General features: G+C 56.0%; 94 protein-coding genes and 1 pseudogene (2 of these 95 only partly in view). 44 read left to right on the top strand and 51 right to left on the bottom strand.

Annotation, left to right across the window (positions count from 1 at the left end; genetic code table 11):
• Nucleotides 1-1,329, bottom strand: the 5' portion of a protein-coding gene (locus ACR3EH_RS19275; protein ID WP_171187210.1) for a tetratricopeptide repeat-containing sulfotransferase family protein. It extends 777 nt beyond the left edge of the window; only the first 1,329 of its 2,106 coding nucleotides appear in the window; the start codon lies at nt 1,327-1,329; its stop codon lies off the left edge, out of view.
• A gap of 341 nt (nt 1,330-1,670) precedes the next feature.
• On the opposite strand from ACR3EH_RS19275, the gene ACR3EH_RS19280 reads away from it, so the two are divergent.
• Nucleotides 1,671-5,693 (top strand): beta strand repeat-containing protein, encoded by a 4,023-nt coding sequence (locus ACR3EH_RS19280; RefSeq protein ID WP_253762124.1) that lies wholly within the window; start codon nt 1,671-1,673, stop codon nt 5,691-5,693.
• Between the two features lie 686 nt (nt 5,694-6,379).
• On the opposite strand, the gene ACR3EH_RS19285 is transcribed toward ACR3EH_RS19280, so the two are convergent.
• The 4 genes from ACR3EH_RS19285 to ACR3EH_RS19300 all read right to left on the bottom strand — a co-directional run bounded on the left by ACR3EH_RS19285 (nt 6,380) and on the right by ACR3EH_RS19300 (nt 13,537).
• A complete protein-coding gene (locus tag ACR3EH_RS19285) occupies nt 6,380-9,151 on the bottom strand; it encodes a calcium-binding protein (RefSeq protein ID WP_305848857.1) in 2,772 nt (923 codons plus the stop codon).
• A gap of 311 nt (nt 9,152-9,462) precedes the next feature.
• The gene (locus ACR3EH_RS19290) at nt 9,463-10,017 is read right to left on the bottom strand and encodes a hypothetical protein (RefSeq protein WP_171187216.1); all 555 of its coding nucleotides are present in this window, start codon (nt 10,015-10,017) and stop codon (nt 9,463-9,465) included.
• 347 nt (nt 10,018-10,364) lie between these two features.
• Complete coding sequence (locus ACR3EH_RS19295) at nt 10,365-11,696, bottom strand: HlyD family type I secretion periplasmic adaptor subunit (RefSeq protein WP_171676175.1); 1,332 nt, start codon at nt 11,694-11,696, stop codon at nt 10,365-10,367.
• Nucleotides 11,697-11,734: 38 nt separating this feature from the next.
• Nucleotides 11,735-13,537, bottom strand: a complete 1,803-nt coding sequence (locus tag ACR3EH_RS19300) for a type I secretion system permease/ATPase (protein WP_171187220.1) — start codon at nt 13,535-13,537, stop codon at nt 11,735-11,737.
• Nucleotides 13,538-13,800: 263 nt separating this feature from the next.
• Here ACR3EH_RS19300 and ACR3EH_RS19305 point away from each other — a divergent pair, with 263 nt between their 5' ends.
• On the top strand, nt 13,801-15,195 hold the full coding sequence (locus tag ACR3EH_RS19305) for a sensor histidine kinase (protein WP_171187221.1): 1,395 nt from the start codon (nt 13,801-13,803) through the stop codon (nt 15,193-15,195).
• On the opposite strand, the gene ACR3EH_RS19310 is transcribed toward ACR3EH_RS19305, so the two are convergent.
• Nucleotides 15,192-15,914, bottom strand: coding sequence for a response regulator (locus ACR3EH_RS19310; protein ID WP_171187223.1), 723 nt, complete (start codon nt 15,912-15,914; stop codon nt 15,192-15,194). The two genes, ACR3EH_RS19305 and ACR3EH_RS19310, sit on opposite strands and share 4 nt — an antisense overlap.
• 186 nt (nt 15,915-16,100) lie before the next feature.
• Here ACR3EH_RS19310 and ACR3EH_RS19315 point away from each other — a divergent pair, with 186 nt between their 5' ends.
• Nucleotides 16,101-17,201, top strand: a complete 1,101-nt coding sequence (locus ACR3EH_RS19315; RefSeq protein ID WP_171187224.1) for a class I SAM-dependent methyltransferase — start codon at nt 16,101-16,103, stop codon at nt 17,199-17,201.
• A gap of 289 nt (nt 17,202-17,490) precedes the next feature.
• Here the strand turns inward: ACR3EH_RS19315 and ACR3EH_RS19320 are convergent, their stop codons facing one another.
• A complete protein-coding gene (locus ACR3EH_RS19320) occupies nt 17,491-18,108 on the bottom strand; it encodes a hypothetical protein (protein WP_171187226.1) in 618 nt (205 codons plus the stop codon).
• Between the two features lie 252 nt (nt 18,109-18,360).
• Here ACR3EH_RS19320 and ACR3EH_RS19325 point away from each other — a divergent pair, with 252 nt between their 5' ends.
• The 4 genes from ACR3EH_RS19325 to ACR3EH_RS19340 all read left to right on the top strand — a co-directional run bounded on the left by ACR3EH_RS19325 (nt 18,361) and on the right by ACR3EH_RS19340 (nt 22,118).
• On the top strand, nt 18,361-19,380 hold the full coding sequence (locus ACR3EH_RS19325; RefSeq protein ID WP_371732111.1) for a helix-turn-helix domain-containing protein: 1,020 nt from the start codon (nt 18,361-18,363) through the stop codon (nt 19,378-19,380).
• A 444-nt stretch (nt 19,381-19,824) separates the two neighbouring features.
• Nucleotides 19,825-20,649 carry a class I SAM-dependent methyltransferase gene (locus tag ACR3EH_RS19330; RefSeq protein WP_171187230.1) on the top strand — a complete coding sequence of 275 codons (825 nt, stop codon included), beginning with the start codon at nt 19,825-19,827 and terminating at the stop codon, nt 20,647-20,649.
• A 55-nt stretch (nt 20,650-20,704) separates the two neighbouring features.
• Nucleotides 20,705-21,085, top strand: a complete 381-nt coding sequence (locus tag ACR3EH_RS19335; RefSeq protein ID WP_171187232.1) for a group I truncated hemoglobin — start codon at nt 20,705-20,707, stop codon at nt 21,083-21,085.
• 196 nt (nt 21,086-21,281) lie between these two features.
• A complete protein-coding gene (locus tag ACR3EH_RS19340; RefSeq protein ID WP_216600470.1) occupies nt 21,282-22,118 on the top strand; it encodes an adenylate/guanylate cyclase domain-containing protein in 837 nt (278 codons plus the stop codon).
• 23 nt (nt 22,119-22,141) lie between these two features.
• On the opposite strand, the gene ACR3EH_RS19345 is transcribed toward ACR3EH_RS19340, so the two are convergent.
• Nucleotides 22,142-23,641 (bottom strand): winged helix-turn-helix domain-containing tetratricopeptide repeat protein, encoded by a 1,500-nt coding sequence (locus tag ACR3EH_RS19345; RefSeq protein WP_171676177.1) that lies wholly within the window; start codon nt 23,639-23,641, stop codon nt 22,142-22,144.
• Between the two features lie 230 nt (nt 23,642-23,871).
• On the opposite strand from ACR3EH_RS19345, the gene mddA reads away from it, so the two are divergent.
• From mddA to ACR3EH_RS19360, 3 genes are all read left to right on the top strand, one after another.
• Nucleotides 23,872-24,630, top strand: a complete 759-nt coding sequence (mddA, locus tag ACR3EH_RS19350; RefSeq protein ID WP_171187239.1) for a methanethiol S-methyltransferase — start codon at nt 23,872-23,874, stop codon at nt 24,628-24,630.
• A gap of 532 nt (nt 24,631-25,162) precedes the next feature.
• On the top strand, nt 25,163-25,837 hold the full coding sequence (locus ACR3EH_RS19355) for an SDR family NAD(P)-dependent oxidoreductase (RefSeq protein ID WP_171676250.1): 675 nt from the start codon (nt 25,163-25,165) through the stop codon (nt 25,835-25,837).
• Nucleotides 25,838-26,181: 344 nt separating this feature from the next.
• Nucleotides 26,182-26,637: a GNAT family N-acetyltransferase gene (locus tag ACR3EH_RS19360; RefSeq protein ID WP_480634853.1), complete on the top strand. Its 456-nt coding sequence runs from the start codon at nt 26,182-26,184 to the stop codon at nt 26,635-26,637.
• 26 nt (nt 26,638-26,663) lie between these two features.
• Here the strand turns inward: ACR3EH_RS19360 and ACR3EH_RS19365 are convergent, their stop codons facing one another.
• Both ACR3EH_RS19365 and ACR3EH_RS19370 read right to left on the bottom strand, forming a co-directional pair.
• A complete protein-coding gene (locus tag ACR3EH_RS19365; protein ID WP_171187241.1) occupies nt 26,664-28,205 on the bottom strand; it encodes an ankyrin repeat domain-containing protein in 1,542 nt (513 codons plus the stop codon).
• 277 nt (nt 28,206-28,482) lie between these two features.
• On the bottom strand, nt 28,483-29,493 hold the full coding sequence (locus ACR3EH_RS19370; RefSeq protein WP_171187511.1) for a LacI family DNA-binding transcriptional regulator: 1,011 nt from the start codon (nt 29,491-29,493) through the stop codon (nt 28,483-28,485).
• Nucleotides 29,494-29,600: 107 nt separating this feature from the next.
• Between ACR3EH_RS19370 and ACR3EH_RS19375 the strand changes: the two genes are divergently transcribed.
• The 9 genes from ACR3EH_RS19375 (at nt 29,601) to ACR3EH_RS19415 (ending at nt 42,295) form a co-directional block, all read left to right on the top strand.
• Nucleotides 29,601-31,922 (top strand): DUF1989 domain-containing protein, encoded by a 2,322-nt coding sequence (locus tag ACR3EH_RS19375; RefSeq protein WP_171676179.1) that lies wholly within the window; start codon nt 29,601-29,603, stop codon nt 31,920-31,922.
• A 35-nt stretch (nt 31,923-31,957) separates the two neighbouring features.
• Nucleotides 31,958-32,926: an ABC transporter substrate-binding protein gene (locus ACR3EH_RS19380; protein WP_171676181.1), complete on the top strand. Its 969-nt coding sequence runs from the start codon at nt 31,958-31,960 to the stop codon at nt 32,924-32,926.
• A gap of 59 nt (nt 32,927-32,985) precedes the next feature.
• The gene (locus ACR3EH_RS19385) at nt 32,986-34,035 is read left to right on the top strand and encodes a quaternary amine ABC transporter ATP-binding protein (RefSeq protein ID WP_171676183.1); all 1,050 of its coding nucleotides are present in this window, start codon (nt 32,986-32,988) and stop codon (nt 34,033-34,035) included.
• A gap of 10 nt (nt 34,036-34,045) precedes the next feature.
• The gene (locus tag ACR3EH_RS19390; protein WP_171676185.1) at nt 34,046-35,563 is read left to right on the top strand and encodes an ABC transporter permease; all 1,518 of its coding nucleotides are present in this window, start codon (nt 34,046-34,048) and stop codon (nt 35,561-35,563) included.
• A gap of 415 nt (nt 35,564-35,978) precedes the next feature.
• Nucleotides 35,979-37,709, top strand: coding sequence for a sensor histidine kinase (locus ACR3EH_RS19395; protein WP_171676187.1), 1,731 nt, complete (start codon nt 35,979-35,981; stop codon nt 37,707-37,709).
• The gene (locus tag ACR3EH_RS19400; RefSeq protein WP_171647961.1) at nt 37,706-39,046 is read left to right on the top strand and encodes a sigma-54-dependent transcriptional regulator; all 1,341 of its coding nucleotides are present in this window, start codon (nt 37,706-37,708) and stop codon (nt 39,044-39,046) included. The genes ACR3EH_RS19395 and ACR3EH_RS19400 overlap by 4 nt, the downstream gene beginning before the upstream one ends.
• A gap of 125 nt (nt 39,047-39,171) precedes the next feature.
• The gene (gene dctP, locus ACR3EH_RS19405; RefSeq protein WP_171187253.1) at nt 39,172-40,182 is read left to right on the top strand and encodes a TRAP transporter substrate-binding protein DctP; all 1,011 of its coding nucleotides are present in this window, start codon (nt 39,172-39,174) and stop codon (nt 40,180-40,182) included.
• 68 nt (nt 40,183-40,250) lie between these two features.
• Nucleotides 40,251-40,883, top strand: a complete 633-nt coding sequence (locus ACR3EH_RS19410) for a TRAP transporter small permease subunit (protein WP_171187255.1) — start codon at nt 40,251-40,253, stop codon at nt 40,881-40,883.
• Between the two features lie 11 nt (nt 40,884-40,894).
• Nucleotides 40,895-42,295 (top strand): TRAP transporter large permease, encoded by a 1,401-nt coding sequence (locus tag ACR3EH_RS19415; RefSeq protein ID WP_171187257.1) that lies wholly within the window; start codon nt 40,895-40,897, stop codon nt 42,293-42,295.
• A gap of 321 nt (nt 42,296-42,616) precedes the next feature.
• Here the strand turns inward: ACR3EH_RS19415 and ACR3EH_RS19420 are convergent, their stop codons facing one another.
• Both ACR3EH_RS19420 and ACR3EH_RS19425 read right to left on the bottom strand, forming a co-directional pair.
• A complete protein-coding gene (locus ACR3EH_RS19420) occupies nt 42,617-44,041 on the bottom strand; it encodes an adenylate/guanylate cyclase domain-containing protein (RefSeq protein WP_171187259.1) in 1,425 nt (474 codons plus the stop codon).
• Nucleotides 43,998-44,843, bottom strand: coding sequence for a DUF4437 domain-containing protein (locus ACR3EH_RS19425; RefSeq protein WP_253746640.1), 846 nt, complete (start codon nt 44,841-44,843; stop codon nt 43,998-44,000). The genes ACR3EH_RS19420 and ACR3EH_RS19425 overlap by 44 nt, the downstream gene beginning before the upstream one ends.
• 120 nt (nt 44,844-44,963) lie before the next feature.
• On the opposite strand from ACR3EH_RS19425, the gene ACR3EH_RS19430 reads away from it, so the two are divergent.
• Nucleotides 44,964-45,863, top strand: coding sequence for a LysR family transcriptional regulator (locus tag ACR3EH_RS19430; protein ID WP_171187261.1), 900 nt, complete (start codon nt 44,964-44,966; stop codon nt 45,861-45,863).
• A 254-nt stretch (nt 45,864-46,117) separates the two neighbouring features.
• Here the strand turns inward: ACR3EH_RS19430 and ACR3EH_RS19435 are convergent, their stop codons facing one another.
• From ACR3EH_RS19435 to ACR3EH_RS19455, 5 genes are all read right to left on the bottom strand, one after another.
• On the bottom strand, nt 46,118-47,104 hold the full coding sequence (locus ACR3EH_RS19435; RefSeq protein WP_171187263.1) for a zinc-dependent alcohol dehydrogenase family protein: 987 nt from the start codon (nt 47,102-47,104) through the stop codon (nt 46,118-46,120).
• A gap of 83 nt (nt 47,105-47,187) precedes the next feature.
• Nucleotides 47,188-48,033: an enoyl-CoA hydratase/isomerase family protein gene (locus ACR3EH_RS19440; protein ID WP_171187265.1), complete on the bottom strand. Its 846-nt coding sequence runs from the start codon at nt 48,031-48,033 to the stop codon at nt 47,188-47,190.
• Between the two features lie 92 nt (nt 48,034-48,125).
• Nucleotides 48,126-48,914, bottom strand: a complete 789-nt coding sequence (locus ACR3EH_RS19445) for an SDR family NAD(P)-dependent oxidoreductase (RefSeq protein ID WP_171187267.1) — start codon at nt 48,912-48,914, stop codon at nt 48,126-48,128.
• A 12-nt stretch (nt 48,915-48,926) separates the two neighbouring features.
• Nucleotides 48,927-49,892, bottom strand: a complete 966-nt coding sequence (locus ACR3EH_RS19450) for an LLM class oxidoreductase (RefSeq protein WP_171187269.1) — start codon at nt 49,890-49,892, stop codon at nt 48,927-48,929.
• Nucleotides 49,893-49,904: 12 nt separating this feature from the next.
• Nucleotides 49,905-50,681, bottom strand: a complete 777-nt coding sequence (locus ACR3EH_RS19455; RefSeq protein WP_171676189.1) for a CmcJ/NvfI family oxidoreductase — start codon at nt 50,679-50,681, stop codon at nt 49,905-49,907.
• Nucleotides 50,682-50,788: 107 nt separating this feature from the next.
• Here ACR3EH_RS19455 and ACR3EH_RS19460 point away from each other — a divergent pair, with 107 nt between their 5' ends.
• Entirely contained in the window at nt 50,789-51,700 is a 912-nt protein-coding gene (locus ACR3EH_RS19460; protein WP_171676191.1) for a LysR family transcriptional regulator, read from the top strand.
• Nucleotides 51,701-52,033: 333 nt separating this feature from the next.
• Here the strand turns inward: ACR3EH_RS19460 and ACR3EH_RS19465 are convergent, their stop codons facing one another.
• The 3 genes and pseudogenes from ACR3EH_RS19465 to ACR3EH_RS19475 all read right to left on the bottom strand — a co-directional run.
• Nucleotides 52,034-53,050, bottom strand: a complete 1,017-nt coding sequence (locus ACR3EH_RS19465; RefSeq protein WP_171187276.1) for a GlxA family transcriptional regulator — start codon at nt 53,048-53,050, stop codon at nt 52,034-52,036.
• A gap of 206 nt (nt 53,051-53,256) precedes the next feature.
• On the bottom strand, nt 53,257-55,509 hold the full coding sequence (locus ACR3EH_RS19470; protein WP_216601662.1) for an OmpA family protein: 2,253 nt from the start codon (nt 55,507-55,509) through the stop codon (nt 53,257-53,259).
• 46 nt (nt 55,510-55,555) lie between these two features.
• Nucleotides 55,556-56,809 (bottom strand): annotated as a pseudogene (locus tag ACR3EH_RS19475) (sulfatase-like hydrolase/transferase); the annotation flags it as partial.
• Between the two features lie 252 nt (nt 56,810-57,061).
• On the opposite strand from ACR3EH_RS19475, the gene ACR3EH_RS19480 reads away from it, so the two are divergent.
• Nucleotides 57,062-59,008: a DUF3604 domain-containing protein gene (locus ACR3EH_RS19480; protein ID WP_171187279.1), complete on the top strand. Its 1,947-nt coding sequence runs from the start codon at nt 57,062-57,064 to the stop codon at nt 59,006-59,008.
• A gap of 435 nt (nt 59,009-59,443) precedes the next feature.
• Here ACR3EH_RS19480 and ACR3EH_RS19485 read toward each other — a convergent pair whose 3' ends face one another.
• From ACR3EH_RS19485 to ACR3EH_RS19570, 18 genes are all read right to left on the bottom strand, one after another.
• A complete protein-coding gene (locus tag ACR3EH_RS19485; protein ID WP_171676193.1) occupies nt 59,444-60,451 on the bottom strand; it encodes an alpha/beta hydrolase in 1,008 nt (335 codons plus the stop codon).
• 903 nt (nt 60,452-61,354) lie between these two features.
• Nucleotides 61,355-61,984 (bottom strand): urease accessory protein UreG, encoded by a 630-nt coding sequence (gene ureG / locus ACR3EH_RS19490; protein ID WP_171676195.1) that lies wholly within the window; start codon nt 61,982-61,984, stop codon nt 61,355-61,357.
• Nucleotides 61,981-62,652: an urease accessory protein UreF gene (locus ACR3EH_RS19495; RefSeq protein ID WP_480634854.1), complete on the bottom strand. Its 672-nt coding sequence runs from the start codon at nt 62,650-62,652 to the stop codon at nt 61,981-61,983. Before ACR3EH_RS19495 ends, ureG begins: the two co-directional genes overlap by 4 nt.
• Nucleotides 62,618-63,070: an urease accessory protein UreE gene (ureE, locus tag ACR3EH_RS19500; RefSeq protein ID WP_171095435.1), complete on the bottom strand. Its 453-nt coding sequence runs from the start codon at nt 63,068-63,070 to the stop codon at nt 62,618-62,620. Before ureE ends, ACR3EH_RS19495 begins: the two co-directional genes overlap by 35 nt.
• Nucleotides 63,071-63,098: 28 nt before the next feature.
• The gene (locus tag ACR3EH_RS19505; RefSeq protein ID WP_171647951.1) at nt 63,099-63,323 is read right to left on the bottom strand and encodes a hypothetical protein; all 225 of its coding nucleotides are present in this window, start codon (nt 63,321-63,323) and stop codon (nt 63,099-63,101) included.
• Between the two features lie 121 nt (nt 63,324-63,444).
• Entirely contained in the window at nt 63,445-65,205 is a 1,761-nt protein-coding gene (gene ureC, locus ACR3EH_RS19510) for an urease subunit alpha (protein WP_171676199.1), read from the bottom strand.
• Nucleotides 65,180-65,512: an urease subunit beta gene (locus tag ACR3EH_RS19515; RefSeq protein WP_171676201.1), complete on the bottom strand. Its 333-nt coding sequence runs from the start codon at nt 65,510-65,512 to the stop codon at nt 65,180-65,182. Before ACR3EH_RS19515 ends, ureC begins: the two co-directional genes overlap by 26 nt.
• Nucleotides 65,509-65,670, bottom strand: coding sequence for a hypothetical protein (locus ACR3EH_RS19520; protein WP_171676203.1), 162 nt, complete (start codon nt 65,668-65,670; stop codon nt 65,509-65,511). The genes ACR3EH_RS19515 and ACR3EH_RS19520 overlap by 4 nt, the downstream gene beginning before the upstream one ends.
• A 15-nt stretch (nt 65,671-65,685) precedes the next feature.
• Nucleotides 65,686-65,988, bottom strand: a complete 303-nt coding sequence (locus ACR3EH_RS19525) for an urease subunit gamma (protein WP_171676205.1) — start codon at nt 65,986-65,988, stop codon at nt 65,686-65,688.
• 1 nt (nt 65,989) lies between these two features.
• Complete coding sequence (locus ACR3EH_RS19530; protein WP_371810735.1) at nt 65,990-66,841, bottom strand: urease accessory protein UreD; 852 nt, start codon at nt 66,839-66,841, stop codon at nt 65,990-65,992.
• A 284-nt stretch (nt 66,842-67,125) separates the two neighbouring features.
• A complete protein-coding gene (locus tag ACR3EH_RS19535; RefSeq protein ID WP_171670967.1) occupies nt 67,126-67,968 on the bottom strand; it encodes a fumarylacetoacetate hydrolase family protein in 843 nt (280 codons plus the stop codon).
• A gap of 16 nt (nt 67,969-67,984) precedes the next feature.
• Entirely contained in the window at nt 67,985-68,740 is a 756-nt protein-coding gene (locus ACR3EH_RS19540; RefSeq protein ID WP_171676207.1) for an SDR family oxidoreductase, read from the bottom strand.
• A gap of 7 nt (nt 68,741-68,747) precedes the next feature.
• Nucleotides 68,748-70,250, bottom strand: coding sequence for an aldehyde dehydrogenase (NADP(+)) (locus ACR3EH_RS19545; protein WP_171676209.1), 1,503 nt, complete (start codon nt 70,248-70,250; stop codon nt 68,748-68,750).
• Between the two features lie 12 nt (nt 70,251-70,262).
• Nucleotides 70,263-71,375 (bottom strand): fumarylacetoacetate hydrolase family protein, encoded by a 1,113-nt coding sequence (locus ACR3EH_RS19550; protein WP_171187300.1) that lies wholly within the window; start codon nt 71,373-71,375, stop codon nt 70,263-70,265.
• Nucleotide 71,376: 1 nt separating this feature from the next.
• A complete protein-coding gene (locus ACR3EH_RS19555; protein ID WP_171187302.1) occupies nt 71,377-72,207 on the bottom strand; it encodes an amidohydrolase family protein in 831 nt (276 codons plus the stop codon).
• The gene (locus ACR3EH_RS19560; protein ID WP_171095457.1) at nt 72,204-72,632 is read right to left on the bottom strand and encodes an RbsD/FucU family protein; all 429 of its coding nucleotides are present in this window, start codon (nt 72,630-72,632) and stop codon (nt 72,204-72,206) included. Before ACR3EH_RS19560 ends, ACR3EH_RS19555 begins: the two co-directional genes overlap by 4 nt.
• Nucleotides 72,622-73,674: an aldo/keto reductase gene (locus tag ACR3EH_RS19565; protein WP_171095459.1), complete on the bottom strand. Its 1,053-nt coding sequence runs from the start codon at nt 73,672-73,674 to the stop codon at nt 72,622-72,624. The genes ACR3EH_RS19560 and ACR3EH_RS19565 overlap by 11 nt, the downstream gene beginning before the upstream one ends.
• A complete protein-coding gene (locus tag ACR3EH_RS19570) occupies nt 73,671-74,408 on the bottom strand; it encodes a GntR family transcriptional regulator (protein WP_171095461.1) in 738 nt (245 codons plus the stop codon). Before ACR3EH_RS19570 ends, ACR3EH_RS19565 begins: the two co-directional genes overlap by 4 nt.
• Nucleotides 74,409-74,492: 84 nt before the next feature.
• Here ACR3EH_RS19570 and ACR3EH_RS19575 point away from each other — a divergent pair, with 84 nt between their 5' ends.
• Genes ACR3EH_RS19575 through ACR3EH_RS19590 form a run of 4 tightly spaced genes read left to right on the top strand, consistent with a single transcriptional unit; the run spans nt 74,493 to nt 79,610 of the window.
• Nucleotides 74,493-76,046 (top strand): UxaA family hydrolase, encoded by a 1,554-nt coding sequence (locus ACR3EH_RS19575; protein ID WP_171187304.1) that lies wholly within the window; start codon nt 74,493-74,495, stop codon nt 76,044-76,046.
• Nucleotides 76,047-76,087: 41 nt separating this feature from the next.
• Entirely contained in the window at nt 76,088-77,614 is a 1,527-nt protein-coding gene (locus ACR3EH_RS19580; RefSeq protein WP_171187306.1) for a sugar ABC transporter ATP-binding protein, read from the top strand.
• Entirely contained in the window at nt 77,611-78,618 is a 1,008-nt protein-coding gene (locus tag ACR3EH_RS19585) for an ABC transporter permease (protein ID WP_171676211.1), read from the top strand. The genes ACR3EH_RS19580 and ACR3EH_RS19585 overlap by 4 nt, the downstream gene beginning before the upstream one ends.
• Nucleotides 78,619-78,665: 47 nt before the next feature.
• Entirely contained in the window at nt 78,666-79,610 is a 945-nt protein-coding gene (locus tag ACR3EH_RS19590) for an ABC transporter substrate-binding protein (RefSeq protein WP_171187307.1), read from the top strand.
• Nucleotides 79,611-79,763: 153 nt separating this feature from the next.
• Here ACR3EH_RS19590 and ACR3EH_RS19595 read toward each other — a convergent pair whose 3' ends face one another.
• Nucleotides 79,764-80,468, bottom strand: coding sequence for an SDR family NAD(P)-dependent oxidoreductase (locus tag ACR3EH_RS19595; RefSeq protein WP_171095469.1), 705 nt, complete (start codon nt 80,466-80,468; stop codon nt 79,764-79,766).
• A 102-nt stretch (nt 80,469-80,570) separates the two neighbouring features.
• Nucleotides 80,571-81,389 (bottom strand): sugar kinase, encoded by an 819-nt coding sequence (locus ACR3EH_RS19600; RefSeq protein WP_253762119.1) that lies wholly within the window; start codon nt 81,387-81,389, stop codon nt 80,571-80,573.
• Nucleotides 81,390-81,755: 366 nt separating this feature from the next.
• Here ACR3EH_RS19600 and ACR3EH_RS19605 point away from each other — a divergent pair, with 366 nt between their 5' ends.
• The 3 genes from ACR3EH_RS19605 to ACR3EH_RS19615 all read left to right on the top strand — a co-directional run bounded on the left by ACR3EH_RS19605 (nt 81,756) and on the right by ACR3EH_RS19615 (nt 84,084).
• A complete protein-coding gene (locus tag ACR3EH_RS19605; RefSeq protein WP_171647945.1) occupies nt 81,756-82,709 on the top strand; it encodes an alpha/beta hydrolase in 954 nt (317 codons plus the stop codon).
• A 59-nt stretch (nt 82,710-82,768) separates the two neighbouring features.
• Nucleotides 82,769-83,278, top strand: a complete 510-nt coding sequence (locus ACR3EH_RS19610) for a nuclear transport factor 2 family protein (RefSeq protein ID WP_171647943.1) — start codon at nt 82,769-82,771, stop codon at nt 83,276-83,278.
• 110 nt (nt 83,279-83,388) lie between these two features.
• A complete protein-coding gene (locus tag ACR3EH_RS19615) occupies nt 83,389-84,084 on the top strand; it encodes an SDR family oxidoreductase (RefSeq protein WP_171187318.1) in 696 nt (231 codons plus the stop codon).
• 3 nt (nt 84,085-84,087) lie between these two features.
• Here the strand turns inward: ACR3EH_RS19615 and ACR3EH_RS19620 are convergent, their stop codons facing one another.
• Nucleotides 84,088-84,924 carry a LysR family transcriptional regulator gene (locus ACR3EH_RS19620; RefSeq protein WP_171187320.1) on the bottom strand — a complete coding sequence of 279 codons (837 nt, stop codon included), beginning with the start codon at nt 84,922-84,924 and terminating at the stop codon, nt 84,088-84,090.
• A gap of 91 nt (nt 84,925-85,015) precedes the next feature.
• On the opposite strand from ACR3EH_RS19620, the gene ACR3EH_RS19625 reads away from it, so the two are divergent.
• Complete coding sequence (locus tag ACR3EH_RS19625) at nt 85,016-86,011, top strand: quinone oxidoreductase family protein (RefSeq protein WP_171676213.1); 996 nt, start codon at nt 85,016-85,018, stop codon at nt 86,009-86,011.
• 37 nt (nt 86,012-86,048) lie between these two features.
• On the top strand, nt 86,049-86,789 hold the full coding sequence (locus tag ACR3EH_RS19630) for an SDR family oxidoreductase (RefSeq protein WP_171187324.1): 741 nt from the start codon (nt 86,049-86,051) through the stop codon (nt 86,787-86,789).
• Between the two features lie 265 nt (nt 86,790-87,054).
• Here ACR3EH_RS19630 and ACR3EH_RS19635 read toward each other — a convergent pair whose 3' ends face one another.
• Both ACR3EH_RS19635 and ACR3EH_RS19640 read right to left on the bottom strand, forming a co-directional pair.
• Entirely contained in the window at nt 87,055-87,789 is a 735-nt protein-coding gene (locus ACR3EH_RS19635; protein WP_171187326.1) for an SDR family NAD(P)-dependent oxidoreductase, read from the bottom strand.
• Between the two features lie 5 nt (nt 87,790-87,794).
• Nucleotides 87,795-88,325 carry a 2,4'-dihydroxyacetophenone dioxygenase family protein gene (locus ACR3EH_RS19640; RefSeq protein WP_171187328.1) on the bottom strand — a complete coding sequence of 177 codons (531 nt, stop codon included), beginning with the start codon at nt 88,323-88,325 and terminating at the stop codon, nt 87,795-87,797.
• Between the two features lie 106 nt (nt 88,326-88,431).
• On the opposite strand from ACR3EH_RS19640, the gene ACR3EH_RS19645 reads away from it, so the two are divergent.
• The 3 genes from ACR3EH_RS19645 (at nt 88,432) to ACR3EH_RS19655 (ending at nt 91,055) form a co-directional block, all read left to right on the top strand.
• Nucleotides 88,432-89,193, top strand: a complete 762-nt coding sequence (locus ACR3EH_RS19645; protein ID WP_171187330.1) for an IclR family transcriptional regulator — start codon at nt 88,432-88,434, stop codon at nt 89,191-89,193.
• A gap of 359 nt (nt 89,194-89,552) precedes the next feature.
• Nucleotides 89,553-90,200: a glycine-rich domain-containing protein gene (locus tag ACR3EH_RS19650; RefSeq protein ID WP_171676215.1), complete on the top strand. Its 648-nt coding sequence runs from the start codon at nt 89,553-89,555 to the stop codon at nt 90,198-90,200.
• 216 nt (nt 90,201-90,416) lie between these two features.
• Nucleotides 90,417-91,055, top strand: a complete 639-nt coding sequence (locus ACR3EH_RS19655) for a cupin domain-containing protein (RefSeq protein ID WP_171095493.1) — start codon at nt 90,417-90,419, stop codon at nt 91,053-91,055.
• On the opposite strand, the gene ACR3EH_RS19660 is transcribed toward ACR3EH_RS19655, so the two are convergent.
• Nucleotides 91,052-92,248 carry an aromatic ring-hydroxylating oxygenase subunit alpha gene (locus tag ACR3EH_RS19660; RefSeq protein ID WP_171676217.1) on the bottom strand — a complete coding sequence of 399 codons (1,197 nt, stop codon included), beginning with the start codon at nt 92,246-92,248 and terminating at the stop codon, nt 91,052-91,054. The two genes, ACR3EH_RS19655 and ACR3EH_RS19660, sit on opposite strands and share 4 nt — an antisense overlap.
• Before the next feature lie 110 nt (nt 92,249-92,358).
• Here ACR3EH_RS19660 and ACR3EH_RS19665 point away from each other — a divergent pair, with 110 nt between their 5' ends.
• Both ACR3EH_RS19665 and ACR3EH_RS19670 read left to right on the top strand, forming a co-directional pair.
• Entirely contained in the window at nt 92,359-94,797 is a 2,439-nt protein-coding gene (locus tag ACR3EH_RS19665) for an FAD-dependent oxidoreductase (RefSeq protein ID WP_171187332.1), read from the top strand.
• On the top strand, nt 94,797-95,057 hold the full coding sequence (locus ACR3EH_RS19670) for an aminopeptidase P family N-terminal domain-containing protein (protein WP_171187334.1): 261 nt from the start codon (nt 94,797-94,799) through the stop codon (nt 95,055-95,057). Before ACR3EH_RS19665 ends, ACR3EH_RS19670 begins: the two co-directional genes overlap by 1 nt.
• A gap of 29 nt (nt 95,058-95,086) precedes the next feature.
• On the opposite strand, the gene ACR3EH_RS19675 is transcribed toward ACR3EH_RS19670, so the two are convergent.
• Nucleotides 95,087-96,010 carry a LysR family transcriptional regulator gene (locus tag ACR3EH_RS19675; protein ID WP_480634855.1) on the bottom strand — a complete coding sequence of 308 codons (924 nt, stop codon included), beginning with the start codon at nt 96,008-96,010 and terminating at the stop codon, nt 95,087-95,089.
• 126 nt (nt 96,011-96,136) lie between these two features.
• Here ACR3EH_RS19675 and ACR3EH_RS19680 point away from each other — a divergent pair, with 126 nt between their 5' ends.
• Both ACR3EH_RS19680 and ACR3EH_RS19685 read left to right on the top strand, forming a co-directional pair.
• Nucleotides 96,137-96,898 carry a sulfotransferase-like domain-containing protein gene (locus ACR3EH_RS19680; RefSeq protein ID WP_171187338.1) on the top strand — a complete coding sequence of 254 codons (762 nt, stop codon included), beginning with the start codon at nt 96,137-96,139 and terminating at the stop codon, nt 96,896-96,898.
• Between the two features lie 259 nt (nt 96,899-97,157).
• Nucleotides 97,158-97,802 (top strand): hypothetical protein, encoded by a 645-nt coding sequence (locus ACR3EH_RS19685; protein ID WP_216600467.1) that lies wholly within the window; start codon nt 97,158-97,160, stop codon nt 97,800-97,802.
• A 386-nt stretch (nt 97,803-98,188) separates the two neighbouring features.
• Here ACR3EH_RS19685 and ACR3EH_RS19690 read toward each other — a convergent pair whose 3' ends face one another.
• The 5 genes from ACR3EH_RS19690 to ACR3EH_RS19710 all read right to left on the bottom strand — a co-directional run bounded on the left by ACR3EH_RS19690 (nt 98,189) and on the right by ACR3EH_RS19710 (nt 104,275).
• Nucleotides 98,189-99,286 (bottom strand): MmgE/PrpD family protein, encoded by a 1,098-nt coding sequence (locus tag ACR3EH_RS19690; protein WP_171187339.1) that lies wholly within the window; start codon nt 99,284-99,286, stop codon nt 98,189-98,191.
• Nucleotides 99,287-99,301: 15 nt separating this feature from the next.
• Nucleotides 99,302-100,351, bottom strand: coding sequence for a low-specificity L-threonine aldolase (ltaE, locus tag ACR3EH_RS19695; protein ID WP_171187342.1), 1,050 nt, complete (start codon nt 100,349-100,351; stop codon nt 99,302-99,304).
• A complete protein-coding gene (locus ACR3EH_RS19700; RefSeq protein WP_171647929.1) occupies nt 100,348-101,025 on the bottom strand; it encodes a cupin domain-containing protein in 678 nt (225 codons plus the stop codon). Before ACR3EH_RS19700 ends, ltaE begins: the two co-directional genes overlap by 4 nt.
• Nucleotides 101,026-101,159: 134 nt before the next feature.
• Nucleotides 101,160-102,065, bottom strand: coding sequence for a LysR substrate-binding domain-containing protein (locus ACR3EH_RS19705; protein WP_171647927.1), 906 nt, complete (start codon nt 102,063-102,065; stop codon nt 101,160-101,162).
• Nucleotides 102,066-102,352: 287 nt separating this feature from the next.
• Nucleotides 102,353-104,275: a DUF3604 domain-containing protein gene (locus ACR3EH_RS19710; protein ID WP_171187348.1), complete on the bottom strand. Its 1,923-nt coding sequence runs from the start codon at nt 104,273-104,275 to the stop codon at nt 102,353-102,355.
• A gap of 458 nt (nt 104,276-104,733) precedes the next feature.
• Between ACR3EH_RS19710 and ACR3EH_RS19715 the strand changes: the two genes are divergently transcribed.
• The 4 genes from ACR3EH_RS19715 to ACR3EH_RS19730 all read left to right on the top strand — a co-directional run bounded on the left by ACR3EH_RS19715 (nt 104,734) and on the right by ACR3EH_RS19730 (nt 111,466).
• Nucleotides 104,734-106,455: a GMC family oxidoreductase gene (locus ACR3EH_RS19715; protein ID WP_371732113.1), complete on the top strand. Its 1,722-nt coding sequence runs from the start codon at nt 104,734-104,736 to the stop codon at nt 106,453-106,455.
• A gap of 69 nt (nt 106,456-106,524) precedes the next feature.
• Nucleotides 106,525-107,121, top strand: a complete 597-nt coding sequence (locus ACR3EH_RS19720; protein WP_171187350.1) for a TetR/AcrR family transcriptional regulator — start codon at nt 106,525-106,527, stop codon at nt 107,119-107,121.
• 116 nt (nt 107,122-107,237) lie between these two features.
• Nucleotides 107,238-108,338, top strand: a complete 1,101-nt coding sequence (locus ACR3EH_RS19725) for an efflux RND transporter periplasmic adaptor subunit (protein ID WP_171187352.1) — start codon at nt 107,238-107,240, stop codon at nt 108,336-108,338.
• Nucleotides 108,339-108,346: 8 nt separating this feature from the next.
• The gene (locus ACR3EH_RS19730) at nt 108,347-111,466 is read left to right on the top strand and encodes an efflux RND transporter permease subunit (protein ID WP_171187354.1); all 3,120 of its coding nucleotides are present in this window, start codon (nt 108,347-108,349) and stop codon (nt 111,464-111,466) included.
• A gap of 216 nt (nt 111,467-111,682) precedes the next feature.
• On the opposite strand, the gene ACR3EH_RS19735 is transcribed toward ACR3EH_RS19730, so the two are convergent.
• Nucleotides 111,683-112,711, bottom strand: coding sequence for a substrate-binding domain-containing protein (locus ACR3EH_RS19735; protein ID WP_171647923.1), 1,029 nt, complete (start codon nt 112,709-112,711; stop codon nt 111,683-111,685).
• A gap of 137 nt (nt 112,712-112,848) precedes the next feature.
• Here ACR3EH_RS19735 and ACR3EH_RS19740 point away from each other — a divergent pair, with 137 nt between their 5' ends.
• Entirely contained in the window at nt 112,849-113,835 is a 987-nt protein-coding gene (locus tag ACR3EH_RS19740; RefSeq protein ID WP_171187358.1) for a substrate-binding domain-containing protein, read from the top strand.
• 62 nt (nt 113,836-113,897) lie between these two features.
• A protein-coding gene (locus ACR3EH_RS19745) for a sugar ABC transporter ATP-binding protein (protein ID WP_171187360.1) crosses the window boundary here: on the top strand, nt 113,898-115,343 show its 5' portion. The gene runs 60 nt beyond the window's last position; only the first 1,446 of its 1,506 coding nucleotides appear in the window; it begins with the start codon at nt 113,898-113,900; its stop codon lies off the right edge, out of view.

Consider the following 115,343-nt stretch of genomic DNA (forward strand, 5'->3'; position numbering starts at 1 on the left):
CATACTAGCGTCGAATGTGTTGATCAGATCATCGGTCAGGCGATCGTTTTCTGACGGATCGTAGTCAATGGTCGAGCGTTTGATTCCTGCGCCGGTCCTGAACTGTTGAAATGCCTCGTCGTGACGTTTTAGCTTTTCGTAGCATTCGCCCAGGGCATAATGAAAAGCCGCCGCCTTCTGAGGCAGCATTGCCGACGCGTCGGGCAGAGCGTTTTCCAGTGCTTGAAAAACAGAATTATCTGGGGTGATTTTCTCCAGCTTAGACAAAGCAATCATCGCATTCAGTTTATCATTGGCAGTCGTGGCCGCTTGTTCAAAATGCTCGCGGGCGGTGTCAAAATTGCCGCGTTCAATTTCGAGATGCCCCAAAGCCAACCTGCTGGACGACATGTCGGGTTTCAATTCCAATGCCTGTCGGTAATACCTGATGGCCGCCTCAATATCCCCTAAATTTGCTTTGGCCATGCCAATCTGATGGCACGCCGACGCGTTTTCGTGATCAAGACGCAGCGCTTGTTCAGCCTCGATCAGAGCCAGTTTCGGGTGGTTCTTTTCATACAGAACCTGCGACAACCCCACATAGCTATCTGCCTTTTTGCCGTTCAGGGAAATCGAGTTCCGGAACGCGCTTTCCGCTTTGTCCAGATTGTTCTCAAGCAGGAATACCCGGCCAAAGTTTCGGTGCATTTCCGCGTCACGTGGAAAACGCTCAAGCTGAACCTCAGCAACGGCGCGAGCTTCAGAAACATCCTCTTCTTCAATCAGTACCGAGATCAGATTGTTCGCGGTTTCAGCGGAATCAGGGTTGATCTTTAGCGCTTTGCGATAAAACTCCTCGGCCAGCGTCCGGTCGCCATTGTCGCGTGCGATACTGCCCAAATTGTTGATTGCCCGGTCGAACTCTGGGTCAAGCGCCAGGGCGCGCTCTTGCGAGGTCTGCGCCTCAGCGAGATCACCTCGATCATAAAAGACGAGTCCAAGGTTCGAATGCGCTGCGGCGTTGCCCGGAGCCAAGCGGACGGCGCGGGTTCCGACCTCTAAGGCTTGATCCAGACGTCCGTCACTACGGAGGATTTCGGTGAAATTCGTCAGAAAGGTCACGTTCTCAGGCTGCAAACGAACGGCTTCGGTCATTGCCTTCACTGCGGGCTCAGTTTGACCCGTTTGGAAGGCAATCAAGCCCAACATCTGATGCGCCTGTGCAAATTGGGGGGCTGCGCGAACAATGTCCGAAAACAACTGAAAGGCCGGTTTGATTTGACTGCCTTGATAAAGCGCCATGCCTTTTTCAAAGGCTTCCTGGACTGAGATCTGCTTGCCTTGGGTCACGCTGAGAACTCCATATTGTGACGCTTTAACCGTGCCGGGTTACTTCCCCACCACTGGCGGGAGCCGACTTTTGTTAGAGCAAACCCGAAACCTCGTCCATCCATCGGCAGCTCGCCCGAAGCAACAGCATATTGTGTGTCTTTCTCGCCACGCCACCAGACTCACGACAAATTTGTTAAAATGCCATACTTACGCCTCACTCGATTTTTACCCACTCACCCTGAACACAAAAAAAGTTCCGAGGGGAGTAATAAGTGAAAAGTGGGAAATTGGGGCGGCACGTGAAAAACCACGTGGCCCGCGGCGGTCGAGTAGTGAAATGGAAAGGGACAGTGGCGAGTATGGCGCCTTCGGTGTTCCTCGCATCGGTTTCGGTGGTTGCGCTGTCCGTGGGGATGACAGCAGCAGATACGATTTCATCGATACAGAACACCAATCTAACGGTCACCACCGACGAAAATCACACCGTTACATCTACGGGAGCCGTCGACCTGACAACAAGCGGTGGCCCGGCCGTTACGATCGACACAAACTACAGCAGTATTGCAACGAACAACGGCAGGATCTCCGGCCCATCTGTAAGCGCGGCGGTTGGGACCGGCCTGCTGTTGAACGGCGATCTGGCGACCACGGGTCAAATTGTGAACAACGGCACAATTGACATCGACGTAAACAGCACAAGTTTTGCGGCCGCAAGTGGCGTAACGCTGGCCGGACAAACCGATGGCGTTTTTGTCAACACTGGCACCATCAATGCAGATGCTAACGCAGCCTCTAGCAGCGCATCGGCCGTTGGGGTGATGTTTGCCGGTGATGTTGGATCGACGGCACTAATCCGAAACACTGGCACCATATCTGCGACCGCTTCGGGGTCGTCTACTTTTGCAGCCGCAATGGGTTTGATGTTCGACTTCGACGTCGATACCAACCTCAACAACAGCGGCACGATTCAGGCCATAGCCAGGAACGCATCAACCCTTTCAGCAACCGGCATTCAAATTGATCTGGAGTTGAACGGTAACCTGAACAACTCGGGCACGATCACTGCGACGGCGAACGAAAACGGCAGTTTTGCGCGCGCCGCCGGTGTCCGTATTGGCGATGATGTCACTGGCAATATCAACAACGGTGGCACCGTCACCGCACAGGCTGCTGGCAGTTCGTCTTCGGTTGAAGCGTTTGGATACGATCTCGACGGTGGCCTGACTGGTAATTTCAATAACTCCGGCAGTATCGTCGCTGTCGCGACCGAGGCGTTTTCCGCTCCGTTTCCACCTTTGCCCCCATTTTTGCGCGATCCTGACGTCGCTGCTGTTTTGATCCAAGATACGGTTCAGGGGAATATCAGCACTTCCGGTACGTTGACTGTCAGAGCCACCAATACCAGCACAGGAAGTGCGACGGCTTCGGGCTTCCACCTCAAGGACGACCTGATCGGAGTTTTCTCAAACTCTGGTTCGATTTCAGTATCCGCAACCTCGCCTGACGACGGCGCCGAAGCTTACGGCGTCTATATTGGTAATGACTTGGACGGCGGATTCTCGAATTCCGGTTCAATCACCGTGACAGCGGATTCAGGCGACAACGACGCAGAGGCCTATGGCCTTTATGTTTCCCAGGACGTCAACGGCGATATCTTCAACGGCGGTAGCGTGCAGACACGCGCTGTAAACGGTACAACAGCGACCGCCGCAGGCTTCTACATCAACGGCGATTTGACGGGTAACTTTGACAACTCGGGTTCGATAAACAGCGTCGCAACCAACATTACAGATGACGAAGCCGAGGCTTACGGCCTGTATGTGGATGGCGACGTGACCGGCAACATCGTCAACTCCGGGACGATTTACGCGCAGGGGGATGGATCCTCTTCTGCGACGGTGGCCGGTTTCTACTTCGATTCAAACTTTGACGGAAACTTCACCAACTCCGGTTCCATTACCGCAATTGCGACGGATCAGACCGAAGAGGCTGAGGCTTATGGGCTTTATGTTGACGGCGACGCGACCGGCGACATTGTCAACTCCGGTACGGTTTTAGCACGAGGTGACGGAGAAACTTCGGCTACTGTTGGCGGTTTCTACCTTGACGGGGCTTTGGACGGAAACTTCACCAATTCAGGTTCGATCACCGCGATTGCCACCGATCAGACCGAAGAGGCTGAGGCTTACGGGCTTTATGTCAACGACGACGTGACCGGCAACATCGTCAATTCAGGAACGATTTTCTCGCGCGCCGATGGGTATTCCGAAGCTACTCTGGGCGGCATCTATCTGGACGGCGATTTCACCGGTAACTTCACCAACTCAGGTTCAGTAACGGTTGTCGGAACGGATCAGACGGAGTCTGTCGAAGCGTTCGGTTTCTACGTCAATGACGACATGACCGGGAATATTGCCAACTCCGGTTCCATATCGGTTAACGCTAATGGCGAAACCGATGCTACCGCGGCCGGTATCTACATCGATGGCGCGCTGGCTGGTGACTTCTCGAACTCGGGTGTGATTACAGCAGTCAGCACCGATGTCACCGACGATGCAGACGCCTATGGTTTTTACGTCAATGATGGCATGACCGGTGACATTACCAACTCCGGAACGATCTCGGTTCGCTCCGATGAAGCCTCCGAGGCATATAATGGAGGCATCTTCATCCGAGACGGTTACGACGGCGCATTGTCCAACTCGGGCGTAATCAATGCGGTGAGTGTCTCGATCAGCGAAGACGCAACAGCCCGTGGGGTTTACATCCGTGGGGATACCACAGGCAGTGTGTCCAACAGCGGCAGCATCTCTGTCAGCGCCAATGGTGTCGAGAGAGCGCGCGCGCAGGCCATCCTGTTGTATGACGATGTGACAGCTTCAGTGACCAACACCGGTAACATCAGCGCCACGGTAGAGCTTACAAATCCGACCAGCAGCGCAGCTGCCATCGCTGCGGGCATCTATATCGAGACTATGCAAGGCGGCCTTTCCAACAGCGGCACGATTACCGCAACGGCGTTGGGCGACGGGGCGGATGCCTTTGGTCTTTACCTCGAAGACATGCAGGGAACCCTTGCCAGCAGCGGTGAGATATCTGCAACGGCCTCTGGTGCAGATGGGGATGCGCTTGGGATCTACATCGAGAACTTCGATGGGGTGATAACAGACATCGGAACGGTTTCGGCTTTGTCTGAAAATGGCGACGCATATGCGATCTATCTGGAGGGCGGTACCGGTACGCTGAACGTCGATACCGAGGATCGGGTGACCGGTACCATCCGGGTTGCGGCTCATGACGTTAACCTCGACGCGCGCGGCGGCAGCAATGTGTTCTTCTTCGAAGACGCTGCCACGGACAGCGGAACCTTTACGACGACCGTGTCCGATGACAGGTCGGCCTGGTACGTTGAAGGCGAAGGCGGATCAAACCCGGTCTATGCAAGCGTCGACTCCGCGGATGTTTTCACATCGGGTGATGTCATCGCAACATACGGTGGGGTGGTTGGCAATGCCGGGCAAGCGTTGGGTTACAGTGCTCCGGCTCAGGTATCGCGAGGCCTGCCCTTCGCAGGCGGATCTTTAAATGCGTTCCGCCCTTATGTGATGGTCGACGCACAAGCGAAACGGTTCGAGCAATCTGACACCACGGACACGGATGTAGACATCCTGAACGGCAGTTTCGGTTTCGCAGGGCAGTTGGAAAATGGGACAGCTTTGGCCTTTGGCATTGGCGTGTTCACAGCCGATGGGGACAGCGACACAACTTCGTTCGACACAGATGCTGTTTACCTAAGCTTTGCCGCTGGCCGCCAGTTCGGTGCCTACACGGTAGAAGCAGATATTGGGGTTGGTTTCTTGTCGAATGACAAAACAAGGGAAATTAACGGCAGCCCTGACGCAAATGGAGACTACGACTCCACTCTCTATACGGTGAACCTAGGTATCGAACGTTCATTCGACTTGCAAAACCAGTTCGATCTCCTGGGCTTTGGCAACGTTCGCTACACTCGGCAAGAAGACGATGGCTATACTGAAACCGGCTCACTCGCAAATGCAACGATAGGCGACGCGACAACTGAGGTGATCGAAGCCAAGTTGGGCGTCGAGGCCAAAAAAGCCGTGACCAAAGGCGGAGCCATAATCGGTCAACTCAGCGGTGTGGTACGTCGCGATCTGGGCGATTCATCTGCTAATGTTACCGTGTTTTCAAGCAGCAACACGCTTGTATTCCCCAGTACCGACTTCACCGGAGGCAGTGTCCTGGTCGGCTATGAACATGACTTTGCATCCGGCCTGAAACTGGAAGTAAACGCGGAACAGGAGATTGGTGACGACGCTCAGGGACCGTTTGTAAAAGCCGGTATCAAGTGGTCGTTTTGACCCCTTGCAAACAATGGAAGGCAGCCATCCGGCTGCCTTCTCAAACCTGCATCAATCTCCGGCAAGTCCCATGTTTAAATAGGAACGTCAGAAAGTCGATCTGATTGGTGTCTCGACGACTTGGGAAAAGGACGATGTTCAAAGACTTGGTCACCGTGACTTTGCCGATTCAGTCCCCATTGCGGACATTCCCAATGTGCATGGTGCCTCAGATCTTTCATAGTCAACTCAGCCCAACAACGTTGTCATTATCGCTCGTGTCCCAAGGGCTAGCCGAGGAAGAAGTCCCCAACTTCGCCACCTGCACATTGGTTCAATAGCCAATCCTGAATGCCCCCGCGTCATAGCGATCTCGGTCCTAGCCGGACTCAAACGCGCGTAAGGCGTAAGTTTCAGATTCAATTAACGAATTAGTCTAAGCAAATAGCGGACGTTCTTTGTTCGCGCGCAAGGAACATTGCCTGGGATCAAGGCGTAGCTTAGGACATTGGCAAGCAGTTGAACCGTTTGTGCGATTGCTCGCGGCAATTGGCGCGGCGCAGAAAACAACTTGGGCTGATTTTCAAAGACGTAGGTGTCAGCAGTCTGACTCAAACGTGACGGAAGGCTTTGGTTTACGTCCCGCTGGAGCAAAAAAAACCCAGCCGGTGGAAACCGGCTGGGGCGTTTGCAAAAACAGTCAGAGATCAGAGACCCCAGTCCTGCGATTGCTGTACGGTCAGCTCGTTGACCTGCTGCATGATGTCATATTCGCTGTGCACATTTTGGACAGTGACAATCCCTTGGCCATTGGCACTGATATGGCAGTTGCCGTTTGAGAAGTTGAACTGCAACTGATCCAGCGAAGACAAACCCAAGCCTTCCAGATCAAAGACGATCGCGTCGTCCGCTTCAAAGTCTCTGATGCGAGGCGTGGCATTTGGCGAACCCGGGCCGGTGAATACAAAGGTATCGCTGCCTTCGCCACCTGTCAGACTCACCAGACCGGCTTTCGTTGACTGGTCGGCGTCCAGGATGATCACGTCATCACCAGCACCGCCATCGGCGTTGGCAATCAATGCACCCTTGCGGATCATGATGATGTCGTCGCCATCGCCGCCGTTCAGGTTAGCAGCCTGATTATGTGCTCCGCCAATGATATAGTCGTCACCGCCCCCACCATTCAGGGTCACCATACCGCTGCCGTCGTCACCGACCATATAGTCCCAGCTATAGGTCCCATCGACGTTTGGAACAGTGTCATCAACTTGGACATCGATCCGGTTGCCATATTTCTCGAACCACGCAAGCGTGTTCGAACCAAACGCAGGTTCGTAGACAATTTCATTGCCCTGAAGGCTGCGCAAATCGACGTAGGACGGATCAAATCCGTTCCCGTCATCGTCATAACGCACGATGTCTTCACCGGTCGTTTTGCTGAACAGCACGATCTGACCGTTTTCGATGCGGTGATCCAGATCGAACCAGCCGCTCATCCCATAGGCATCCATGTCGATCTCGATACGGTCGCCTTCGTTGGCGTCGAAATCGGTGATCGTGTTTTCGCCACCGTTCAGAACGAAGGTGTCTTTACCCTGGCCGCCGGTCAAAGTGTCTTTACCCTTGCCCGAAACCAAAGTGTCGTTGCCTTCTCCGCCATCCAGGATGTCGTTTCCATCCATCCCGTTCAGGACGTTGTCGCCGCTATCGCCGATCAGATGGTCATCGAACTGGCTGCCAATGACGTTTTCCACCTCGTAGACATAGTCGCGCCACTTGTCGCTTGTTTTACCGTCATATTCGACACCGTTCACCTCAAAGTAGCTTTTGCCGTCTTCTTTGCGCATGTCCACGGTGACACCGCTGCTGGCATCCAGATACGCGATAGTATCGTCGCCGCCGCCGCCGTATATGTGGTTAAAGCCGGATCCGGCGATGAAAAGGTCGTCACCGCCAAAGCCCCAAAAGCTGTCATCGCCGGCTTTGCTTTCCTCACCGTCTTGGCCGAACCGGTTGTATCCCATCAGGATGTCGCCGTAATCCGTACCAAAGAGGTAGTCAGCGTTGGCTTTCCCATAGATCTCGGTGCCGCCATAAGCGCCCAGCATCAGGAACTTACCGCTGCCCAAACCGTCAAGCGACCCGTTTGGCAAATCAAACGACTGGCCCGACTGCATGTCGACACCGTCTTTGTCGATGAAAAGCGCGGTTTCGACGACCTGCTTTGCCCAAGCCTGACGGATGGAGAGATCATCCCAGTTCAAGCTTGAAGGGAAAGAGCTTTTCAGTTGGTCCCAGTAGATGACAGCGATCAGCTTGGGTGTGTCTGTCGATTCATCGTAGATCCGGAACGCCTGCTCCTTTGGCAGACCTTCATGCTTGAAGGTGATGTCGTCGAAGTTGTGCTCGGTCAATGGAACGATGATCGTATCCTGTGTCGGATCGAAATCACGCACATGCGTGGCATTGCCATCTTGGAACTCGCCACCGGCTTGACCGCCCATATTTGAAAGCGCTTCTCCCAATCCGAAGAACATACTCACCAAGCCGCCCATCGGTCCGGGCAAGATGGCACCAGCGGCCGCACCCATGCCTGTCCACAATCCGTCGGCCATGTAATCCGTAAAGTCTTTGCCGTCGTTTGTAGGGGCATTGGCATCGCCAAGCACGAAGGTGTCGAAGCCGGAGCCGCCCCACAACTGGTCATGACCGGCCTGGCCATCCCTATTGCCGGAATACAGCCAGTCATTATCGGCACCACCATACAGCGTATCTACGCCGGTTCCACCCAACAGAATGTCGTTGCCGGTGCCGCCATAGATTGTGTCGTCATCATCACCGCCATCGATATAGTCATTACCTGACCCACCGCTCAATATGTCGTTTCCAGCGCGGCCATAGATCGTGTCATCTCCACCCATGCCAAAGATTTTGTCGTCGTGCTTGTATGCGCCGTTGCGATGCGTGTCCGCGCCGTAGATCACATTGTCTTTGTCATTCCCGATCACCCCGGCTTCGACCCGATAGACGATGTCTTTTTTGCCGCCTTTCTTGTGGTCGAAGTGGTGCCAGATGTTATTGGTGAAGTTCGTCTCGTTCTCACCCAACCATTTAACGCCGCCGGCGATGACCTTTTCGGTCACGTCGATCCGGCTCCAGTTGTGGGGATATTCTTGCCAATTCAAGGACCAATACTCATGATCATAGCCGTGGAAGTGCATCTGATCGGGCGTCATCCCAATCTCGGTATCAATTTCATTGACCATGCGCGGCGGCAGAACGTCATCGGACGAGTCCGCCACGACCTTGGGCAAGGCTGATGCCTCGGGGCCAGCAAGCGAAACCTGCCCGGAAGACTCCAGCGGTTCACCGCTCGTCTTCACCGAGAGAAGCTCCTCGCTTTGTTCTTCGATGATATCATCTGTTTTGACCACACCCTTCGTAAAAGGCTGGTGGTTGGTTTTGTTTGCATGTTTCATCTTCTTTCTCCTCACTATTCTGGATGCTTGGCACACGGAAATCGGGCCAATTCTCATCGCAGATCATAAGGAAGATGTGGTCGTTCGCGGGTGCGATCTCAACGCGGAAATGACGCGTAAACTGTTACAAAGTATGACAAAAAAGAAATCACTACGGCTTGAAATGCACTATCCGGCTGGTGCCGTTTCGGGCTCCAGCCGGTGGAATACTTGGCTTTCCTTTTGGTTGCCCGAGCGCCTGTTTCCATAGAAACTAAAGCGCTCGGAGTTTGGTTTTGCAGCGATAGAGGATCGCTACTTTCTCGCTGCATTCAAACGACCAGATCAACAAAGAAGCTGTCGGTCGGAACGATTTCGCACAGCGGCGGAGGTGTCGTTGCCGACAGTTCCATTTCATCCTGCGGAACCTCTGTACCGCATCTCGGATCAGGCATGATCGGGGACACAGCGGTCAGGTCTTCAGCTTCGCCAGCAGGAACTGCGCCATACGGCAGCGGAGCCACCGCGATCAGGTCTTCGCCTGCACCAGCAGGAACCGCACCATAGGGCAGCGGTGCGACTGCAATCAGGTCCTCACCGTCCTGAGGCACCTCAGTGCCGCAGCGGGGATCAGGCATGATCGGGGCGACTGCCGTCAGGTCTTCGCCTTCACCGGCAGGCACCGCGCCATATGGCAGAGGGGTCACAGCGACCAGCTCTTCGATGGGATCGGCAACCAGCGGATCAGCTGGCAGCGGGGTTACTGCGGTCAGATCCTCACCATCCTGGGGCACCGGGGTGCCGCAACGTGGATCAGGCATGATCGGGGTCACAGCGATGACGTCATCGGCTGCAATTTCGAAGGTTGTATGTGTCTTGGTAGTCATTGGTATTCTCCTCATTAAAGTTGGTACTTGGCACCCAAAAATCAGTTGGAAACGTCCTCCTCGGGCATACAAACAAGGTGGTGGTCCCACCCGTTTCTTTCAACGCGAATTCACGGCGTAAATTGTTACAAAGTATGACAAAAATCTCTGAGGAAGCGGTGATTTTTCTGCTCTGAAGCCTCGGTAGCCCCCGCCAAATTCGCTGATGTATTTCGCTAAAATGTCCGGCACAAAAGAGTGCCTTCGGAGATACGCAAATTGAAAAAACCAGCGCCAATTCTGACGCTGGTCTCGTTGTGCTGTCACGTCTTGAAACGTGTAAGCAAGTTGTGACTTCGGGCCGCAGATCAAACCTCCCGGAAAGTTGTCCGGATCTGTTTGCTGAGCGGATCGACAAGGTACTGGAACAGTGTCCGCTCGCCAGTCTCGATATACACTTCTGCGGGCATGCCGGGCAGCAAACTCAGCTGAAGATCAGACAGAGTTTCCACCGCGCCTTCGTCCAAGGCCACACGTGCTTCGTAGAATGACATTCCAGTCACTGGATCCGTTTTCAGATCGGCCGAGACAAACTGGACATTGCCATCAAACCTCGGGGCGATGTGTTGGTCGAACGCTGAGATCACGACCGTAGCGGCCTGACCAACCGAAACATTGTTGATATCCTGCGGCATGACACTTGCCGTGACCACGAGCCCGTCGTTTTCCGGCACGATCTGCATCAGGGTCTCGCCCGGCGCAACAACGCCCCCTACGGTATGCACACCCAGTTCATGGATGACACCATCTGCCGGTGCCCGGATTTCAACGCGCGCCAGTTGCAGTTCGGCGGCGGCCCGGCGTTCCTTCAGACCATCAAGCTCAACCTCGAGCGCAGAAATCTCGTGCATCACCTGCTCGCGAAAGGTTTTTTCCAGCTGAAGAATGTTGATCCTGGTTTCGCTGATACGCCCACGCGCAACTGCAATCCTTGAGGTCAACCCACCGCTGTTTCCCAACAAACCACTGCGTTGGCGTTTCAGCGATGTAATCCGGTTCGCTGGTGTCAGGCCCTTCTCAAAGAGTTGGGTCAGCCCCTCTAGTTCGCTATCAATCAGGTCGATCTCTTCAAGGGAGGCCTCATATTGTGCCTCAAGACCCGCGATTTCCTGTTCTGTCTGGGTGATCCGTTCTACGAATGCTGCAACTTCAACCTCCCGGGACAGACGGCGGGCGTCCATGACGGCACGCTGGGTCTCCAGAGCGCGCTGTACTTTCGGATCATCCGTACGCACGGCGAGTTCTTCAGACAGTTCGATCTCGTTCAAACCGTCGCGTTCGGAAATCAGACGCGACAACTGGGCTTCAACCGCGATCAGACGGTCATCGACGAGCACCTGACTGCCTAACAAGAGCTTGTCGTCGAGCGTCAGAACGACATCACCGGCGGCGACCCGATCTCCGTTGCTGACATGGATTCCACCAACAATGCCGCCATCGGGATGTTGAACGGCTCGCAGGTCCGAGGAGACTACGACGTTTCCGCCGGTCACCACTGCGCCAGACATGCGGGCTGTTGCGGCCCAGCCGCCAAAGCCGATCGCCAGTGCCGCAATTGCGGCAAGGCCAAAGCCGATGGACTTCCACGACCGGTCAACGAAAGCTTCGGTTTGGGTGTTGGGTTTTGTATCGGTATTCATAACTTCCTCCATTTAATTGGCTGCAGTGCAGGGCTGGATTAGCTCGCAGCAGCGACAGGGGTTTCGTTAGTTGTGTGTTGTGTCGGTTGAGTCTGGCTTTTTGCCACCTGAGCCGGTTGCTGCTCGGCAGGACGGGCCTGTGCGGCAGCGGCCTGATTGCGTTGACGCAGACGCTCCATCACTTCGGCGCTGGGGCCAAAATCACTGGCGCGGCCGTCGTCCATAATCAGGACTTTGTCGACAGACCCGAGCACGCTGGCCCGATGTGCGATGACGATCACAATCGCACCGCGCGCTTTGGCAGCCCGGATCGCATGATTCAGGGCAGCTTCGCCCTGGGCATCCAGGTTTGAATTGGGTTCATCCAGAACCACCAGGAACGGATTGCCATAAAGTGCGCGGGCCAGTGCAATGCGCTGACGCTGACCACCGGACAGGGCGGCACCACGCTCACCTACCGCTGTTGCGTAGCCGTCTTTAAAGCTTGCGATCAGTTCGTGCACACCGGCGGCTTTCGCGGCGGCGACGACCATCTCATCTTTTGCTTCCGGATCGAAGCGCGCGATGTTCTGGGCAATCGTGCCGTCAAACAGCTCAACATCTTGCGGCAGAAAGCCGATCTGCGGGCCGAGCTCTTCGGGCAGGTACTGATCAATCGGCACGCCGTCGAGGCTGATGCTCCCTTTCGCTGCAGACCACGCGCCAACCAATGTGCGGGCCAGGGTCGATTTACCACTGCCGGTCGAACCGATCACAGCAAGTGCTTCTCCGGCCTTCATGTCGAAACCGACGCCTTTGAGAACAGCCGATGTCACCATAGGCGGCGCGGCAATCAGACCATTCACGGTCAGAGATTTCTCGGCGCTGGGCAGCGAAATTCTGGCATCGTCTTTTTCGCTGGACAGAGTGTCCTTCAACTGTGCCCAGGCCTGACGCGCGGCCACCAGACTGCGCCAGCTTCCGACAAGCGTTTCAATCGGCTGCAAGCCACGAGACATGATGACAGAAGCTGCAACAATCGAACCTGCCGAGATTTGCCCGTGGATGGCCAAATAGGCCGCAACAGCAAGAACACCGGACTGAAGGGCCAGACGGAACACCTTGGTGAAACTGCCCGAGACACCAACCGTGTTGGCGGCCTTGGCACTTGCGCCCAGATGAAGGTCATTAATGTCCTGCCATGACTTACCAAGATTGGCCTGCATTCCCATGGCGCGAACCATCTCGGAATTGCGGCGGCTTGCTTCGGCCAAACGGCTGCGTTTGCCAGCATGTTGCGCCTGAACACAGGCCGCAGCCCGCACCTTGATGTCGGTCACGACGGCGATCACCAGCAAGGCGATAGCGCCAATAACGCCAACCAGGCCGAGCCAGAAGTGCATCGCAAAAACCAGACCCAGGTAGACCGGGATCCAGGGCAAATCAAACAGCGCCCCAGCACCCTGACCAGACAGGAAGCCACGGATTTTTTCGACATCCTGAATGGCGGCAGCAGGATTTCCGGATGTGCGATGAAGCGAAGGTTCAGCCAGCGAACAGTTGAATGCTGTTTTTGACAGCCTTTGTTCGAAACGATGACCCATGGCGACAAGTACGCGGGTGCGCGCGCCGTCAATCAGGGCCATGAAAAGGTACAGACCGGCGACAAGCGTGCTGAGGGCCACGAGCGTATTCACGCTCTGGCTGGACATCACGCGGTCATAGATCTGCAGCATGAAAATCGGGCCGGTCAGCATCAGCAGGTTAACGGCACCGCTGAACACGCCGGTGGCAATCAGATTTCCTCGCAAAGCGCGGCGAGCGCCTGCGAGTTGCGGGTGAACGGACGAATGCGAATTCATAACGGGCCTCCAAAAAGTGTGTCTGTGGGAAATACGTGGGAGCCCGCACCGAACGCCCCAAGGTTTTGTCACACTTTGATTCAATTGGCTTTTCTGCCCTCAGCGGGACGGAATGGATTAACCGCACACTCAGTGATGTTCTGGACCCGGGCCAAAACCTTTCGCATCAGCTGCTGCACCACAGATGCAATTTCCGCTTGGGAAAGCAGCAGAAATTGAACTAGCGTCCAAACTAAGGGGATGGGACAAGGAGCCTTCGCGCGATGCGCTGGAATGATCTGACACTTCGAACACAGGTTATGAGCATCGTTCTTATCAGCTGGGCGATTGTCGGCGTGTTTTCGGTTGTCACCGACGTGGTCCAAATCCGCAGTTCACGCGCTGAAGAGATCCGAAATCGGGGCGATGCCTTTCTTGCTCAGGTGGTTTCAACCCTGGCCCGCGTACCGCCCGACGACCGCGTCGAAGCAGCGCTTGGTTTCTTTCCTGCGGAATGGAGCGTCAGAGTGGGCACGCAGGATGCAGCAACTGCACTGAAAAATGGCCGCCAACGCCCGAACATGGCGGACTGGCTGGCGGCGCGGCTGGAACACCGAGGGATAGCCGTCGCGGACCTGTCCGTGGCGGAGACGGTCATTGACGCCAGAGAAGATCAGAGCGCGCTGTTGCAACTGTTCAAGAGCCACGCGGGCGAACCCCTTGACGCAAAAAGCGTTGACGCGTTTCTGGTAAGCGTTTTCTCGGTCCGACTTGAGGATGACGAGGATTGGTTGAACTGCTATTTGCTGATGCAAAACAAGAGCATCGCGCCTTTGGTCGTTGTTGGGTCCATCGACAGTCTGGTTGCACTGACTCTGCTCTGTATTCTTGCGTTCCTTATCCAGAAAGTCATGCGTCCGCTGAGCGCTATGGCCGTCAATGCCGAGTTGATTGGTCGAGGTGAAGAGGTCGGCCCGCTGATCGAGACAGGGGCCATCGACATTCGCCATACGATCATCGCGTTCAACCGGATGGAAGCCCGGATTGTTCTGGCGCTCGAATACAAGACCACCTTGCTCCGCAGCCTTGGGCATGACCTGAAAGGACCGATTGCCCGGATGCACGACACCATCGAGAAACTGGAGCCGACGGCCCCAAAAGAGCAGCTTCTTAATCGGTTGAATACCCTCAGTGAAATTGTGAACTCTGTCACTGACCTCAATCGCGAAACGCACCACGACGGAGATCTTGTGCGATTGGATCTGCGCTCATTGATCGAAGCTCTGGTGGAAGAGCAGGTTGATGCCGGCCGCGACGTGACCTACACCATCGAGCAATCTGCCATAGTGAATGGGCGTCACAATGCGCTCACCCGTGTTCTGAGAAATCTACTGGAGAACGCGGTCAAATATGGCGGTCGTACAAATGTTACTCTGACCAGAGTAGACGACATGGCCGCCATTCGCATCGACGATGAAGGGCCAGGGATCCCAGTCGAGCAGTTAGAGACTGCGTTCGAGCCATTCCAAAGGCTTGGCGCTGAGGGACCCGGCAGTGGGCTTGGACTGGCGATTGTCAGAACCATTGTTGTTGATCAGGGCGGCACGGTATCCTTGGAAAACCGCCCTGGCGGGGGCCTGAGGGCGAGCGTCTTCCTGCCAATTGACAAACACAATTAGCCAGGTCGAAATATGTAACCTTGCCCCCAGACAGTGCGGATATGTTCGGGGTTGGCTGGATCGCTTTCGATCTTGGACCGCAATCGTTTGATCAAAGCATCAACGCTGCGATCGCCCGCGCCCCCGTGCTGCCTTGTGCGCGCGACCGCCAGAAGGTCTTCGCGTGTGCAAAGAACATCTGAGTTCTCGACGAAAAAGCGCATGACGCGCGCTTCACTCGAAGTCAGGGTGATCACGCGCCCATCGTCGTGTTTGAGGTGTCGCTCATTCTCCACCAATTCCCAGGGGCCAAACCGAGTTAGACGTTTTTGAGTTTTCTGGCCCGTTTGCCGACGTCTCATAAGTGCCCGAATACGCGCCAAAAGTTCAAGGTCATTAAAAGGTTTGATAATGTAGTCGTCTGCGCCCAGTTCCAGTAACGAAATGCGTTCGGCATCGTCGTCAACCGAACTGATCATGATGATCCCGGCATCAAGACGCGAGGCTATCTCTCGGCACAGCACCTTCCCGCTTGTTCCGGGCATGACGAGATCCAACAGAAAAAGATCAAAATCCTCGGTTTCTATCTTTTCCCGGGCCGCCGGAACATTTGGAACGTGATCAATCTGGTAGCCTTTGTGTCGCAGGAAAACACAAACGTTTTCGGCAAATTCCACATCGTCGTCACAGATTAATATCCGTTCATCGATAGCGCTGGACCCACCCGCGGCCTCGTTCATTCTTTACGCTCCTAAAGAGAAGTTTCTGCTGAGATAACAGCATCGGGCATCGCACAGTGTCAACGACGCAGCCAACGAGCGTTGCAAGGGCTTCTGTAGCTTCGGTGTCGGTTTGACCTGACAAGTGGCTTCCGGAGCCGTAGTATTTTGTCATTTGGCAACCGGTATCGCATTGAGGGCCAGCACATGACTGATCAGCAGGTTCAATCGGGAAAATCGACCGAGGGCATGGTCGACTACAACGAAAACTCTTCTGCGCAACTGCTGTTGGTTCGTCTGTTGAGGCCGCTTGTTCACGATTTGGTTTCCTCAATGGACGAGCCTAGCGACGAGTTCAAAATCGTGGACTATGGCTGCGGGCCGGGTGTCAACTCCATCGAAATGGTCAAGCCCGCCATAGAGGCGTGTTTGGAGAAGTTCGACAACTCACCAATCGTCGTATGCCATTCCGATCAGGTCGCCAACGACTGGAACACTTTGTTTGAACTGGTCGAAGGTCCCTCTGGTTATGCACAAATCTCCAAGAATATCCGTACCGAAGCAGAAATCGGATCCTTTTACGATCGGGTGGCGTCCCCTGCTTCTGTGTCGATCGGAACATGTATTTTTGCAAGCCATTGGCTGAGCCAGGGCATTCAATTGAACTCGCCAGGGACCGTCTGGTTCGCGGATCTTCAACGCGATGCACGGCAAATTGTCGACGGGATCGCACAGAAAGACTGGACTCACTTTTTGCTCCAGCGGGCTCAAGAATTGCGTTCAGGAGGATACCTTGTGGTCGGAACGCTTGGTTCTGTTCCCGATCCTTCCGAGAAGAACGGCATTGCCGCATCAGGGCGCGGTATTTATCGCGCGATTCAGGTTGTGGCCAAGACAATGGCAGACGACGGCCACATTAACCCCGAAAGCCTCGATTCATTTTTGTTCTCACTTTGGTTCATGACTGAAGCGGAGGCGAAATATGCTCTTGAGCAAAACGCCGACCTGAGAGACGCCTTCGAAATATGCCAAATCAGTGTGAAACCTGCCCCAATCAAAGCTGACGATATTTTCAAGGAGTATATCGACGATGCTGAAACATATGCCGAGAAGTATGTTGGATACACTCGGGCCTTTGCTGACTCTACTTTGAGAACGCAGCTATTTGGTCTCAACTGCAACAGCGCTGAAATGCTCGACCAGCTTATGACCGAGTTTTACAGCCGTCTTGCTCAGCTCTATGAGGCTGAGACGAGCAAGTATGCATGCGAAGTTTGGCATCTTGTTGTAGTTCTCCGCAGAAAGTAAAAAAGACGAACGGCGTACCACAAGCATCAGTTTAGTTTTTCGGTGTAAGCCTTCTCCAGCGGCGCTCAGCCTTTTGGTGGGACACGACCAAGTGCGTCTGTTCGCGCGTGTATAGGGTGCTTTCCTACAGTTCTCAGAAGCGCACATTTAAAAAGCGCCCGCTTATACTGAAAGGCTGCGAAACGTATCTAAGAGCCGATTGCACATCCAGAATGGCGTTAAGGTGGCAAGGTCAATAGCTTGACCTGGCCACCTTTGATTCAGGAACCTAGTCCGGTTGCATTGCGTTTTAAGGGCGCCCGATTGGTGGTTTGTTCGGGTTATCTTGCCATTGCTTGAACTTGAGGACGCCGCCAGCAGCTTCCGCAATCGCATTGAGGTACTGACTTCCTGACATGTCTTGAACCTTCTGTTCAGCGTCCTGTTTGATGGTTCCATCAGTATCACCAACATGTTTGTTGGGCTCGGCAAGACCGGTGTTTTGAATTGTGGGCGCGGACTGGAAATGCGCCTCGCCGTCCAGGTAGAAGTCACCGCTGGCTTTCTGTGATTGAAGCCGTTTCCCACTTGCATCGACGGTCCCGGCACCCGCATCCTGCATGGTCTCAATCGGAGAAGGCGTTGCGGCATGATTGACGGGCGGAACGACCTTGGAACTGCCCACATCTTGCGTCACGTCCAATGGAGAGAGGTTGGCAATAAGGTTAACAATTTTTCCGGTAACAGTTGTTGTCATATCCGTTGCTTCATGCGCCGTGCCGCGCGCTGTTTCCGAGTGGCTGATTTTGGCGCCGTGATGAGCGGCTGCAGCATAGTGACCCGGCCTTGCCAAGGCAGATCCCGCTGTCAGGGCAATCATCAGTGCCGGTGCAATGGCGCGTTTTGTGAGTGTGCTGAAGCGTTCCATTTTTTATCTCCTTGTCCTTCGGTTACATCTCCAATCTAGGAACGCGATGGGCTTAGATATTGTGAGAGGAGCTCAGGTTTTTGGGAATTTCCGTCAAGTCGCCGCAAGCCTGTCTGGTTGCCCCTGTGGCAGCCTGTAAACCTTTGCTTGGCATCTCTTTTGTACCCTGTCTATTTTTGCCCAAAACCAAAAAGCACCCCGATTTTTAAAATAGGCAGTCTTGGGCAACGTATCGGCATGACAGAGAATGACGTGAATACTGAAAGCCAATCCTGGAACGTTCCGGGGTTTGGCGTGCATCACATAGCCAAGCTTTTGGATAATCGTGATTCAGATGTTGTTAAGCTTTTGAGATCGGTCAACCTCCCCGTGGATATTCTCGAGACGCCGCCAAATTTCGTCGATGTTCGCAATGAGCAACGCCTTCTGGACCTTGCGATCAAAGAGACCGGAGATCCCCTGTTTGCGATCTATGCGGGAAAGACGTTCAACCCAAGAAAAACGACACTTCTCAGCTATGTCGTGTTGAACTCTCCGACTGTCGGCGAGGCGATTGAAAAAGCTGTTACCTACGTACGTGTGGCGCGCGGTTTCGCCAAAATGTCATTCTATGAAGAAGAGCGCGGTGTGTTCCTGGAGATAGATTCCGTTGCTCAAGTATTGCGGTCTGCCGGGGCCCACAACGAGTTCCGGGTTTCCGCTTTTTTGACCAGTCTTCAAATTGCAGCTGAAACGCCCTTGCCGGTGCAAGAGATACGGTTTCCGCATGAGATGAGCGAAGAAAAGCGCGCTCTGATCTCGGATGTCTTGTCGGTCGCAGTCAAACAAAACCAGCGCGTTCCGGGAATATTGTTCGAGAAGACAGTGATGGATGTTCCCATCAAGGATACAGACCCAGCGTTGTTGTTGCATCTTGAAACGCATGTGCAAAACCTGATGAAAGACCTGCCGCCAATCATCGGAGAAACCAGTGCGCTGGTGCAGGGCGAGATTACATCGCGGTTGTCTTTTAGCGCGCCCACGCAAGACGAAATCGCGAATACGCTGGGAATGAGCGTCAGTACACTGGGGCGCAAGCTTGCCAAAGAACGCACTAGCTACAAACAACTTCTAAAGGACATTCGCGCAAGGCTGGCAGAACAGTACCTTGATGACCCCAAGCTGAGCCTGTCTGAAATTGCCTTCGCGCTCGGCTATTCCGATCAGGCTGCGTTTACAAATGCCTACAAGAGCTGGACGGGCCAGTCTCCGGGCAGCGTTCGGACAGGTTAGGGTACCTGTCGGCTGAAACGTCTTCTCTGGCACCTATCACGAGAGCTAAGCGCATTTCTTTCGCGGGGTATAGCTCGTCCATGGCCGCAGGTGTGGCCCACTTCTGGGCCGCGAACGACGCCGGTCAGGCGCGCTCAATTGGTTCGAAGGCGGGATCGTGCTTGGTATCTCTATGGCATTTCGCAGGTGACCCAGCCCAGAGACAGAACACTCAATCCGGATGTTGCAGCCGCACTCGCTTAGCGCACATTAGTAGGCGGCAATCGTCGAACTCAACTTAACAGGGTGCCCTTACGTCGAGGAGCCCACCGATCTTAGTCGAAACAACTGGAAATCGACAAACCTGCAGGAAACATCAGACATTCTACAGGTCTTCTACAAGTTTTAAATCCCGACTTTTGGCAAGAGTTGTCCCATTGAAAGCGAAATCAATGGAGACAGACAATGAATACAGCCGCTGCACTTGCCACCGCACCAGATCTGGCTGCGGTTAAATCAAAACAACACGCTACATGGTCGTCAGGTGATTACGCCGCTGTGGGCACGACCTTACAAATCGTTGGTGAAACCCTTGCTGAAGCGATGGATTTGCGACCCGACGCCCGCGTTCTGGATGTTGCCGCCGGAAATGGCAACGCAACCCTGGCTGCGGCGCGGAGACACTGCAATGTCGTTTCCACAGACTATGTTACCAGTCTGTTGCGCGCCGGTGCCGCCCGCGCCGAGGCCGAGCAATTGACCGTTGCATTTCAAGAAGCTGACGCGGAAGACCTGCCCTTTGAGCGGGCGGCTTTTGATCATGTGACATCTACGTTTGGCGTCATGTTTACAGCCAATCAACAGGCGGCTGCTGATGAAATGCTGCGCGTCTGTCGCAGTGGAGGCACTATCGGTCTTGCCAACTGGACGCCAGAAAGCTTCATAGGCGAAGTGTTTCGAACCATAGGACGGCATGTGCCACCGGTTGCAGGCGTTCGTTCCCCATTGGAATGGGGTACTGAGGCGCGTTTGCAGGAGCTCTTTGGGGCACAGGCCCAAAAGATCGAAATCACGAAACGCCAATTCACCTTCCGTGAACGTTCACCGCAACATTGGGTGGAACGGTGGCGCGAAATTTACGGCCCAATGCACAAAGCCTTTGACGCCGTCGGCGAGCGTGCACCGCAACTCGCAGCAGATCTGATCGCTGTTGCGCGGAATCACTCGACCGATACTCAGGCCATGATTGTTCCGGCTGAATACGCCGAAATCATCATTCACCGAGCATGAAAAGCCGTCAGCCCGGCGGGATTTCGCCGGGCAATTCATTCTCAGGAGACATTCCATGCTAGTGCAGTCAGAACACCAAAGATCACTCCCGCTGTTTGATAAATACGGTGGCATGCGTGCTTTGCACTCGGTGATCATCAATTTTTATGATCGAGTGTTGGACAGCGATATTGTGGGCCCTTTTTTCGACGACGTCGATATGGCCAAATTGATTGATCACCAGATGAAATTCTTCGCGTCGATATTGGGCGGTCCCGCAAAATACACAGATCAACGACTGGTGAGTGCACATCTTCACATGACCATAACACACGCGCAATTCGATGCAGTTGTCGCGCTTTTGAGCGAGACGCTGACCGAAGCGGGCTTTGCTTCAGACGATCTTTCCAAAACACTGTGCGCCGTTGAAGCGCGGCGTTCGCTGATCGTTAGGTAGTTCCATGCAAATCCAAGAAATTAGCGCAAGTCTACTAGGCTCCATAAATGTTGGAATCTGCATCGTTGATGCAGACACCGGCGTTATCGTTTCGCTGAACCAAACGTTTGAGACATGGTTCAGTGACGCGGCACAGTGTCAAGTTTTGAATTTGGATACGTCATTCACATTGAAAGACCTGCCAGACAGAGAGCCGGTGGAGGTTCGTACGAAGGTCAAACATCGGACTTTGGTCGTTGAGCTCAGTGCCCATGAAGCAGAATACGAGGGCAACACGTTGATTGTCATCGAAGGTCAAAACATCTCGCGCTTGCGCGAGACGGAAGCCATGATCGACAGCTATGCGGCTATGGTTGACAAGCGCACACGCGAGTTGGAGCGAGAAAACAGGCGCGTTGAAAAACTGCTTTTGAACATGATGCCAAAATCGGTCTATGAGGAATTCATGACATTCGGATGTGTCACGCCACGGTTGTTCGAGCCGGTGACTGTCATCATGCTGGATTTTGTCGGGTTTACCAAGATGGCCGCAGCGGGCGATCCGAATGTAACTGTTTCCGAACTGAACTCTATTTTCACCGCTTTCGATCAGATTGGTGAGCAGCACGGCAGCGAGAGGATCAAAACCATCGGAGACTGCTATATGGCGGTGACTGGATTGCCGCATTCCACGCCAGATCACGCGCTTTCAGCCGCGCGGGTCGCGGCCAAAATGATGCGCTTTCTGGAGCGGCGCAATCAAACGCACCCGCACACATGGCGCGCTCGCATCGGCATTGCCAGCGGCTCTGTCGTAGGCTCAGTGGTCGGCGTTCAGAAATACGTCTATGATGTCTTTGGTCCTGCGGTGAACATGGCTGCGCGTTTGCAGGCTCAGTCCAACCCCATGGAGATCACGGTATGCGATTCGATGCGCGACGAACTTATCGAAGATTTCAAACTCAGTGAGGCTGAGACAGTCTCTTTGCGTGGATTTGGCGATACGCGAATTGCACGCCTGAAACACTACCAACCAAACAGAAAGGTCGCTTGAGCCGTAGGCGCGGGATCTGAGTTTTAAAAACCTGCCTTGCGAAATGAACTGAGCATGCGATCACGGTATGCCTGATCTTTCACAACACTTGCTGCCACAAGCTTTTCGGCCGTGGCATCCGGCCTCACGCTACGGACTTTTTCCGCCATGGCATGCATCCTGTCGGTCAGATTAAGTTCGGCAGCACAGGCTAAGATCAGTCGCGGTGCCCATGTAGAGCCGGGCGCTTCAATGTAACCTTGTTCAAGCAGAGATAAGGCATCTTCATATTCGCCCAATCCGTATCGGGCGGCGCCAATGCCAAAGTAATAGCTAAACCGCATCGGATCATGCGGGCTAAGACGCAAAGCTCTTTCGTAGTTTGCGACTGCTTCGTTCATGTTCCCAGCAAAGGTTTCCACGGCCCCCAACATGGCCCAAGCCCAAGCCAGACTTGGGTCCAGCGCAAGGGCAGACTCGAGGTGATGGCGCGCTGCAGTATGTTGCCCTGCAGCCACCTCGGCCGTGGCCACGAATGTCAGAACCAATGCATCGCGCGGCGCAAGGTCAAGCGCGCTTTTGCCATGTTCCATCGCCTCTGCAAGCGCAGCCGGTCCGTCAGGGGCCCAGTCGGACATCGCCTGTTGACCCAGACACCACGCAAGCATGGCATGGGACAACGCATGTTCGGCATCTGAAACCAATGCACGTCGCAAATGAACCACGGCTTGCCGATTGTCATCCGCGTCCATACGCATGCAAAGCGGCGTCGCTCGCAGGAGTTCATGATATGCATCCGTCAAGTCAGCTTCAGCCAAGGCGCGTTGCACTTCAACCATCATGATATTCGGGACGAGGCGGCCCAGAATGGCCGCAACCACCAGGTCTTGCGCCTCAAACGGGTTGTCAAGCTGCCCTTCAAAACGATCTGCCCAAACCTCTGCTTGCCGCCCGGCATGCAACAAAGAAGCGTTTAGGCGAAATGCATTCCCCGCAAATCGCAGCTTGAGGCCAAGTACGTACCGAACGCCCAATTCCTCGGCCGCTTGCTTTGCGTCATTCTGCCCAGAATATCGCGCGACATAAATCGTTCCCACCCGACCAATGGCTGCGCTTATATCGTCCTCTAACCCTTCACCAAAGGCCCGTTCAGCATCCGTTGGATGCACCATCGTTGTTGCCATGATGGCAATGGAGGGTTGCGATAAAACCGCTGCAGAGCCGGTCTTGTCATGCGTTTCCTCAACCGTGCCAACAAATTGGAACCCGTGCCCGTGCACAGTTCGGACCAAAGCCTGCCGCGCGCCGTCATCTCCTATGGCCGCTCTGACCGCTTTGACGCGGCTGCTTAGGGCTGCATCCGAAACGATCCTGCCTTTCCAGATAACCGAAAAAATCTCGTCCTTCGACACGACACGGTCACGGTTTTCAATGAGATGCCGAAGCAGCGCGAACACTTGCGGCTCGGTCGCAACTGAAACGTCTTCCCGCGTCAATTGCAGGCGGCTTGCGTCCAGAACGTATTGATCAAATGCATATTTCACAGGGTAATTCTGCGCGAAATCAGTTTTTTCGTAAAGCGTGAACGCAATTCGCGGTACCCGTTTGCCGCTGTTTTCGAGTCCAAGAAAAACGCTTTGTCAGCGGCCAGACCGCAAAATCGTCAAGTCTTCAGAAAATCACCAGAAAACCTCCATGAAAGGGCCAAGCATCGCAACACCCGGCTCGGGCAAACAGAGGTCATCTGAAACAAAAGTGAATTGGAGCCTGACTTATGAAACGCCCTGGCCTGATCCTATATGGCGCTGCTGCCTATGTTCTTTTCAATGTGGCCTTTCTGTACATGATCGGCTTTCTTCTGCAATTGCCCGTTCCGAAGGCGATCAACGATGGGACCTCAACCGCCTGGCCCGTCGCCGTTGTCATCAATGTCGGGCTGATCTTCCTCTTTGGCTTTTTTCACAGCCTCATGGCGCGACAGGCGTTCAAAGTCTGGTGGACGCGGATCATACCTGCGGATGCAGAACGCAGTACCTATGTGTTGCAATCGGCCCTGTTTCTGATCCTGGCGATGTGGCAGTGGCGCCCGCTGCCCGAAACGATCTGGATCGTCGATGGTGCCCTCGCGTGGCTGACCTATGGCATCTTTGCACTGGGAGTCTTTCTGGTTTTGCTTTCAACCTTTCTGATCGACCATTTCGAGCTGTTTGGCCTGCGACAGATTTGGACCGCGAACAGATCGCAACCCATGCCCAAACCTCAATTCAGAACGCCCGGGCTTTACCGTTTCGTGCGTCACCCGATGCAGTTTGGCGTCATTCTGGTCTTGTTCGGCACTCCACACATGACCGTTGGTCACGCGCTCTTTGCCGGGCTGATGACCGTTTACGTGATGATTGGCCTATGGTTCGAAGAAAAATCTCTGGCGCGCGAGTTTGGCGATACGTATCGCGCGTACCAGGCGATGGTTCCCATGCTAATACCGCGCCTGACGCCCTTGCGGTCCGGTGATCTGGAAACGCAACATGGCTGAGCCATCCCGGGCTCTCGGTCGCTCTGTCGAAACACCGGGAGTCCGTTCAACGCCAACTCACCGCAATACAAACGTTGGGGGTGGTACGAACCCGGAACGACTTTCGGCAGCAGGTTCTGAGATAGTTGGGTCACAGACTATGAAGTTGACTTGGTCCAATGAGTAGGACGCCAGGCTCAGGGCTTCTGGCTTCGGGATGTTTGCTGAGATCGCAGGATAGTTGCGTCCAGTAAGTCAGGGATTTTGGCCGTTGCAAATGTTTGCGACAGAACCCCACTTGGAACCAACGCCATACTTGCCATTTAGCTGCAAACGACACGAACCGCACGTTGAAGCCCGGATTTATAATCCTCAGGCCGATCTGTTTTCAATAGCAAACCCTTAGATATTCGACCGAGAGCGAATGCTACTTCGTCCGCTTCCGATGTGTCTTTCGCAAGTCCTGATCGAAGCAAAAACTCTGACAATCCGCCGAAGAAAAGCCCTTCGTAGTCGACCTCTGCATTGGCAGCTGATTCAATAGCTCACCGATCTGGCATCGGTGCGCAAAGCGGCAGAAGAGCTGCGCGGCCGTGTGACCAAGATCGACGGGCTGATCAATAACGCCGGCATCATGATGACCCCGCAGGAAAAGACCGTCGATGGCTTTGACCTTCAGATGGGTGCGAACCACCTGGGTCACTTTTTGTGGACCGGCTTACTGCTGGATCTGGTCGAAGCTGCCGAAGGCCGTGTCGTTGTGCTGTCGAGTATCGTACACAAACAAACGCCACTCGATCTTGATGACTTCATGACCGACAAAAATTATACTTCAGTCAAAGCCTATGCCCAATCGAAACTGGCCAATCTGATGTTTGCCTTTGAGCTTGACCGTCGCCTTCAAGCCGCAGGTAGCAAGGCGATCTGCGTTGCCGCACATCCTGGATACACCGACACAAACCTGCAAAGCACTGGTCCCACCGGATTTATGAAAGGCTTGTTGGCCGTGATGAACAAGTTGGTCGCGCAGCGTCCGGAAGCGGGCGCCTACCCGACCGTTCTGGCTGCTGTCAGAAACGAAGCCAAACGCGGCGCATACTATGGCCCGACGAAAATAGGAGACACGCGTGGCCCCGTCAGCGATGCCAAGGTCAATGAACATGCCCTGGACCGCGAGAAACAGCGGAAGCTTTGGGCCAAAAGCGAGCAGCTCGTAGACGTGCAATAACATCTGCCTGCCGTCGCAAACGCCGCATAAGCACGCTCGGAGCGTTATCGGGTGACCGGGTGGCCACCCGATAGCGAAAACTATTCGACGGAAACAGACTGCGAAATCTGAGTGCTCGCCAATCTCAGTTCAATGTTCGCGACAAAGCCTGGGCCGCTATATTGGCGTATCGAGGCTTCAGGTCACTTGGCTGCAGCTTCGAGTCTGTGCATCGCCAAAACAGGCCCTTTGTCCTTAACGCACAGCGTGCAGTCCCAAGGGATAGGCTCATGGGGTTAAACAATTACCTTCTGTTTGCTACTTTTTTTGCCATGCTTACCTCCAGCCAATATGCGTTTCGCAAGATGACGTCTGCAGATTTTGCGATGATCTCGGCATGGCAATCGCACCCGCATGTTCGCGAATGGTGGGATTCCGATGAACCTGGCACGAACAGAGAGCTGGAAGACGGGCGGGTCGAAAGATGGATCGTATCGTTTGCGGAACGCCCATTTTCATATATTCAGGATTACACTGTTCACGGTTGGAAGGGTCACCACTTCTTCTCTCTTCCGCCGGGATCTCGGGGAATCGACCAGTTCATTGGTGAGCCAGATATGGTCGGGCGAGGGCACGGCCCGGCCTTTATCTCAGAGCATCTTAAAAAGGTATTTGCTGCCGGAGCTCCGGTTGTCGCAACAGATCCGCACCCGGATAATGCGCGTGCTATCGCGGCATATAAGAAGGCGGGATTCTCAGCCTTTGGTGCGGCGCGGCAAACGCCTTGGGGGCCGATACTGCCGATGAAGATCAGCCGTTAGGCAGTCTGGCGCAATCTATTCGAACCTTAAACGGCTCCGTGTTCCGAGACTTGCAGGGGATGCGCTTCCGCCCAATCAGAAAGAAAGGCGGACATCTCGGGTACGGTTGCGAATTGCGAGGCCTTTCGTGGAAGCGCCACACCGTTCTCCAGCGCCAGGCGCGCGCATTCGATGTGATGGCGATGCGCTTTTTGCGGACAGTTTTCAGAGCCGTGAATGATCGTTGAAAGCAGGGTCCCTCCGTAGGCATTTGTGTGGTCCAGGTCCGGGTTCTGGTCCAAAAAATACGACATGACATCTCGCATTCCTTCCCACCCGGCAAGGTGCAGGGGCGGCATCCCCATCTCGTCCGGCAGATTTGGGTCAAAGCCAATTTCAACAAGGCGCTGCATGTGGGGCAGGGTTCCTTCGCGCCAGACAAGGCGGCAGAGAAGAAATTTCATCTCTTGCGACAGGGCATTCATGTCGATCTGGTCGTCCTCCTTTGTCGTTCCGTCCGCTGCCCGCACGAGTTGCTCTTCAGTCATCGTCAACTGTGTGGATGCCCCCGCTTTTTCCAGGACTGCAGCTACATCCCGGTTTCCGAAGATGCGGGCAAACGCATAGGGAGAATGGTCGCGGCTAACAATATTTGGGTTCGCGCCATGGTCCAGCAACAGTTGAGCGATTTCGCCCGAAGCCAGACGCCGAGCCGCCTGATGCAACGCTGGGATTACCAAGGAAGGTTCACCCGACGGATGAGGATTGATCCCTTCATCGGGATCAGCACCGTGCTCCAGCAACAGCCGAACAGCATCGATGCTGTTGAAGTCAATCGCTCTGGGCAGTGCGTTTGTACCCTTTGGGATTGCCCCATGTTCTAGCAACAAACGAAGACCTTCGGTGTGGCCGAGCTCGGTGGAATGGTAAAGGGATTCATTGTCGTTTGGATTTGCACCATGCTCCAACAGCCACCTGGCCAAAGGCATGTTGTCTGCGTGGCCGATGGCGCCGTAGAGCGCGGACAAGCGATGATCTGTCTCTGGGTCGAATGCAAAACTGTCGTTCACATCTGCCCCATGTTCAACCAGTAATTCCGCCATGGCGCGCATCTCGGCTTCTTTCTCAGCCTCTGCCTTGATGTGTTTCGAAAACGCCAGATGGCACATAGGTCGCCTCGGAGGGTATTCGCGCGTCGCTGCATCGGTATCTTGCGCCAGAATCCTGCGCATCGCAGCCACATCATATAGAGCGACGAGAAGAGGCACCTGACCGTCCGCGAGGTCTGGCTCATCCGCAAGCAGATGTGCGACCGTCTCGTGTGAACCATTGTAAAGCGCCCAACGCAGCCGTCCTTGTTTCTGCGCGCGATCCATACCTTGTGTCTCAACGGCAAGTTTTAAAGCTGGCCACGAAGCGTATCCAGTCTCGCGCGCGATGACGTGCAGACAATCCGCATGTTTGTAGACCCCGTTTGCAGGCGTTGCGACAATGCCGTGGACGCGCAACATGGCGCCTTTGTCGCTTTCGGTCAGAGCTTTGCCCAAAGCTTTGGCATCACGGCGCAGTTGATCGAGTGATTTGGTCATCGGTCTTCCCTCCACTGCCCGACGATCCGCTAATCCGGGCTGAGAAACCGATGTGGTTTTCACACATTCTGTGCGAGGTGCCGATGACAGCTTTCCGCGGACCAGGGGGCCACCTCGAAACGGCCTGTGGCCACAATAGCTTTTGAAGTAGTGTCTCGCAAGCGGGATGCGATAAGCTAAGCACCCTGGCAGCTATAGTGCAGCGAATGGCAGCAAGGTGGCTTGCGAATGTATAAATTCGGTTAACTAGTAGATGTCGGCATTGGGCTGGCGTGCTTCAACCTCGTTTTGTGGAGTTCCTAACGACGAGCCGTGCTTCGAGTCTTTCGGGTTTAGGGACTTGTTGGGTTGTAATCCAACGGGCCAGCGCGTCTGCGGCGCGTTCTCCCATTTGAGAAACGGGCAAATGAACGCTTGTAAGTGGCGGAACTGACACAGCCGAGGTTGGAAGATCATCAACGCCCACCATGGAAATTTGGTCCGGGACAGCAATCTTTTGGGCCTGAAGACCCAGCAAAACTCCCAGTGCAACAACGTCAGATAGGCATAGAACTGCGTCCGGTTTTGTGTCCAGTTTGCCCAGCAGTTTTGCTATGTCCGCACCGCCCTGATGACTGATTTGTGTCTCGAAAGTCGTGAGCTCTCCGGTGAATGGAAAGGCCCTGAGACCGGCAAGACGCGCACGTGTACGGTCATTGTCGTGAACAGGGCCATGTACGACTGCTATGTTCTGATGGCCGAGGTCGGCAAGGTGCTGTAAGGCAAGTTGTGCGGCAGACGCGTTGTCATATCCGATGGTCGGTAGCGGGTTTCCAGCGTCAAAGAAAGACGTGATGATCGTTGGCAGCATTGTACGCTCGATCAGATCGTGAAAGGCAGGGCTGTGCGAGGCCCCGGTGACGATCAGACCCTCTGCTCCGATATCCACTAAGCTTTTGGCTTTCTCGGCTTCGATGTCAGGGCTTGAATCGGTGGTGGCTACAATCAGAGACAACTGATGGTCCGACAGCTTGCGTTCCAGCGCGGCAAGGAAGCGGGCAAAGATCGCGTTGTCCAGAGTGGGGACCAAAGCTCCGACAAACTTGGTGCGGCCCGAATTGATTGCACGGGCTGCGGCGCTGGGGACGAACTTCAATTCTTCTATGGCAGCCTGAACTTTCTCCAGCGTGTCTTTCTTCACCACTGTGGGATCGTTTAATACGCGAGAGACCGTGGCAACGGACACGTCTGCCGCCTTTGCCACATCCCTGAGATTTGCGCGTTTTTTAGGCAAAGAGGCTTTTCGCATCGTGGGTTATGGTGTCCGTCTGAGAGGTTTCTAAGGAGAGAGTTGACATATGTAACCAGTTTCATCAAGCTATGTAACTAGTTACATACTAGGAATCCATCGCCACCATGCTGGGATCATCTGTCTTACGAAAGTTTACGAATACTGGGTTTGACGGCCCTGGTCGCCGGTTTCCAGGCTTTCCGAAGACCTCTGGCACCTGCACGCATATCCTTGCCCCGCGCGAGGCCACGCAGCTGACCTTGAAGCAGGGAGATTTGCTTTCAATAGATGGGGTTGGCCCTGCGCAACCGCTGGATGTGGTTGCGTTTACCGAGGATGGGCAACCGGCTCTGGCGGCGCTGGGTCTGACGGCCAGCGGGCAGATCGACTGGGATGGTTTTGACAGTGCACGTCTTTCAGGTTGGGTCTCGGCGCAGGGCGGCGAAATGCGGCTTCTCTGTCACAGGCTGGAGCAGGTGTCTGAGGCCCTGATTCTACGCGCGGACCGGGCTCTGACCGTCTGGCTGGTTCGTGCCGCCCCTGTTGCAGGTTTGATCGAGGGCAGCGGGGAAGGATGCGTCACGGTTTTGCACAAGCCGACAGTTACAAATGGGTCGCATCTGCCGCAGTTGCTAGGGGATACGCGGGATGAATTCACTGTAACGCGCGGCAGTGCGTTGGCCTACGAACTGAAGGCTGGAGAATTCGTTCAGATTATTGATGTCGAGGGTCAGCAATGTTCTGACTTCATGGCTCTGCGGGCCGATGGGCTGGATCGTGACGAAGAATGGATGATCGACTCGACCGCCACCCGCTCGATGGTGCGCCGCGCCTATCCCGGCCCGGGTCTACTGGATAAATTCTATGATCGCGAAATGCGACCGCTGCTCAACGTGGTACAAGACACATGCGGTCGGCATGACACATTCGGATTGGCCTGCACTGCGCGTGGATATGAAGAGCGCGGGTTTCCGGGGCACGTGAATTGCTCGGACAATATGTCAAATGCCTTGGCTGCTTACAGTGTTGCGCGGCGGGCTGCCTGGCCTGCGATCAACTTCTTCTGGAACACGTGGATCGACCCGGCGAACCATCACATTCTGACCGAAGAATCCCATTCTCGTCCCGGCGATTATGTCGCCATGCGGGCGCTGGAGGATCTGGTCTGCGTCTCAACTGCTTGTCCGGACGATATTGACCCCATCAATGGTTGGAACCCGACCGATGTGCATGTGCGCATCTACCGTCCCGAAACACCCATCCGCCGAGCGGTTGCCTATCGCGAAAAGGAAGACGCGCCCATGTCGATAAGTCAGGAGTCCGCCTTTCACGACCGCCTATCGCCGCTGACACAGCATTTCGCCCCGGCACGTGATCTCTGGGCGCCTGTCAGCTATCCGGCCTATGGCACGTTGGGCGAATACTGGGCCTGCCGTCAGGCGGTGACTGTTCAGGACATGAGTGGACTTCGCAAATTCGACATTGTAGGCCCGGATGCTGAGGCGCTGATGCAGCTGGCGACAACGCGCAACGTGGCGAAGCTGCCGGTTTGGCGTGGGTCTTATACGTTGATGTGCGACGAAAGCGGTTCGGTCATTGATGATGGCACTTTGTTCCGCCTTGCGCCCGAGATTTTCCGCTGGTGCTGCGGGTCCGAGGAAAGCGGTCGGGCGTTGCAGGAACTGGCTGATGCGCGCGATTTGCAGGTACGGGTTCACGCGCTGCGCGGGGCGATGCCGAACCTTGCCATTCAAGGACCGAAATCGCGCGACTTGATGCGCAAGATTGCCTTCACCCAACCGCATGTGCCCGGCTTAGATCATCTGAAATGGTTCGGCGTCACCATCGCGCGGCTGAACGACCGCGAGGGCGCGCCGTTCATGCTGTCGCGATCGGGATATACCGGCGAATTGGGATATGAGGTTTTCTGCTCCAAATCCGATGCCGTCGCGATCTGGGATGCAGTGATGGCGGCCGGCGAGGAATTCGGGGTCACCCCAATGGGTTCGGCCGCCCTGAACATTATCCGGATTGAGGCAGGGCTGGCTGCGGCCAATGCCGAGTTTGCACCAGGTGTCGATGCGTTTGAGGCTGGTCTGGGCTTTGCCGTTGATCTGACCAAAACCGAGTTCACGGGCAAAGCCGCGCTGGAACGCAATGCGCGAGATCCGCGCCGCGTGCTGAAGGGGCTGTTGATTGGTTGCGATGATGTGCCTGCGCACGGCGCCCCCATCTATGCGGGTGAGCGGCAGGTGGGTGTGGTCACATCGGCCACACGCTCACCGATGCTGGAACACGCGATCGCAATGGCGCGGCTTTCTGTCGAACACGCGGAGAACGGCGCCGAATTGGAGATCGGCCAGCTCGACGGGCGGATGAAGCGCCTGCGCGCCACCGTCTCGGACACTCCATTCATAGACCCGCAACGCAAACGGGCGCGCGCCTGATGGCGCCTGAAACTTAACACAACGGGAGAAAAGATATGAAGAAACTGACGCTTACAGCAACCTTGGCTCTGGCTTTGGGCGCGACAACGGCAATGGCACAGGACAAGGTCATGGTGGGTGAACCCAGCTGGCCCGGTGCCAAGATCATGAGCCGTGTGATCGGGCAGGTCATCGAGACCCGTCTGGGTGGTGAGGTCGGCTATGCCCCCGGCGCCAACGCGGTGATCTTTGCTGCCATGGATGGCGGGCGCGGCGACATTGATGTGCATCCGGATGTCTGGCTGCCGAACCAGTCCTCTTTCACCGATGAATATGTCGATCAGAAGGGTACCGTTGGTCTGTCCTCGGGCAGCTATGAAGGCCGCGCCGGGATTTGCGTGCCGAACTACATGGTCGAGGATCACAACATCCGCTCAATCTACGATCTGGCCACGCCGATGGCACAAGAGCTGTTCGATTCCGATGGTGATGGATTGGGTGAGGTCTGGGTCGGTGCCTCGGGCTGGGCCTCGACCAACACCTTCAAAGTGCGGGTGCGGGACTATGGGATCGAGACCTTCCTGACACCGACCACCGAAGACGAAACCGTGTTCTATTCGCGACTGAAGGATCAGATCGACCAGAAGAAAGGCGCGGCCTTCTACTGCTATGCGCCGCATTACGTCCACGCTTTGTATGACGTGACCATTCTGGAAGAGCCCGAGCATGACGCGGCCACCTACAAGATGGTTCAGCCGGATCAGGATGCCGATTGGTACAACAAATCGCACGTCAGCACAGGTGAGCCGGTCAAAACAGTGACCGTGGCGCATTCCAAATCACTGGACCAGCGCAACCCGGCGGCGGCCTCTTTCCTGGCCAATATCGACATGGATGCCGGTGAGCTGAGTGCACTGACCTATGAGGTCGTGGTCAAAGGCCGTGACACGGATGAGGTCGTGGCGGAATGGATCGCTGCCAATGGCGATACCGTCGACAGCTGGCTGGGTCTGACCACCAACTAAAACCTGCGCGCCCCCAGGGTTTCGGGGGCGCAACACAACACAAATCCGATGGGGTCAAAATGACAGCGCAAATCGCAATCGACGCAAAGGGCGTGTGGAAAGTGTTCGGCGCGCGCTCGCAGGAAGCTTTGAACGCCATTCACAGCGAGGGGCTGAGCAAGGCCGAGGTGCTGGAGCGCTTCAACTGTGTTGTTGGCGTGGCTGATGCCAGTTTCGAGATCGAACGGGGTGAGCTGTTCTGTGTCATGGGCCTGTCGGGTTCGGGCAAATCGACCCTTGTGCGTCACGTGAACCGTCTGCTGGAACCCACCGACGGCCATATCTATCTGGATGGTGACGATGTGATGGGTCTGAATGATGAAGGCCTGCGCGATCTGCGCAACCGTCGCGTTGCCATGGTGTTTCAGAATTTCGGCCTGATGCCTCACCGCACGGTCCGCGACAACGTGGCGATGCCGCTGGAAATCCGCGGCACCGGCAAGGCCCGCCGCTGGGAAGAGGCCGACCGGGTGCTGGAACTGGTCGAATTGAATGGCTGGGAAGACAAATACGCCCATGAGCTGTCGGGCGGGATGCAGCAGCGCGTGGGTCTGGCCCGCGCCATCGCATCCGACCCCGAGATTTTGTTGATGGATGAGCCGTTCTCGGCCCTCGACCCGCTGATCCGTAAACAGTTGCAGGATCAGTTCATGGAACTGAGCCACAAGCTGAACAAGACTACGATGTTCATCACCCACGATCTGGATGAGGCGATCCGCATCGGCCATCGCATCGCGATCATGAAGGACGGGCGCATCGTTCAGATCGGCACGCCGGAAGAGATCATCCTCAACCCCGCCGATGACTATGTGGCCGACTTCGTGGCGGGGATTTCCAAACTCAACATGATCTTCGCCCATGCGGTTATGAAACCAGTCGACGAGTTCGAAGCACGTCACGGCGAAGTGCCGGACGATGCAAAAGAGGCGCATCCGGAAATGGATTTGGCTGATCTGATGAACCTCTGTGTGGACGGCCATGGGATCGTGGCGGTGACACAGGATGGCAAGACCGTGGGCGTGATCAACCGGGCGGGTCTGATCCGTGCAATTCAGGACAGCCAGGCATAAGGGGACCGATATGAAACATGTTGATGTGCAACAGATCCAACCGGAAACCGCCGACCGTTTGAATGGTCTGATCGGAGATTTCGTGGGGCAGGGGCAGTCTTACTATCAGAAGACCTTTGCCTATATGATGCAGGCCCCCGGCTATCGCTTTACGCTGAACAAGGCGGCGGCGGTTCTGGGGCCGATCTGGTTCGGGGCACGCGGTCTTTGGTCGTGGTTCCTCGGGTTTCTTGTGCTGGAGACGCTGGCCTATATCCAGATCGGTCTTGGCCTGTTTGGTGATTTGGGCCGCGAATTCCGCGAACGGGCGGCACAGATCGAGCAGACGCTGGAGCTGCGCCAACAGCAAATCGCGGCTGCGGAGCAATCCGGGTCGGCGACATTAGAATCTTTGAAACGAGCGGCAGAGTCCCTCGAAGGGGCTCTGGCGGGGGCGCAAGAGGCCGCGCAGACGGCGGATTCGACCAGGGTCACCTATTTGGTGATCGGAATCGTTTTGTTGTTGGCAGTCAAGTTTTTGGCTGCCTCGTTGGCCAATTGGACCTTAGAAGGGCAGTTCGCACGCTGGCGCTCGGACCCCAGCGTCGCCAATGGCTGGTCGATCCCTCGATTGGTTGTTGCGACGGCGCTGACCGCCGTGGTGGTGATCCTGTCGATGATCAAGTTTGCGCAGCCGGATGCGGTGGCGGTGCTCAAAACCTTCCCGACCAACCGCGACTGGCGCTTGAACGTAGGTGACGGGGTGCAGGCGGTATTCGAGTGGACCAAAACCGCCGGGCGTGGCTTCTTTGACGGGCTGACCTATGGGATGCGCACCCTGTTGGATTGGATCGAAGTTGTACTAGTCGATACCCCGTGGCCAGTGGTCGCGCTGGTGATCATCATGCTTGCTTACCTGTCGGCTGGTCCTCGCGTGGCCATCTTTACCGGCGCAGCGCTGGCCTATCTGGGCCTGCTGGATTTCTGGGAAAAAGCGATGACCACGATTGCCCTGCTGGGCGCTGCGGCGCTCATCTCAATCACGCTTGGCATTCCTCTGGGCATTTACTGCGCGCGCCGCCCGCGCGCCTTTGCCATCGTGCGCCCCATCCTGGATTTCATGCAGTCGATGCCGTCCTTCGTTTACCTGATCCCTGTAGTCGCGTTTATCGGTTCAGGCAAACCTGCGGGCGTGGTCGCGACCATGATCTTCGGCAGCCCGCCTGTCATTCGTTTCACAGTACTTGGCCTGCAACAGGTCCCGGAAACCGTTCGCGAGGCCGCCTTGGCCTTCGGAGCAACACCCCGATACTTGCTATGGCGCGTCGACCTGCCCTTGGCGCACAAAACCATCATGGCGGGCGTAAACCAGACCATCCTGATGTCGCTGGCTATGGTTGTCGTTGCGTCGTTGATCGGGGCCAAGGGACTGGGTGAGGATGTGCTCGAGGCGCTGCAATACGCGGCGGCAGGGCAGGGGATACTGGCCGGTCTTGCGATCCTTTTCTGCGCGCTCATCCTGGATCGGATCGTGGCCGGGAAGAAATGACGAGAAATAGTCAGGAGTCGTGCGTGCAGCTTTGAGCTGAGCGCACTGCCCTGGTTGCCACGTTGAGCTTAGGTCTCGGACTGAGCATAAACAGTGATCAGGTTGCTGGCCTACTAACCGATCACACTCGCGGGGGCGCTCAGATCACCATATTGGGCAGTTGATTCGAGCAGGGTAAGCATCTCGCTCAGCGGACACACCAATCTTATTGACGCAGCCAACAATCCTGGCGGGACTTCCAGAAAGTTGTTTCCCTGCTCCTTTTTAGCATTGACCGGTTTGTTCATTGCTTCGCTTACTCAAATTACTCGGTCATTTTTGTTTGGCATGAACATCCAAATGTCGGGTTAGAACTCTTGGGATGGACGGCTAAAACCTACTGTGATCCTATGCGGTCACAGTTCATGGGCATTCAATGCGATCAGCTTCGTATATTGTAGGAATATTGGTAGCCATTACCGCCAGCATTGGCCTTTATTTGGTTTCTTACCAGTACTTCGTTTCAGAGGAGCTTTCCAAGGCTCAGGGCCGGCTCTCTCTCTATCAAAGCTCGGTAAACAGCGAACTCGAACGATTTTCCCACCTCACATATGTGCTGTCACAGGATTCCTTTGTGATTGGAACAGCCGAAGGGGACGGCACTGGTACTTTGAACCGAAGGCTCGAAGATTTTGCGGCGCAGGCGGGGCTGGATGCTATCTATCTGATGAACGAAGACGGTATCACCATTGCCGCTTCGAACTTCCGCGACGTTGGGAGCTTTGTTGGACAGAACTACGCTTTCCGACCGTATTTCCAAACTGCCATTTCTGGTGGACAGGGCCGCTTCTACGCCATCGGGGCCACAACGGGTTTGCCGGGTTACTTCATTGCGAACGCAGTGCGTAACGACCGAGGGATTTCAACCGGCGTCATAGCGATCAAGATAGATTTCTCGGACCTTCAGGACAGTTGGAAAAACTCGGGCGAACAGGTGTTATTGGCCAATGAGGACGGTGTTGTTCTGCTGTCCTCAAACTCGGATTGGCAATACCGCGTGCTGACGCCACTGTCGGACCAGCAGAAAGACCGGATCCGAAACGCAAGGCAGTTTCCGGGGCAAGACTTAGATCCAATGGATTGGGCCGAGTTGCCCGGGGATCAGGCCAGAATTGCGGGGGCTAAGCGTCTGCACCTTGCGGCTACGGACCTGCCGCATGGCTGGTCGCTGCACTATTTCGCAAGTGACGACCAGGCCGTCGCGCGCAGTTGGCTTGTAACTGCAGTTTTTGTCCTTTTGGCGGGGCTCGCGTTTATCTTCATCCAGATACAACGCGCAAGACGCGTAAGCGCGGCTTTGGTGCGGTCCGAAGAGGAAGAAGTGAAGTTGCGCGAGGCAAATGAAAGGCTTGCCGTTGAAATCGACGACCGCAAGACAGCCGAGCGGAGCCTCAAACGCACCCAAAGCGAGTTGGAGCGCGCAAGCCGACTGGCGGCTCTGGGGCAACTATCCGCGTCGGTCACACATGAGCTGGGTCAACCCATTGCTGCGATGCGCAATCACTTGGTGGCAGAAGAGATCTCATCTTCCGGGGAGAGCAAGCTGCCGCAAAAAATCGGAAGCCTCGTGGACAGGATGGAGGCGATCACGCGCCAATTGCGGTTCTTTGCGCGCTCAGAGAGCGAGGCGTTCGACGACGTAGACTTATGCACGTCGGTTAACGCCGCATTGGCTCTAGTTGCGCCAAACATCGAACAGGGCAAGGTGAAAGTCTCAATTGATGCGCCGAGCGATCCGGTCTTTATCCGGGGCAGTGCCCTAAGGATCGAACAGGTCATCACGAACCTCTTGCGCAATGCCATAGACGCTATGGATGACGCGGACGCGCCTGAAATCCATATCGCCGTCAAGGCACTTGATGATGAGGTCGTGTTGGAAATTCAGGACAACGGTCATGGGTTGGGTGAGGCAACGCTGGCCGAGTTGCAAGAGCCATTTGTAACCACAAGAGAGAGCGGGAGAGGCATGGGCTTGGGACTGGCCATTTCCACCAGCATTGTCAAAGATCACGATGGCACAATGACGGTCCGAAATCGTGATGGCGGCGGAACAATTTTCCGTGTCAGCTTCCCGATAGCCTCAATTAATGAAGAAACGGACGAATGACCCAGCAGCAACCCTTCAAAGTTCTGGTCGTTGACGATGACAAAGCAATGCGACAGTCCCTTGTCGAGTTGCTCGAAGCCGCCGACTGGGCAGTCAGCGCCTTACCACGTGCGACACAGGTGACGGAACATTTGGCCAATGCCTCGCCCGATGTCATTTTGTCCGATGTGCGTATGCCCGGCATGTCGGGTCTCGAATTGCTGGCCAGCCTGGACAGGGATGTGGCGCCTCCGGTGGTATTGATTTCGGCGCATGGTGACATTCCCATGGCGGTTCAGGCCATACAGGACGGGGCGTATGGGTTCATCGAAAAGCCATATGAACCACGTCGATTGCTTACGGTGCTGAGGCACGCGGCTGAACAGAACCGGATGCGAAGAAGTAATGCCCGCCTCAAAGACCGGCTGTTCAAACTGTCGGGTCTTGACCGCATCCTACTGGGCCAAACAGACACCATTACAGACTTGCGACAAGACGTGCTTGATCTTGCAGATACATCGGTTGCGGTTTTGTTGAAGGGGGATACGGGCACCGGGAAAGAGCTGGTAGCTCATGCTTTACATGATTTGGGCCGCTCGCCCGAGGCACCGTTTCTGGCGTTGAATTGCGCCGCATTGTCGGCTGATACGTTTGAAGCGGAGATGTTCGGCGTCGCGGGTGAATCCGACGGAAGACTTGTGGCGGCATCAGGTGGGACCTTGTTCCTGGATGAAATCTGCTCGTGCCCACCAGCGGCGCAGGCTAAGCTACTAAGGGTCATCGAAGATCAGCAGGTGCTTCCGGTGGGCGCAGTGTCGCCGGTGCCGGTCAGCTTCAGAGTCGTGTCGGCAACCAACGAAGATGTTGTGCTGGCAGCCGAGGAAGGCCGCCTGCGTCAGGACCTGTTGTTTCGATTGAATACTGTCGTTCTGTCCTTACCTCCGCTACGACAGCGACGGGATGATCTGGTTCTGTTGGCAACGCATTTCTTGAATGAATACGCGCAGATTTATGAGATAGACGCGCCAGAACTCGATCAGGACGACTTGGCCGCCTTGCTTGCACATGACTGGCCTGGAAATGTGCGTGAGCTGCGCCATGTCTGCGAGCGGCGTATTTTGACGGCGCGACGCGGAGCAGGGTCGGTGGCGCAGGCGATCCAAAGCGACCAGCATATTGACGATGTCCCGGATACACTGCGCGAAGCGGTGGCTGCGTTTGAACGCGAGCTCATCGGAAAAGCCATCAAGGCGCACAAAGGCCGCATGGACGCCGCCGCCGAAGCGCTTGGGATTGGGCGTCGGACACTCAACGAAAAGATCGTCAAACTCGGTCTCGACAAAGAAGCTTTGTTGTAAGTGAAACCACCCTGCGGAAACCCGCAGGATATCCTGAATTCTGCCCGCATTTTCCTTCATAGTCAGGCTGCTGCGCCTCCTGAATACTCCACCCAAACGAATTGCGTGATCTGGGAGGAGCCACTATGCGCAAACATCTGAACCGGGCAGCCATTGCTGCCCTGTCGCTGACCGTTGCATCCGAAGCACTGGCTGTCGATTGGAACGTTTCACTGTGGGGCAAGCGTCGTGCCTTTACTGAACACGTCGAGAAACTTGCCGAACTGGTGAACGAAAAGACGGGCGGTGAGTTCACACTCAACATCAGCTATGGTGGCTTGTCAAAAAACAAAGAAAACCTTGATGGGATTTCGATTGGCGCGTTTGAAATGGCCCAGTTCTGCGCGGGCTATCACCGCGACAAGAATCCCTCGATCACTGTTCTGGAACTGCCGTTTCTGGGCGTGACATCCCTTGAACAAGAAGTCGACCTGTCGATGGCCGTTTATCAGCATCCGGCCGTTGTCGAGGATCTGGCCCGTTGGGACGCGACTCTGCTGATGCCTTCGCCACTGCCGCAGTACAACCTTGTCGGCGTGGGTGAAGCACCAAAATCCCTGTCGGATTTTGAAGGTCTGAGCGTACGGGCTACAGGTGGTATCGGCAAGGCGATGGAGACGGTTGGGGCCGTTCCGACCTCGATGTCCGCATCCGAAGTGCGTCAGGCAATGGACAGCGGCATCGTCAAAGCAGTCAGCTTTGCACCACACGCGCATATGTCCTTCGGCACCATTGAAAATGGAAAATGGTGGACGACGAACCTCAACCCCGGCACCGTCAACTGCCCTGTCGTGGTGAACACGCTGGCGCTGGAAGACCTATCTGACGAACACCGCGAAGCGCTGTTGGGATCGGTGGAAGAGGCACTGGATCACTACGTGAGCCACTACCAGACAAAAACGATGGAAGCGTGGGGCCCTGAGCTGGATCAACGCGGCATAGAACGGGTCACTTTCAGCGATGAAGAAATCGCAGCGTTCAAAGACGCCGCTGCCGCCCCCGCGGCCGAGGCCTGGATTGCAGAAAACACCGAGCGTGGCCTACCAGCACAAGAGCTTTATGACCTTGTAACCGGGAAGATCGCAAACGGCAGCTAATCCACTCACACCCCGGCGTCGGCCAAGCTGGCGTCGGGTGCCTTTTCCCCTGACAGCGGAGTACAACGATGGCCGGGTCATCCCTGGTGCTGTCTGATGACAGCCATCTGAGCATTCTCGATCAACGCCTCTACAAACTGGAAAGCTTTCTGGCCCTGATCAGCGGTCTTGCGGTTTTTTCGCTGATGGTCATGGCCGTAGTCTCCGTTGGTGGTCGGAATTTCGCCAATGCGCCACTTCCCGGTTACGTGGACTGGATCGAGCAGGCCATGCCTTTAATCGCCTTCATGGGGATTTCTTATGCGCAGCGTGATGGCGGCCATATCCGAATGGACATGGTTGTCGGAGCGCTTAAAGGCCGGATGCTCTATGTCGTCGAATTCGTCACGACCGCTGTAATTCTGGCGCTGATCGTCCTGCTGATTTGGGGGAGCTGGGCGCATTTCGCACGCAGCTTTGACTTTGGTGCTCCACTCTGGAGCCGTGACAGCTCGATCGACATAGGTATCCCGCTATGGCCCGCAAAGCTGTTGGCCCCCGTCGCTTTCAGCGTGCTTTGCCTGAGGCTTGCTCTGCAGCTCTGGGCCTATGGTCGCGCGATCAGGCACCCCGATCAGGCTCCGATTGCCGTCCCGCTAATAGCCGATGCAGCCACTCAAGCTGCGATGGAAGCCGAGCACGTCTCGGGCCACGACAACTGAGGTTAAATCTGATGGAACCCATTGATATTGGTCTGATCGTCTCGGGCGGTATGCTTGTTCTTGTGGTGTTGGGGATGCGCGTGGCTTTTGCCGCCGCGACAGCTGGCATGGTTGGTCTGATCTGGATCTTCTGGGCCAAGTTTGGGTACGACCCGGCGCGGTTCGGCAAGGCTGTGACAGTGGCTGTTAAAACAGCGGGGCAGGTGCCGCACTCCAAGATTTCAAGCCAGGCGTTGAGCCTGATCCCGACCTTCATCCTGATTGGCTACCTCGCCTATTACGCGGGCCTGACCAAAGCATTGTTCGAAGCCGCAAAACGTTGGCTGGCATGGGTCCCGGGCGGGCTGGCGGTTTCGACCGTTTTCGCAACCGCTGGGTTCGCGGCGGTATCCGGGGCCTCGGTCGCCACTTCTGCTGTGTTCGCCCGTATTGCCATCCCCGAGATGTTGAAGATCGGCTATGACAAGCGTTTTGCTGCAGGTGTCGTTGCTGCAGGCGGCACGCTCGCCTCGCTTATCCCGCCTTCGGCCATTCTGGTCATCTACGCGATTATCGTTGAGCAGGATGTGGGCAAACTGCTTTTGGCCGGATTTATTCCCGGCATGTTCTCGGCGGTGATTTATGGCTTGCTGATCATCGGCATGGCCGTCGTGATCAAAGGATTTGGTCCCGCAGTCACCGGATTTACATGGAAGGAACGCCTCCTCTCGTTGCCGCCTGCATTGCCCATCGTGATTGTCGTCGTCACCATCATTTTCTTTGTCTACAACCCGTTCGGCGGCGATGCTTGGGGTACACCAACCGAAGGTGGCGCAATCGGAGCCTTCGTGGTGTTCCTGATGGCGCTGTATCAGGGCATGCGCTGGTCCGAACTCAAAGACGCGCTTTTGGAAACCGCCAAGCTGAGCGTCATGATTTTCACGATCATCTGGGGCGTTTTGGTTTACGTTCGTTTTCTTGGTTTTGCCGAACTGCCAAGTGCATTCTCCGACTGGATCACCTCGCTTGAGATGTCTCCGATGCTAATCCTGATCTGTATTCTTCTGGCTTACGCTGTACTGGGTATGTTCATGGATGCGATAGGCATGCTGCTGCTGACGTTGCCGGTGGTTTACCCCGCCGTCATGGCGTTGAATGGTGGAGAAGCCGTAAGCGCAGCTGATAGCACCTTTGGTATGTCCGGGCCTATGTGTGCTATTTGGTTTGGTATTCTGGTGGTCAAAATGGCCGAGTTTTGCCTGATCACCCCACCCATTGGGCTGAATTGCTTTGTAGTGGCTGGTGTGCGTGATGACCTTGGCGTTCAGGATGTTTTCAAAGGTGTAACGCCTTTCTTTCTGGCGGATGCCGCAACCATCGCACTGCTCGTTGCCTTCCCTGCCATCGTTTTATGGCTTCCAGGACAGGTTTGAACCACATGGAATGATTTTGGAGTGCGGTTTGCTGGTGCAGCTAAAGCCTGCATCAGTCAGCTGTGCGGAGGGTGGTCACTCGTATCATGAATAGTCAATCGCGTGCGGCGCAGACTACAAATTGCGCTAAAAGGAACCACGCCACGGTGCTTGTGCCAGCGGCCAATCTTTGAACGCGTAAACGACGGCGCGCTGGTAGTGAAAGAGTGTATCGACAACATGTACCAACGAATTAATCTGGGTGTCGAACTGAATGATTACTGAACCCTCCAACTAAACTCCGCTGAAGACGCCGATCCGTCTTGTGCGACGGGCTGGCTATCAGGTGAATTTTGCTTCCTCGGCAGACCCGCTGAACCAAACCTTGACCGGGGTCGCGCGCCCACGGATCGGTTCGGATTTTCCACCTGTTAGATTTGGTGCGATATCGGACGGATCGACCCCTTCGTCTCGGATCGCTTGGATCAGTGCATCGCTGGTGACCAACGATGTCTTCAGCCTGCGCGTCAGCTCCTCCAGACGGTTGGCAACGTTCACTGTATCGCCCAGCACCGTGTACTCCAGCCGTTGCGCATCACCGATATTTCCGACGATGACCTCACCATAGTGTAAACCGATCCCGACGCAGATCGGTTTCTGTCCCGCCGCGTCGCGGGCACGGTTCCAATCTTTGATATCTTCGATCATTCGAGCAGCGCAGGTCAGCGCCCGCACCGCGTCGTCTGGTCTTGGGTCCGGAGTCCCGAATTGCACCATGATCGCATCGCCGATATACTTGTCGATGGTCCCGCCATGCGCAATCGCCTGACGGGCCAGACGCCCATGGAACGCACGCAATAGGTTCAAAAGTTCAACCGGGGTAAGCTGCTCGGAGATTTCGGTGAAGCCCTTCATATCAGCAAACAAAACCGCGACCGGTTGGAGCCGGGGTTGATTGAGCCTTTGCGCATTTTGGGTCAGCTCATTTACAATATTTGGGGAGAAGTAACGCGATAGCGCCGCGCGTTCCCGCTCAACCGCCATCTGTCGGTGCACAAGATTTCGCGACCGCCATACCGCCAAGGTCAGGATCAAAGTGACGGCGATCAGAAAGACGATCTGGTTCACCCAACGCGCCACCCCCACTGCCGCGGGGTCCAGGATCAGGTCCAAAGCAGCCTCAAGTCGCAGACCGGCGTCCAGCACATCGCGCGATAGGAAGACCAGCGTGTCGGGACGGCTGGCGACCCAGAAATACCCCATGCTCCAGCTCAGGATGGCTGCGATCCCGGCCCAGATGACATGCGCGGGCCGGTAGCTCAGCGACACATAGGCAAGGAAGATACCAAGATACAAAAAACCCGGTCCACGCAGGTTCATCTGTGGCGACCAGCCGTCAAGGCCATAGGGGTTCGGGACGATGAGGATGTAACTCAGCAGTCCCGCATCCAGAAACAGGCACAACGCATACGGCAAGCTGCTGCCGTAACCCCGGCGCGCAATCAAGACCGGGACGATACCCGATAGCAGAAAGGTCAGAATGACCGCGAGGTACAGCACCGACCGTTCCGCCGGCAGGGTCACCGCTACCCAGATCGCCATCAGGGCCAGCACCGCCGCTCGGCCCCGGACCATAAAGGTCAGGTTCGCGCGCTCTTCGCGCGCGAAGGCAGAGTGCTGCGGATCGGGCATCCCGGGCTTCAGACAGACAGTGCCGTTTGAGTCATTGCGCCCCGGCGACCCGATAGGTGCCGACGGTTCGGACATAGAGAACGCAGCCCGCGTCACCCGTGCAAGACAGGGTGTGGGCAACCACGCCATCCGAGCCGAAATAACTGCCCGGCTCCAACGTCGTCAGTGCAGACAAATCTCCGGCCTCATGCGCAATATCGCCCTGAATGACCACGGCTTTCAGCTCATCCGCACCGGCCTGCAATGCGGCGGAGTAACCGTTTGGCAGGCGCAAAAATGTGCCGTTCAACGCTCCGGCCTCGGGCGTGCCCCACAGGAAGGCGACATCGGGTGCGGGGCCTTCACCGGAATGCTCCAACCATGTCAGGTCGGACGGGTTCAGCCACACAAGGTTGCGGGCCTCGACATTGATCGGGCGCTCATTGTTGTCGAACGCCTCGTCCGAGGGCTGAACCAGATAGGGGCCGGACAGGATTTCCAGAAACGCAAACCCGCCACCAGACCCGACCGAGGTGACATGCACCTCACCCGCAGGCTGCGACCAGAACGAGCCCGGCCCCATCCACAGATCGGCGGCGTCCGGGTCATCATTGTGCACCGTGCCTTCGATCACCACGCCGCGATAAGTGATGTTGTGGATATGCGGCGGTGAGCGAAAGCCACTGGCAAAGGAGATCAGCGCCCCGCTGGCATTGTCTTCGCGGATGTTGCCCCACAAAACACCCGCCTGTGGGCTGGCATCGCCACGGGCCGGGTTCAGGTGGATGAAATTCACATCAGCGCGTTTGACCACCTCGACGGTAGCCTCGGAAAAGGCCGGGTTGGCAATGAAACCAACGCCCAACATAAGCGTTGAGAGGAACATTCGGATGGTCATGATATCTCCTGTCCGTACAAAATGCCCACCGGCGTGTGGGATGGGCTGGCATAAGGTAGGGCTCCGGCGGATGCGGATAACCTTCTTGTTTGCGGCTTCACAATTCCCTAATTCGGGATAATGGACTTCGATCTGAAATCGCTGGAACTGTTCGTGCGCGTGGCCCGATTGGGTGCCATCGGCAAAGCGGGTACCGAACTTGGTCTGTCACGAACCGCCGCCTCGCAGCGCATTCAGGATCTTGAGGCGGTTGTCGGAACCCAGTTGCTGCACCGTACCACGCGATCCGTCTCGCTGTCTGTGGACGGAGAGGCGTTTCTGGTCCATGCCAAACGCATTCTGCAGGATGTCGAGGACGCCTTGTCCGACCTGCAAAGCGATCCTCATGCGATCGGCGGGACGTTGCGCGTGGCCGGGTCAGCCTCGTTCGGGCGAAAGTATCTGGCTCCGTTTGTTGCTGAGTTTCTGGACCTCTATCCGAAACTCTCACTACACTTGCATCTGAGTGATGCACCATTTGATATCGTGGATTACGGCTTCGACCTCGCCATCCGATTGGGGAACCTGACGCCGTCTACGTTGAAAGCACGTCGTATCGGGGAAAGTCCCCGCATCGCCGTTGCGGCCCCGACCTATCTTGAGCGTTACGGCACGCCGCAGGTGCCGGCTGCTCTGGAACACCACAACTGCCTGATCCGATCAGATCTGCGCAACTGGGTCACGCGCGGACCGGATGGCCGCATCGAAGAGGTCAAAGTGTCGGGCAATTTCGCCACCAATCTGGCCGAAGCCGTGACTGAGGCCGCGCTGACCGGCGTTGGCATCGCGCGAAAATGCCGGTGGGAAATTGATGAGCACCTTGCCTCGGGCGCCTTGGTGCCAGTTCTGCCGGACCATTTCGTTGTGCCCGAATGGGGCATTCATGCTGTCCGCTCGCCGTCACGCACGCCACCCGCCCGGGTGCGGGCATTCACGGATTTCATCGCGCGAAAATTCCAGAAGATCCCTGAGCTGAATTGAAGCAGGCGATGTGAGCGCAACAATTCACACATCTTTTTCTGCTCAACGCCCACCAAGTTTGAACGCAGGTTGTTCAGGTCTACGCTCATGACCAATTTAGTTTAGATCTGCTTGCCACTTTGAACCCAGTTGGCTTTTCGGCGTATTTGGTTGCTAAGAAAGTCAGTTATCCTAACGATGGGCGACATCAATTGCAGGCCATTTTGAACCGGTGCGCAAGATTGTAGTCGCGCACCAATCCAAAGCGGATCAGGTCACAGTTCTACTACAACTTTCCCGACCGCAGTTCCATTTGTCAGATGCGCATAAGCGGCACCGACGTCAGTCCATCCAAACAATTGTTCATCAACAATTGGTTTAAGTGCGCCCGTATCCGCCAAATCTGCCAGTGACTTCAGGATGTCGCCATGGGTTTGCCGCCCGACGTCATGCATCATGGGGAGCAGCATGAAGACGACATGCAGTGACAGGCCTTTGAAATGGACAGGCGTCAAATCAATCTCGACCATCGCGACCGTCGAGGCGACATGGCCATTGAGTTTGGCCGCGTTGAACGAGTTCGTCATGTTCGGCCCGCCCACGCTGTCAAACACTACATCGAAACCTATGCCACCGGTATGCTCGGCCACATAATCCTCGACTTTTTCCGTGGTGAAATCCACAGCTCGGGCACCGAGACCTTCGATCAGGGCCATGTGATCTGCGCCGCGACCTGTAGCGGACACGGTTGCACCAAGGTGGCGGGCGATCTGGACCGCGACATGGCCCACGCCACCTGCACCGCCGTGGACCAGAACGGTCTGGCCTTCGCCAACACCGGTGCGGGACAGCCCTTCGTAGGCGGTGATGCCGACGAGAGGCAGCGCTGCGGCTTCCCGCATGGTCAGCGACTTGGGTTTGTGTGCAATCAGGCGGGCATCCGCATTGATGTACTCGGCCAGAGAGCCTGGCAGGTCCATCAAACCGCCGGCGCAACCGTACACCTCATCGCCTACGGCAAAACCTGTCACACCGTCGCCAATTGCAATGACCGTGCCAGCAAAATCCATGCCAAGCACGGCTGGCAATTGGGGAGACAGAGGCAGGTCTGCACCCATGCTTCGGATCATTGTGTCGACGGTGTTGACGCTGACAGCGGCCACCTTGATGACCACATGCCCAGACGTCGCGACCGGGTCGGGCATTTCGACAAGCTCGAACGGTGCATCGGGTCCGTAAGAACTTAGAACCAGTGCTTTCATTGGGATTTTCCTTTTGAGAGAGAGTGTGTCGGGCCCACGCGGAAACCACGCACGCCTGACGAGTTCATTGTGTTGAAGAGTGGTCAGTTGATGTCCTGCACCTGCATCACCAGATCGCCCCATTTGCGCTGGTTTTCGATGTCGTGTTCCAGACCTTGTTCATCCGCTATGGTGAATCGTTTGACCGCAGGGGTCTTGCTGGTGGCTTGATACAGCCAATAGGCTTCGGCCTTCAGCGCCTCATCAATCGGCTTGTCGATGGATTCATAAACCATCTGCTTGCAGGCATTGATCGACTCGGCTGGGAATTGTGCGATCCGCTTGGCCAACGCGGTCACGTAGGGACCAATCTCATCCGGCTCTAGCGCCTTGTTGATGGTGCCCAGGCGCTCTGCGTCGTCTGCGTCATAGTCCTGCGCACTCAAGATGATCTCAAGCGCCTTGCCAAGACCGGTCTGACGCGCCATGCGCGAGGCACCACCGCCGCAGGGCAGGATGCCCATGCCGACCTCCATCTGCATGAATTTGTACTTGCCCCGCGCGGCAAAGCGCATGTCGAGCGCCAACGCCAGCTCGTGCCCGCCGCCGCGTGCAAACCCTTCCAGCTTAGCGATAGTGGCTTGCGGCACCTTGCTTATCCGTTCGCAAACCGACTGCAGGTCCAGAAGCTGTGCATCCTGCCGGGATACCGCCTCGGTCGACATGTCCTTGAGCAGGTCGGTGTCGTAATGGCAGACCCAGATTTCCGGATTGGCGGATTGAAAGATCACGACCTTGGTGTTGCGGTCCCGCTCCAGTCGCATGGCCAAGCTGTTGAGGTCGGCCAACATTTCCTGGCCTTGCACATTCACAGAGCCGAAGTCGAATGTCACCGTGGCGATGCCGTTTTCGACGGCGACCTTAAAAGTTTGAAAGTTCTCATATTTCATCAGGCAGCCCTTTCTTGGGCCTCGACGCGATACGCGCGAGGGGGTGGGGGGAGGTAAAGGTGAATGTGTTTGGCGCGGCCGCGCCGCTTGGGTCAGCCCGTTTGGCTGATCAAGGATTTGATGGTGTTCATGACTTCGGCGGCGTGGTCCTTGTCGCGTGCAGCAACGTGTGGATCTGCAAAATCCCCGCTGTCATTGTCAAAGTAGGCGCCGGACGCGTCAGCGAACCGCTCACCCAGGGCTGCATCAGTCAGGATATCAGCGCCGATGTTCATGTCGTTCCCTGAGATGCCAAAGCCCTCTTGCACCATCTTTGAGGCGAGTAATGATCCGGGATTTACAGCGACCATCATCGGCGCATCGGTTAGCGCTTTGGCCCATTCTAGGGTCCAGATGGTGATCGCCAGCTTGCTTTGCGCATAGGCGTCCATATCCGCCAGCGGGACTTGGCCCAGCATAGCCTGAATGTTGACCGGGGCCTGCGCCGCTGACGACAGGTTCACAACGCGCCCGTCGGCGGGCATGATCGGCAACAGCAATTCGGTCAGCAGATACGGTGCAAGCGTGTTGACGACAAAGCGAATGTCCTGCCCGTTCTCAAGCACGGTTTGCGGGGCTTTCAACACACCTGCGTTGTTGATCAGCACATCCAGTTGGTCATGTTTGGCGCGTATGTTGTCGGCCAGCTTTCGAACCGCGGACAGATCGCTCAGATCAGCAGAATAGGTTTCAACATCGCCAACAACTTCGGCGGCGGCGCGCTCTAATTTGGAGGCGCTGCGTCCGTGCAGCAGTACCTTGTGCCCCTCGGCTGCCAGTTTCTTCGCCGTGAGCAAGCCAATGCCGTCAGTGGAGCCAGTGATAAGAATAGTCTTGGTCATCGGTAAGATCCTTCAGGAAAAGTGAGGCAGCACAACGTCCGCCAGATGGTCGAGAGTTGCGTCGATGGGTGCTTGATTGAACCTCAGGTTCAGCGCGACGTGATTGACCCCGAGCGTTTTAATCTCGCGCAGATATTCGCATAGGAAATCCGTTCCGGACTGAAACCCAAGGTGGATCGGACGCGGAGGTGCAGCACGATCGGCCACGACATTAACGTAAAGCGATTGCATGACCGGTTTGTCCGGTTGACCGGCTGCCTGCAAACGCCTCCGGTAATCCGCGATGACCTGACCCTGGGCCGCCGCGTTCCGCGGATAAGTCATCCAGCCGTCCCCGTTTTGCGCCACCCAGTCGGGTGTTTGCTGGCTGCCGCCGGTAATGAGCATCGGCAAGCGCGCGCCTTGCGGCTTTGGTAATAGGTCGATCCCTCCGGACAGGGTGCCCTGTGAATTTTCATGCTTCGGGTAAGCCGATCCGACCGCGCGGATGTATTCCACGCTATCACGAAAACGCGCGCCCCGGTCGTCGTAGCTCTGGTTCATCGCAGGGTACTCTTCGGGCCGATCGCCAGAAGCGATACCCAATAGCAATCGCCCACCCGAGAGCTCATCTGCCGTCGCCGCTGCCTTGGCGACATGTGCGGGGTGGCGCAATGGAAGGATCACACTCGACGTTCCAAGTGCAATCCGATCCGTCGCCGTTGCGAGCGCGCCCAGATAGACAAACGGATCGAAAACCTGCCCGGGATCACCGAAGCTTGGAACATTGAAGGGCACGTCGCGTAGCCAAAGTGCTGCAAACCCAAGCTTTTCGGCTTTCTGAGCAGCTTCCAGATGCCCCCGCAGTGTCGGCTCTGCTCCGACGGCGTAAGATTCGAGCGGCAATACAAGGCCAATGCTCAACCGTCCGGGACGAAACACCCTGTTATATGCCAAGTTGATCTGCGCAAACTCAGTAGGCTGCATTTCATCCAACATGTCTATGCCCCTTTAATAGCGCACCAAAATGCGGCTCTCGATGCTTTTGCGAATAGTCGTGACGTTTGGGTCTTCGACCATATCAAGCGCGCCATGCGCAATCGAAGGCAGGCCGTGATTGTCGTAGATATTGAAGATCGCGACTTCACCCGGTGTCATCTTGGACTGATACACCCACTTATGGTTCGGGTTTCCTACCAGTCCCATGATCTGTCCTTTTCGGTTGGGATAGATCAGGTCAATTAGAATCCAGTCAGACGGGTCGACAGACGACGGGAGTACAAAACCCAGGGGTGCCGAATTGATCGCATGCTCTACAGGACGCCATACGTTGACAAAGGCATAATGACCTCGCGCCCATCCCTCTGCGGTCTCTGCGCCTAACAGGTCGACAAGGCGTTTTTCGGCTCCACTCTTGCTGTAGTCACTATGGACGTTGCGCGAGGGTTTACGTGTTGCTTCCGGGTCATCTACCCGAACGGTATGGTCAAAAACCACAACCTCGCGCGCGCCCAGTCTGTCCAAGAGCATCGCTGTCAGTTCAGCGTCGTAGGTCTGTATCCAGTCGTCACCTGCGAAGTCTTGCACTTGCGTTTCAAGACGCACGAATTCAACCGCGTCGGATTCAAAGTCAATTGTTTTGGTCGTTGCGCGTGTATCTTCCAACGCAACGGTTGTAGAGGCCAGTTCGGGGGAAATCAGGTTACCCGCAATCCCGCCTGCATCCAGTTCAAAGGCTTGCCGATAGGGCTTGTGAACGTGGTAGTTGACTGTGGCTGTCCGCGTCATTTGCGCCTCCGTCTTATACTGTGCTGCATCGATGAAAGGGATTTAACGTTGATCGAATTCAATATAAACTGCCTAATTAGGGATTTATAATTCGGGTTTTGTGTATAATGGGGTTTGATACAGACGCGCTGCGATTGTTCGTAAGAGCAGCAGAAATATTGAACATCAGCGCTGCGGGGCGCGCATTGGGCATGGCACCGGCCGTCTCGAGCGCCAAGCTCGCCAAGTTGGAACAAAACTTGGGTTCCGAACTGTTGCATCGAACAACGCGCAAAGTGTCGTTGTCAGTGGAAGGTGTCGATTTCCTGCCTTTCGCAAAAGAAATCATCGCGCAGGAAGAGGCCGCACTTGCTGCTCTAGGCAAGCAAGCTGCTACCATCCGAGGCACACTCCGCTTCGCTGCGCCCAGCTCTTTTGCTCAATTGTACATCGCGCCGATTTTGCCGAAGTTTTTGCAACAACACCCCGATCTCACGCTCGACTTGCGTCTGTCGGATGTCCAGTTCGATCTTATCGAAGGGAGTTATGACCTGGCCCTTAGGAACGCGCCGCTTGTCGACACCAGTCTGAAAGGCCGGAAACTGGCTGATGACCCGCGCATTTTGTGTGCCGCGCCGAACTACCTCGACAAATACGGAACCCCAAAAACACCTGGCGATCTTACAAACCACCACCTGATCGCTTTCCAAAATCGCCAACGGCGCCGGCTGACCGGATCGGCAGGCGAAACCGCAATTTTCGATCCCGCATCGGCCAAGGGTCAACTAATTATCGATGACGGCCAAAGCCAAGTCCGCGCTACGCTGGCCGGGGCCGGTATTTCCTTGAACGCCCTATGGAGTGTGCATGATCACCTGAAATCAGGTCAGTTGACACGGGTTCTGTCATACTTCGAAGCCGCGGAAGACAACGTCTTGTGGCTGATCTATCCTAAGTCAAACGTGTTATCCCCCAAAGTGCGGGTGTTCATGGACTTTCTGATCGCGGAGATCGGCGCGAAGCCTCCTTGGGAAGCATGAGCGCCAAATAGAACATGTGCGCATTCAGAAATCAGGACGCTCAGGTTGGGGATCAAGCATTAAGTTGACATGTTTTGTGCAACCGCAAAAGTCTGGTTTGTCCATCGCCCTGCAGCCCAAGCTTCTCGCAGCTCAGGTCGGTAGAGAGCCCATGTCTTCAGATTGCTGCTCTTTCTGCAAGTGGTAGCGAAGCGCCGAAAGCAGCCATTGGCCGATGCAATCTCGACCTAAACACACCGTTCGTCCGATACCTCGATGCCGTAGCTCACAGGAGCAATGTCATCGGTTTAGCAAAGGTAAATTCTCTCCAAAATTGCCACGGAATACAAAAAGTTAGCTATTTCCCATTTTCCAGCTGCGGGTGAACTGATGAGGTGAAAGCCCGTACTTCCTCCGAAACCGTTTGGATAGAGAACTGGCACTTTCGAAACCTGTGGCCGCACTGATTTCGGCCACTGAAAGACTCGTTCCGGACAACAGAGCGTAAGCGTGTGACAACCTCAGATCAGCATAAAACATAGCAGGAGATTGATTGGCGTGAGACGCAAACAATCGTTCCATTTGACGTCGGGACAGACCGGCCTGATCAGCGATTTCCGGTAAGGAAAGTGGGGCTTCGATGTTGTTTTCCATCAAAGTGATTGCTGCAGCCAGCTTTGGATTGCGACTTCCGATTAGCGCAGAGCGCATTGTTCGTTGCGTTGGGTTCAGTTCACCGGGGCGATTGTGGATGCACATCTCGGCCACAAGGCTGGCAAGCTCATTGCCATGTTGGTTGGCTATGGCGTGCAGCATCATGTCCAGCGATGCGGTCCCGCCGGAGCAGGTATACAAAGGACCGTCGACTTCCAACAGGTTGGGCGAGGGCGCAAGATCGGGAAAGACCTCGCGGAATGCAGGCTGGTTTTCCCAGTGGAGCGTGAATTTCCTGTTCCTAAGCACACCAGCCCTGGCCAGAGTAAATGCTCCGGTACAAATGGCGCCGACCGGATGACCGTGGGACCATCGCCGCCGCACCCAGTTGGTCACGGACTTATCGATTGTCTCTTCCGGTTCGACGCCGGAACAAATGAAACACGTTCCGTCGTTGGGGACATCTTCCAGCGACAGATCGGGCAAAAGGCGCATCAGATTGGCACCCTGAACGACCTGTTTTCCTGGGGAAACTGTGTACCAGCGGTAGAGTTCCGAGTTGGTGAGCTGGTTGGCAATTCTTAACGGCTCAATGGCAGCGTTCACTGCAAGCATTGTGACCTTGGGCAAAAGAACAAAGTAGAATTCAACGGGCTTGGCCTGAAACCCATGCAAGATGGCGTGGGCCCCCTTTTGTACGAACTCCGATCGTTCCATTTAGTCTCACCGTCTGAGATCTGCTATTTGCTCACTTTTGTATGAATACATTTATGGAACAGCCCTACGACGCCGTCCATCGACTTCCGCGTCAATAGCTGTTCGGCCCAAAGGGCCGAACGGATAGTGGTTTGAGGTTAGGTAATGCCTAACCATTGCATTTCTCAGTCATTCCAAAGCCCAAGGACACTTCATGCCCCGCGGTATCAGAACTTCAGCTCATACTCACCGCCCAGGCTCAAATACCCTGCCGCATCTACACCGGCGCGGGCGCTGACCTGCCCCACATGCAATCGCCGCGACACGTCGGCGGCAACGGACAGGGCCGTGAAGCCGTCTCCACGCTCCCCGCTGATGCGAACGCCATGCTGCCAGCCATTTGCCGTTTCATTGAAGCTTTCATATTCAAGCTCGGCGCCAATGTTACAGGCATTGTCGAAGTTTCCCGACGAGGCGTAGCAAGCCACGACCGGGGTGAAGGCGAGAAGCGATGCGCCGCTGTTCACCTCACGCTCGATCCTCAGTTCTGCAAAGAGCCGCGTGTTGGTCAGCGAGGCCAGCTCGACCAACCCCGATTCCGAAATGCTTTGGAACCGTGCAACCACATCCACGTCTACCGAAGGCGAATAGGCATAGTCGATCCCCGCGCGCGGTACGAAACGATAGACTTCCCGTTCGATCTCACCCGAAAGGGCTACACCCGCGAACCCGGCAAAATACCTGTAATCGCCGGATGCCGCGATGGTGCCAAAGCTTCTTTGGAAATCCAGATCAAATTCGTGACGGCCGACGGCACCACCCAGATAATAGTCGAGATACAGACCGTTGTTGAACCGGTTCGCACCGAAGACACCGGCATTGATACCAAAGCCCTGGATTTCGCCATTTGCCCTGCTGGTCACGTCGCCGGTGCTTCCATAAATCCCGACAAAGTAACCGTGTACCCTGTTGTCGCTGACAATGCGCTCGCGACGGTAGGACAGGTTCAACAGGGTTTGTGACAGGCCGCTATCGGTCTCGAGGAAGTTCAATGAGCCCTCGATGGTTTCCCATATATCGCGCGCGCAGTTGTAATTCTGGTGGAACAACCCACCATCTATCGTCACGTCCGAGCCGTTGGCCTGCAGGTTGAAGGTATGGTCCCGGTCCCTTGTGTTCTTGCAGGTGTCGTACTGTTCCTGCGCTTCGATCGGAACAAACTCGACCCGACGATTGCGTGCCTTGCCTTGTGCCGTCGCGTTTGTGTCAATCGGACGGCTTTCGCCATAGCCGCGTGCGCGATACCCGACGGTGTCCACGCCACGGCCTTTCAAAGCTTGCAAAACCGCATCGACCCGCCGTTGGCTGAGCGACAGATTATACGCATCCGGTGCGTCGCTGTCGGTATGACCTGCAATCTCGAAGGCACTGCCTTCACAGCTTCCTAGAATCTCGGCGATCTCATCCAGAATGGGGTCGCTTTCCGGTTTGATGAGCGCCTTGTCGGTATCAAACAGGATCGGTCTGTCGTTCAGATGATCGTTCACGGCGGCCGCACATTGACGCGCGCTGCGTTGTCTGAGGCGATCCAGTGCGCCAGTGGCAAAATCACGAGCCTGCTGGCTTTGCAATTCGACGGTCGTGTCGCGATCATCCTCCAGAACTGCAATCAGGTCCTCGGCAATCTCGTCGATCAGCGATGGGTTCGACACTTCCACACTGATACGCGCCGTGTCGCAGTTGGTCGGGTTCAGCGTCTCGCAGATTTCATAGGTAAAGACATATGTGCCCGCTGACGTGCCCGGCGCCACCACGATCTCGCCCGCCGCGTTCATCGTCACCGAGCCCGCCGCAGGGGTCATGTCCAGACCCAGCGTTGTTACGCCGTCATTCGCCGTGCCCGAGGTGCCCAGCGAAATGTCCGCAGGGTTCAGAACCGATCCGTTCAACATGTCGTTGCCCAGAACCGAAGCCGTCGTTGTGCGTGTGATCCCATTCACCGCCGTCGACGCGTCGTCCACCGCGTCGATCACCGCCGCATCCACTACAACCGTTGCCTGCGCCGTGTCGCAGTTCGTCGGGTTCAACGTCTCACAGATCTCGTAGGTGAAGACATACGTTCCCGGAGCCACGATGATCTCGCCCGCCGCGTTCATCGTTACCGAGCCCGCCACCGGGGTCACGTCCAGACCCAGCGTTGTTACGTCGTCCTTCGCAGTGCCTGAGGTGCCCAGTAAGACATCCGCCGGGTTCAGAACAGACCCGTTCAGCGTGTCATTGCCCAGAACAGACGCCGTTGTCGCCCCAGTGATCCCATTCGCGGTTGTCGGCGCGTCGTCCCATTCAGTTTTTGGGAGGTTCGTAGGGATCCGGCGTTCCGGGTGGGATTGGAGGGTGTTCTTTGAACGTTGCGATGTGTTCCTGCAACTGCGGTAGCGCCTTTTCGACCGCCCATGTGTAAGGGAAAAGTACGCTTTCACGCTCGTGTGGATCATTCAGAAGATTGTAGACCCGTGGTGTATCGAAAGACTTCGTCGCACCAAAAGCCGTTGTGTTCTCTTTGAACAGGACTTTCCAGTCCTTCCATTTGACGCCGAATATCTGCTCGCCCATGTAGACTATCACGCCTTCTCGGTTAGAACGCGGTTGGATGCCCAGAAAGAACTTGGACTGGTCGATGCCATCAAAGGCCCTGTCATCAGGCACCTTGCCGCCTGCAAACGCGGCCAGTGTTGGATAAAGGTCCATCGAGTGGACAACGTCATTGCTTTCCGAACCAGCGGGAATCTTCCCCGGCCACTTGATCGCAAAAGGCACGCGCATGCTTCCTTCGAGACTGGTAAACAGAGTACCGCGCCAAGGCCCGGCTGTACCATGTACTGCAGGAACCGGCGAGACATTTGCGTTTCCAACCGGAAGAGCTTCGGGGCCGTTGTCAGCAGTAAATATCACCACCGTTTCGTCGGAAACACCAGCATCCTCAAGCGCATCAACGATGCGTCCGATATAGCTATCTGTTTGAAGCAGAATGTCAGCCCAAACGCCGTTTCCCGTAGCGCCATCAAATTCTTCGGACACGATGTTTGGATAGTGGGTCTGCGTATAGGCAAGATAGATGAAGAATGGTGCATCTTCCCCGCTCTTGGTTTCGATGAAATCAATGGCTTTCTTTGTCAGGTCGCCATCTATCTCGCCGCGATAATCCAGATCATAGTCGCGCGCTACTGTCGCCGGTTCACCTGCAACACCCTGCATCACAACCGGTTCTTCCATGTTGGCTTCGGCAAAGCCCGGCAGCGAGCGCCAGACTGTGACATCAGTGGTTTCAACGCCGTAAAACTCGTCGAATCCTTGATTCGTTGGATAGCGTCCCTCGGTCCAGCCAAGGTGCCATTTGCCATACATGGCCGTGTTATACCCTGCTTCCTTGAGCATCTCGGCCATTGTGATTTCCCACTGGGTCAGACCGTAGACGCCACCTCCAAGTGGCACCGTATGATTGCCACTCCGAATGCCGTACCGACCGGTCATAGTCGCTGCACGGGACGGCGTGCATTGACTTTCAACGTTGAAGTTCGTGAGTCGTAATCCTTCCGCGGCCAGGTCGTCCATCTCCGGGGTCGCTGTACCACGGATTATGCCGCCTCCATTGAATCCGGGTTCGCCCCAGCCAAAATTATCTAGAAATATGAATACGATGTTGGGTTTGTCTTGAGCTGAAGCGACCGTGGCAAATAGAAGAGATAGGCAAAGTAGGAATGTGCGAGAAAACCATTTCATGACAGCGGCTCCGATCAAGATCACGTGCTCAAGACTGACGAACCAAGTCACCAATCGTCAAGAACGACCATTCGGTACAGAGCTTTGAAGCAGCACCTGGGCGTCAAGTTACGGGCGAAGCTACAATCAGCGATCAATCGAATCTCCTCCGGGATCCCTTGTGATCAACTAAGAAAAACCTTTGTTTTCCTTGACGAACAGCCCACTCAGATGTTGCCATAGGCTGGCGTTCAGCTCGGCTGGGAGGTTCAAATGAAGTTTTTTCTGACGACATCGACAGCAATCGTTTCCGCAGCATTCATAACAAGCCCTTCAAATGCTCAAGAGGCCGCACAAGGCGGGCAAGTTGGAGAGATGACCATATCGGTCGATGATATGCGTGAACCCGCGCCCGCCGATTTCTCACCCTATGCAGGTCGAGACTTTCCTACACGACCTCTGTGGGGTGACACTCACCTGCACACGTCAAACTCGCTCGACGCCCGCGGATTTGGCGTCATTCTGAGCCCCGACGATGCCTATAGGTTTGCGCGAGGTGAGGAAGTCACCACGTCGCACGGTTTGCGCGTGAAGTTGTCGCGACCGCTCGACTGGCTTGTCGTATCTGATCACTCTGACGCCATGGGCGCTATGAATGAGATCGTTGCGGGGAACTCCACGCTGATGCGTGACCCGACGCTTCGAGACTGGCACGAACGCCTCAACGCTGGGGGGGACGTCGCGCTTGGCGCAACAATGGAAGTTATCGAAACCTTCGCTGGCATCACCGGGGACGCTCTTCCCGAAGCCGTTTCAGATCGCAGGTTCGTACAATCCGTCTGGGACGAGTTCACGCAAACTGCGGATCATCACAACGCCCCCGGCACATTCACAGCGTTCATTGGATATGAATGGACGTCCACCGAAGCTGGCAACAACCTCCACCGCAACGTGATCTACCGGGATGATGCCATTCGCGCACGGCAGATGCTGCCTTTCACGACCGCAGAAACCTTTAATCCGGAACGGTTATGGGACTGGATGGAAACATATGAACAAGAGACTGGCGGGCGTGTGCTGGCCCTTGCCCACAACGGCAACGTCTCTAACGGTCTTATGTTCCCGGTCGAAACCAACCCGGAAACGGGTGAGCCGTTGACAGGTGACTATGCGGAACGGCGCGCGAAGTGGGAACCAATGTACGAAATCACCCAAATCAAAGGTGACGGAGAAACACATCCGTTTCTAAGCCCTAACGATGAGTTCGCAGACTATGAAACTTGGGATAAATCCAACCTGGGTCCAACGCCCAAAGAAGACTGGATGCTCCAATATGAATATGCGCGTGAGGCATTGAAGAACGGTCTCAAGCTAGAGGCTCAGCTCGGCACCAATCCATACAAATTCGGAGTAGTGGGATCGACCGACAGCCATACGGCTTTGGCAACGGCGGAAGAAGACAATTTCTTTGGCAAACACTCTGGCGTCGAACCAGAGACCGGTCGTTGGCAACATGTTGTTGGTGAGTTTGAAGCAACAAGAATTCTTGGATGGGAGATGGCAGCTTCTGGCTATGCAGCGGTCTGGGCTCAGGACAACACGCGCGAAGCAATATTCGATGCAATGGAGCGGAAAGAGGTCTATGGGACAACCGGCAGTCGCATCGCGGTTCGTTTCTTTGGTGGTTGGGACTTTACAGAAGCTGATGCAAGATCTCGTTTGCCCGCAGAAATCGGATACGAAAAAGGCGTTCCGATGGGTGGGGACCTCGCAGACGCGACAGAAGGCGCAGACGCACCAACATTCTTGGTTGCCGCGCTGAAAGATCCGTTCTCCGGCAATCTAGACCGCGTTCAGATCGTGAAAGGTTGGTTAAATGCCAGCGGCGAAACTGAAGAGCGGGTTTATGACGTGGCTTGGTCAGGAGACCGAGAACCCGATGCGGACGGTAACCTTCCAGCAGTAGGGAACACTGTGGATGTTGCAACGGGTACGTTCACCAATTCGATAGGGTCTCCAGAGCTGATCACTGTTTGGACGGACCCTGAATTCGATCCTTCAGTGCGGGCTTTCTACTATGCCCGCGTCTTGGAAATCCCCACGCCGAGGTGGACAATTTACGACGCCGTTCGGTTTGGAGACGAATTGCCTGCCGACGTGCCCACGTCAACACAGGAACGCGCTTACACGTCGCCAATTTGGTATACTCCCGAGGACTGAGGCCAAAGAACTCTCGTTGGTCACGACTAATGCTTAGCAACCCCTCGGCTCACATCGTTTGGCATACTCTGTCCAATCGAATGTGCGTTTACGGGCTCACTGCTGCCGTCGGCGGCGGCGCTGCATCTTGTGTTATGACGCCTGCATCAACATCGGGCTTTCGTTAACGGAAAGCTTGGCGGATCGGAGCACCAGTCATGGAGACACCAAGCTTATCTGCCTTTCGCGCGCGTCGCATAGCTTGGAACAAGGGTCGAATTGTCAGTTAGGACAACGAATATTGTCACCGCGGTACGGTCCGTCAGAGGAGATATTCACTGCAATAGCGAAATTTGATTGCTGAAGAAGTCAAAGTCTGTGCAAAAGCTGACGTTTCTCAAGGCGACTATTGTTCAAACGACAGTCAACCGCCACCTACAACAACTAAGCTCTGCGTCACCGCCCGTTGCCGATAACACGTTCGAGGAACTCGGCGATCCGTCCTTCCACGGACATGCTCAAGGCATCGCTGCCCAAACTGGCTGCACCAGCAGGATAGAAATGGCCAAAGCCCGGCACCCACGCAAACTCATGCTCCACGCCGACATTTTCGTAGTGAGCGACCAAGAGGGGAACTGAAGACAACGCGCCCGGCAGATCATACTGACCCATGAACATGAGGATCGGCGGTCTGTTTGACGAAGCTGTAACCGCCTTGTTCACGTCAAACCCGGCGTCTGTGCCCGAGAGGAGAAAAACACCAGAGACAGGAACTCCCATACCATGTGCAACATTCCAGGACGTCACTGCGCCTGCGGAAAACCCTCCAAGTACAATACGGTTCGGATCGATGTTGTAAGTGGTCGCGGAGTCCTGGATATGCAGTACCGCTTCGCGCAAATCCTCGGCAGCCGAGATCACACCATCAACCATTGCCTTCTCTTGTTCGGGGATGCTGAAATCAAGCGGCGGCAGGTCCATAGTGCCCCGAATGTGGTTGGCTTGGGGCAATAGTGGCAACAGACTGTCTGGCGCGATCCAATCTGTTTGATAACCTTCACCCGATGGCACAGGCCCTTCGGGTGTCAGCCGATAATCGATTGCAAAGCACGTATAGCCCCGCGCGGCAAAACGGCGGCAATAATTGCCCATCGAGGTATCCTGAGCACCACCCGATTGAAACGTAAGTCGCGGACTGCCGCGATGGAATGCGCCGCCGAAGGTGAGGATCACAGCAGGTCGCGGCATGGCCGTGGCTTCTGTCGGATGATAGATGTCCATCCACAAATCGCGCGAAACCTCCTTACCCTCTTTCGTCACGACCCCCTGTCCATAAACCACGTTTGCTTCCAGCGCATAGGTCACCGGGGCGGCCTCCTGCGCTTCAAGAGGGGTAGCAATCAGTGCATGTGAGATGAATACAGCTGCCAGAAGACCTAAGTTAATTTTGCTAAACTCTTCCAACTTGGAACCTCCCAGAAGCATTGAGACAGGATTTCACGGAAAAGGGTCATGCAATTGAATTGTTGGGGACTCAGAGCTTAACCGTCCGGTTGGAGAAAACTCAACCCCTCGCGGATGGTCAAATTTGTCGTCCGTAGCTGGCTGGCGAAGTGTGCCTTTTACACTTCGGCGTTGGACTCGGAGCAATCGCGGCATCATTTCGACCACCCCGACTCGCTTAGGGTTGGATGACTCGTTGCCACCATATCTCATGCCATTTTGCTCCTTGGTGTACCTTCCCCAAACCAGCCAACCTTTCTGTGCGTGGCTTCAACCCACCTGAGGGTAAAACCACGGCACTTGGATTCCGGGTGTTGAGAGATTTTGAAACCAAACAATAATGAATGGATATTAAAAGACATGTCGTCATTTTGATGAACCAACCGTCGATTTTGGCAACGTCTATTGCTGCTGCGTTGGTTTGGGTCAGGTTTCATAACCAATAAATGACGGTCGAAGCGAGAACGGTTTCTGGACAGACCTTTGGGCATCCGTCGTGGCGTATCGCTACGCGCCACCAATCCTTCAGCCTACCGGACATGATCTCAAATCATTGCCCGGCAGTGCATCGCGCAGTACCGTCCCGAGAGGGGCGGTTCCGTCGTTGGTATCAGCTTTAGGCTTACCCTGGGATTTGGAAGAAAGGGCTCCAGACCAGCCGTCTAATCGCCGTTTGGCCAGAATAGATCAGACAAACCACCGTTTCGTTTTGCACTGCCGTGAAACGCGCCGTACAGCGGAAATCAATGGGTCCTGAGCCTAGAATCTGCGACCGAACCTATCCGGAAAATGTCACCATGATTTTGCCTGGGGTATTTCGAGCCGGATTTATGCGTGGACAGTTGTGTTTGTTTGTCACCGGAATTACTTGGCTTTCGAAATCCCCAGACCTCCTCCTTTCACCAGCAGATCCACGATTGCGTCGACCCCATTTCTGTGTCGAAGCGACGAGAACAAGAAAGGTCGTCCTTTACGCATTTTCTTAGCATCACGTTCCATAACCTCCAGCGAAGCGCCAACATGCGGCGCCAGATCGGTTTTGTTGATGATCAGGATGTCCGATTTCGTGATTGCCGGTCCGCCTTTTCTGGGGATTTCCTCACCCGCCGCGACATCGATGACGTAGATGGTTAAATCCGCCAGTTCCGGGCTGAATGTGGCCGACAGATTGTCGCCACCGCTTTCAATCAACACCACGTCGAGATCGGGGTGGCGTGTCTGCATTTCAGCAACGGCCGCCAAATTGATCGAGGCATCTTCGCGAATTGCAGTATGAGGGCAACCGCCGGTTTCAACGCCGATGATCCTGTCCCGCGGCAAAACTTGCATGCGCATCAGTGCCTCGGCGTCTTCCTGCGTGTAAATATCATTGGTGATAACACCCACAGAACAAACATCACGCAGTGCTTCGGACAAAGCAGCGGTCAAAGTGGTTTTTCCGGCTCCGACCGGGCCTCCGATACCGACGCGAAGTGGGCCGTTAATACTGGTCATGTGCGAAAGATCCTCGAATACTGTGTTTCGTGTTTCATGGACGCCAGATCTGCCAGGAACGCGGTAGAGCCCAATTCGTCCAGACACGCCTTTTGTGCCCTTGCAGCAACCTGAGCGCACAGCGGCGTCAACTGGCGGATCACGCTTTGGGCATCAGTTTGCCCCAGCGGCACGAGGCGAGTTGCACAGGCGACAAGGTTACTTGCGAATGCTTGCAGAAACATCTTGGTTGTTAGCGCAACAGGAAGGTTTTGTAATCTTGCAGCCTGACCGACAGAGACCGGATATGTGAACTGTCCAAGGTCCAGTTCCCAAACGCCCTTCGTGACATTTCCGAATGCCTGACCCAGTAGATCGGTTTCCATAAGCCTTTCGGATGTCGCGCAAAAAGCCCGCGCGATGCTATCGGTATTGATGAGCTCATCTTGGTCCTGCGCATTGTACGCAGCCACCAGAAACAACGCGTCATTCCACCCAGAGCCATGTTCAAGCACATCTGAAATCCAGGCTTCGGTATCCCGAGAATTCGCGACAGTTCCCGCGTCAATCGCCGCCTCCAGCCCGTGCGAATAGGCAAATCCCCCGACAGGATAGGCAGGAGACAACCATTGGGTCAGCGTCAGAATGTCCGCGTCAGTGGGTGTGGCCATGGGTCCTGCCGTGGCCATAAGCTCCGCCTTCGGGGGTGAACGGTTCATGCACTTCTTTTACCGATGCACCAATTTTCAACAGCATGTCCCGGATAACGTGATCGACCTGAATCAAAAGTCGATCCTTTTCGATCTGGCAGGGCGTGTGGCGATTGCCGATATGCCATGCGATACGCGTCAGATCCGGGGCATTTACTTCAAGCAACGCTTCGGGTGCGGCCTGTATCTCCACTTCGCGCCCATCATCTAGAACCAATGCGCCGCCGTGGTTCAACGACGTCGTTTGTGCCAGATCGATAAGGATCTGTTCACCGCTTTCACAGGTCAGAACCTTGCGGCGCAAAAACCGGTCATCGTAAGTCAAAGACAAGCAATCTGCCGGATCGCCATGCGTGTGATCCGAATAACGATGCGCAGTACAGAGCAGGGCGGTCATACCATAACCTCCTCTGTAGAAGTGTTGGTCAGAGCCAGATTGAATCCGCAAAGACCCGGTGCACGATCCGTTCGCGTGTCAGACCGCGTTTTTTCAATTCCTCGTCGCTGAGCGATTGCAGGAATTCGACTTGCCGGACGCGTGATTGGGCTTCGGCTAGCCTGGTCAGAGCCGAGTAAATCGACGACCCGACGGATGCGATCAAACCGGGCAGCGAAAAGCGCGCGGTCGTATGTGTTGTTGAATGTGCCATTTGGACCCTCGTAAACGTTGGTCCTCCCATGGGGTTTAATATTTGTCATATCGGCCTCACTCAGTAGATAGTGTTTGGTCATTTCCGCCTTGCGTGTGCCGCAACGCAGCACAATTATTGGTCAGAATAAAAAGTATCGTTGCGCCATTGGCAGCGTTTCGGCGGGTTGGCAGGTCAGCAATTCGCCATCTGCCCGGACCTCGTAGGTTTCAGGGTCGACTTCGACATGAGGCGTCGTGTCGTTCAGCAAAAGATCCTGTTTGCCAATCTCTCGCGTGTTTTGGACGGCGACGGTCTTTTTTGCCAATCCCAGTGTATCACCAAGCCCGTCTGCATAGGCTGCTTGCGAGACAAAAGTGATCGCCGAGTTTTCTACCGATCGCCCATACGCGCCGAACATAGGGCGACTGTAAACTGGCTGCGGCGTAGGGATCGATGCGTTCGGATCCCCCATCTGCGCGCAGGCAATTGTGCCACCCAGCAAAACCATCTCTGGTTTCACCCCGAAGAAAGCAGGATTCCAAAGAACAAGATCAGCGCGTTTACCTTCCTCGATACTTCCGATCTCGTGGCTCAGGCCATGGGCAATGGCGGGGTTGATGGTGTATTTCGCGATGTAACGACGGACGCGAAAATTGTCGTTCTCACCGGTTTCCTCGGGCAGTCGCCCGCGCTGCTTCTTCATCTTGTCCGCAGTTTGCCAGGTGCGGATCAAGACCTCTCCGACGCGGCCCATGGCCTGACTGTCAGACGCGATGATCGAGAAAGCCCCCATGTCGTGCAGGATATCCTCGGCCGCTATAGTCTCGCGCCGAATGCGGCTTTCGGCAAAGGCCACGTCCTCGGGGATGGATTTGTCGAGATGGTGACAGACCATCAGCATATCCAGATGTTCCTCGACCGTGTTTACGGTGAAGGGCCGCGTGGGATTGGTCGAGGACGGCAGAACGTGATTTTCACCGCAGATCTTGATGATGTCCGGGGCGTGGCCGCCGCCTGCGCCTTCGGTGTGGAACGCATGGATTGTGCGGCCTTTCATGGCGGCTACGGTGTTCTCAACAAAGCCCGATTCATTGAGCGTATCGGTGTGGATCATCACCTGCACATCCATAGCATCAGCGACCGACAAACAGCAATCGATGGCGGCGGGGGTCGTACCCCAGTCTTCGTGCAGTTTCAGGGCACAAGCACCGGCTTTGACCTGTTCTTCAAGTGCTGCGGGCAATGAGGCGTTGCCTTTACCGGCGAAGGCCAGATTCATCGGAAACGCGTCCGCCGCCTGCAACATCCGCCCGATATGCCAGGGGCCGGGTGTGCAGGTGGTCGCCAGTGTCCCATGCGCCGGTCCGGTGCCGCCGCCCAGCATCGTGGTCAGGCCGGAATGCAGCGCGTCTTCGATCTGTTGTGGGCAGATAAAATGGATGTGACTGTCGAACCCGCCTGCGGTCAGAATGCGACCCTCGCCCGCGATGATCTCGGTGCCAGGGCCGATGATGATGTCGACGCCGGGCTGCGTATCGGGATTTCCGGCTTTGCCGATCTTGGCGATACGCCCGTCTTTCAGCCCAACATCCGCTTTGTAGATGCCGGAATGATCGACGATCAGCGCGTTGGTGATCACCGTATCCACCGCCCCTTCGGCGCGTGTGACCTGAGACTGCCCCATCCCGTCTCGAATGACCTTGCCTCCACCGAATTTGACCTCTTCGCCATAGACGTCTTCGCGGTGGCCGGTTTCGCTGAAACGCGCAGCTGTTGCGCGCTCGACGATCAGGTCTTTCTCGACCTCGATAATCAGATCGGTATCTGCCAATCGTACTTTGTCGCCGACCGTTGGGCCGAACATGGAGGCATAGTCACTCCGGCTGATCTTGCCCGGCATCTTTCAGAGCCCCCATAATATGTGCATTGAAACCATAGATGTGGCGGCGCCCGTCGTAGGGTACCAGCATAACTTCGCGCGTTTGACCCGGTTCAAATCGCACAGCAGTGCCTGCCGGGATGTCCAATCGCATCCCCAAGGCCACATACCGATCAAATTCCAAAGCAGAGTTCGCTTCGGCAAAATGGTAGTGGCTGCCGACCTGCACCGGTCGATCACCCGAATTGGCGACAACAACAAGACGACTGCTGCGCCCTGCATTGAGCGTCAGTGAACCTTTGGCAGGTATGATCTCGCCAGGAATCATTTCGGAAGCTTCGTGATCACGACCAGTGCGGCCAGCGCGATAACAGCAAGGCCAACGCTCAACGCGGCGTAGTCTGTGGCATGAGCGTGGATATGTGTGTCCGTATGGGCCGCAGCGGGGCCAGCAAGGATCAGGGCGGGGAAAAGCATACGTGTCATATCTGTGGTCCTTTCTTAGCGAATGGGATTGTGGACGGTCACAAGTTTGGTGCCATCGGGGAAAGTGGCCTCGACCTGCACCTCGTGGATCATTTCGGGCACGCCCTCCATGCATTGGTCTCGGGTGATCACTTCGGCCCCGGCCTGCATCATGTCAGCGACAGACCGGCCATCGCGCGCGCCTTCGACCACGGCGTCGGTGATCAGGGCGATGGCCTCGGGGTGGTTCAGTTTGACGCCGCGAGCCAGCCGTTTGCGGGCGACCTCGGCGGCCATGGAGACCAGCAGTTTGTCTTTCTCACGCGGTGTCAGGTTCATGTCAGAGCATCCAGCATCGGGGTAATGTGTCGGTGTTCAGTCGCCGCAACAGGGGCAACAGGCTTTTGCGGAGGGTGAAACCGTTTTTGGCCAGCAACCGGATCACCAGCAGGTTGGGCCAGACCAGGCTGGCCCCGGCTGTTTCGGGCAACATCTTGCGGATCGGGACCAGTTGGCTCTCGGCAGTAGGGGAGGCAAGCGCGACCAGTGCCATGGCACCCGCGCCATTGGCGATATGGGGTTTGGCCAGATGAGCGGCCAGGTCGCCGGTGAAACGGGTGGCGTCCAGAAACACCATGACCCCGTCGCGCCTAATCTCGATCCAATCGCTCAGGCGGATGTCGGTCAGTGTCTCGCCCATCGCCGCGCGGCCAAAGATCAAAGGCTCGACTATGAGCGCCGACGCATCCTTGGCCAGATCAATCTGCAAGCGCCGTGTCAACGCGCTGCCATTATACAGGATCGTCTCTTGCGGCAGCCAGTTCAGTCGCGCCTGTGGCCCGACGCTCAGGGTGTTGACGATCCGCGCCGTCTGACCGGGTTTTGCTTTGTACGCCCGTTCACAGGCCTGAGTTGTTAGTGTCAGGCCCGTGCCATCACCGGCGTGGCCCGAAAAGTGGAACGCGTCGCCGCCGGTTACTCCTCCGGCCGTGTTCAAAAGCACCGCATTTAGATGGGGGTCGTGTCCCCGTGGAAATAGGCATTTGAACGAACCCGCCTGCCGCAGACGATCGATTACGCTGCGCCCCCGAAACAGCTTGGCGGACAGTGTAACCCGCCCTTCGGCGCGCGGCGGCGTCGCATGTGACGCAGGCGGTATGGGGGCGAACTGATTGATGGCTGCGGCTTTCACGTCGTGAACATCAGGCGTTTTTCACCGCTTGGGTGTCGAAACTCTATCCGCATGGGCTGTTTTTTGATCAAAGCTCGTCCGGGAAGCTCAATTTTTGAACACACCCGCAGCATGTAGTCTAAAAATTAAGCATTAAGGTCTGTCTCGCTTCAGTCGGGATATGCCGGGCCCGCCCAGTTCGCCGAGGCAAGCAATCGAATTTGATTATGAAAAGACAAAACCCCGAACGCGTGGTCCGGGGTTTACTTGAACGAATGTTTTGGGTGCCGCTGGACGCTTTTGGATTACCCGGCCACAACGTCCTGTCGCTGTACGCCCAAACCTTCGATGCCAAGTTCCATCTTGTCACCGGGTTTCAAATAGGTCTGAGGGTTCTGGCCCATACCAACACCCGGAGGCGTTCCTGTTGAGATCACGTCCCCGGGCTGCAGCGACATGAACTGCGACAGGTGTGAGACCACCGTTGCAACGCCAAAATGCATCGTTTTGGTCGACCCGTCCTGATAGCGGTGCCCGTTCACCTCAAGATACATCGCCAGGTTTTGAGGATCAGGCACTTCGTCACGTGTCACAAGCCAAGGGCCAATCGGGCCGAACGTGTCTGCGGATTTTCCTTTGACCCACTGGCCCGAGCGATGAAGCTGAAAGTCCCGCTCGGACAAATCGTTGACCACGCAGTATCCAGCGACGTGGCTCATGGCTTCGGCCTCGGAGACGTATTTGGCCTCTTTGCCGATGACGACGCCCAGTTCCACCTCCCAGTCGGTTTTGACCGACCCGCGCGGGATTTCGACCGTGTCGTTGGGTCCAATGATGGCAGAGGTGGCCTTGAAGAAAATCACCGGCTCAGCTGGTAATTCCATGCCGCTTTCTGCCGCGTGATCCGCATAGTTCAGACCTATGCAAACAAATTTGCCGACATTGCCAACGCAGGGACCGACGCGCGTATCGCCATTCACCGCTGGCAGGCTGTCCACATCGAGTGCACGCAATTTGTCAAGAACGGCATCGCCAAGAGCGTCGCCCGAAATGTCATCGACCACACCGGATAGATCGCGAACAGAGCCGTCCGACGCTAAAATACCGGGTTTCTCGGCCCCTGTTGGGCCGTAACGTAGCAGTCTCATTGCAAGGTCCTTCCGTTTAGATCGTCCAGCCGCCATCAATGGCAAAGGGCTGACCCGAGGTGTATTTACTGGCGTCACTGGCCAGGTACAGTGCCAGTTCCGCGATCTCGTCCGCTGTGCCAATTCGGCCCATCGGTTGACGGGCGATGAAATCGGTCATTGCCTGTTCATAATCTCCGGTTGCGCGCAGCCTGTCATGCAGGCTGGGGCTGTCGACGGTCCCGGGGCAAATCGCGTTGCACCGAATGCCTTGCGTGACGTAATCGGCTGCCACGGATTTTGTCAGGCCAATGACCGCAGCTTTTGACGCGCAATAGGCAAACCGGTTTGGAACGCCTTTGATGGACGATGCGACCGAGGACATATTGATGATCGATCCGCCACCATTTTCCAGCATCCCTGGCAGAGTCAGTCTGATCAGTCTGAACATGGCCTTGACGTTGAGGTCGAAACTGAAATCCCAATCCTTCTCTGGGCACTCGAGAATTGACCCTGCTGCGACGTAGCCCGCGCAGTTAAACAGAACGTCGAGGTGCGGCAGGTCGGCGACGGCGGCTGTCACCGCTTCATTGTCAGTGACGTCCAGCTTCAGCGGCTCGATACCCGCAATACTGCCCAATTCGGCAAGCGAAACATCGTTGATGTCGCTGGCAATCACATGTGCGCCTTCCATTGCGAACAGTTCGGCAGTTGCACGGCCGATGCCTTGTCCTGCAGCTGTAATCAGAGCGGTCTTACCTGCAAGTCGGTTGGATGGGTTGAAAGTTGTCATTGGTGTCTCACAGTTTTTCGGGCAGCAGGTCTGTTGGGATGTCCTGATAACAAACCGGCCGCAGGAAACGGCGGATCGACAGAGTTCCTACAGATGTCGCGCCAAAGTTGGTCGAAGCAGGGTAGGGGCCACCGTGAACCATGCTATCGCAGACTTCGACGCCGGTCGGGAAGCTGTTGGCCAGCAGACGACCCGCCTTGCGTTCCAGCAGCGGAAGCAGCGCCTGAGCCTCGGGTTTGTCACCCGCGTCCAGATGCAGCGTGCAGGTCAGTTGCCCTTCGATGGCCCGCGCGATCTGTTGCATCTGAGAGGTGTCTTTCACACGCACGATGATGCCCAATGGGCCAAAAACCTCTTCCTGCAGTTTTTTGTCGGCCAGCCAGTTATCGCCGGAAACAGTGAACAGGTAAGGGGCCGCATCGCGTGTCGCGCAACTGGCGCCCATAATTTGAGAAACACCTGTTCCGGCGGCGACACGCGAAACGCCGTCCCGATAGGCTGCGGCAATACCATCGGTCAGCATTGTCTGGTCAGCGACCGAAGACAGCCCGGTCTGGGCTGCCGACTGAAACGCGTCGGCATCCGGACCGTCAATGATCACAGCGATACCGGGGTTGGTGCAGAACTGACCGGCACCCATCGTCAGCGAAGCCGCCCAGCCTGTGCCGATCTGAGCCCCACGTGCAGCCGCAGCTTGTGGCAGAATGAACATTGGATTGACCGAACCCAGTTCACCAAAGAATGGGATGGGTTCGTCCCGTTGTGCGCACAGATCGAACAACGCCCGTCCACCTGCAAGGCTGCCAGTAAAGCCCACCGCCCGGATCAGCGGATGCTGCACCAAACGCGTGCCCACATCGCGTTTGCCGCCTTGAACAAGTGAAAACACTCCGGGATGAACCCCTGTTGCTTTGATGGCCGCGTCAATGGCCTGAGCCACGATCTCGCCTGTGCCTGGATGGGCCGAATGGCCTTTGACGACAACGGGGCATCCGGCGGCAATTGCCGCGGCGGTATCGCCCCCGGAAACCGAGAAAGCCAACGGGAAGTTCGACGCGCCGAACACCGCAACAGGACCCAGCGGGCGCTGGATCATCCGCAGATCGGGGCGGGGCAAGGGCGCGCGATCCGGCATGGCCGGGTCATGGCGCATGTCCAGATAGTCGCCCGCTTCGATGTGATCGGCAAAGAGACGCAGCTGGCCGACGGTACGGCCACGCTCACCCTGCAGACGCGCTTCGGGCAGGCCAGTTTCCTGAGTGCCAATCTCGGTGATCGCATCCCCGCGCGCGTCGATCTCATCTGCGATCTTGCGTAGCAGCGCGGCGCGCTCGGATCGCGAGGACCACCCGAATGTGGCAAACGCCGCCTCGGCCGCTTCTACTGCGCTATCGACCAATGCCGCTGTCCCGACAGAAAAGTCGTGGCTTGGTCCATGCGCGGGTTCGGACGCAAAAGTCGCATCTGAGCCGACCCATTCGCCAGCGATCAGGTGTTTTCCAGTCAACATGTTCGTTCTCACTTAAAGCAGGCCGCGATGGGCAAGGTTTCGCATCAGGTGTGACGCCCCAAAGGTCCATTTGGGGCATTCGGTCGACAGGCGCACAGTGTTTGTCAGCGCCCCAAGTTGTGCATTGGCGATGGTTACGACGTCGCCAAGTTTGTGTGTGAATCCACCGCCCGGAGTATCCCTGTCCTGGGTCGGAGCAAAGAGCGTGCCGAGAAACAGCATCAACCCATCAGGATATTGGTGGTGACGTCCGATTGTCTGCTCCACAAGATCGGCAGGATCGCGGCTGATCTGGGACATGGATGAGCTGCCGTTCAGGACAAACCCATCCGGTCCGGTGACGGTCAGCGTCAGTTCGGCTTGCCGTACATCGTCCAGTGTGAACCCATCATCGAACAATCGGATCATCGGCCCGATCGCGCAAGAGGCATTGTTGTCCTTGGCTTTGCTCAGCAACAGAGCTGAACGCCCTTCGACGTCGCGCAGGTTCACATCGTTGCCCAGCGTTGCGCCTTTGATCTCACCCCGTGAGGTAACGGCCAGAACAATTTCGGGTTCGGGGTTGTTCCATGTCGAGATCGGGTGAAGCCCGATTTCTGCACCGAACCCGACTGATGAAAGGACCTGCGCCTTGGAAAAAACCTCGGCATCGGGGCCGATCCCGACTTCAAGGTACTGACTCCAGAGACTTTCGGCGATCAGTGCTTCTTTGACCTCTGCCGCCGCGTCCGATCCCGGAACAATGTTCGAGAGGCTGTCCCCGATCCGGCCCCCGATGCGCGCCCGGATCGCGTCAGCTTTGGCGGGATCGCCTGCAGCCTGTTCTTCAATCACACGTTCGACCATGGATCCGGCAAATGTGACACCGCAGGCTTTAACCGCTTGCAGATCACACGGTGCGAGCCATTGGTGGTCGGCGTCTAATGGGCCGATATCTTCACCTTGGGCGTTGCGCACGTAATCCGCTGCGTCTTCGCGTTCCAGAATGTCTCGGACGGTTGGAGCCGTTTTAGATGTGATATCGACAACCCGACCATTACGCAGTGTTACCACGCTGGGGCCGACCCCGGCACGCTCAATACGGCCGAGCCACAGCCCGTTGGAATCCAATGTGGATATGGTCATTTCAATCCCTGAGGTTATAGGCGCGGGCGGCATTGCCACCCATGATCGCCTGGCGTTCTGTGCTGTTTAGCTGGTTCAGCAACGTGTCGGTTGTCTCACACCAGCGCTCGTAACTGCTGGCCAATTTGCAAACCGGCCAGTCGCTGCCCCAAATCAGACGCGACGGGCCGAAGGTGTTAAGTAGGTGATCCACGTAGGGACGCAGATCTTCAACAGTCCAGTCTGTGGAAGCCTCAGTCACGAGGCCGGACAGCTTGCACCACGCACTGGTCTCTCGGGCCAATGTCGACATGTCTTCGGACCAGCCGTCCAAGATCGCGTCTTTGATCAAAGGTTTTGAGCCATGGTCCATTACCGCACTCATATCGGGGTGGCGCTGAAGAAGTTGTCTGAGCGGGACCAGATGTTGGGGTAAGGTCAGTGCATCGAATGTCAGGTCGTACTGCTGAACCGCTTCAAAAGCTGGTGTAAGCCCATCGCCAAGCATCCAAAGAGGGTCAGCAATGTCCTGTATCATCGGACGAAGACCAACCAGTGCCGGGTGAACGGCCAAGGCAGCAATCTGCGCGTCCACATCAGCGGCTTCAAAATCGACCCAGCCCACAACACCTTTGATGAACGCATGCTGGTCGGCCAGAGCGAGCATATATTCGGTCTCGGCCACTGTGGGTGCCGCCTGGACAAGGACCGTGCCATCAATCTCGGCAGCTTTTAGCAGCGGTATTAGATCGTCCGGCGTAAAATCCCGGTAGATCGCGTCCAGATCAGGCGTCAACCAGCCATAGTCGCCACGCGCCAAAGCCCAGAAATGCTGATGCGCATCGATCTTCATCCGATCACACCCTTTTTCAGGATGATGTTGCCGTAAAGCCTGCGTTCGCCTGTCTGAACAATGGCAAAAGCGTTCGCTGCCCGCGCGTAGAAAGCAAACCGTTCCAGCCCCTGTACTTTGGTTGGGTTGTCGGCGGTTGCGTCTATGATGCGCTGAAAGTCCGCGACTGCGTCAGGAATTGCCTTGGGGTCGCCCACAACCTGCATGCTCAACGCCGGATCAGGTACGAAAGTATCCAACGGCATCACGGATAAAACAGCTTGCAGCACTTCACTGGCCGAAGACCCATCGGCCCGGATGCAGTCCGGTCCGCTGCTGGAGCCGGGGAAATTCGCATCTGCAATAACGATCTCGTCCCCGTGGCCCATGGCCCTGAGGGTATAAAGAAGTTCAGGTGAAAGGATCGGGTCGATGTTACGCAGCATTTGCAGCCTCGCTTGGCAGGGGCGCGTCTGAACGGATCAGGCCCTCGGACCGCAGATCCGACCACAGGCCGGGGGGAATGTCGCGCTCCATCAATGCGACGTTGGATTGGACTTCGGATGCGTTAACGGCCCCCGGTACCACGGTTTTGACGCAAGGATGACCCAGAACAAATTGCAACGCCGCGGCGATCAGCGGAGTATCGTGCGCCGCGCAAACGGCTTCGATCTTGCGTACCCGCTCGAGTATATCCTCGGGCGCGTCGGCGTAGTTGTATTTGGCACCTGGTACAGCTCCGGTCGCGAGAATGCCCGAATTGTAAGGTCCTCCAAGGATAATGCCGACATCGCGCTGCTCACAAAGTGGCAGGAAACTGTCGAGGGCTTCCTGTTCCAGCAGTGTGTAGCGCCCGGCCAGCAGGAAGCCGTCGAAATCCCCGAGTCCAAGCAGTTTTTCGCAAACCTGCCATTCGTTTACGCCCGCCCCAATTGCAGCGATTTCACCTGCATCGCGCAACTCGGTCAAAGCCTTGTAACCGCCGCCATCAAAAAGCTCGCGGACCTTGGCATCAGACACTTCCTGACTGCCTTGACTGAAGACACAGACATCATGGACCAGAAGAATGTCAGAGTTGGCCACGCCAATTCTGTCGCGGCTGGCCTCGTAAGATCGCATGACCCCGTCGTAAGTGTAGTCGAACACGATCCGTTTCTGCGGCACATCGACGAAAGCTTCGGGTGTCACTTCATGCGGTTCGCAATCCAAAAGCAGCCGGCCAATTTTGGTCGACAGTTGAATGTTTTCGCGACCAAACCGGCTAATCGCCTGCCCAAACCGTTGCTCTGACCGACCAAGCCCATATTGGGGCGCGGTATCGAAAAACCGGATGCCGGCGTCATAAGCGGCCTGCAATGCCGCCTGCGCGTCCTCATCCGAGACTTTGCGATACAGGTTTCCCAACGGCGCCCCGCCAAACCCCATGCGGGTCAATGGAACAGGCCGCGCGGTCCGATTGTTCAGCAATTCTGTCTGAGAAACTGTCATCCTGCCTCACTGTGCAGTTGTGGTGTAAGGTTGAACAAATGAGGCTTTTGCTGTTCCAGCAGTTCGATGCGTGGCATCAATTGTCCAAGGTGGGTGCGCATAGCATCCTGCGCAGCCTGTTCATCGCGATTGCTGATTGCCTCGAAAATGGCCCGATGCTCTGCCAAAGTCTCGGCGATCCGGCCGGGGGTGGGCAGCAGCAGCATACGAGCGCGACTGACCTGCAAGGAAACGGTTTGGGCCACATCCGCGAGGCGACGAAAGCCAGTGAATTCCATCAGCAGGCCGTGGAACTCTTCATCGGCCTGATAAAAGCCCGGTATATCCTCGTCCTCGATCAGCAGTTCCTGAAGGCGCATATTGCGGCTTAGTCTTTTGCGCTGATCGTCGGTCAGGTCGCGGGCAACCTTTGCAACGGTCGCAAGTTCCAGCGCTTCGCGGAGGAAGACGCCTTCGCGGATTTCATCCATCGAAAAGTAGGACACACGGGTGCCCGATTGCGGCACCACATCCACCAACCCTTCCGACGCCAGACGTGCAATCGCGTCGGCCACAGGCGCGCGCGAAACACCCAGCCTTTCACACACGGGTGCCTTCCTGAGATTCGCGCCGGGTGGAAAATCCAGCGATAGAATCGCCTGTTTCAGTGAGTGGTGAACACGCTGCGCAAGCGGCCCTTCGATTGTCGTGATCTCAGGCAGCAGTGCAGCGTTTATGTCTTGTTGCTTGCTCATGTTTTGTAATTTAGCATTCTAACATGTTAGTTGACAAGTAGTGAATTTGAGATTAGCAACATGGGCCAAGCAAGCGGGGAAAAGATGCAAGCACATAGCGGCATAAGTGTTTTGGAAGGGGCGACGCGCGATGTCGTGAAGCTCAACCCGCGAGACAATGTTGTCATTGCATTGCGCGATCTGAACGCAGGCGAGCAGCCCGCATTGGTTCCCGTGCCGCTGACCGCATCAGTCTCTCGTGGTCACAAGATCGCCGTGGTCTCAATTCAAGCCGGGGAAAATATCATTCGTTACGGTCAGATTATCGGTCAGGCCAAGTGCGATATCGCGCCGGGCGAGCATATCCATGTGCACAACCTCGGCATGGGGGCGCATCAGCAGGACTATGCGCACGCAAGCGCCAACGCTCCGCTGCCTGCCTTGACCGAAGAGCGGACGTTCGACGGTTACCACAGGTCCGACGGCAAAGTGGGCACTCGCAATTACATCGGGATTCTGACCACCGTGAATTGCTCGGGGTCTGTGGCGCGTTTCATTGCCGAGGCGGCGGAAAAATCCGGGCTGTTGGACAGCTTTCCCAATGTTGACGGTGTGGTCCCAATTGTGCACGGAACCGGCTGCGGCATGTCCGCCAGCGATGAAGGCTATGCCACCCTGTTCCGGACGCTGGCCGGGTATGCGCAGCATCCGAATTTCGCAGGCATTCTGCTGATTGGTCTGGGGTGTGAGGTCATGCAAGTGGCCGACCTTGTCGGCGGGCGACCAATCCGCGCTGACGGCGCCCTGCGTTACATGACAATTCAGAACGAGGGCGGAACCCGGCGAACCATCGAACGGGGGCTGGAGGAGCTGCGCGGTATCGCCGAGTTGGCTGATCAGGCCGAACGCGCGCCTGCGCCGATCAGTGCCATCACGGTGGGTATGCAGTGTGGGGGATCGGACGGGTATTCAGGGATAACGGCAAACCCGGCTTTGGGATACGCCTCGGATCTGCTGGTGCGCCACGGCGGTACAACGATCTTGTCTGAAACCTCGGAAATCTACGGGGCAGAGCACTTGCTGACGCGCCGTGCTGAGACCGTGGAGGTCGGTGAAAAGCTGATCGACCGCATCCACTGGTGGGAGGATTACACCGCCCGCAACGGTGGTGAGATGGACAACAATCCAAGCCCTGGCAACAAGCGCGGTGGCCTCACGACCATATTGGAGAAATCGCTGGGGGCGGTCGCCAAAGGGGGCACAGCCCCTCTGCGCGACGTCTATAAATTTGGTGAGAGGGTGGACAAACACGGGTTCGTTTTCATGGACAGCCCCGGTTTTGATCCCTGTTCGGTTACCGGCCAAGTCGCTTCGGGCGCGAACCTGATTGTGTTCACCACCGGGCGCGGCTCGGTTTCAGGGTACCAACCAACGCCCTGTATCAAGCTGGCCACCAATTCCGAAATGTACGCGCGCATGTCCGAGGACATGGACCTGAACTGCGGTGACGTCGTGACCGACGGGATCAGCATCGAGGCCAAGGGCGAAGAGCTGTTCGAAATGCTCATCCGCGTCGCCTCGGGTCAGAAAACCAAAAGCGAGGAACTTGGCTTTGGGGGCGTTGAATTCGTCCCCTGGCAAATCGGCGCGGTGATGTAGTGCGCGCTGGGCCCAAGGGAGAGGGGCACATGGGAGGGCAAATGCAAAAATTGGTCGAAATGACGGGGATTGATAAATTCTTCCCCGGCGTGCACGCGCTGAAATCCGTGCAATTCGATCTTGAACCGGGCGAAGTTCACGCGCTGATGGGTGAGAACGGTGCCGGTAAGAGTACGCTGATGAAGATCTTGTCGGGTATTTATCAGCGTGATGGCGGGACGCTGAAGATCGAAGGGCGCGACGTCAGCCCGACAACCCCGCGCGAAGCGCAGGATCTGGGCATCGGGATCATCCATCAGGAACTGAGCTTGATGAACGATTTGACCGTCGCTCAGAACATCTTTATCGGGCGCGAACCGCGCAAAAGCTTTGGTCGTTTGGACGAGGCTGCGCTGAATGCGCAGACCGCCGAAATCTTTGCTTCGATGAACCTCAGCCTTGATCCAAAGGCGTTGGTGGGCAGTCTGACCATCGCGAAACAGCAGATGGTCGAGATCGCCAAGGCACTGTCCTTTCGGTCCAAGGTGCTGATCATGGACGAGCCCACGGCTGCCCTGAATGACGCCGAGATTGCTGAGTTGTTCGTGATCATCCGCCGCCTCAAGGCCGAGGGCGTGGGCGTAGTCTACATCAGCCACAAGATGGACGAGCTCAAGCAGATCTCGGATCGCGTAACGGTCATGCGCGATGGGGAATATGTCGGAACAGTAGGGGCCGCTGAAACCCCGATCAGCCAGATCATCGCCATGATGGTGGGCCGTGAGGTTAAGGAAGAACCGCTGGACGTGCCCGATCTGGGTGATGCTGAGATGTCTCTGGAGGTCACCGGGCTGAGCCGGAGCAACGAAATTCAGGATGTCAGCTTCTCGGTCCAAAAGGGCGAAATTCTGGGCTTTGCCGGTCTGATGGGCGCAGGTCGTACAGAGGTTGCACGGGCTATCTTCGGGGCCGATCCCAAGGATAGCGGCGAAATTCGGGTACATGGTCAGGTGGTGTCGATTAAGTCACCAACTGACGCCGTCAAAGCGGGGATCGGATACCTGTCCGAGGATCGAAAGCATTTCGGCCTCGCCACCGGCATGAACGTGCGCGACAACATAGCACTTGCCTCGATGGACTTGTTCACGGGCGCAGGCGGGGTTCTGCACGATGGTGAAATCAGCGACACCGCCAAAAGCTACATCCAGCAATTGGGCATTCGAACGCCGTCGGATGTGCAGGAAGTTCGACTGCTGTCAGGCGGGAACCAACAGAAGGTTGTCATCGCCAAATGGCTGCTGCGCGACTGCGACATACTGATCTTTGACGAGCCGACCCGCGGCATCGACGTTGGCGCGAAATCTGAAATCTACAAGCTGCTGGAAGAACTGGCGGGGCAGGGCAAGACGATCATCGTGATCTCATCCGAACTGCCCGAGATCATGCGCCTCAGCCATCGCATCGCCGTGATGTGCGAGGGGCGGCTGACCGGGATACTGCCCGGCGGAAAAGACACCACTCAAGAAGACATCATGCATCTGGCCACGCAACGTACCGCGGCGATGCAGGTAACAGGGACAGTTCAATGACCACAGCAACCGAAATCGAAAAGAAAAAGCCACTGGCGGGGCTTGCGGACAGCGGCGCCTATCAAAAGCTGTTGGCTTTCGCCAGTCTGATTGTGCTGCTGATCGGGTTCTCAATCGCATCACCCAACTTCATGCAGACATCGAACATGATCGCCATTCTGCAGGCGACGTCGGTCAACGGGGTTCTGGCCGTCGCGGCAACGTTGGTCATCATTACCGGAGGAATTGACCTGTCCGTCGGAACGCTGATGACGTTCTGCGCAGTCATAGCTGGCGTGGTTTTGACCTATCTCGGGATGCCGCTGCTGTTGGGTGTTATTGCAGCAATTGCAGCAGGCGCATTTTGTGGGCTGTGTTCCGGCACTTTCGTCGCCAAGATGAAGATCCCGCCCTTCATCGCCACGTTGGGGATGATGCTGATCCTCAAAGGTCTGTCACTGGTGATTTCGGGGACGCGACCAATCTACTTCAACGACACGCCGGGCTTTGACCAGATTTCGCGCGGGTCACTGATCGGAGAGGTCTTTCCATCGCTGCCCATTCCCAACGGTGTGCTGATCCTGTTTCTGGTGGCCATTGCAGCGTCTTACATTCTGGGTCGCACGGTTCTGGGTCGCTACACCTTTGCGCTGGGCTCTAACGAAGAAGCGGTGCGCCTGTCCGGCGTGAACACCGACATGTGGAAGATGCGCATTTACGCCCTGGCCGGAGCGATCTGCGGCATCGCCGGTATCCTGATCGCCTCGCGTCTGAATTCAGCGCAGCCGGCACTTGGGCTGGGTTACGAGCTGGAGGCGATTGCAGCCGTGGTCATCGGCGGTACGTCTTTGTCCGGCGGGCGCGGGACCATCCTGGGGACGCTGATTGGCGCCTTGATCATGGCCGTGCTGACCAACGGGTTGCGCGTACTGTCCGTCGCGCAGGAATGGCAGACCGTTGTGACCGGAGCAATCATCATCCTGGCCGTCTACGCCGATATGGCGCGACGCAAGAAATCGGGGTGACCAAACAACTAAACAAAAGGCCAAAACGACCAACTGGAGGAGAAAACATGTTTTCACGTCGTTTCATTCTGGGTGCGCTGAGCGCGGCCACCCTGGCAGGACCCGCCTCGATGGCGGCAGCCGAAGAAATCTACATCCCACTGGTGTCCAAAGGTTTCCAGCATCAGTTCTGGCAAGCGGTGAAGTCGGGCGCGGAACAGGCGGCAGATGAGTTTGACGTCACAATCACCTTCGAAGGCCCGGATAACGAGACCATGGTGGACCGCCAGATCGACATGTTGGCCGCAGCTTTGGCGAATAACCCCAAGGCTATTGGTTTTGCCGCTCTGGACAGTCAAGCCGCGATCCCGCTTTTGAAACAGGCCAACGATAAGGGCATTCCGGTCATCGCTTTTGACAGCGGTGTAGACAGCGACATTCCGCTTTCAACTGCGACGACGGATAACCTAGCGGCAGCCGGGCTGGCCGCAGACAAGATGGCCGAAAAAATCGGTGGCAAAGGTAAGGTGGCGGTTGTCGCCCATGATCAGACCAGCCGTACCGGGATCGATCGCCGCGACGGCTTCGTCAATCGCATGGCTGAGAAGTACCCGGATATCGAAGTTGTGACGGTTCAATACGGCCAGGGCGACCACCTGAAGTCGACCGAAGTCACCAAAGCAATTCTGACGGCAAACCCTGATCTGAATGGAATCTTTGGCACCAACGAAGGCTCGGCCATCGGTGTGGTAAACGGCGTTCAGGAACTGGGCACCGAAGGTCTGGTGATTATTGGCTATGACAGCGGCAAAGCCCAGAAAGACGCAATCAAGAGCGGCCTGATGGCGGGTGCAATCACGCAAAACCCGGTGGGTATCGGATATGAAACGGTGAAGGCAGCGGTTGCGGCCCTGAACGGAGAAGAGGTTCCGGCGCTGATCGACACAGGCTTCTACTACTACGACGCCTCAAACATTGACGACCCGAAGATCTCGGCCGTTTTGTACGACTAAGCAGAACCACTCACTTTGTCCGGCCTGCCTGTTTAGGTGGGCCGGAGCGAGGCTCTAAAATACCGTTTGCGAACGAACTATAAAAGGGCAATTGAAAGATCACTTCGATCGTCAGCATGGTCTAACGCTGGGATGACTCAGCGGCACAGATCATCACATCGCAGAATAGCCGCCGTCTACGGGATATACGGCACCGGTTACGAAAGCGGCTTCATCCGACAGCAACCACGCTGCCAAGGCTCCGACCTCAGCAGGTTTACCCCAACGGTCCAGCGGTGTACGGCCCAGGATCGGCTGGTTGCGGGCCGGATCGGCACGTAGGGCTTCGGTCATTTCCGTTTCGATCCATCCCGGTGCTACGGCGTTGACGCGGATGCTGTCAGCGGCCCATTTTCCGGCAAGCGCTTTGGTTAATTGCGCCACACCGCCTTTAGACGCTGAATAGGCCGGAACAAGGGGCCCGCCGAAATAGCTGAGCATCGATGCGGTGTTCACGATTGACCCACCCGACGCAGCCAACAAAGGATGCGCAGCCAGGCAGCAGCGCATGGTGCCGGTAAGGTTAATGTCGATCACCTTCTCGAAGGTTTCGAGATCATATTCAGCGCCTCGCGCCAGTATTCCGGCGCAGTTCACCAATCCGTCCAAGCGCTGCATATTGGTAAAGAAGGTGTTCACGGCAATGGTGTCGCGTACATCAAGCTGCGTGCAGGTGTCATTTGGATTCAGCTTCGCGTGGCGGCTCACTTCGTCTGCACCAACGCCCGTAGCTGTGATACGCCACCCCTTTTGTCGCAACGTGTCAGCGATCCCGGCGCCTATCCCGCGCGTTCCACCAATGACAACAGCGTGTTTCATGGGTCAGTCCCCTTCGGCCAAAAACGCCTCGACCGCGTCCTTGTACGGCATCGGAGCAACCGCGCCATATCCTTGGGTCGAAAGGGCAGCAGCGGCGTTCGCCTAGCGGGCCGAGGTGAATGGGTCGTCTCCGGCAACAATACGCGACAGGAAAGCCCCGTCAAAGGTATCGCCAGCAGCGGTGGCATCCACAGCTTCGACCCGGCGGCCTTTGACGCGCTCGCGTTTATTCGGGGTGGCCACCAATGTGCCCTCTGCCCCAAGGGTCAAGGCGACGATATTTGCGCCAAGGCTCAGGTAGAAATCTACTATGGCATCCGGGTCAGACAGCCCGGTCAGCTGCTCTGCGTCATCCAAACCTGGAAGCGCAATATCGCATTGCGCCATCGCCGCATGGGTCACGGCGCGGGCGCGCTCGATCGGCCAAAGTTTCAGGCGCAGGTTGGTGTCGTACGAGACCAGACCACCGGCTTCTTTCACTATCTTGATGGCGGCGAACACGGCATCGGCGGCAACGTCCGAAATCGCCTGGCTGATGCCCGAAACATGCAGGATTTTTGCCGACTGCAAGGCCTTGACGGGCAGGTCTTCTGCTTTCATCCGGCTACTGGCGGAACCAGCCCGGAAATAACTGAATTCGTGCCCATTCGCGCCGTGGGTCACAAAGTAAACGCCGGTATGGGCGTCTGTCACTTGGCGTACGGTTGAAGTGCCGATGCCTTCCGCCTTCCACAGATCCATGAATGAATTGCCGAACGTATCGGCTCCGAGATGTGTCACAAAGCCGACGGACGCGCCTTGGCGGGCTGCAGCGACGGCACAGTTCGACGTGTCGCCGCCATGTCCGGGCAGGTAATTCCCGTCGGGCTGCGGGTTGAACTCCAGCATCGGTTCGCCAAGGCATAGAATATCGGGGGTCATGGTCGTCTCGTTCTCAAAAAGGGTCAGTCCGGTCGGGCCGACCAAGGCGTTAGGGAGGATTATTCGGTCGGATAACTTTCGCCAATACCCGGACTCTTCCCGGTGCGGAAATTCGCGATTACAGGGTCTCTGAATTTCATTTCGCCATCGCCCTACATGTGCAGGTGTCTCCAAACCACATACATTTCGACATCCAGTCACCATGCCAAGGTATCAGGCCAGTTCGCTTCGGGGAGATGGGCGAAACGGCTGAAGCAGAATCTTTCAAAAACCGGGCAGACCGGTGCAAGTATCGCATCCGCCGCCTTCGTATCTTTCATGTCATCGGGCTTGAGCCCAACCAGACAGATTTTGGGAGATACCGCCATGAAAACCCTCGCCCTTAACACCGCCGCTGCACTAATGGCTTCGACTGCCGCGATTGCGCAGGTCGAAACCCGCACTGTAACCTTTGAAAACGAAGGGTCTATCCTGACCGGCACGCTGTATTTGCCGGAAGAACGCGGTGACGCGCCTTTACCCACGGTTGTTGTCACCGGGGCCTGGACATCGGTGCAGGAACAGATGCCAGCCAACTACGCGCAGGAAATGGCGTCGCGCGGGTTCGCCGCCTTCACCTTCGATTTCCGTGGCTGGGGCAAGTCGGGCGACCTGCCCAACAATGTGCGCTATGTTGAAAGCCCCGAGGCCAAAACCTCGGACATCAAGGCAGCGTTTGCATATGTTGCGACCCTGCCCGAAGTAGATGCCGATCACATCAACGGGCTCGGGATCTGTGCTTCGGCCGGTTACATGGTCGATGCCGTTTCCGGAAATCCGTTGGTGCAGCGCGTCGGCCTTGTCGCACCCTGGCTTCAGAATGAAGAGATTGTTGAAGCCGTCTATGGGGGCAAAGAAGGCGTTGCCGGGTTGATCGAAGTCTCCCACGCTGCCGAAGCCGCGGGTGGGCAGATCATTCCTGCAGCCGGGCCGGAAGGTGCCGAAGGTGTTCTGATGCCGATTGGTGGGTATTACTATGAGGCCGACCGTGGTGGCATCCCCGAATATGACGACAAGTGGAACAATGCAGGCTGGGAAGGTTGGCTGACCTATCACCCTGCCGACAATCCGCAGCGTTTGGACAAACCGCTGGCCATTGTGCACTCGGAAAGCGCGGCCATCCCGCAGGGCGTACAGACTTTCCTTGCAGGATTTGCGGGCAATGCGACGGCTCAGTGGCTGGAAGACGTCACGCAGTTCGACTTCTACGACAACCCCGAGGATGTGACCCGTGCAGCGGACACCGTGGCCGATCACTTCCAGGCTGGTCTGGACAGCTGAACACCTTATCAGGCGCCGAAGTTGACTTCGGCGCCTGCCCTTTACCCCGGAGTAGACCGATGCCCAAAAACCTTACAACCACACTTGCAGCTGCCACCATGATCGCAAGCGCAGCCTTCGCCGATCAGCAGGCCACCATCTCAACCACGATCACCGATATCGCAGCGGGTGCTGACCGTCACGACTGGGCCCGTGTGCGCGGTGCCTTTGCCGATACGGTGACGACCGATTACACCAGCCTTTGGGGCGGTGACCCAGTCACCCAACCCGCCGACGACCTTGTCGCAGGTTGGTCTGCATTCCTGCCTGGGTTTGAAAGCACCCACCACATGGTCACCAACCATGCCATCACGTCACTTGCCGAATCCGAAGCCACGGCGCAGGCTGATTTCACCGCAACCCACCGCATTGAGGATGGCTTGTGGGTTCTGGGCGGACGCTATGATTATGCGCTGGAAAAATCCGGGGACCGCTGGGTTGTAACCTCTCTGACCATGACGGCGCTTTGGGAAACCGGAGATCGCGGCCTTGTCGCCATTGCTGCCGAGCGTGCAAATCAAGGAAATTGATAGATTGAAGGACTGCCACACCGTTCCACTTTTAGGAGTGGACTGGTGCTGGCTGCATTGCCACGATCTATTTTAGATATGCCGGCTGACACAAAGTCATAGGGATCTGCATGACCAACCAACGCATCGCACTTGTAACCGGCGCCAACCGAGGCATCGGAAAAGAAGTCGCGAGACAATTGGCCAGAGATCATGGGGTAAAAGTTCTGCTTGGTTCTCGAAACCTGGATAAAGGACATCGGGCCGCAGATGAGATCGGGTACGGGGTGGAAGCCTTTCAGCTGGACGTATCGAACCCGGACTCTGTCGCCGCCGCCTTTATTCTGAAGATTGAACCCAGCTACGGGCGTCTCGATATTTTGGTCAATAACGCAGGTGTGGATTACGACACGGATCAGCAGGCGCATTGCGCCGACCTGCATCGCGTGCGGCGTGCCTTTGACACCAATCTTTTTGGTGCTTGGGATACCATAATCGCAGCGACTCCTCTTTTGCGACGTGGCGCGAGTGCCCGGATCGTCAATGTGTCTTCCGGTTCAGGCGCGCTGAGCGACATGTCCGGTGGCACGGCAGGTTATGGTGTATCCAAGGCAGCATTGAATGCGCTGACCATCAAAACCGCAGCCGAGCTGAAACACGAAGGTATTCTTGTCAACGCCGTTTGCCCCGGTTGGGTTGCCACGGACATGGGCGGGGGTGGCCGCCCGGTGTCTGAGGGGGCGAGGGGTGTTGTTTGGGCGGCAACTCTGCCGAACAACGGCCCGACAGGCGGTTTCTTTCGCGATGGGGCGCCAATCGAATGGTAGGCGCTATCCCGGTGCCATGAAATCAATCAATGCTCTGACCCGCGCGGGCAGCAGGCGGCGGCTGGGATAAACGGCGAACATTTCTCGTGTCAAAGGTCGCGTATCCTGAACCTCAAGCTCGTGCAAATCTCCACCCATCATGTCCAGAGGCAGCATTGCAACGCCCAGATTGCGACGCGCGGCGAGTGCGATGACGTCAAGGTCGATTAAACTGTGGGCGACGTTGCTGGGTTGCAGTTTGTCGCCGTTTTCCAAAACCCAAGGCTGGCCAGCGGTCAGGGCAGGTAAGCTTTGAAAAACCTGCCGAGAAATCGCGCCCTTCAATCCGTTCTCCTCAATAAAACCCGACCCGGCGCAAAAACAGTAAGGAACCGACCAAAGGCGTTTTGCGACAAGGCTGGAATCCGTCAGTGGACCGACCCGAAAGGCCAAATCGATATTGTCGCTGAAAAAATCCAACATGACGTTCGTGGGTGTCATTTCCAGCTGCACATGTGGGTTTTGCTGTGCAAACTCCAGCAAACGTGGGCCAATCGTTGCACGGGCGGCCAGGGGCGGGGCCGTAATGCGTATGGTCTGGCGTCTGGTTTCGTCAGCAAATCCCGCAACCTCTCGCAGTGCTTCGAATGGCTCCTGGCAGCGATCCAGAAGGCGGCGGCCTTCTTCTGTCAGACGTACTTGGCGGGTCGTGCGCTCAAACAGTTTGGTGCCGAGATGGTTTTCCAATTCGGCAACTCTTCGGCTGACCCGGCTCAGAGGGATACCAAGTTGGTCCGCAGCTTTGGAAAAGCTGAGATGGTCAGCGACAAGAGTGAACAGGGCAAGGTCGTTGTAGATCATAATTCTATTTTTGAGATAATAACTCCTGAAATCAACGATTATCATTACAACTGACGGTCTCTACTTTCTGCACAACAGAAGGAGACACGTTATGTCCTATGCAATCGAAATCACGCGAAACGGTGGGCCCGATGTTCTGCGCAAATCCGACCGCGCCGTTCCTCAGCCAGCCCCCGGCGACGTCTTGATCCGTAACCATGCCGGAGCCGTTAACTTTATCGACACGATCATCCGACGGGGAGAGATGCCAGAAGGTATGATGCCTACCCTGCCGCACGTACCAGGCGTCGAAGGCGCCGGAGTTGTTGAAGCGCTGGGCGAAGGGGTCGAAGGCTTTGCCATGGGCGACCGTGTGGCTTGGATGGGGCCGATCGGTGCGGGCGGTTATGGCACGCATTCCGTGATTGGGGCACCTTACGTGACCAGGCTATCTGACGACGTCACCTTTGAAACCGCTGCCGCGATCCCGGTTAATGCAATGACCGCCTATCATATGCTGGTCAATCTCGGTGGTGCAGTGGCAGGAAAATCCGTGCTGGTTCACGCGGCGGCGGGCGGTGTTGGTACGATGGCTCTGCAAATCGCCAAACATCTGGGTATGACCGTGATTGCCTCTGCCAGCACCGACAAGCTTGGCTACGCATATGAGCAGGGCGCTGATCACGTCATTGATTACCGCCAAGAAGACGTCGCTGCGCGAGTTTTGGAGATCACTGAAGGACGTGGTGTTGATCTGACGTTGAATCCAATCTCGGGCGAAACACTGAAATCGGACCTCGACGCGCTGGCACCGCTAGGTACGGCCGTAGTGTTTGGGTTCCTTGCGGGACCGCCCGCAGGTGGCTTTGCCGAAGATCTGACAAAGCACTTCCAGAAATCCGTTTCAGTGCGGGTGAGCGATATCTACACGTATTTCCTGAACCGCCCCGATGCCCTCAGCGCTGATATGTCGACCGTGTTCAACCTGCTGGAAACCGGCGTTCTGCGTCCTCAGATCACCATGTTGCCGATTGACGAAGCTGCTGAGGCCCATCGCCGTCTGGAAGCAGGCGAGACGACTGGCAAGCTTGTGCTGAGCATCAACTGACCCGAACAGGTAACCCTAAAGACAAGGAACCAACACAATGAGTACGGTTTTTGAAGCCGCCCTTGCAGGCAAACACGTCGTCATCATCGGCGGCAGTAGTGGTATGGGTAAGGCTACGGCCAAGATGGCAGTCGCCCTTGGGGCAAAAGTCACACTTGCCAGTCGCAGTCTGGCCAAACTTGAGGCGGCGGCGACAGAGGTCGGGGGTGTTGTGCAAATCGCGCCCGTAGACACTACGGATGAGGCAGGCGTGAAATCCTGGGCCGCCAATCTCGGGACGGTGGACCACTTGGTGATCTCGGCCTCAAGCGCTGCGCATGGGGCCTATGAAGAGCTGCCCACTGACGCATTGCGTGGTATGTTTGAGGCCAAGTTCATCGGCCCGTATGTGGCCGCGCGTGAGGTCCTGCCTGCTTTGACCAAAGGTGCTTCCATCACGTTCTTTTCCGGTGTGCTCAGCCGCCGCCCGTCTGCCGGGACAACAGGTCTGGCTGCGGTGAACGCGGCGGTTGAAGCCTTAGCCAAAGGGCTGGCGCTGGAACTGTCGGGCCGTGCCCGTGTGAATTGCATCAGTCCCGGTATGGTTGATACGGAAGCCTATGCTGCGATGCCGGAAGAGGCACGAGAAGCCATGTACGCGCAAGTCGGCGGCAGCTTGCCCGTCGGCCGCGTCGGAACCGCGGAAGAAGTCGCACAAGCTGTTGTCCTGTCCATGACAAATAACTTTCTGACCGGCACCGTTCTGGACGTTGATGGTGGGCACTTGGTGCGCAGCTGATCCGGTCAAAACCGCGGCAAATTGTATGGCTGGGGATATTGGAAACGGGTCGAGCAGGTTCCTGGGACTTGCTCGCCCGGATCGCCATTTCACTGGCCAAGGTGCCAGAGCCCGAAACAACACCGACAAATCCGATGGTGCCAAAAACGGATTTAAGACTTTCAGTTGCGCGCGCGGGCTTGCAAAAACTATGGGCCGTGCTGCGCTGCCAATACATGTGCGGCCACTAACACAGGCCCGGTCGTGAAATTGCAAATGTACGCGATCAGTAGGTCGCTCTTCCGCCTGAAAGATCAAAGACGGCACCAGTGTTGAACGTGCAATCTTCCGAGCTGAGCCACATCACCATGCGTGCAGCCTCTTCAACCCAGCCCAGACGTTTCATTGGGGATTTGTCGACCATGATCTGCACAAACTCTGGCGTCATTTGATCCAGGATCGCCGTCTTGATGGCGGCAGGTGCGATGCAATTCACGCGGATATCAGTCTGGGCCAGTTCCTTGGCCATTGACTTGGTAAACCCGATGACGCCCGCCTTGGACGCCGAATAGGCCGAGGCGTTGGGTGTGCCTTCCTTGCCCGCAAGCGATGCCATGTTGATGATCCGACCAAAGCCGGCCTCTTGCATGAGTGGAACAATGGCGTGAGCCAAGTGAAATGTTCCGGTCAGATTAACCTCGACGACGCGCGCCCAGATTTTCGGGTCGCTCTCCACGACGCTCAGGGTCGGCCCGGCGAAACCTGCATTGTGCGACAAAAAATCAACGCCGCCGAAGGCGCTTCTGGTCTTTGCAACGGCTGCGGCGATTTGGTCTGGGTCACTTATATCCACTTTGCATGAGATCGCGCCTTCAGGGGCGTCGTCGGGTTCTGACAAATCCCAGATCGCCACGTTGGCGCCTGCTGCTGCATAGTGGCGTGCGATTTCCGCCCCGATCCCGGCTGCCCCGCCTGTCACCACAGCGGTACGGCCTGTAAAGTCGTAAGATACGTTGCTCATGAGTGTTACCTGATGAAGTTCTTCACGTAGTCTGCTCCGAGGCCGACTTTCTCGAAATGCGCACGGCACATGTCGATCTTGGTAAAAACATCCTCATAACCGAGGTGATTTCCATCAGGATCACAATAGTACATCACCCCATTGACCTGAAAATAAGTGATCATTTCTTCGACATCATCCGGCACAACCAGAGTATGGGTCTCACCCGGAGGCTCATAAACATAAGACCCTTCAGTGGCTTCCCAGTCATGCTCAAGATAATGCCAGCGGCCTTTCAGAACAAAGCCATGTACGGGGTTCGGATGGCGATGGCGGGACAGAACGCCTGCCTTGGTCACCTTCAAAAGGTTCATCCAGTAACCTTGACTTACGTTCAAACACAGTGGGCGGAAAAACACCGTCTCGGTCTGCTGGACCCACATACGGGGGTCATTTTCGGCCAGCGCGTTGGGCACCACGATTTCCGGCAGGGCATCCTGCGGCATCGGGTGTTTATAGGGCACCATCGGGTTTTCGTCTGTATTGGTCAGTGGCATCTCGGCTTACCTATTTTAGCAATTTAGAAAGACCACATTGTGGACAATAGATTCATTATATGGAAATATACATCGTTGACATGTGCCGTCAATCTGAGAGGCCGGAATGGTAAAACAGGTTCAAGGAACCCAAAGCTTTGCGCGCAGCATCGGGCTGTTGCAGCACATTTGTGACCGCAAAAACCCGCCAACCTTGGCCGATCTTTTGGAAGAATGTGCCTTTACACGCCCGACTCTGTACCGCCTGTTAAACAGTTTGGAAGCCGAAGGACTGATCGTGCAACTCAGAGACAAAAGGTACAAACCCGGCCCACGTCTGGTCAATCTTGCCCGTCTTGCCTTGGCATCGTCGGACATTCGGGACCGAGCCCGGGATGCCTTGGTGCGCGTCAGGGATCAGACAGGTGAAACCGTGCACCTTGCCGTGCCAAGCGGTGAGGGACTGGTCTATATCGACAAAATCGAAAGCCTCGAGACGGTGCGCATGAACTCGACAATAGGCACCTTTGTTCCGCTTCACTCCAGTGGGGTCGGCAAAGCCTATCTTTCGGCGCTGTCGGACGAAAAGCTTTCATCGCTTTTGGAAGCTTCGAGCTTGCAGCCGATCACCCCGTTTACGACAACTGATCCAATCAAATTGCGCGCGCAGATCGATCAATGCCGTGCCCAAGGCTTCGTTTTTGACAGTCAAGAGAATGAAGTCGGTATCGTTTGTTTTGGCGCGGCCATCCTGGACGAGAACGCCTGCCCGATTGCCGCCGTCAGTATATCCGTACCGCTTTTTCGGCTGAGGGACGATAAATCTCATTACACCACTGCCTTATTGGACTGCGTTCAGGAATTGTCCCTTGGTGAGGTTCACCATTGAAGCGCATCTTATTCCGTGTTTTCCTATTGCGTGGTGCCGCTGGACCGGGGTGTCGACAGACGTTTATCAGCGCCGACACTCTCGTTTCGAAAACTTGTTTCTGTGAGGGATCGACAGTTATGACTCTGGTTCGCAGGAACGTATTCCTTGTGGCGTCGAAAACACGCGCGAAATCCTGAGGACTGAAGGGGTGCAGGGTTGCTCTGAAAGCGCTGGGCCCCAATGCCGGTGGTAGGTCAGATTGGTCGTGAACCGTTCAAGGTCTTTGCATTTCCAACACGTTCCCGCTCGTGTCACAAACCTGTCATATTCGTGCGCTAGGCAGAAATCGCAAAAAAGAGAAAACATAGGAGGCTCCGATGACCTCTCTCAATACTCAGCTATGGGAGCTGATTAAGTCGCATAAAATGCCTGATGATGCGACAGGCGCGCCATTCATTGATCAATTGATGGCCGAAAACTGCATCTCTCCTGATACTGCTGCCGTTGCGATCACTGAATACAAGAAATTCATGTATCTTTGTGCCACGCGATCAGAGCGAAACGTCCCCTCGAAGGCGGTCGATTTGGTGTGGCACCTGCATATGCAGCACAGTCGCGATTATTGGGATGTCTTCTGCAAAAAGCTGGGCAAACCCGTGCACCACAACCCCGGCGGTCAAGGCCCCAGACATCTGGACGACTACAAGGCCACCGTCCGAGCGTACAAAGAGCTATTCGGAACTCCTCCGAAAGGCATCTGGAAGATGAAAAATAAAGTTGGAACTTTCATAATGCTGGTTTTCTTGATCGTCTTCATTTGCACCGGCGCCAGCTCCATCATTCAGAGTGGCGATCTATTTTTCGGTGCGCTTTGGTTGAGCGTGCCGCTGGTCTGCTTTGCAATCACCCTCAATAGCCTGAGCTCTAAAAGTGAGCTGACGCTGGTGTTTGAAAGTCATGACCCTTTTGCCGACGAAGATGCAGGCGACTGTGGCTCGGGAGACGGCGGTGGCTGTGGTGACTGATCTGCAAGACGTTCAATCTGATTGATTTTGAACCGGACCAAGGCTCGGCCATCGGACAGCAGCTTAGCCCCCAATCCGTTACCCCCCAAAACCACGTTCTTGATCTACCCAGTCAGAGTTTGTTTTGAGGGTGTTGGGAGGCGCGGATAGCCATTTCCTTGTTTGCAGTGTAAGCGTCGATTGCCAGAGTTTTGCGAAAGGTCCAGGAACTGATTTATGGCGCGCGTAACAAAGTCGAATTCAACGTCTCAAACCGAAGCGGCGAATGCCAATGCTGGAGTTGGCCACGAAATCCGTGGGGTGCGCCGCGCGATGGGTATGACGCTGGCCGAATGCGCAGAAGCGGCGTCTTTGTCGGTTGGGTTTCTGAGCCTTGTTGAAAGGGGGCAGAAGCAGCCTTCCTTGGACGCGTTACAGCGGATCAGTGCAGCTTTGGGGATCGAGGTAGGCTGGTTGTTCCCGCCTTCGCCCAATGATGATCCTGTGGAAAACGAGTATGTCGTTCGCAAGGGATTTCGCCGTAGAATTGACTTTTCACGCCTTGCCGGCACCGAGTATCTGGATCATTCAGTGTATTTGATGTCGCCCGGCATCGACGGTCAGATTGTTATGTCTTTGATGCAGTTTTCTCCAGGAGGTCATTCCGGCGACAACCCGTTGAGCCATGAGGGCGAAGAGGTGGGCTATGTCCTGTCCGGGCAGTTGACTCTGGAAGTAGATGGCCATGTTTTTGTGCTGGAAGAAGGCGACAGTTTTGGGTTTTCCGGCGATAAGCCACATAAATACATTAACAATGGTGAGAACGATTTGCAGATCGTTCACACCAACACGCCCGTGATCATGAAGTCCCGTTAAATCGTCTCGCTATCCGCCATCAGTTCAATGATTTTGCGGGAATAGGCCAATGTTGGTCCTTCCCAATGCGGTGACAGACGGCCGCCGTCGTATCCAAAGCAGCGGCGGCCATTTTGAAGCCCTTTGAGGACCGATATGTCCTCGACGTTCAATTCGTCCCACATCTGGATCAGGTCTTCGCGTTCCTTGCGGTATTTGTCGCCGGTTGCGGCCTCATCTCCGATGACGAAAACGTGCAGTTCCTCTCGGCATCTGTCCGGCGCTTCGGGGTAGGCGACCAACACAGTAAACTGATCGGGATACACCTCGACTGCGAAATGCGGCATGGTCAGGAACCACTGTCCCTGCATGCGATCCTCCTCGGACAGGCCGGGATAATGGGGCAGGCCCTGGCCGCGGCCTTCTTCTAGTTTCGGGAACCGGTAGCCATTGACGAAGGTCGAACCACGCCATTCTCCGGACCACCGAACGTCCATTGGGGCAAAGTCCAGCAGGCGGGGATGCAGGGCAAAAACGTGGTAGCCTTCCATATAATTCTCGTAAACCAGCTTCCAGTTGGCCTCGACCGTAAAATCGCGCTTCCCGGCCCAGCGGATGGCTGACAGATCATAGCCTTTGAGCTGATCCAGAACCGGGGCCATCCACACATCCAGCGGATCCGCGTCGCCCGAAACGTTGACGAACAGACAGCCAAAGAACTCTTCTACCCGGACCGGGATCAGGTCCAGCTTGTCGCCGCCGCCGTCTTTGAACGTGCCGCTGGAATTGGGCCCGTCGAAATGCGGCCGGGACCGCAGCTTGCCGTCCAGCCCATAGGCCCATCGGTGATAGGGGCAGGTCAGCGTGGCCTTTTTGCAGGGTTCGGTGACCAGTTGCATGCCGCGATGGCGGCAGACGTTCTGGAACCCCCGGATCACACCGTCGCGGCCATGGACCAGAACGATCGGCGTGCCAGCGATGTCGATGGGCTTCATGTCGCCGGGTTCGGGGATTTCCGCGCGCGCGCCGCCGAACACCCAGGAGCGGCGAAAGATCAGTTCCTGCTCCATCTCGAACCATTCGGGCGACCAGTATGCCGCGTTTGGCAGGCCTGCGGCTTCGTCAATGTTGCGAAACAGCTGCGCGTACCCGTCTTCGCCCAGAATGCGCCGCATGCGATCCTGGTTGGATTCTCTTACGACTGCACCGTCCATTGTGGTCCTCCGAATCAAGTTATTGGCAAAAAGATATACTGCAGGAAAAAAATGTGGACAAAATTTTTCCGATGCGGAAGTGTCTCCGGCAGGAAACGCGGAGAACTGTAATGGAATCGGCTCGGGTCGTTGTAATCGGCGGTGGCAATATGGGTGCCAGCGTCCTGTATCATCTGGCTAAGGAAGGCTGGACAGATGTTGTTCTGGTTGAAAAGGCGGAACTGACGTCCGGGGCTACTTGGCATGCGGCGGGATTGGTCAGTCGCATGACGGCGGGCCATGCGTTGGGGATCTGTCACGATTATGCGGTGGATCTGTATAAAACCATTGAGGATGAGACCGAGCAGGGCGTCAGCTGGCACAATTGCGGGTCCTTGCGCGTGGCCGCAACCGAGGATCACCGTGCCTGGCTGATGCACACGCGTGACGCGGTTTTGGCCCGCGGGCAGGAGTGTCGCTGGGTTACCCCCGAAGAAATCGCCAAGCTGAACCCGATCTATGACACGTCGCATATCATCGGCGGGACTTATACGCCCGATGATGGCCATGTTGACCCATCCGGCACCTGTCAGGCGATGGCCAAGGGCGCGCGGATGCGGGGGGCCAAAGTGCTGCGCCGCAACCGGGTGACGGATGTGCAGCAGATGCCCTCGGGCGAATGGAAGGTGGTGACCGAGCAGGGCGACATCATCTGTGAGCATGTGGTCAATGCCGGTGGATACCATGCGCGCCAGATCGGGGCCTTCAGCGGGCTGGACCTGCCGATTGTCCCGATGCAGCACCACTATGTGGTCACCGATGCGGTGCCCGAGTTTGAGGCGATGGGTCATGAAATCCCCGTCACCCGCGATGATTACTTTACGGGCTATCTGCGCCGCGAACAGGGTGGGGCGCTGATCGGGCTGTATGACACCCATGACGCGCTGGCCAAATGGCGCGAGGGCTGCCCCTGGGACAGCGAGAACGAACTGTTTGAACCCGACTATGACCGTATTATGCCGTGGTTGGAGAAGTGTTTTGAACGCTATCCCTGCCTGATGGAGCGCGGCATCAAACGCATCGTCAATGGCGCAATCACCTATACGCCGGACGGCCACCCGCTGGTCGGGCCTGCGCCGGGCTTGCGCAATCACTGGCTGGCCTGCGGTGCGACCGTGGGCATTGCCTGGGGGCCGGGACTGGGCCGGGCGCTGGCGCAATGGATGGTGCATGGCACGGCCGATATCTCGATGCGCGGCTTTGATCCGCGCCGGTTCCATAGCCGTGTGGACGAGGATTATATCTATCAGCGCTGCCGCGAGAACTACATGACGCGCCTGTCGCTGCCTTATCCGCAGCTGCAATATGAAACCTGCCGCGAGATCCGAAACTCTGGCGTGCATGACCGGACCAAGGCGTTGCATGCCGTGTTCGAAGAGGCTGGCGGCTGGGAGCGTCCCCGCGTTTACGGCAAACCCGAATGGGGTGGCAAAGAGCCCGAGTCCTGGAAACGTGGCCCATCGTGGGAGGCCGCCCTGGCCGAGGCCCGCGCGGTACATGAAGGCGTTGGCATCGGCGACTTCTCGGCCTTTTCCAAGTTCGAGGTCACCGGCCCCGAGGCGGAGGCGTATCTGAACCGGCTTTGCGCCAACCGGATGCCCAAAAAGGTGGGCGGCACCTGCCTGACGCTGCTGTTGAACGAACAAGGCACGATCGAGGGCGAGGCAACCATTGCGCGGCTAGCCGAGGATCGGTTCTGGTTTGTGACCGGCGGCCCGTCCGAGCGCCGCGTCTGGGACTGGATCACCGTGCATCAGCGCGGGTCCGAGGATGTGAGCATCCGCAACCTATCCGACGATTGGGGCATTCTGACCGTGGCGGGCCCCAAAGCCCGCGAGTTGCTGGCCCCGCTCAGCGATGCGTCGCTGGAAAACGCCGACTTCGGCTGGCTCAAGGCGCGTGAAATGTCGGTTGCAGGGGTCAACCTGATTGCGCTGCGCCTGTCCTTCTCGGGCGAACTGGCATGGGAGCTGCACGCGCCCATGGATCAGCTTGGCGCTGTGTGGGACGCGATCTGGGACGCGGGACAGCCCCATGGCATGGTGCCGTTTGGGTCAAAGGCGCTGGAAATGATGCGTATGGAAAAAGCCTATCGCGGCGGGCATGAACTGGCCAATGACGCCAGCCCCGTGCACACCGACCAGATGCGTTTTGTGAAGTTCGACAAGGCGTTTGTTGGCAAAGAGGCGCTGGCCAAGCTGGCCGAGACCGGCAGTTCTTCGGTCATCGCCTATCTGGACGTCCAGATGGAGGGTACCGATGTGCTGGGCGGTGAGGCGGTTTATCTGAACGGCGAAAAGGTCGGCTCGATCTCGTCGGGTGGCTTTGGTCCGGTCACGGGGCGCAATCTGGCCTTTGCCTTTGTCAAACCACAGGCCGCGCAGCCGGGGACCGAGCTTGAGGTGATCGTGTTTGGTGAAATGCACAAAGCCATCGTGCTGCCAGATGCGGTTCTTGACCCGCAAAACCTGCGTCTGCGTGACGTCGCAGCAACTTTGGAAACAGCCTGATGATGGACCGTGAACCGCTTGGCGAATATTCCAAGGCCGTCCTGCCTGCACCGGACATCAATTGGGACACGATGAACAACTACCGCATGGACCGCATTCGCCAGGCCATGGCAGAACGGGACGTGGACTTGGCCGTCATCACCAACCCGCTGACCATGCGCTACGCGGTGAACTATCACGAATACATGCAGTTCCAGGCACGCATCCCACTGATGATGCTCATGATCTTTGCAGACGGTCCCGACTCTGCCGCGGCATGAAGATGGGGCCTGATGCTTTGCTGCTTGGTTTAGTTTTGGCGCATTGGTGCGTTTTCGAAGAGTTCGGTTAGAAAGGCGAGGCAATCCTGGGCGGATCTTTTGTTATGGCCTTGCTGGGTACACCGCCCCCACAGGCAGTTGTTTGTGGAATACCATTGGTCGCCGATGGTCTGGATAGAGCCGATCTTTAGGTAGCGCTCAATGAATCCTTGCCATCCGAGCGCGATCCCCGCGCCGGAAGAGGCGGCCTCGAGCAGGTAGACAAAATTGCTGAACGTGTCGGCCGGCGCAATGTTGGGTGTGATGTTGTGATTGCTGAACCAATCGCTCCACGTTGCCCAACCGAGCGTGCCCTGCGGAAGGTCAAGAAAGCGGAGTTGTCTCCATCCCTCGATCGGTCCTTCGAGGATGTCTTTGTGCTGTAAGATATACTCGGGCGAGGCGACGGGGATGACATTTTCGTGCAGGATTTTTTGCAATTTCCCGCCCGGCCCGTTGAACTTGTATCCGATGGCAACGTCGGCATTGGGTTCGTTGACCATGCTCTGGCTTTCGTAATTCGACGTCAGCACATCGATTGTGACATTCTCACCCACACGGCGGCGCAGTTGGTTGTAATGGGGCATGATGATCAGATGGCTGACGGAATACGAACAGGCGATGGTCAGCGAGCGCTGCGCCTGCGTCAGCCGATGCTCGGCCGATTGCAGGCTGGTCAGGGCCGATGACACCGCCGCGTGATAGCTTTTGCCGGCCGCCGTCAGTGCGATCCCGCGACCGTCACGCTGGAACAGTTCCAGCGAAAACCGTTCCTCAAGATTGCGTATGTGCCGGCTGATCGCGGATTGCGATGTGTTCAGCTCTTCCGCTGCCAACGTGACGCTGCCCAGCCGTGCAACCGCTTCAAAGGCGATGAGCGGGCTCATCGAGGGGACACGTCGCATGGTACTCATGTCCAAATTGATAATCCTCGCGGCAGCAAAAGCAATGGATTTGTGCGGCGGTCTGCTTCAGCGTTGCCCCGAACATTCTTCCGGCTTCGCGCGAGGATGGATGCACCGGTAAACAGGGAGAACGCGATGAACAAAATTGTACTGCTGTGGTCCACGCCCCGTACAACATCAACCGCTTTTGAATGGATGATGCGGATGCGGGGCGATATGGCCTGTTTCCACGAACCCTTCGGCGAGGCCTGGTACAAGGGCGACGATGCCGCGTGGCCGCGCCTGACCGCAGACAGCGAACGCGTGCCGGGCCTGACGACGCAGAAGGTGCATGATCGGATGTTGCAGGCCGCACGGAGCAAGCCGGTCTTTTCCAAGGACATGCCGCATTTTCTGGCCCCTGATATCAGCGATGAATTTCTCGCCCCGATGACCCACAGTTTCCTGATCCGTGACCCTTCAAAGTCTATCCCGTCCATATTCAAGCGCGGCCCGGATTGGGTCGTGGCCGAGTATGGGTTCGAGGAACATTGCAAACTCTTTGACCGGATTGCCGAACGCGACGGCAAAGCGCCGCCCGTGATCGACAGCGACGATCTGCTGGAAAACCCCGAAGATATCGTATCGGCCTGGTGCAAAGCCGTCGGTCTGGACTTCGTGCCCGAGGCCTTGTCGTGGGAACCCGGCGCGCGGCCCGAAGTGGGGTGGTATGATAACGGGTCCTGGCATGACAGCCTGAGCGCGTCCAGCGGGCTCAAGCCCATGCCACGGACCTATGGCTCGGTTGAAGATCAGCCGGATCACGTCAAAGAGATCTATGCGCAAGCGCTGCCGCATTACGAGCATCTTTATAAGCACCGGCTAAAGGCAGACGAAACGGTAAACGCTTCTGCCTGACATCCGGTTTGAACCTGCAAAATGCAGCGGAACTCTTTCCAGAATTGGCAAGAGTTCTTGCCGAAAAAGCAATAGATTTACGGCTGCGCTTTGTTTCAGGATGCACAAGCGGAGCTGCCTCGCTCAGGATAGATGACACATCAACACTTTCACCAAACCTGAACGGTGGGAAAACCCAGAGCGTAAACTGTTTCCCTATCAGGTGGGGTTCACCTGCCCGCCTTTCGACTATTGCGCGGCTCCGTCGGACTTTATCCGCATGGCACCCGATACTGTCGGCGTACATGGGCGTATGCTGCATGTTCCAGGCTATCAGCACGGTCTGGACCAGCGGAAAAAGAACTTTGGCCTGCTTGAGGAGTTCGTCGAGTGCATGGCGATCAACAATGCCGATGTGTGCGGGCAGGTCGGTTCGAACTGGGTGCATGCCAGCGGTTTGGGCGTTGAAGGCATCCGCCAGCATTGCGAGATGCTCAGCGACAAATACGAAACGCCCTTCCACATGGCGGGTTACGCCATGGTCGAGGCGCTGCGCGAGATCGGTGCCGAGAAGGTGGCGCTGAACGCCTGCTATCACACCAATTCCTGGTACATGGGCACGGTCGGGTTCCTGAAAGAGGCCGGGTTTGACGTGGTCTGGGCCGGGAATTTCTTTGATCAGGGCTGGTTTGCCACGCAGGAAGATGTCGATGATTGCGTCTGGTGCTTTGATGAAGAGCTGATCTGGAAGAGCTTCGACTACACCGCCGAACAGGCCCCGAATGTGGATGCCTACCTGATCAACGGCATGTCGAACTATCGCCGCCCCTCGGACGGAGTAGCCCGCCGCCCGGTGCACCATACGGCCGAGCTTGAAAAACGGCTGGGGAAACCGGTCATTGGTCACGACACGGCGCTCTACTAGCGCCTATTCAAGACCTTGGGCCTTGCTCCAACATCTTACCACGGTCAGTTGATGGCGACTTTGGAGACGTGATCCATGCATAAAATCATCGCGCTCTGGGCCATCCCCCGGTCCACATCAACCGCGTTCGAACACATGATGAAACAACGCGGCGATCTGGATTGCCTGTAGCTGGTTCGAAGGTGGCAAGTTTCATGCCGATTTGGCGCAATCCACCGGGCGGGTGCCGTAAAAGCGTAAATACGTCGATCCCGCAAGCACACCGCATTGCGCTCAGCGCATCCGTCACCGGATGATGCCCCACAACAGCTATCTGTACCAGTATCGCAAGCGTGTGCAGGAAACCGTTTAACCAAAGATCAGTAAGAGGTTTCGCACCTTAAGACTTAGAAGGTAGAACTTTCATAACTAAGCTTTCCGAGCATAACGCTCAGATCGCCGCCATCAGGCAGACTTTCAATGCTAGCCAGCAGATCTTGTGCCTTGTCCGTGCCCATGACCGGTTCGGTCAAACGAAGGAATTTGCGACGGATGACGTCGTGACCAAGCCGATCTTCAGGATCGCCCTGCGCTTGCTCGGTCGTTGTTGGGATCGCGTTCAAGCGTTTAGCTTCATGGAAGCTTTCGACCCTGATCGCGGTCACATCGCTGGCGGTGAACTTGTGCGCGCGCTGCAGGGCCATGACGGCTTCGGCGGCGGGTTGGGCCCAGCGGCAGACCGGATAGAGCTTGATATACTGGTCCTGAATGTACCAGTGCTGCCCAATATCGCCCCAGATATCAGCTAGATCGCGAGCCTCGACCGAGATCGCTGGCGCGCCCGTGAAGCCATCGCGGGCCAAATAAGCCGCTGAGACACCAACCATTGCTCCCCAGCCTGAACCGTCCTTGACCATAGTTGGGGCATCAATAGCACGCATCATTTGACTGCGCGGACCGTGATACTCAGCGATCCCCAGCGCTTCACGCGTTTGGATCCGATCCAGCCCGAGAATGCGTGCACCCATAGCAGCGGCAGCCAGTGCGACCCACGCGCCGGACGTGTGATAGTCGCAGGCGCTGCGGTGCAGGGCGATGCCCGCGCGGGTGCCGATTTCGTAGCCGATGACCACAAGCGTCAGAAATTCCCGCGCGTCAGTGATACCTTCGGCCTGCGCCAACGCGATGACCGAGGGGATAACACCGCAGCCCACATGGCCCTTCGTCAGCTTGTGTCCGTCATGGGCATCCAGCGCGTCGATGGTCATGCCATTGGCCAGGGCAGCTCCGGCTGCGCTGGCGGTTTTGCCTTTGGGCCAGATCTGCGCTGCTTGCCCACCAAACATCATGTGCGCATGAGCCTGAGTGATCTGGGACAGGGGCGTCTGCACTGCACTCATACCCACCCCCAGCGTGTCCACCAAGGCACGCACTGCGTCGTGGACCATGGGCTGCGGTAACTCGTCATAAGAGGTGTTCATGATGAAAGACATAACATCGGTCATGTGGCTGCCCTTGTTTCAGGTCGGCTGAAAGCTCTGGAACGCGCAGATTGCGGCGTCGAGCGCGCTGTCGTCCACATCCCGGTGCAGAACCATACGGATCGCGGGGGATTGCCCACCGATCTTGATGCCCGATCCGGCCATGTGCGCGATCAGATGGGCGTGATCTTTGGGCTCGGGGCTCAGGAACACCATATTTGTTTGTGAGGTCACCTCACCTATTTCGGTTTCGCGCAACGCTTTAGCCAGTCGTGCCGCACGGACGTGGTCGCCGCCCAATTCCTGCACGTGGTGTTCCAGAGCATAGAGGCCGGCCGCCGCCAGCATTCCGGATTGCCGCATCGCGCCGCCGAGGATTTTTCGGTTGCGCCTGATCTGACCCATCATTTCCGAGGGGCCTACCAGAACTGACCCGGCCGGAGCGCCTAACCCTTTGGAAAGACAGACTGACACCGTATCGAATGGGGCTGCTAATGTGGCCGCATCGCAGCCCAGAGCCGTAATGGCATTAAAGAGCCGTGCCCCGTCTAGATGCACGGCCAGACCTGCATCGCGCGCGACCTTGACGCCTGCGTCGATCCGGTCGAGTGGCACGACCCGGCCCCCGACGCTGTTTTCAAGGCTCAACAAACGGCTGCGTGCATAATGAGGGTCATCGACCTTGATCGCCGCAACAATTTTGTCAGCGTCCACGCCTCCGTCATCCGAGACGGACACCGGGTTCATCGAAACCCCGGCCAATACGGATACGCCCGCGGCCTCGTCGCAGTACAGGTGATAGCGGTCGCCGACGATCATCTCGTCGCCACGTTCGCAATGGGCCATAACAGCGGCCAGATTGCTTTGGGTGCCGGTGGGAAAGAAGACTGCGGCGTCCTTACCCAGTCGAGCGGCCAGCTCTTGCTCCAACCGAGCAACCGTTGAATCTTCGCCATAAACATCATCGCCCAGCGGCGCGGACATCATCGCCTCGCGCATTCTGGCGCTGGGTTGGGTCAGTGTATCACTGCGCAGATCGCAGATGCAGTTGGTTCCTGCATCTGCGGCAACATACCCGTAAAGGCTCATTCCGTGACCTGATCGTAGGCTAATGCGGCAACGATATGTACGCGGTTCTTTTCGCCACCGTTCAGGGCGGTGTGATAGGCGCGGGTGTCGGTGAAGTAGACCGAGCCGTCAGCAGGCAGGTGAGTCACGTGATGGTTCACGATGAACAGTGAACCGGGGTTCGAGATCAGCGGAATATGCAGGCGCGGTTCCGGATCGCGGTGCCACGAGTTACAGTTGTACAGGCCTTTCGACAGAATGCGTGTGCGGCCAATGGGGAAGCGCTTGGACAGCTCTTCGTGCACATGCTCAAAATAAGTGCCTTTGAATTTTGGGTTGAATTCCGAGAAATCGATCTCGGGCACAAGATCTTCACGCGGCTCTTCGACATAGCGCTCATCAGCGCGCAGCCAGTAGCGGCCCGACAGGTCGTTCGGGGTCCATTCGGTCTGGCCGGGGCGCTGGGTCAGGGGCAGGGCAGCAAAACCCTGATCCTGCATTCCTCCCAAGAATTCTTCGCGCTTTAGGCATTCTTCCAACGCGCCCTGAAGTTTTTCGATATCGAATTTCAGGTCCAGCCGAGCAATTCCGGGGCCGGGAACAAAATCTGACACTGACCGATAGTCAGGCATGGTGGTCATGGCGTTCTGAATCAGATCTACATCGCTGTCTTTGATCTGGGGCATAAAGGTCATAAGGGACTCTCCCATTCGCGCTGCGTTTGGGGAAACTTATTCGGAACGCGGCAATTTGAAAGTTGCAATCCCTCATGACTTGATAACAAAAACGCATCAACTTTCAGACCTGTCGGGGCGAAAATTCATTTAGGCTAGCCTGTGACCGCAGGATCGCAAGGCCGCATGTTTTCCAAGAACCAAGTTCGCATTCGTTCAATTCGGGCTACACCGATTTTCGTTTCCGGCGTCAGCAGAAAGTAAGCGCTGCTGGTGTTCGCTTCAAAAGGGTGCACTTTGACTAAACTTCCCTGATGCAGTTCTTTTTTGATTAAAATGTCGGGGATTATCGCGATGCCGTGTCCGGCCTTGGTCGCATCGATCAGCATTTCAAATTGACTGAATATTGGCCCTATAATCTTGCGTGGCAATTTCAGGTCCTGGTGCCGGAACCATATCTGCCAGGATAGTGGGCGTGTAGAATGTTGCAATATCCGGTGGTCCAATAGGGCATGCGGGTCTTCAACCGGTATTGGGAATTGGTCGGGGGCACCCACAGCGACAAGCGTTTCGGCCATTAACTTGTCGGCTCGGTACCCTTGCCAGCCCTCGTCGCCCTGCGCGATCGCCAGATCCACCAGGCTGGGATCAATCTCAGAGTTTTTAAGGTAAGTCACAAGATTGAGCACGTGACGGATTTTGTCGGCTTCAGGCCCCATAATGATCGGCATAAACCAACGGCTGCCCAAAGTGGGATAAACGCCGATGTTCAGGCTGCCTTCAGCACTGTCATGTGATCTGGTCTTGAGAATGGTTAACTCAAGTTCCTCAAGCAGCGGTGACAACTCGGCGAGTAGTGTCTTACCCGCCGCCGTAAGCTTGACCCGTTGTTTCGAGCGGATGAAAAGCGATTGCCCAACGAATGCCTCAAGCGTTTGAATCTGGCGGCTGATCGCACTTTGGGTCACGTTCATTTCTTCTGCCGCACGCGCAAACCCTTCGGTTTTAGCCGCTGCCTCGAAGCAAAGCATCGCAGTAATCGATGGAATTCGTCGACGCATTGAGAAGGCCGGTCCTATTTGCAAGCCTTGTAAGGCTTAGTGCAAAAAAGTCACGATGTCACTTGGCTGGTGAGCTTCAGACGAAGATTGACCATGGCATACTGAACTCCCCTGCAATGTTTGGTACTCTGCGTGAATAGGGCTTCGCATGAGCTTTGGCATCGAGCCGGTGCATCAAGACGATGTGAACACGCTCTTCAAAGATGCCCTGACCCAGATCATTGCGCTGGAAGAGGAGCCGAGGCCGTAGTAACCGCCCCGGTATCCAATTTCATGTGTTGACCTGATCATTCCGCCGGCGTGTACCAAATCGGAGATGAATAGGCGCGCTCCTGATGCGTAAGTACTGCGTCTTCCGGAAGCTCAGCGCCTAATCGCAGCTTATCGTACAGCACCCAGCGCGGGGTCGGGATTTCGATGGCGCGAACGTAATAAAACGCCCTCTCACTCGGATCAAAACCTGGGTCAGTCCAAACAGTCACAAGTTCGGCAGTGCCGATCGTGTTGGCCCAACTGGCAGTTTCCACATCGACCGTATTTCCAACTGCAGGGATCTTACCGTTGTCATCGGCAACTCGGTTGTCCGACCATGCAACGTCGTAAACCTTTTCTTGCATGGCTCCTTCTGAATCCAGCCACCCTTTGACCACCTGCACGCGATCAAGGTTTGCACCAACCGGGTCGCGCAGTGCGGCAATCAGGAATGAGGGTGCACCATCACCCTCGCGAGGGCGAAGGTCTGACCCCATTGGAACACCTTTGGTGTAGCCAACATTCGCAAGGAAACGGGTTTCAACATCCGCTTGATCGAAGTCCCACCCGCCAAAGAACCGAAGGCCAATACGTGGCCCAGTGGTCGCGTAGGTTTCACGCCGTTTGAATGCATCAAAGATCGCAGCGCGCGTGTTATCTGTAGCCCATACTGCGGTGTATCCGGAAGCAACAAGCAGGTCGCCGGGAATCTCTCCTAGATCATTGGCAATGAATGGATGTTGGATGCGCGAGGCCGAAGGCTCGACACTCACCGATTTCCCAAAGAAGTTATCCTCTTCAGCTGTGGCCAAAGAGGTATGGCTGTCCGTCGCGCCACCCATTCCGAACTTGTAGGGGTTCACGCCGAACTTTTCTTCCAGCATCAAACCACGTTTCAAGGCCTCTCGGGCGTATTCGCCAGCCAGCATGTCGTCAGTCTTTAGCTCGGTGATGTCCAGATTACCGACATCCCAGTTCTCGTAATCCGCAAATTCGTCGTCGGGGCTCAGGAAGGGGTGTGCTTCGCCGTCGCCCTTGATTTGAGTGACCTCATAATGGGGTTCCCATTTCGCGCGGGCTGCCACGTATTCCTCGTCGACCTTGCCGCCGTGATACGTGTCTTCGGTTGGGAACATCCATCCATTTGACAGATTGCCGTTATGTGCAAAAGCAACAGCGCGGCCCCCTGTCTTTTCCTGATACTCTTCTAGCCATGCGTAAAGGGATTTTGGATCCGTATCACCGTAAGGCGGCTGCGTGACTGGCGGTACCATTTGCAAGGCTCGGATTGGCCCATCGCGCAGCATGACGTTCCGGTGCAGGTTGAAGCCCTTGGGCACCGATGTCCACTCGAACCCGATGAAAGCCGTGAAATTGCCGGGATCGTTGTGCTTCTCGGCGGCCAGCACAATGTGTTCCCAAGTGAAAGCAAAAGCGTCGGCACCGGGGCTGTAAGATTCTAACAGAACCTCGGGCAATGTCATTTGCGAGAAGTTGGTGATGATGTCGAAGGCGGTTTTCCCAGCCTCTTCACCACCTGCCTTGTAGCCCTCGTACCATTCCAATCCCTTTGGATCAGCCAATACGCCTGGCTTGCCCGCCTGAAGATCCGGCGCAAAACCCATCAGGTCGGTGTGATCCGTCAGTACCATCCAATCCAACGGACGGGCCAGCCTTACCGGTTGCCCGGTGGAAGAAATGACCTGCTCGCCTTTTGCGAAACGCCATGCTTCATCCGGCAGCAGAGTGTTTCCGAAAGCTCCTGCATCCAGCGAAAGCCCAGTGTGAAGATGCGTGTCGCCCCATAAGGGGCGTTCGGGAAAAGAGCGCTCGGCATATGGGGAATACGGTTGATCTGAAAATAATCCTTCCGCCGCTTCTTTGCTGGGAACCGCGTCGGCAAAGGCCGTCGTTGATGCCAGTAAAAGCGAGATAGAACATCCAAACGTACGAAGCATTTTTGACCTCCCAAATCAAGATTGCCCGGTTGCGTCGTTAAATTGCACTGCAAGAAATCATATTCGTATCTCTCTATATCATATTGGTTTTCTTTTTTGCGGAAATAATCAGGCTGCGAGTTTTAGGACTGCGAGGCACGCAGAAAACGCCAAGAAATTCGAACAGCTCTTGAACACGCGCAGTAGAAAACGGCCTGCGTACTGGCAGCCCGTCAGTTCTGTTTCAGACCTCTAAGGTTCTGGGCGATGTATCTGCTGAAGGTCCAAACCAGGCGATCAAGGCAGGTCCACAAAAGTTTCGTTCGATCATTCCAACAGGCAAAAGAAACTGCAGCGCAAGCAGGTGGCACCCTGTAAACTTTGAACTAAAAAACTGTACAGATGTCCAGAAAATGTGCTTCACTTTTTGCGCGTCACCCGGATTCGAAGCCGTGACGCTGAGATTTTGGGAGGAAATCGTGAAGCAAGAAAAGCTTGGAAAACTGCAAAAATCCTTCAGTGCAGGGAACCTTTCGCGCCGCGCGTTTATGCGTCAGAGCGCCGCTTTGGGTGTGGCGGTCACTGCGCCATTGGCTTTGGGGGCGCGTCATGCCAAGGCACAATCCGCAGAAATCTACGACTACATTGTGATTGGAGCAGGGGCGGCTGGATGCGCATTGGCGGCGCGACTTTCCGAAGATGCAGACAAAACTGTGTTGGTGTTAGAGGCTGGTCCTGCGGATGAAAACCAGTTCATCCATATTCCGGCAGCTTTCCCCAATCTTTTCCTGAGCGATCTTGATTGGGGCTACACCACGGTCCCGCAGGAACATTCAGACGGGAAGGTTTATTACAGCCCGCGCGGCAAGGTTTTTGGCGGATCCACTTCTATCAATGCGATGATCTATAAACGGGGCAATCCTGCCTGTTTTGATGATTGGGGCAAGGACAATCCGGGCTGGAGTTATGCAGATCTTCTTCCGATCTTCAAAAGGTCAGAAAACAATGAACGTGGCGCAGACGAAAACCACGGCGTTGGCGGCCCCTGGAACGTAGCGGACCAGCGCGATCCGAATGTGCTGAGCCAGGCGATGGTAAAAGCGGCGCTCGAAGCGGGTTATGCCGAGCGTGCAGATTTCAATGAGGGCACGGAACAGGAAGGGTTTGGTCTGTATCAGGTCACCCAGCAAGGTGGTTTCCGCAATTCGACTGCAGGCGCGTTTCTGCACCCAGCGCTGGAGCGCGACAACATCGTGATCCAGGCCGAAGCGCATGTTCAGAACCTGATCATCGAAGATGATCGCTGTACGGGCGTACGTTTCAAAGTTGGTGATGAGATACTTGAAGCAAAAGCTGGTTCAGAAGTGATCCTGTCGGCAGGTGCCTATGGGTCACCGCAAATCTTGCTTCTGTCCGGTATTGGCCCCAAGGCCGAGTTAGAAGCGATCGGCATAAACGTTGTGCATGACCTGCCTGGTGTCGGTAAGAACCTGCAGGATCATTACATGGCACCAGTGGCTTACGAGTGTACTCAGCCGGTGACACTGGCCCATGCGACAGACGAAGCTCAAGGCGCTTTGCTGATGGAGAAGGGGATGGGTCTTTTGACCTCGAACATCGGTGAAGCCGGCGGCTATTTGACGGTTATGGATGATGCCCCTGCACCGGACCTTCAATTCCACTTCGCGCCCACTTGGTTCATTTCAGATGGTGCTGGAAACCCCAGCGATGGATCTGAAGGTTTCACATTGCTTCCGGGGGTTGTGGGAACCCGCTCTGTCGGCGAACTGACACTGGCTTCCAGCGATCCGACGGACAAACCCAACATCAATCCAAACGCATTTGCAGACGAGAAAGACCTCGATGTAATGGTCGAAGGTGTGAAGATCGCTCGTAAGATATTGATGTCACCTGCAATGGATGAATTCCGCGGCGCAGAGCGCTTTCCTGGGGCTGCAGTGCAATCGGACGACGACATACGTGCCTGGATCCGAGGTAATGCACAGACGATCTATCACCCGGTGGGCACCTGCAAGATGGGCTCGGATGAAATGGCAGTTGTTGATGCCGAACTGAACGTGCACGGGATTTCCGGCCTGCGTGTTGCCGACGCCTCGATCATGCCGAAAATCACAAACGGCAATACCCAAGCGCCCTGTGTGATGATTGGTGAAAAAGCCTCGGATCTGCTCCGCGCATAAACGGATTGGTCCACCCCTAGCGGGTGGGCCTATGCCACGGAACGGCCAAGTTGGTTTGGGATGAATAAAGTGGAACCGATAAACAAGCTTGCGGACCGCAAAACCCATAAGGTCCGCAAACGCGATGCGAAAAAACGCGAGATAGCCGAAAGCGCGATCAACGCGTTGAAAATCTATGGCTATGCGCGCACCACGCTGCGCGACATCGCCGCGCAATCAGATATGTCGCTGGGTAGCCTGCACTACTATTTTGAAGACAAAGACGAATTGCTTGTTTTCTGTGTCCGTCAATACAAGCTCCACTTTGTGGAGTTGATGACCTCGGCCGTAGAAGGGATCGAAGCGCCGGACAAGGCGATGAAAGCGTTTTGCCATGCTCTCGCCGAGACGATCCAGCAAGAGGCTGAACTGCACAGGCTTTGGTACGACATCCGCAACCAAGCCATGTTTGACGACACTTTTGAGCCCGTCGTGACAGAAATCGAAGAGCTTTTGATCAGGATGATGGCACCTTTGGCAGTGGATCGGACAGATCAAGAGCGACTATATATGCGTCTGGACGGAGCGTTTCGGTTCCTGTTGCAGGGATACCTGAAAGGATCCCGGCCATCAGTCAAAGACATGCGATCCACATTTGTTTCTGTTGCCGCCGGTTCAGTATTCTGAAGCACGTGACATATTCCGGTTCGGCAATTCAGCCAAACCAGAATTCCGTTGCAGTGCCGCCTTCAGCCATCAATAGTATACTGGCAGCCATGTACTTGCGGATAAGCGAGCATCGGATGAAAAAAACGGCCCAGTTACTTAGTGTTCTGATCGCCCTTGGATTGGTGGGTCCCGCAGCTGCGCAATCTGATCCACCGGCACCCAGCGTGGTGGTAGCTTCTGCAAAACTGGAGGAGCTGCAGAAGCAGGATAACTTCGTGGGTCGTGTGGTTGCTGATCAGAGTGTCGACCTTCAGGCCAGGGTGGAAGGCGTTCTGCTTGAGGTCAACTTTATCGAAGGGGGGGCCGTTACAAAGGGCGACGTTCTGTTCCGCATTGAGAAAAGGAAATATGCGGCCAGTGTTGAAGGCGCGCAGGCTGCTTTGAAAAGTGCCCAGGCTTCTGCGCTCAGCGCCAAGACGGAACTCGACCGGCAGCAGAAGCTTTTTGAGAAAGGCGATGTTCCCCAGTCCGTTCTGGACACGGCCAAGGCGGCCTATGACGAGGGTCAGGCTTCGGTGGATGAAGCGCAGGCCAATTTGAAGATCGCACAGATCGCGCTGGACCTTACGGACATCATCAGCCCTTTGGACGGGCGGATCGGTTTGTCGGCGATTGATGCAGGGAATATCGTCAATACCGACAGCGGCGTTTTGGCGACCGTCACAAGTGTTGACCCCATTCTGGTTAGCTTTTTTGTCAGTGAGCCTGTATTGCTGCGCGAACGCCGCAATGGATCAATCTCCCCCCAAGGTATCAAGCTTGCGACGCGGATCACTTTGGCCGACGGTCAGGCCTACGAGACAGAAGGCAAGGTGACGTATGTGGGCGACAGTGTCAGTCAGGACACCGATACTATTGAGTTGAGGGCCACATTCTCAAATCCCGATGGGTTTCTCATTCCTGGGCAGTTTGTCAACGTCACGCTCAGCGGGCCGGACGACTCCAGGGTGTTGACCGTGCCGCGCAATGCGGTTCAATTCGATAAGCAAGGCTACTTCGTGTTCTCTGTCGATAGCAAAGACACGGTTCATCGTATTGACATCGAAATTGGCACTCAGACGGCAACCAGAACCCAGGTAAAATCCGGCCTGAAGGACGGAGATCGCGTGGTCGTGCAGGGGTTGCAGAAAATTCATGACGGCCTTCTCGTGAAACCGGTCGATAGTCAGAGTTAGGGCTTGGCTTGGTCTCTCACTATTTCATCAATCGCCCGCATTTTGCTGCAGTCATCGCGATTTTGATGGTTCTCTTCGGCGCGGTTTGTGTGCGTCTTTTGCCTATTTCGGAATATCCGAACATTACGCCACCGCAGATCTATGTGTCTGCAAAGTACCCCGGCGCGGATGCGCAGGTGATACAGGAATCCGTGGCCACTCCCATCGAGGAACGTGTGAACGGAATCGATGGCATGTTGTACATGAAGTCCAAAAGCTCGAACGATGGCAGCTATGTTCTGAGTGTTTCGTTCCAGTTGGGAACAGATCCCAATGTTGCTGCGGTCGAGGTGCAAAACCGCATCGCGCTGGCAAGCTCAGAACTGCCGTCCGTTGTTCAGCAACAGGGCATCGAGGTCACCAAACAATCCGGCAACATGATCCTTGTGATCAACCTGACCTCACCGGACGGTTCGCGTGATGAGCTGTATCTGAGTAATTATGCGGCCGATTTCCTGCATGATCCCTTACAGCGTCTGCAAGGTGTGGGTGGGGTCACGCAGTTCGGTCAACTGGAATACAGTATGCGGATCTGGATCAACCCGGTTCGTATGGCCGCGCTGAACGTCACCGCGTCAGAGATCGCCGATGCGATTAAAAACCAAAATGTTGTCGCAGCGGCCGGTCAGGTTGGCGCTCCGCCATTTGGCGATGCGCGCACGGATTTCCAGTTTAAACTGCGTGCAGAGGGCCTGTTGCGAAGCGCGGAAGAGTTCGGCCGGATCATCATTTCCACTGGCGATGACGGGTCGATAACCCGACTGGAGGACATAGCGCGGATCGAGCTCGGTTCGGCCACCTATAGCGGCTCTTCGCAACTCAATGGCAAGGACACAGCGGCCATTGCGGTGCATCAGGAGAGTACCGCCAACGCGCTTGAGATTTCAGACAGCGTCCACAACCTGATGGGTGAACTGTCAAAAAAGTTTCCCGAAGGAGTCTCGTATGAGATCACCTATGACGTCACTGACGCCGTGCGTGTTTCAATCGAAGATATTCTTAAAACTCTGGCGCTGACCGCAGGATTGGTGATCGCGGTCACGTTTCTCTTTTTGGCCAGTATCCGGGCGACCATTGTTCCCGCAATTGCGATTCCTGTCTCTCTGCTGGGCGCAATCGCACTGATTTATGCGATTGGATTCAGTGCAAACATGATCACGTTGTTTGCCTTGGTCCTCGCCATCACACTTGTGGTCGATGACGCGATAATCATCATCGAGAACGCCGAACGGATCATGACCGAAGAAAGGCTTGAACCGCGCGAGGCTACGCTAAAGGCGATGTCACAAGTCAATCGCCCGATCATTGCAACCACTTTTGTGCTGGCGGCAGTCTTTACACCGGTCTGTTTTTTCCCCGGCTTGACCGGAACGATCTATTACCAGTTTGCGGCGACAATTATCTTTGCTTTTGTGCTGTCGGCGGTGAATGCACTGACCCTGGCCCCGGTGCTGTGCGCGATGGTCCTGAAATCAGGTATGCAACCGATTGGTCCATTGCGTTTTGTGCCGTTGGCGGTTTCATGGGGTAGGCGGCAGTACATGCGTTTGGTGTCGTGGATGTTAAGATACATCGCGGTGTCACTGCTTTTCTTCGCCGCCTGTATCGGGGCGACAATTTATCTGTTCAGAACGGTGCCAACCGGCCTTATCCCGCAAGAGGACAATGGTGTTCTGCTCTCGGCCATGACGCTTCCTGATGGCGCCTCGCTACAGCGTACACAGGCCTTTATGGCCAAGGCCGGTACGGTGATCGAAAAAGCACCCGGAGTGGACACTGTCACCACGGTGTCCGGGGCGAGCATGCTGGCAGGTGGCCGGTCGAATGTCGGTATGGCGATTGTTACTCTTAAGCCGTGGGACGAACGCACCAGCCCGGATCTGCACTGGGATGCGATTATGCGAGACCTGGACCAACAGCTGGCCACCCTGCCAGAGGCGGAAAGCTATGTGTTTCCGTTCCCAACAATCCACGGGCTAGGATCGGCGGGCGGAATTTCGGTCGAGCTTTTGGAGTATGAAAAAGGGGACGGTGTGCAACTGGATGCGGTGATGAACGCATTTGTGACCGCGTTGAATGCCGCACCCGAATTTACCCGCGCACATGGTAGTTTTTCGGGTCAGACACCACAGTATCATCTGTCAGTGGATCGGGACCGGGCCGAGACACTTGGCGTAAGCGTGTCTGACATATTCACGGCGCTACAAGCCAATCTCAGCTCGTTTTTTGTCGACAACTTTATCGTGTCGGATCGGGTCTATTGGGTCGTCCTTTCAGCTGATGCGCCATTCCGTCAAACACTGGAGGATGTGGACAACATCTATGTCAAAAACAGTTCGGGCGAGTCGCTGCCGTTGCGAAATTTTCTAAGCAGTGAGCCGGTACTCGCGCCAGACACGATCCCCCGGTACAACTTGTTCACTGCGGCGTCTATCAGCGCGCAATTGGCCGAAGGGGTCAGTTCGGGTGCGGGCATCAAAGCGATTCAAGAGATTGCAGACAAAACACTACCGGACGGCTTTGGGATCGAGTGGTCCGGTGTGACGCAGCAAGAAGTAGAATCTCAAGGCATGGTGCCATTTATCATGTTGTCTGCCTTGATACTGGCCTACTTGTTTCTGGTGGTTCTGTATGAAAGCTGGATATTGCCCTTGTCGATCATCACGTCGGCCGTCTTTGCATTGCTGGGCGCGCTTATTCCGTTGGCGCTGTTTCCGTTTTTGACAAGCAACATATTCGCGCAGATTGGAATGGTGTTGCTCATCGGGCTGGCGGCCAAAAAGGCCATCATGGTTGTTGAGTTCGCCAATCAGGAAAGGCGTTCCGGCACCAATATTCACGAGGCGGCGATCAAAGCTGCCGAAATCCGGTTTCGTCCTGTGACGATGACGGGTCTGTGTTTCATCGTCGGAGTTCTGCCGTTGGTATTGTCCAGCGGTGCCGGTGCAGAGGCGCGCGTGTCCATCGGTTACCCGGTACTATTTGGCATGGTGGTGGATAGCACATTGGGCCTCCTGATGATCCCCGTACTCTATGCTGCGTTTCAGACGCTAAGGGAAAGGCTGATACAGACCGTTTGGGTGCGCTAGTTTGTTCGTTTCGTTGGCGGGTGAACGCTTCGACGAGGCAGAACTCACTGTGTTCTGAGTCGAGGTTGCGGAATTGCGCATCGTGTTTTTAGAACCACAAGAGTTCACGGACACAAATTTTGAAACATGCGAAAGGCGAACAAAGTGCATTGCGAAGGCCGATCACGTCACTTTCTCAAGTGAGCTGCGGAAGCAAAAGGCAGGGTTCCGGTTCGTTTACGTACCTTCAGACATCACAATCGGCTGTATGTGTATCACGTCGGAACCGTATGGCGCTGCGTTGTCGATGACCTGGAACATGGTGTCCACCATGGCGGTGACATCCTGGCGAACCGAGAACAGGTTTTGTGCCATATATTGCGCAAATGGATCCCAGTCGAAACTTCCAAAGAGAATTGTGTCCAGCGCGGCTCTGTCATTCTGTGCCAACCATTCGAAGACACCTTCCAATGAAATCGTAGAGTTTACGAACATAGCCGTCGGCATGCGGCCCGAAGCTTTCACTTTTGCCGAAAATGCAGCTTTGGATTTCGACGCCGCGTAGCCGCAAGCCAGGATGTTGTCTTCTATCGGACGCGCACCAGCATGATTAAACGCATCTTTAAAGCCACGTATCCGTTCACTTGTGTTGTGGTCAGTCGGACGTCCCCCAACGAACAGAAACTCATCTTGCCAGTTGAGCCCTTTCGCATCAGCACGCTCGATCAATGCCTCGGTCAGCTTATAAGCGCCGCTGTAATTGTCGGATATTATGGAAGGTGCAGCAGTTCCCGGCAGATCAAGGTTGATCGTTGGCACGTTCTGCGCACGGCAAATCTCGGCAATACCATCGGGATCGGATGCGCCGGTGCACACAATGTGATCCACGTTATAGGACAGCATTTGCCTGACGGTGGCCAATTCCAGTTCAGGTTCGCGATGTGTGCACGAGGTCATCGGTAGCAGGCCCCTGGCGCGCGAGGCTGTTTCAAAGCGCTCTGCGATAGCTCCGAAATAACGGTTGTCATACATTGGGATGATCATACCGATCATGCTTGATCTGACACTGCGCAGCGCACGCGCCTGCATATTTGGTGCATACCCCATCTCGCTTGCCAGTTTTCGGATGGTATTTGCACGCTCTTCGCTAATGCGTCGGTTGCGCCAGGATCCGTTTAGTACTGCCCCGACCGTGCTTGCCGAAGTGCCTGCGCGGTCCGCGATATCGTAGATCGTGACCTGCTTATTTGTATCGGTTTTCGCCAAAAATATATCCCTTTGACAAAATTAGCGGTTTCAATATAGCCTATGCACCATCGATTGCGCAACAAAGAACAACCGATGGTGCAATTATTTATAGGCCGGGTGCTGCTGTTTGGCGCTGGCCAATTAGGGAGGAAGTTATGAAGACAAAAATGATACTCGCAGCTTCTGTCTGCACACTTGCCCTAACGGCGACTTCGGCTGCCGCCGAGACCACGATGGGAATCGTAGTAAAGATCGGAGGGATTCCCTGGTTCAACGCGATGGAAGAAGGCATCAAGGAGCGCGCCGGTGAGTTGGGTGTCAGTGCCGAAATGATTGGTCCGACGTCTGCCGACCCAGCCCTTCAGGTTCGTGCAATCGAAGATCTGATCGCAAAGGGCGTTGATGTGATCGGGGTGGTGCCAAATGATGAAGCCGCGCTCGAACCTGTGTTGCAAAAGGCCATGGATGCCGGGATCAAGGTGATTGCACATGAAGGTCCGGGCCTTAACAATGTGGACTGGAACTTCGAGCTGGCCTCAGCAGATGGGTTTGGAGAGGCACATGCCAAATTGCTGTGCGAGAAAACCGAAGAGCCCGGCACCTACGCTGTTTATGTCGGGTCACTGACCGTACCACTACACAACGCGTGGGCGGATGCAGGTATCGCCTGGCTGGCTGAAAACTGTTCTGACAAATTGCAACCGGTGGGTGATCGTTATGGCGTTGCTGAAAGTGTTGACGACAGCCGTTCCACCGCACTTGATCTGATCGCAGCCAATCCAGATCTGCGCGGGTTCCTTGCTTTTGGAAGCCAGGGTCCGATTGGGGCAGGGCGCGCGATTGAAGAACGTCGTCTGGGTGGCAAAGTCCATGTGCTTGGTCCGTTCTCGCCGGGCCAGGGTCAGAAACTGTTGAAAGATGATGTCATATCCGGCGGGTTTATGTGGAATCCAGCCGAGGCGGGCCGTGTTTTTGTCACCTTGGGTGATATGCTTGTGAATGGAGAGGAAATCACAGAAGGCACCGAGATTGAAGGTTTGGGTGTTGTCAGCCCGGATGAAGCGACCCGCAATATCATCACGGATAACCTTTTGGAGATCAACAAAAGCACAGTCGACGAGTTGGCTGCGAAAGGTCTCTGAGGTCGTGGTTCGACGGTTTGGAGATCCGCGAAACGTGGGTCTCCACTCAGGCATAGAACACAATGAAAACTGATCCTGATACGGCCCCGGCGTTGAGGCTGCGAAACGTCTCGAAAACCTTCGGCGGGGTAAAGGCGCTGCAATCCGTCGATTTCGAAGTGCGGCCGGGCGAGGTACATTGCCTTGCCGGAGAAAACGGCTGCGGGAAGTCAACGCTGATCAAGATCGTTACAGGTGTTTATACAGCTGACCCCGGTGCTGAATTGGAATTGTTCGGCCACAGCTTTACTACGATTTCTCCAACAAAAGCGCGGGCGTTGGGTATTGCCGTCATATGGCAGGATCTTGCGCTGTTTCCGCATATGACAGTGGCGGAAAACATCGCTTTTGATGAGATGGTCGGGCTGATACCGCGCCTGAATTTTGGAAGCCACTACAGACGCCATGTCCAATCGGTTCTTGATCGTTTGCATGTACCATTGAACCTTGATACCCGACTGGGAGACCTACCGATCGCGCAACGCCAGATCGTTGCCATTGCCCGTGCTTTGATGGGTGAAGCCCGGCTGGTGTTCATGGATGAACCGACGGCTTCGCTGACCCAAACCGAAACAGATGCATTGTTGGAGGTGGTGCGCACGCTATCCTCACAAGGGATCGCTGTTGTTTTTGTTAGTCACCGTCTGGCCGAAGTTATCGACATTTCTGAGCGGGTCACAGTTCTGCGCGACGGTAAGCTTGTCGGCGTGTATTCTACGGAAAACATGACACAATCCCGCCTAGGTGAACTGATGACCGGGGCGTTGTTGGAGCACACAGTCAATGCGCAGGACCGCGCACAGGCGGAACCCGTGCTGGAAGTTCAGGGGATGTGTCGGCACGGCGAATTCCAGAATGTCTCCCTGACCATACGGCGCGGAGAGGTACTTGGCCTTACCGGTTTGATCGGTGCTGGCCGAACAGAACTTGCCCATGCACTGATCGGAATGAACCCGTTGGATGTGGGCGAAATCCGGTTGGAGGGTACACCGGTCCGCTTTGCCTCAATTCGCGAGGCCATCGCACGCGGTGTTGCCTATGTGTCCGAAGACCGCCTGTCTTTAGGACTTATCCAGCCGCAATCCATTGCGGACAATACCGCTATTTCTGTGCTGGACCGCATTCTCAATGGCCTTGGCTTGTTGTCTCCCAAACGCCAATCCGACCTTGTTGGGCACTGGATCAGAGAACTTGCCGTGAAAATTGGAAGGCCAGAAGACGCAGTCTCGACACTGTCAGGAGGCAACCAGCAAAGAGTTGTTTTGGCAAAATGGCTGGCAACCGAACCACGGCTTTTGATCCTGGACAGTCCGACTGTCGGTGTGGATGTCGGGGCGCGGGCCGGCATATTTAAGATCGTGCGTCAGTTGGCCGATGAGGGGCTGGCGATCCTTCTGATCTCGGACGAGGTGACCGAAGCGATGTTCAATTCGGATCGTGTCCTTCACATGGCGGATGGGCAGATTGTG

Source organism: Ruegeria sp. BG7, from assembly GCF_056535685.1.

What these genes read in the sequence shown, in the direction of transcription:
- ACR3EH_RS19675 (WP_480634855.1), bottom strand. Translation starts at nt 96,010, where the DNA reads ATGAGTACCATGCGACGTGTCCCCTCGATGAGCCCGCTCATCGCCTTT.
- ACR3EH_RS19525 (WP_171676205.1), bottom strand. Translation starts at nt 65,988, where the DNA reads ATGAACCTGACACCGCGTGAGAAAGACAAACTGCTGGTCTCCATGGCC.
- ACR3EH_RS19495 (WP_480634854.1), bottom strand. Translation starts at nt 62,652, where the DNA reads ATGGCCACGGCAGGACCCATGGCCACACCCACTGACGCGGACATTCTG.
- ACR3EH_RS19705 (WP_171647927.1), bottom strand. Translation starts at nt 102,065, where the DNA reads ATGCGTCGACGAATTCCATCGATTACTGCGATGCTTTGCTTCGAGGCA.
- ureE (WP_171095435.1), bottom strand. Translation starts at nt 63,070, where the DNA reads ATGACCGCCCTGCTCTGTACTGCGCATCGTTATTCGGATCACACGCAT.
- ACR3EH_RS19400 (WP_171647961.1), top strand. Translation starts at nt 37,706, where the DNA reads ATGACCCAGCAGCAACCCTTCAAAGTTCTGGTCGTTGACGATGACAAA.
- ACR3EH_RS19640 (WP_171187328.1), bottom strand. Translation starts at nt 88,325, where the DNA reads ATGCCACTGACCAATACAGACGAAAACCCGATGGTGCCCTATAAACAC.
- ACR3EH_RS19380 (WP_171676181.1), top strand. Translation starts at nt 31,958, where the DNA reads ATGAAGAAACTGACGCTTACAGCAACCTTGGCTCTGGCTTTGGGCGCG.
- ACR3EH_RS19515 (WP_171676201.1), bottom strand. Translation starts at nt 65,512, where the DNA reads ATGATTCCTGGCGAGATCATACCTGCCAAAGGTTCACTGACGCTCAAT.
- ACR3EH_RS19305 (WP_171187221.1), top strand. Translation starts at nt 13,801, where the DNA reads ATGCGCTGGAATGATCTGACACTTCGAACACAGGTTATGAGCATCGTT.
- ACR3EH_RS19320 (WP_171187226.1), bottom strand. Translation starts at nt 18,108, where the DNA reads ATGGAACGCTTCAGCACACTCACAAAACGCGCCATTGCACCGGCACTG.
- ACR3EH_RS19580 (WP_171187306.1), top strand. Translation starts at nt 76,088, where the DNA reads ATGCAAAAATTGGTCGAAATGACGGGGATTGATAAATTCTTCCCCGGC.
- mddA (WP_171187239.1), top strand. Translation starts at nt 23,872, where the DNA reads ATGAAACGCCCTGGCCTGATCCTATATGGCGCTGCTGCCTATGTTCTT.
- ACR3EH_RS19335 (WP_171187232.1), top strand. Translation starts at nt 20,705, where the DNA reads ATGCTAGTGCAGTCAGAACACCAAAGATCACTCCCGCTGTTTGATAAA.
- ACR3EH_RS19360 (WP_480634853.1), top strand. Translation starts at nt 26,182, where the DNA reads ATGACGTCTGCAGATTTTGCGATGATCTCGGCATGGCAATCGCACCCG.
- ACR3EH_RS19550 (WP_171187300.1), bottom strand. Translation starts at nt 71,375, where the DNA reads ATGACCATATCCACATTGGATTCCAACGGGCTGTGGCTCGGCCGTATT.
- ACR3EH_RS19725 (WP_171187352.1), top strand. Translation starts at nt 107,238, where the DNA reads ATGAAAAAAACGGCCCAGTTACTTAGTGTTCTGATCGCCCTTGGATTG.
- ACR3EH_RS19570 (WP_171095461.1), bottom strand. Translation starts at nt 74,408, where the DNA reads ATGAGCAAGCAACAAGACATAAACGCTGCACTGCTGCCTGAGATCACG.
- ACR3EH_RS19415 (WP_171187257.1), top strand. Translation starts at nt 40,895, where the DNA reads ATGGAACCCATTGATATTGGTCTGATCGTCTCGGGCGGTATGCTTGTT.
- ACR3EH_RS19425 (WP_253746640.1), bottom strand. Translation starts at nt 44,843, where the DNA reads ATGACCATCCGAATGTTCCTCTCAACGCTTATGTTGGGCGTTGGTTTC.
- ACR3EH_RS19645 (WP_171187330.1), top strand. Translation starts at nt 88,432, where the DNA reads ATGGTAAAACAGGTTCAAGGAACCCAAAGCTTTGCGCGCAGCATCGGG.
- ACR3EH_RS19650 (WP_171676215.1), top strand. Translation starts at nt 89,553, where the DNA reads ATGACCTCTCTCAATACTCAGCTATGGGAGCTGATTAAGTCGCATAAA.
- ACR3EH_RS19625 (WP_171676213.1), top strand. Translation starts at nt 85,016, where the DNA reads ATGTCCTATGCAATCGAAATCACGCGAAACGGTGGGCCCGATGTTCTG.
- ACR3EH_RS19385 (WP_171676183.1), top strand. Translation starts at nt 32,986, where the DNA reads ATGACAGCGCAAATCGCAATCGACGCAAAGGGCGTGTGGAAAGTGTTC.
- ACR3EH_RS19430 (WP_171187261.1), top strand. Translation starts at nt 44,964, where the DNA reads ATGGACTTCGATCTGAAATCGCTGGAACTGTTCGTGCGCGTGGCCCGA.
- ACR3EH_RS19280 (WP_253762124.1), top strand. Translation starts at nt 1,671, where the DNA reads ATGGCGCCTTCGGTGTTCCTCGCATCGGTTTCGGTGGTTGCGCTGTCC.
- ACR3EH_RS19370 (WP_171187511.1), bottom strand. Translation starts at nt 29,493, where the DNA reads ATGCGAAAAGCCTCTTTGCCTAAAAAACGCGCAAATCTCAGGGATGTG.
- ACR3EH_RS19455 (WP_171676189.1), bottom strand. Translation starts at nt 50,681, where the DNA reads ATGACGCGGACAGCCACAGTCAACTACCACGTTCACAAGCCCTATCGG.
- ACR3EH_RS19635 (WP_171187326.1), bottom strand. Translation starts at nt 87,789, where the DNA reads ATGAGCAACGTATCTTACGACTTTACAGGCCGTACCGCTGTGGTGACA.
- ACR3EH_RS19600 (WP_253762119.1), bottom strand. Translation starts at nt 81,389, where the DNA reads ATGACCCCCGATATTCTATGCCTTGGCGAACCGATGCTGGAGTTCAAC.
- ACR3EH_RS19540 (WP_171676207.1), bottom strand. Translation starts at nt 68,740, where the DNA reads ATGACAACTTTCAACCCATCCAACCGACTTGCAGGTAAGACCGCTCTG.
- ACR3EH_RS19680 (WP_171187338.1), top strand. Translation starts at nt 96,137, where the DNA reads ATGAACAAAATTGTACTGCTGTGGTCCACGCCCCGTACAACATCAACC.
- ACR3EH_RS19655 (WP_171095493.1), top strand. Translation starts at nt 90,417, where the DNA reads ATGGCGCGCGTAACAAAGTCGAATTCAACGTCTCAAACCGAAGCGGCG.
- ureG (WP_171676195.1), bottom strand. Translation starts at nt 61,984, where the DNA reads ATGACCAGTATTAACGGCCCACTTCGCGTCGGTATCGGAGGCCCGGTC.
- ACR3EH_RS19365 (WP_171187241.1), bottom strand. Translation starts at nt 28,205, where the DNA reads ATGACCAAATCACTCGATCAACTGCGCCGTGATGCCAAAGCTTTGGGC.
- ACR3EH_RS19285 (WP_305848857.1), bottom strand. Translation starts at nt 9,151, where the DNA reads ATGAAACATGCAAACAAAACCAACCACCAGCCTTTTACGAAGGGTGTG.
- ACR3EH_RS19545 (WP_171676209.1), bottom strand. Translation starts at nt 70,250, where the DNA reads ATGTTGACTGGAAAACACCTGATCGCTGGCGAATGGGTCGGCTCAGAT.
- ACR3EH_RS19670 (WP_171187334.1), top strand. Translation starts at nt 94,797, where the DNA reads ATGATGGACCGTGAACCGCTTGGCGAATATTCCAAGGCCGTCCTGCCT.
- ACR3EH_RS19290 (WP_171187216.1), bottom strand. Translation starts at nt 10,017, where the DNA reads ATGACTACCAAGACACATACAACCTTCGAAATTGCAGCCGATGACGTC.
- ACR3EH_RS19435 (WP_171187263.1), bottom strand. Translation starts at nt 47,104, where the DNA reads ATGAAAGCACTGGTTCTAAGTTCTTACGGACCCGATGCACCGTTCGAG.
- ACR3EH_RS19310 (WP_171187223.1), bottom strand. Translation starts at nt 15,914, where the DNA reads ATGAACGAGGCCGCGGGTGGGTCCAGCGCTATCGATGAACGGATATTA.
- ACR3EH_RS19560 (WP_171095457.1), bottom strand. Translation starts at nt 72,632, where the DNA reads ATGCTGCGTAACATCGACCCGATCCTTTCACCTGAACTTCTTTATACC.
- ACR3EH_RS19660 (WP_171676217.1), bottom strand. Translation starts at nt 92,248, where the DNA reads ATGGACGGTGCAGTCGTAAGAGAATCCAACCAGGATCGCATGCGGCGC.
- ltaE (WP_171187342.1), bottom strand. Translation starts at nt 100,351, where the DNA reads ATGAGCCTTTACGGGTATGTTGCCGCAGATGCAGGAACCAACTGCATC.
- ACR3EH_RS19740 (WP_171187358.1), top strand. Translation starts at nt 112,849, where the DNA reads ATGAAGACAAAAATGATACTCGCAGCTTCTGTCTGCACACTTGCCCTA.
- ACR3EH_RS19665 (WP_171187332.1), top strand. Translation starts at nt 92,359, where the DNA reads ATGGAATCGGCTCGGGTCGTTGTAATCGGCGGTGGCAATATGGGTGCC.
- ACR3EH_RS19605 (WP_171647945.1), top strand. Translation starts at nt 81,756, where the DNA reads ATGAAAACCCTCGCCCTTAACACCGCCGCTGCACTAATGGCTTCGACT.
- ACR3EH_RS19440 (WP_171187265.1), bottom strand. Translation starts at nt 48,033, where the DNA reads ATGAAATATGAGAACTTTCAAACTTTTAAGGTCGCCGTCGAAAACGGC.
- ACR3EH_RS19460 (WP_171676191.1), top strand. Translation starts at nt 50,789, where the DNA reads ATGGGGTTTGATACAGACGCGCTGCGATTGTTCGTAAGAGCAGCAGAA.
- ureC (WP_171676199.1), bottom strand. Translation starts at nt 65,205, where the DNA reads ATGCCGGGCAAGATCAGCCGGAGTGACTATGCCTCCATGTTCGGCCCA.
- ACR3EH_RS19450 (WP_171187269.1), bottom strand. Translation starts at nt 49,892, where the DNA reads ATGTTGGATGAAATGCAGCCTACTGAGTTTGCGCAGATCAACTTGGCA.
- ACR3EH_RS19520 (WP_171676203.1), bottom strand. Translation starts at nt 65,670, where the DNA reads ATGACACGTATGCTTTTCCCCGCCCTGATCCTTGCTGGCCCCGCTGCG.
- dctP (WP_171187253.1), top strand. Translation starts at nt 39,172, where the DNA reads ATGCGCAAACATCTGAACCGGGCAGCCATTGCTGCCCTGTCGCTGACC.
- ACR3EH_RS19390 (WP_171676185.1), top strand. Translation starts at nt 34,046, where the DNA reads ATGAAACATGTTGATGTGCAACAGATCCAACCGGAAACCGCCGACCGT.
- ACR3EH_RS19710 (WP_171187348.1), bottom strand. Translation starts at nt 104,275, where the DNA reads ATGCTTCGTACGTTTGGATGTTCTATCTCGCTTTTACTGGCATCAACG.
- ACR3EH_RS19410 (WP_171187255.1), top strand. Translation starts at nt 40,251, where the DNA reads ATGGCCGGGTCATCCCTGGTGCTGTCTGATGACAGCCATCTGAGCATT.
- ACR3EH_RS19300 (WP_171187220.1), bottom strand. Translation starts at nt 13,537, where the DNA reads ATGAATTCGCATTCGTCCGTTCACCCGCAACTCGCAGGCGCTCGCCGC.
- ACR3EH_RS19565 (WP_171095459.1), bottom strand. Translation starts at nt 73,674, where the DNA reads ATGACAGTTTCTCAGACAGAATTGCTGAACAATCGGACCGCGCGGCCT.
- ACR3EH_RS19555 (WP_171187302.1), bottom strand. Translation starts at nt 72,207, where the DNA reads ATGAAGATCGATGCGCATCAGCATTTCTGGGCTTTGGCGCGTGGCGAC.
- ACR3EH_RS19420 (WP_171187259.1), bottom strand. Translation starts at nt 44,041, where the DNA reads ATGTCCGAACCGTCGGCACCTATCGGGTCGCCGGGGCGCAATGACTCA.
- ACR3EH_RS19330 (WP_171187230.1), top strand. Translation starts at nt 19,825, where the DNA reads ATGAATACAGCCGCTGCACTTGCCACCGCACCAGATCTGGCTGCGGTT.
- ACR3EH_RS19585 (WP_171676211.1), top strand. Translation starts at nt 77,611, where the DNA reads ATGACCACAGCAACCGAAATCGAAAAGAAAAAGCCACTGGCGGGGCTT.
- ACR3EH_RS19620 (WP_171187320.1), bottom strand. Translation starts at nt 84,924, where the DNA reads ATGATCTACAACGACCTTGCCCTGTTCACTCTTGTCGCTGACCATCTC.
- ACR3EH_RS19445 (WP_171187267.1), bottom strand. Translation starts at nt 48,914, where the DNA reads ATGACCAAGACTATTCTTATCACTGGCTCCACTGACGGCATTGGCTTG.
- ACR3EH_RS19595 (WP_171095469.1), bottom strand. Translation starts at nt 80,468, where the DNA reads ATGAAACACGCTGTTGTCATTGGTGGAACGCGCGGGATAGGCGCCGGG.
- ACR3EH_RS19685 (WP_216600467.1), top strand. Translation starts at nt 97,158, where the DNA reads ATGGCACCCGATACTGTCGGCGTACATGGGCGTATGCTGCATGTTCCA.
- ACR3EH_RS19505 (WP_171647951.1), bottom strand. Translation starts at nt 63,323, where the DNA reads ATGGCACATTCAACAACACATACGACCGCGCGCTTTTCGCTGCCCGGT.
- ACR3EH_RS19575 (WP_171187304.1), top strand. Translation starts at nt 74,493, where the DNA reads ATGCAAGCACATAGCGGCATAAGTGTTTTGGAAGGGGCGACGCGCGAT.
- ACR3EH_RS19610 (WP_171647943.1), top strand. Translation starts at nt 82,769, where the DNA reads ATGCCCAAAAACCTTACAACCACACTTGCAGCTGCCACCATGATCGCA.
- ACR3EH_RS19315 (WP_171187224.1), top strand. Translation starts at nt 16,101, where the DNA reads ATGACTGATCAGCAGGTTCAATCGGGAAAATCGACCGAGGGCATGGTC.
- ACR3EH_RS19295 (WP_171676175.1), bottom strand. Translation starts at nt 11,696, where the DNA reads ATGAATACCGATACAAAACCCAACACCCAAACCGAAGCTTTCGTTGAC.
- ACR3EH_RS19375 (WP_171676179.1), top strand. Translation starts at nt 29,601, where the DNA reads ATGCTGGGATCATCTGTCTTACGAAAGTTTACGAATACTGGGTTTGAC.
- ACR3EH_RS19590 (WP_171187307.1), top strand. Translation starts at nt 78,666, where the DNA reads ATGTTTTCACGTCGTTTCATTCTGGGTGCGCTGAGCGCGGCCACCCTG.
- ACR3EH_RS19700 (WP_171647929.1), bottom strand. Translation starts at nt 101,025, where the DNA reads ATGACCTTTATGCCCCAGATCAAAGACAGCGATGTAGATCTGATTCAG.
- ACR3EH_RS19465 (WP_171187276.1), bottom strand. Translation starts at nt 53,050, where the DNA reads ATGGAACGATCGGAGTTCGTACAAAAGGGGGCCCACGCCATCTTGCAT.
- ACR3EH_RS19395 (WP_171676187.1), top strand. Translation starts at nt 35,979, where the DNA reads ATGCGATCAGCTTCGTATATTGTAGGAATATTGGTAGCCATTACCGCC.
- ACR3EH_RS19535 (WP_171670967.1), bottom strand. Translation starts at nt 67,968, where the DNA reads ATGAGACTGCTACGTTACGGCCCAACAGGGGCCGAGAAACCCGGTATT.
- ACR3EH_RS19480 (WP_171187279.1), top strand. Translation starts at nt 57,062, where the DNA reads ATGAAGTTTTTTCTGACGACATCGACAGCAATCGTTTCCGCAGCATTC.
- ACR3EH_RS19690 (WP_171187339.1), bottom strand. Translation starts at nt 99,286, where the DNA reads ATGACCGATGTTATGTCTTTCATCATGAACACCTCTTATGACGAGTTA.
- ACR3EH_RS19615 (WP_171187318.1), top strand. Translation starts at nt 83,389, where the DNA reads ATGACCAACCAACGCATCGCACTTGTAACCGGCGCCAACCGAGGCATC.
- ACR3EH_RS19630 (WP_171187324.1), top strand. Translation starts at nt 86,049, where the DNA reads ATGAGTACGGTTTTTGAAGCCGCCCTTGCAGGCAAACACGTCGTCATC.